General features: G+C 69.8%; 108 protein-coding genes and 1 tRNA gene (1 of these 109 only partly in view). 64 read left to right on the forward strand and 45 right to left on the reverse strand.

Translation table 11 applies throughout. The features are described from left to right. Positions 1–295 precede the first annotated feature (295 nt). The 5 genes from CVO96_RS15060 to CVO96_RS15080 form a co-directional block, all read right to left on the reverse strand. Positions 296–1,708, reverse strand: a complete 1,413-nt coding sequence (locus CVO96_RS15060; protein ID WP_103312926.1) for an FAD-dependent oxidoreductase — start codon at positions 1,706–1,708, stop codon at positions 296–298. Between the two features lie 402 nt (positions 1,709–2,110). Continuing rightward, positions 2,111–2,500: a hypothetical protein gene (locus CVO96_RS15065; RefSeq protein WP_103312927.1), complete on the reverse strand. Its 390-nt coding sequence runs from the start codon at positions 2,498–2,500 to the stop codon at positions 2,111–2,113. Continuing rightward, the gene (locus CVO96_RS15070; protein WP_103312928.1) at positions 2,497–2,877 is read right to left on the reverse strand and encodes a hypothetical protein; all 381 of its coding nucleotides are present in this window, start codon (positions 2,875–2,877) and stop codon (positions 2,497–2,499) included. Before CVO96_RS15070 ends, CVO96_RS15065 begins: the two co-directional genes overlap by 4 nt. Further along, positions 2,874–3,809, reverse strand: a complete 936-nt coding sequence (locus CVO96_RS15075) for a carbohydrate ABC transporter permease (protein WP_103312929.1) — start codon at positions 3,807–3,809, stop codon at positions 2,874–2,876. The genes CVO96_RS15070 and CVO96_RS15075 overlap by 4 nt, the downstream gene beginning before the upstream one ends. Beyond that, entirely contained in the window at positions 3,802–4,737 is a 936-nt protein-coding gene (locus CVO96_RS15080; protein WP_103312930.1) for a carbohydrate ABC transporter permease, read from the reverse strand. The genes CVO96_RS15075 and CVO96_RS15080 overlap by 8 nt, the downstream gene beginning before the upstream one ends. A 347-nt stretch (positions 4,738–5,084) precedes the next feature. Between CVO96_RS15080 and CVO96_RS15085 the strand changes: the two genes are divergently transcribed. Continuing rightward, complete coding sequence (locus tag CVO96_RS15085; protein WP_103312931.1) at positions 5,085–7,049, forward strand: glycosyl hydrolase family 28-related protein; 1,965 nt, start codon at positions 5,085–5,087, stop codon at positions 7,047–7,049. Between the two features lie 84 nt (positions 7,050–7,133). On the opposite strand, the gene CVO96_RS15090 is transcribed toward CVO96_RS15085, so the two are convergent. After that, complete coding sequence (locus CVO96_RS15090) at positions 7,134–7,367, reverse strand: hypothetical protein (RefSeq protein ID WP_103312932.1); 234 nt, start codon at positions 7,365–7,367, stop codon at positions 7,134–7,136. Positions 7,368–7,645: 278 nt separating this feature from the next. On the opposite strand from CVO96_RS15090, the gene icd reads away from it, so the two are divergent. The 14 genes from icd (at position 7,646) to CVO96_RS15160 (ending at position 17,870) form a co-directional block, all read left to right on the forward strand. Next, on the forward strand, positions 7,646–8,887 hold the full coding sequence (gene icd, locus CVO96_RS15095) for an NADP-dependent isocitrate dehydrogenase (RefSeq protein ID WP_165795390.1): 1,242 nt from the start codon (positions 7,646–7,648) through the stop codon (positions 8,885–8,887). 106 nt (positions 8,888–8,993) lie between these two features. Continuing rightward, positions 8,994–9,323, forward strand: coding sequence for a hypothetical protein (locus tag CVO96_RS21295; RefSeq protein ID WP_207795321.1), 330 nt, complete (start codon positions 8,994–8,996; stop codon positions 9,321–9,323). A gap of 90 nt (positions 9,324–9,413) precedes the next feature. After that, entirely contained in the window at positions 9,414–9,902 is a 489-nt protein-coding gene (locus CVO96_RS15105; RefSeq protein ID WP_103312934.1) for a Panacea domain-containing protein, read from the forward strand. Further along, positions 9,895–10,362, forward strand: a complete 468-nt coding sequence (locus tag CVO96_RS15110) for a hypothetical protein (protein ID WP_243398389.1) — start codon at positions 9,895–9,897, stop codon at positions 10,360–10,362. Before CVO96_RS15105 ends, CVO96_RS15110 begins: the two co-directional genes overlap by 8 nt. Positions 10,363–10,533: 171 nt before the next feature. Beyond that, on the forward strand, positions 10,534–12,099 hold the full coding sequence (locus CVO96_RS15115) for a B12-binding domain-containing radical SAM protein (protein WP_103312935.1): 1,566 nt from the start codon (positions 10,534–10,536) through the stop codon (positions 12,097–12,099). Between the two features lie 190 nt (positions 12,100–12,289). Then, entirely contained in the window at positions 12,290–13,564 is a 1,275-nt protein-coding gene (locus CVO96_RS15120) for a 3-isopropylmalate dehydratase large subunit (protein ID WP_103312936.1), read from the forward strand. Positions 13,565–13,596: 32 nt separating this feature from the next. Then, complete coding sequence (locus tag CVO96_RS15125; RefSeq protein ID WP_103313544.1) at positions 13,597–13,914, forward strand: nucleotidyltransferase family protein; 318 nt, start codon at positions 13,597–13,599, stop codon at positions 13,912–13,914. Continuing rightward, positions 13,904–14,260 carry a HepT-like ribonuclease domain-containing protein gene (locus tag CVO96_RS15130; protein ID WP_103312937.1) on the forward strand — a complete coding sequence of 119 codons (357 nt, stop codon included), beginning with the start codon at positions 13,904–13,906 and terminating at the stop codon, positions 14,258–14,260. The genes CVO96_RS15125 and CVO96_RS15130 overlap by 11 nt, the downstream gene beginning before the upstream one ends. Before the next feature lies 1 nt (position 14,261). Then, a complete protein-coding gene (locus CVO96_RS15135) occupies positions 14,262–14,759 on the forward strand; it encodes a LeuD/DmdB family oxidoreductase small subunit (RefSeq protein ID WP_103312938.1) in 498 nt (165 codons plus the stop codon). Between the two features lie 9 nt (positions 14,760–14,768). Continuing rightward, the gene (locus CVO96_RS15140) at positions 14,769–15,113 is read left to right on the forward strand and encodes a hypothetical protein (RefSeq protein WP_165795316.1); all 345 of its coding nucleotides are present in this window, start codon (positions 14,769–14,771) and stop codon (positions 15,111–15,113) included. 56 nt (positions 15,114–15,169) lie between these two features. Next, positions 15,170–15,343 (forward strand): lysine biosynthesis protein LysW, encoded by a 174-nt coding sequence (lysW, locus tag CVO96_RS15145; RefSeq protein ID WP_103312939.1) that lies wholly within the window; start codon positions 15,170–15,172, stop codon positions 15,341–15,343. A gap of 84 nt (positions 15,344–15,427) precedes the next feature. Beyond that, a complete protein-coding gene (gene lysX, locus CVO96_RS15150; RefSeq protein ID WP_103312940.1) occupies positions 15,428–16,294 on the forward strand; it encodes a lysine biosynthesis protein LysX in 867 nt (288 codons plus the stop codon). Between the two features lie 136 nt (positions 16,295–16,430). Then, positions 16,431–17,222 (forward strand): pyrroline-5-carboxylate reductase, encoded by a 792-nt coding sequence (proC, locus tag CVO96_RS15155; RefSeq protein WP_103312941.1) that lies wholly within the window; start codon positions 16,431–16,433, stop codon positions 17,220–17,222. A 72-nt stretch (positions 17,223–17,294) separates the two neighbouring features. Then, positions 17,295–17,870, forward strand: coding sequence for a hypothetical protein (locus CVO96_RS15160; protein ID WP_243398390.1), 576 nt, complete (start codon positions 17,295–17,297; stop codon positions 17,868–17,870). 128 nt (positions 17,871–17,998) lie between these two features. On the opposite strand, the gene CVO96_RS15165 is transcribed toward CVO96_RS15160, so the two are convergent. Next, positions 17,999–18,646: a glycosyltransferase family 2 protein gene (locus CVO96_RS15165; protein ID WP_103312942.1), complete on the reverse strand. Its 648-nt coding sequence runs from the start codon at positions 18,644–18,646 to the stop codon at positions 17,999–18,001. Positions 18,647–18,768: 122 nt separating this feature from the next. Here CVO96_RS15165 and CVO96_RS15170 point away from each other — a divergent pair, with 122 nt between their 5' ends. Next, complete coding sequence (locus CVO96_RS15170) at positions 18,769–20,598, forward strand: arginine--tRNA ligase (protein WP_103312943.1); 1,830 nt, start codon at positions 18,769–18,771, stop codon at positions 20,596–20,598. A gap of 410 nt (positions 20,599–21,008) precedes the next feature. On the opposite strand, the gene CVO96_RS15175 is transcribed toward CVO96_RS15170, so the two are convergent. The 4 genes from CVO96_RS15175 to CVO96_RS15190 form a co-directional block, all read right to left on the reverse strand. Next, on the reverse strand, positions 21,009–21,845 hold the full coding sequence (locus CVO96_RS15175; protein WP_243398391.1) for an alpha/beta hydrolase: 837 nt from the start codon (positions 21,843–21,845) through the stop codon (positions 21,009–21,011). A gap of 113 nt (positions 21,846–21,958) precedes the next feature. Next, on the reverse strand, positions 21,959–23,047 hold the full coding sequence (locus CVO96_RS15180; RefSeq protein WP_103312944.1) for an acyltransferase: 1,089 nt from the start codon (positions 23,045–23,047) through the stop codon (positions 21,959–21,961). Positions 23,048–23,201: 154 nt separating this feature from the next. Next, positions 23,202–24,341, reverse strand: a complete 1,140-nt coding sequence (locus CVO96_RS15185) for an acyltransferase (RefSeq protein ID WP_243398392.1) — start codon at positions 24,339–24,341, stop codon at positions 23,202–23,204. After that, positions 24,341–25,450: a prephenate dehydrogenase gene (locus CVO96_RS15190; RefSeq protein ID WP_103312945.1), complete on the reverse strand. Its 1,110-nt coding sequence runs from the start codon at positions 25,448–25,450 to the stop codon at positions 24,341–24,343. The genes CVO96_RS15185 and CVO96_RS15190 overlap by 1 nt, the downstream gene beginning before the upstream one ends. Before the next feature lie 142 nt (positions 25,451–25,592). Between CVO96_RS15190 and CVO96_RS15195 the strand changes: the two genes are divergently transcribed. Continuing rightward, entirely contained in the window at positions 25,593–26,342 is a 750-nt protein-coding gene (locus tag CVO96_RS15195) for a TSUP family transporter (protein ID WP_103312946.1), read from the forward strand. An 87-nt stretch (positions 26,343–26,429) separates the two neighbouring features. Then, positions 26,430–27,011, forward strand: a complete 582-nt coding sequence (gene msrA, locus CVO96_RS15200; RefSeq protein ID WP_103312947.1) for a peptide-methionine (S)-S-oxide reductase MsrA — start codon at positions 26,430–26,432, stop codon at positions 27,009–27,011. Between the two features lie 106 nt (positions 27,012–27,117). Here the strand turns inward: msrA and CVO96_RS15205 are convergent, their stop codons facing one another. Next, positions 27,118–27,834 carry an MOSC domain-containing protein gene (locus tag CVO96_RS15205; RefSeq protein WP_103312948.1) on the reverse strand — a complete coding sequence of 239 codons (717 nt, stop codon included), beginning with the start codon at positions 27,832–27,834 and terminating at the stop codon, positions 27,118–27,120. A gap of 86 nt (positions 27,835–27,920) precedes the next feature. On the opposite strand from CVO96_RS15205, the gene CVO96_RS15210 reads away from it, so the two are divergent. The 14 genes from CVO96_RS15210 (at position 27,921) to CVO96_RS15270 (ending at position 41,313) form a co-directional block, all read left to right on the forward strand. After that, positions 27,921–29,489 carry a phospholipase D-like domain-containing protein gene (locus CVO96_RS15210; RefSeq protein WP_103312949.1) on the forward strand — a complete coding sequence of 523 codons (1,569 nt, stop codon included), beginning with the start codon at positions 27,921–27,923 and terminating at the stop codon, positions 29,487–29,489. A gap of 106 nt (positions 29,490–29,595) precedes the next feature. Next, positions 29,596–30,075 carry a hypothetical protein gene (locus CVO96_RS15215; RefSeq protein WP_243398393.1) on the forward strand — a complete coding sequence of 160 codons (480 nt, stop codon included), beginning with the start codon at positions 29,596–29,598 and terminating at the stop codon, positions 30,073–30,075. Beyond that, complete coding sequence (locus CVO96_RS15220; RefSeq protein ID WP_103312951.1) at positions 30,072–30,431, forward strand: RNHCP domain-containing protein; 360 nt, start codon at positions 30,072–30,074, stop codon at positions 30,429–30,431. The genes CVO96_RS15215 and CVO96_RS15220 overlap by 4 nt, the downstream gene beginning before the upstream one ends. Positions 30,432–30,590: 159 nt before the next feature. Then, positions 30,591–30,764 (forward strand): hypothetical protein, encoded by a 174-nt coding sequence (locus CVO96_RS21150; protein ID WP_165795317.1) that lies wholly within the window; start codon positions 30,591–30,593, stop codon positions 30,762–30,764. Beyond that, positions 30,761–31,705, forward strand: a complete 945-nt coding sequence (locus CVO96_RS15225; protein WP_243398394.1) for an MBL fold metallo-hydrolase — start codon at positions 30,761–30,763, stop codon at positions 31,703–31,705. Before CVO96_RS21150 ends, CVO96_RS15225 begins: the two co-directional genes overlap by 4 nt. After that, entirely contained in the window at positions 31,705–33,000 is a 1,296-nt protein-coding gene (purD, locus tag CVO96_RS15230; protein ID WP_103312952.1) for a phosphoribosylamine--glycine ligase, read from the forward strand. Before CVO96_RS15225 ends, purD begins: the two co-directional genes overlap by 1 nt. Positions 33,001–33,107: 107 nt before the next feature. Beyond that, positions 33,108–33,189: transfer RNA gene (locus CVO96_RS15235), tRNA-Leu, on the forward strand. 12 nt (positions 33,190–33,201) lie between these two features. Beyond that, positions 33,202–33,426: a preprotein translocase subunit SecG gene (secG, locus tag CVO96_RS15240; protein WP_103312953.1), complete on the forward strand. Its 225-nt coding sequence runs from the start codon at positions 33,202–33,204 to the stop codon at positions 33,424–33,426. 269 nt (positions 33,427–33,695) lie between these two features. Then, positions 33,696–35,477 carry an ABC transporter substrate-binding protein gene (locus tag CVO96_RS15245; protein WP_103312954.1) on the forward strand — a complete coding sequence of 594 codons (1,782 nt, stop codon included), beginning with the start codon at positions 33,696–33,698 and terminating at the stop codon, positions 35,475–35,477. 191 nt (positions 35,478–35,668) lie between these two features. Next, positions 35,669–36,649 (forward strand): ABC transporter permease, encoded by a 981-nt coding sequence (locus CVO96_RS15250; RefSeq protein ID WP_103312955.1) that lies wholly within the window; start codon positions 35,669–35,671, stop codon positions 36,647–36,649. Positions 36,650–36,657: 8 nt separating this feature from the next. Then, complete coding sequence (locus tag CVO96_RS15255; protein ID WP_103312956.1) at positions 36,658–37,794, forward strand: ABC transporter permease; 1,137 nt, start codon at positions 36,658–36,660, stop codon at positions 37,792–37,794. A gap of 48 nt (positions 37,795–37,842) precedes the next feature. Continuing rightward, on the forward strand, positions 37,843–38,889 hold the full coding sequence (locus tag CVO96_RS15260; RefSeq protein WP_103312957.1) for an ABC transporter ATP-binding protein: 1,047 nt from the start codon (positions 37,843–37,845) through the stop codon (positions 38,887–38,889). A gap of 53 nt (positions 38,890–38,942) precedes the next feature. After that, complete coding sequence (locus CVO96_RS15265) at positions 38,943–39,926, forward strand: ABC transporter ATP-binding protein (protein WP_243398470.1); 984 nt, start codon at positions 38,943–38,945, stop codon at positions 39,924–39,926. Between the two features lie 109 nt (positions 39,927–40,035). Continuing rightward, entirely contained in the window at positions 40,036–41,313 is a 1,278-nt protein-coding gene (locus CVO96_RS15270; protein WP_103312959.1) for a DUF4139 domain-containing protein, read from the forward strand. Between the two features lie 133 nt (positions 41,314–41,446). On the opposite strand, the gene CVO96_RS15275 is transcribed toward CVO96_RS15270, so the two are convergent. Beyond that, positions 41,447–42,187: a methylenetetrahydrofolate reductase gene (locus tag CVO96_RS15275; RefSeq protein WP_103312960.1), complete on the reverse strand. Its 741-nt coding sequence runs from the start codon at positions 42,185–42,187 to the stop codon at positions 41,447–41,449. Beyond that, the gene (gene metH / locus CVO96_RS15280) at positions 42,184–45,942 is read right to left on the reverse strand and encodes a methionine synthase (RefSeq protein WP_165795318.1); all 3,759 of its coding nucleotides are present in this window, start codon (positions 45,940–45,942) and stop codon (positions 42,184–42,186) included. Before metH ends, CVO96_RS15275 begins: the two co-directional genes overlap by 4 nt. Before the next feature lie 358 nt (positions 45,943–46,300). On the opposite strand from metH, the gene CVO96_RS15285 reads away from it, so the two are divergent. The 6 genes from CVO96_RS15285 to CVO96_RS15310 all read left to right on the forward strand — a co-directional run bounded on the left by CVO96_RS15285 (position 46,301) and on the right by CVO96_RS15310 (position 52,376). After that, positions 46,301–46,879, forward strand: coding sequence for a hypothetical protein (locus tag CVO96_RS15285; RefSeq protein WP_103312962.1), 579 nt, complete (start codon positions 46,301–46,303; stop codon positions 46,877–46,879). A 93-nt stretch (positions 46,880–46,972) separates the two neighbouring features. Beyond that, the gene (locus CVO96_RS15290) at positions 46,973–47,668 is read left to right on the forward strand and encodes an SDR family oxidoreductase (protein ID WP_103312963.1); all 696 of its coding nucleotides are present in this window, start codon (positions 46,973–46,975) and stop codon (positions 47,666–47,668) included. Beyond that, a complete protein-coding gene (locus CVO96_RS15295) occupies positions 47,665–48,624 on the forward strand; it encodes an NAD(P)/FAD-dependent oxidoreductase (RefSeq protein ID WP_103312964.1) in 960 nt (319 codons plus the stop codon). The genes CVO96_RS15290 and CVO96_RS15295 overlap by 4 nt, the downstream gene beginning before the upstream one ends. Then, complete coding sequence (locus tag CVO96_RS15300; RefSeq protein WP_103312965.1) at positions 48,621–49,247, forward strand: HAD family hydrolase; 627 nt, start codon at positions 48,621–48,623, stop codon at positions 49,245–49,247. The genes CVO96_RS15295 and CVO96_RS15300 overlap by 4 nt, the downstream gene beginning before the upstream one ends. Positions 49,248–49,298: 51 nt before the next feature. Beyond that, positions 49,299–51,797 carry an ATP-dependent helicase HrpB gene (gene hrpB / locus CVO96_RS15305; RefSeq protein WP_423739380.1) on the forward strand — a complete coding sequence of 833 codons (2,499 nt, stop codon included), beginning with the start codon at positions 49,299–49,301 and terminating at the stop codon, positions 51,795–51,797. Positions 51,798–51,887: 90 nt separating this feature from the next. Continuing rightward, on the forward strand, positions 51,888–52,376 hold the full coding sequence (locus CVO96_RS15310; RefSeq protein ID WP_103312967.1) for a hypothetical protein: 489 nt from the start codon (positions 51,888–51,890) through the stop codon (positions 52,374–52,376). A 96-nt stretch (positions 52,377–52,472) separates the two neighbouring features. Here the strand turns inward: CVO96_RS15310 and CVO96_RS15315 are convergent, their stop codons facing one another. The 3 genes from CVO96_RS15315 to CVO96_RS15325 all read right to left on the reverse strand — a co-directional run bounded on the left by CVO96_RS15315 (position 52,473) and on the right by CVO96_RS15325 (position 55,917). Next, entirely contained in the window at positions 52,473–53,255 is a 783-nt protein-coding gene (locus CVO96_RS15315) for a methyltransferase domain-containing protein (RefSeq protein ID WP_103312968.1), read from the reverse strand. Between the two features lie 248 nt (positions 53,256–53,503). Next, the gene (gene ddrA / locus CVO96_RS15320) at positions 53,504–54,112 is read right to left on the reverse strand and encodes a single-stranded DNA-binding protein DdrA (RefSeq protein WP_103312969.1); all 609 of its coding nucleotides are present in this window, start codon (positions 54,110–54,112) and stop codon (positions 53,504–53,506) included. Between the two features lie 248 nt (positions 54,113–54,360). After that, positions 54,361–55,917: a S8 family peptidase gene (locus tag CVO96_RS15325; protein ID WP_103312970.1), complete on the reverse strand. Its 1,557-nt coding sequence runs from the start codon at positions 55,915–55,917 to the stop codon at positions 54,361–54,363. Positions 55,918–56,241: 324 nt separating this feature from the next. Between CVO96_RS15325 and hisB the strand changes: the two genes are divergently transcribed. The 8 genes from hisB (at position 56,242) to CVO96_RS15365 (ending at position 63,588) form a co-directional block, all read left to right on the forward strand. Next, positions 56,242–56,829, forward strand: coding sequence for an imidazoleglycerol-phosphate dehydratase HisB (gene hisB, locus CVO96_RS15330; RefSeq protein WP_103312971.1), 588 nt, complete (start codon positions 56,242–56,244; stop codon positions 56,827–56,829). Next, on the forward strand, positions 56,826–57,470 hold the full coding sequence (hisH, locus tag CVO96_RS15335; protein WP_103312972.1) for an imidazole glycerol phosphate synthase subunit HisH: 645 nt from the start codon (positions 56,826–56,828) through the stop codon (positions 57,468–57,470). The genes hisB and hisH overlap by 4 nt, the downstream gene beginning before the upstream one ends. A gap of 130 nt (positions 57,471–57,600) precedes the next feature. Further along, positions 57,601–58,665: a branched-chain amino acid aminotransferase gene (locus CVO96_RS15340; protein ID WP_103312973.1), complete on the forward strand. Its 1,065-nt coding sequence runs from the start codon at positions 57,601–57,603 to the stop codon at positions 58,663–58,665. Between the two features lie 106 nt (positions 58,666–58,771). Continuing rightward, positions 58,772–60,667: a 1,4-alpha-glucan branching enzyme gene (locus tag CVO96_RS15345; protein ID WP_103312974.1), complete on the forward strand. Its 1,896-nt coding sequence runs from the start codon at positions 58,772–58,774 to the stop codon at positions 60,665–60,667. Further along, on the forward strand, positions 60,664–60,966 hold the full coding sequence (locus tag CVO96_RS15350) for a hypothetical protein (protein ID WP_103312975.1): 303 nt from the start codon (positions 60,664–60,666) through the stop codon (positions 60,964–60,966). The genes CVO96_RS15345 and CVO96_RS15350 overlap by 4 nt, the downstream gene beginning before the upstream one ends. A 70-nt stretch (positions 60,967–61,036) precedes the next feature. Continuing rightward, entirely contained in the window at positions 61,037–61,873 is an 837-nt protein-coding gene (locus tag CVO96_RS15355) for a nitroreductase family protein (protein WP_103312976.1), read from the forward strand. Between the two features lie 150 nt (positions 61,874–62,023). Further along, positions 62,024–62,350 carry an excalibur calcium-binding domain-containing protein gene (locus CVO96_RS15360; RefSeq protein WP_165795319.1) on the forward strand — a complete coding sequence of 109 codons (327 nt, stop codon included), beginning with the start codon at positions 62,024–62,026 and terminating at the stop codon, positions 62,348–62,350. Positions 62,351–62,400: 50 nt separating this feature from the next. After that, a complete protein-coding gene (locus tag CVO96_RS15365) occupies positions 62,401–63,588 on the forward strand; it encodes a trans-sulfuration enzyme family protein (protein ID WP_103312978.1) in 1,188 nt (395 codons plus the stop codon). A 149-nt stretch (positions 63,589–63,737) separates the two neighbouring features. Here CVO96_RS15365 and CVO96_RS15370 read toward each other — a convergent pair whose 3' ends face one another. The 5 genes from CVO96_RS15370 to CVO96_RS15390 form a co-directional block, all read right to left on the reverse strand. After that, entirely contained in the window at positions 63,738–64,373 is a 636-nt protein-coding gene (locus CVO96_RS15370) for a hypothetical protein (RefSeq protein ID WP_103312979.1), read from the reverse strand. After that, positions 64,370–64,945 carry a GNAT family N-acetyltransferase gene (locus tag CVO96_RS15375; protein ID WP_243398395.1) on the reverse strand — a complete coding sequence of 192 codons (576 nt, stop codon included), beginning with the start codon at positions 64,943–64,945 and terminating at the stop codon, positions 64,370–64,372. The genes CVO96_RS15370 and CVO96_RS15375 overlap by 4 nt, the downstream gene beginning before the upstream one ends. 57 nt (positions 64,946–65,002) lie before the next feature. Next, positions 65,003–65,383 (reverse strand): diacylglycerol kinase, encoded by a 381-nt coding sequence (locus CVO96_RS15380; RefSeq protein ID WP_103312980.1) that lies wholly within the window; start codon positions 65,381–65,383, stop codon positions 65,003–65,005. A gap of 4 nt (positions 65,384–65,387) precedes the next feature. Continuing rightward, the gene (gene ybeY, locus CVO96_RS15385; RefSeq protein ID WP_165795321.1) at positions 65,388–65,855 is read right to left on the reverse strand and encodes an rRNA maturation RNase YbeY; all 468 of its coding nucleotides are present in this window, start codon (positions 65,853–65,855) and stop codon (positions 65,388–65,390) included. 116 nt (positions 65,856–65,971) lie between these two features. Then, entirely contained in the window at positions 65,972–67,027 is a 1,056-nt protein-coding gene (locus tag CVO96_RS15390) for a PhoH family protein (RefSeq protein ID WP_103312982.1), read from the reverse strand. A gap of 225 nt (positions 67,028–67,252) precedes the next feature. On the opposite strand from CVO96_RS15390, the gene aroE reads away from it, so the two are divergent. From aroE to CVO96_RS15410, 4 genes are all read left to right on the forward strand, one after another. Next, positions 67,253–68,143, forward strand: a complete 891-nt coding sequence (gene aroE, locus CVO96_RS15395) for a shikimate dehydrogenase (RefSeq protein WP_243398396.1) — start codon at positions 67,253–67,255, stop codon at positions 68,141–68,143. A gap of 24 nt (positions 68,144–68,167) precedes the next feature. Then, positions 68,168–71,491 (forward strand): PAS domain S-box protein, encoded by a 3,324-nt coding sequence (locus CVO96_RS15400; RefSeq protein WP_103312984.1) that lies wholly within the window; start codon positions 68,168–68,170, stop codon positions 71,489–71,491. Further along, positions 71,488–72,699: a hybrid sensor histidine kinase/response regulator gene (locus tag CVO96_RS15405; protein WP_243398397.1), complete on the forward strand. Its 1,212-nt coding sequence runs from the start codon at positions 71,488–71,490 to the stop codon at positions 72,697–72,699. The genes CVO96_RS15400 and CVO96_RS15405 overlap by 4 nt, the downstream gene beginning before the upstream one ends. A gap of 65 nt (positions 72,700–72,764) precedes the next feature. Further along, positions 72,765–73,163 carry an OsmC family protein gene (locus CVO96_RS15410; RefSeq protein ID WP_103312985.1) on the forward strand — a complete coding sequence of 133 codons (399 nt, stop codon included), beginning with the start codon at positions 72,765–72,767 and terminating at the stop codon, positions 73,161–73,163. A 22-nt stretch (positions 73,164–73,185) separates the two neighbouring features. On the opposite strand, the gene CVO96_RS15415 is transcribed toward CVO96_RS15410, so the two are convergent. The 5 genes from CVO96_RS15415 to deoC form a co-directional block, all read right to left on the reverse strand. Next, the gene (locus CVO96_RS15415) at positions 73,186–75,288 is read right to left on the reverse strand and encodes a peptidoglycan D,D-transpeptidase FtsI family protein (RefSeq protein WP_103312986.1); all 2,103 of its coding nucleotides are present in this window, start codon (positions 75,286–75,288) and stop codon (positions 73,186–73,188) included. 154 nt (positions 75,289–75,442) lie between these two features. Further along, a complete protein-coding gene (locus tag CVO96_RS15420) occupies positions 75,443–75,973 on the reverse strand; it encodes a Rod shape-determining protein MreD (RefSeq protein WP_103312987.1) in 531 nt (176 codons plus the stop codon). A gap of 31 nt (positions 75,974–76,004) precedes the next feature. Further along, on the reverse strand, positions 76,005–76,784 hold the full coding sequence (locus CVO96_RS15425) for a rod shape-determining protein MreC (RefSeq protein WP_243398398.1): 780 nt from the start codon (positions 76,782–76,784) through the stop codon (positions 76,005–76,007). Beyond that, positions 76,781–77,443 (reverse strand): Maf family nucleotide pyrophosphatase, encoded by a 663-nt coding sequence (locus CVO96_RS15430; protein ID WP_103312988.1) that lies wholly within the window; start codon positions 77,441–77,443, stop codon positions 76,781–76,783. The genes CVO96_RS15425 and CVO96_RS15430 overlap by 4 nt, the downstream gene beginning before the upstream one ends. Next, positions 77,443–78,120 carry a deoxyribose-phosphate aldolase gene (gene deoC / locus CVO96_RS15435; RefSeq protein ID WP_103313553.1) on the reverse strand — a complete coding sequence of 226 codons (678 nt, stop codon included), beginning with the start codon at positions 78,118–78,120 and terminating at the stop codon, positions 77,443–77,445. The genes CVO96_RS15430 and deoC overlap by 1 nt, the downstream gene beginning before the upstream one ends. A gap of 151 nt (positions 78,121–78,271) precedes the next feature. On the opposite strand from deoC, the gene prxQ reads away from it, so the two are divergent. Together prxQ and rpiA are read left to right on the forward strand one after the other, a co-directional pair. Then, a complete protein-coding gene (prxQ, locus tag CVO96_RS15440; protein WP_103312989.1) occupies positions 78,272–78,766 on the forward strand; it encodes a thioredoxin-dependent peroxiredoxin PrxQ in 495 nt (164 codons plus the stop codon). Continuing rightward, complete coding sequence (gene rpiA / locus CVO96_RS15445; RefSeq protein WP_103312990.1) at positions 78,759–79,445, forward strand: ribose 5-phosphate isomerase A; 687 nt, start codon at positions 78,759–78,761, stop codon at positions 79,443–79,445. The genes prxQ and rpiA overlap by 8 nt, the downstream gene beginning before the upstream one ends. A gap of 292 nt (positions 79,446–79,737) precedes the next feature. Here the strand turns inward: rpiA and CVO96_RS15450 are convergent, their stop codons facing one another. Next, a complete protein-coding gene (locus tag CVO96_RS15450) occupies positions 79,738–81,789 on the reverse strand; it encodes a thioredoxin domain-containing protein (RefSeq protein WP_103312991.1) in 2,052 nt (683 codons plus the stop codon). A 109-nt stretch (positions 81,790–81,898) separates the two neighbouring features. On the opposite strand from CVO96_RS15450, the gene CVO96_RS15455 reads away from it, so the two are divergent. Next, positions 81,899–82,843, forward strand: a complete 945-nt coding sequence (locus CVO96_RS15455) for a transglutaminase-like domain-containing protein (protein WP_103312992.1) — start codon at positions 81,899–81,901, stop codon at positions 82,841–82,843. A gap of 419 nt (positions 82,844–83,262) precedes the next feature. Here the strand turns inward: CVO96_RS15455 and CVO96_RS15460 are convergent, their stop codons facing one another. After that, positions 83,263–84,852: a GMC family oxidoreductase gene (locus tag CVO96_RS15460; RefSeq protein ID WP_103312993.1), complete on the reverse strand. Its 1,590-nt coding sequence runs from the start codon at positions 84,850–84,852 to the stop codon at positions 83,263–83,265. Between the two features lie 60 nt (positions 84,853–84,912). Between CVO96_RS15460 and argJ the strand changes: the two genes are divergently transcribed. From argJ to CVO96_RS15480, 4 genes are all read left to right on the forward strand, one after another. Continuing rightward, on the forward strand, positions 84,913–86,100 hold the full coding sequence (gene argJ, locus CVO96_RS15465) for a bifunctional glutamate N-acetyltransferase/amino-acid acetyltransferase ArgJ (protein WP_103312994.1): 1,188 nt from the start codon (positions 84,913–84,915) through the stop codon (positions 86,098–86,100). A gap of 98 nt (positions 86,101–86,198) precedes the next feature. Then, positions 86,199–86,936, forward strand: a complete 738-nt coding sequence (locus CVO96_RS15470) for a hypothetical protein (protein ID WP_103312995.1) — start codon at positions 86,199–86,201, stop codon at positions 86,934–86,936. 51 nt (positions 86,937–86,987) lie between these two features. After that, complete coding sequence (locus tag CVO96_RS15475; protein ID WP_103312996.1) at positions 86,988–87,740, forward strand: tryptophan-rich sensory protein; 753 nt, start codon at positions 86,988–86,990, stop codon at positions 87,738–87,740. 52 nt (positions 87,741–87,792) lie between these two features. After that, positions 87,793–88,539 carry a shikimate dehydrogenase gene (locus CVO96_RS15480; RefSeq protein WP_103312997.1) on the forward strand — a complete coding sequence of 249 codons (747 nt, stop codon included), beginning with the start codon at positions 87,793–87,795 and terminating at the stop codon, positions 88,537–88,539. Between the two features lie 176 nt (positions 88,540–88,715). Here CVO96_RS15480 and CVO96_RS15485 read toward each other — a convergent pair whose 3' ends face one another. From CVO96_RS15485 to CVO96_RS15505, 5 genes are all read right to left on the reverse strand, one after another. Continuing rightward, entirely contained in the window at positions 88,716–89,720 is a 1,005-nt protein-coding gene (locus tag CVO96_RS15485; RefSeq protein WP_103312998.1) for an ABC transporter permease, read from the reverse strand. A gap of 4 nt (positions 89,721–89,724) precedes the next feature. Beyond that, positions 89,725–90,753 (reverse strand): ABC transporter permease, encoded by a 1,029-nt coding sequence (locus CVO96_RS15490; RefSeq protein ID WP_103312999.1) that lies wholly within the window; start codon positions 90,751–90,753, stop codon positions 89,725–89,727. A gap of 215 nt (positions 90,754–90,968) precedes the next feature. Next, positions 90,969–92,549, reverse strand: coding sequence for an ABC transporter substrate-binding protein (locus CVO96_RS15495; RefSeq protein ID WP_103313000.1), 1,581 nt, complete (start codon positions 92,547–92,549; stop codon positions 90,969–90,971). Positions 92,550–92,689: 140 nt separating this feature from the next. Further along, positions 92,690–94,744, reverse strand: coding sequence for a beta-N-acetylhexosaminidase (locus CVO96_RS15500; protein ID WP_243398399.1), 2,055 nt, complete (start codon positions 94,742–94,744; stop codon positions 92,690–92,692). A gap of 124 nt (positions 94,745–94,868) precedes the next feature. Continuing rightward, positions 94,869–96,119 (reverse strand): ABC transporter substrate-binding protein, encoded by a 1,251-nt coding sequence (locus CVO96_RS15505; RefSeq protein ID WP_103313002.1) that lies wholly within the window; start codon positions 96,117–96,119, stop codon positions 94,869–94,871. Positions 96,120–96,284: 165 nt separating this feature from the next. Between CVO96_RS15505 and CVO96_RS15510 the strand changes: the two genes are divergently transcribed. Next, positions 96,285–97,763 carry a glycoside hydrolase family 3 protein gene (locus CVO96_RS15510; protein ID WP_341476180.1) on the forward strand — a complete coding sequence of 493 codons (1,479 nt, stop codon included), beginning with the start codon at positions 96,285–96,287 and terminating at the stop codon, positions 97,761–97,763. A gap of 221 nt (positions 97,764–97,984) precedes the next feature. On the opposite strand, the gene CVO96_RS15515 is transcribed toward CVO96_RS15510, so the two are convergent. The 5 genes from CVO96_RS15515 to CVO96_RS15535 all read right to left on the reverse strand — a co-directional run bounded on the left by CVO96_RS15515 (position 97,985) and on the right by CVO96_RS15535 (position 101,855). Beyond that, complete coding sequence (locus CVO96_RS15515; RefSeq protein ID WP_103313003.1) at positions 97,985–98,845, reverse strand: DegV family protein; 861 nt, start codon at positions 98,843–98,845, stop codon at positions 97,985–97,987. After that, complete coding sequence (locus CVO96_RS15520) at positions 98,842–99,726, reverse strand: NAD(P)-dependent oxidoreductase (protein ID WP_103313004.1); 885 nt, start codon at positions 99,724–99,726, stop codon at positions 98,842–98,844. The genes CVO96_RS15515 and CVO96_RS15520 overlap by 4 nt, the downstream gene beginning before the upstream one ends. Before the next feature lie 70 nt (positions 99,727–99,796). Continuing rightward, complete coding sequence (locus tag CVO96_RS15525) at positions 99,797–100,390, reverse strand: hypothetical protein (protein WP_165795322.1); 594 nt, start codon at positions 100,388–100,390, stop codon at positions 99,797–99,799. Positions 100,391–100,440: 50 nt separating this feature from the next. Beyond that, positions 100,441–101,397, reverse strand: coding sequence for a prohibitin family protein (locus CVO96_RS15530; protein WP_103313005.1), 957 nt, complete (start codon positions 101,395–101,397; stop codon positions 100,441–100,443). A 53-nt stretch (positions 101,398–101,450) separates the two neighbouring features. Next, the gene (locus CVO96_RS15535) at positions 101,451–101,855 is read right to left on the reverse strand and encodes a YchJ family protein (RefSeq protein ID WP_103313006.1); all 405 of its coding nucleotides are present in this window, start codon (positions 101,853–101,855) and stop codon (positions 101,451–101,453) included. Between the two features lie 101 nt (positions 101,856–101,956). Between CVO96_RS15535 and CVO96_RS15540 the strand changes: the two genes are divergently transcribed. Continuing rightward, entirely contained in the window at positions 101,957–102,820 is an 864-nt protein-coding gene (locus CVO96_RS15540) for a TrmH family RNA methyltransferase (protein WP_103313007.1), read from the forward strand. Beyond that, positions 102,817–103,971 (forward strand): hypothetical protein, encoded by a 1,155-nt coding sequence (locus CVO96_RS15545; RefSeq protein WP_103313008.1) that lies wholly within the window; start codon positions 102,817–102,819, stop codon positions 103,969–103,971. Before CVO96_RS15540 ends, CVO96_RS15545 begins: the two co-directional genes overlap by 4 nt. Positions 103,972–104,011: 40 nt before the next feature. On the opposite strand, the gene CVO96_RS15550 is transcribed toward CVO96_RS15545, so the two are convergent. After that, positions 104,012–104,470 carry a response regulator gene (locus CVO96_RS15550; protein WP_103313009.1) on the reverse strand — a complete coding sequence of 153 codons (459 nt, stop codon included), beginning with the start codon at positions 104,468–104,470 and terminating at the stop codon, positions 104,012–104,014. Between the two features lie 354 nt (positions 104,471–104,824). On the opposite strand from CVO96_RS15550, the gene yjjX reads away from it, so the two are divergent. The 4 genes from yjjX (at position 104,825) to CVO96_RS15570 (ending at position 108,214) form a co-directional block, all read left to right on the forward strand. Then, positions 104,825–105,397 (forward strand): inosine/xanthosine triphosphatase, encoded by a 573-nt coding sequence (gene yjjX / locus CVO96_RS15555; protein WP_103313010.1) that lies wholly within the window; start codon positions 104,825–104,827, stop codon positions 105,395–105,397. Between the two features lie 88 nt (positions 105,398–105,485). Then, entirely contained in the window at positions 105,486–105,800 is a 315-nt protein-coding gene (locus tag CVO96_RS15560) for a GNAT family N-acetyltransferase (protein WP_103313011.1), read from the forward strand. A gap of 36 nt (positions 105,801–105,836) precedes the next feature. After that, positions 105,837–106,727 (forward strand): MBL fold metallo-hydrolase, encoded by an 891-nt coding sequence (locus tag CVO96_RS15565; RefSeq protein ID WP_103313012.1) that lies wholly within the window; start codon positions 105,837–105,839, stop codon positions 106,725–106,727. Between the two features lie 83 nt (positions 106,728–106,810). Next, positions 106,811–108,214, forward strand: coding sequence for an MATE family efflux transporter (locus tag CVO96_RS15570; protein ID WP_103313555.1), 1,404 nt, complete (start codon positions 106,811–106,813; stop codon positions 108,212–108,214). Positions 108,215–108,751: 537 nt separating this feature from the next. On the opposite strand, the gene CVO96_RS15575 is transcribed toward CVO96_RS15570, so the two are convergent. The 5 genes from CVO96_RS15575 to CVO96_RS15590 all read right to left on the reverse strand — a co-directional run. Next, positions 108,752–109,870, reverse strand: coding sequence for an acyltransferase family protein (locus CVO96_RS15575; protein WP_103313013.1), 1,119 nt, complete (start codon positions 109,868–109,870; stop codon positions 108,752–108,754). 40 nt (positions 109,871–109,910) lie between these two features. Continuing rightward, positions 109,911–110,336 carry an alpha/beta hydrolase gene (locus tag CVO96_RS21300; RefSeq protein ID WP_207795322.1) on the reverse strand — a complete coding sequence of 142 codons (426 nt, stop codon included), beginning with the start codon at positions 110,334–110,336 and terminating at the stop codon, positions 109,911–109,913. Further along, positions 110,333–110,758, reverse strand: a complete 426-nt coding sequence (locus tag CVO96_RS21305) for an alpha/beta fold hydrolase (RefSeq protein WP_207795323.1) — start codon at positions 110,756–110,758, stop codon at positions 110,333–110,335. The genes CVO96_RS21300 and CVO96_RS21305 overlap by 4 nt, the downstream gene beginning before the upstream one ends. Before the next feature lie 80 nt (positions 110,759–110,838). Further along, positions 110,839–111,588, reverse strand: coding sequence for an ABC transporter ATP-binding protein (locus CVO96_RS15585; RefSeq protein ID WP_103313014.1), 750 nt, complete (start codon positions 111,586–111,588; stop codon positions 110,839–110,841). Beyond that, positions 111,585–112,376: the 3' portion of an ABC transporter permease gene (locus CVO96_RS15590; protein WP_165795323.1), read on the reverse strand. The gene runs 48 nt beyond the window's last position; 792 of the gene's 840 nt are visible here — the last part of the coding sequence; its start codon lies off the right edge, out of view — the gene reads right to left on this strand; it ends in the stop codon at positions 111,585–111,587. Before CVO96_RS15590 ends, CVO96_RS15585 begins: the two co-directional genes overlap by 4 nt.

Consider the following 112,376-nt stretch of genomic DNA (forward strand, 5'->3'; position numbering starts at 1 on the left):
ACGGGTACCCGATGCTGTGAGGTGAACTGCATGGTTCATGGTGGCAGGACGCCGCTTACAGATTTCTCTCATATCGAACGAATGCGCGGCGCTGTGCGCCCCGGTGCGGTGACCGGAGGCGGCCGGGTGACCGGCGGTCATCAGAGGGCTGGAGTCGCGGGCGACCCCCGCGTGACCGGGAGTGCCGTGGCGGCCGGCCAGACGTCTGAACTGTCCTGTAACACCCTGCACGATCAGGTGACCGGAGCCCTTCGGCAGCGCGCCTTTCGGTTCATGTCCATCTTCCGGTTCATGCTCAGACCCGTCCGCCCAGCCGCCGCATCTCCCCCTGCAGGGCCGCCACGTCGACCTCTCGCACCGACCCGCCCGCCTGCGCGGCCCAGGCGGCCGCGATGCCCGCCGCCTCGCCCATGGTGTGGCAGTTCTGCTGTACCCGGATGCTCGACTGCGCCTCGAAGGTGCTGCTCGCCGCGCGTCCCGGCACCAGCAGGTTCCGTATACCCCGGGGCACGATGCAGCGGTAGGGAATCTCGTGGTACGCGTCGGCGGCGAAATAGGGCGCCGTCCCTTCCCGCTCGTGCAGCAGTTTGGCGCCGTCCCGGACGTTGTGGATGTCGACCGGGTAGTGGTTGCGGCAGATGGAGTCCGGGAAGTGCGCGCAGTCGAGTATGTCGTCCAGCGTCAGGGTGTACTCCCCCACGATCCGGCGCGATTCGCGGATGCCCACCATCGGGGCCACCACGCCGATGAAGGCGGCCTCGCAGCCTGGCAGGTATCTCCGGCAGAAGGCGGTCAGGCGGTCGATGGCCTGCCGGCCGTCCACCTGCGCGGCGCTGAGCTGCCAGGGGTCGGCGCCGTCGTGCAGGTCGCCCCGGATGCGCGGGCAGTTGAAGCTGATCTCGCCGGGCCGCCCCGGTACGGAGAAGCCCTGGAAGTAGTCGCCGTCGCGCTCCAGCAGCACACCCTCCGCCACCGCCCGGCGGAACAGCCCCTCCAGCGAACTCTTCTTGCCCCAGACCATCCAGAAGTGCATGAACTGGGGGCTGTCCTGCCACTGCCCGTGCGCGTTCAGGAACTCGCGCAGCCGCGCCGTGTCCACCCCCGCCAGCGTGAAGCGCAGGCTCATGGCCTGATGCACCCCGTCCTCGTCGCCGCCGGTCATTGGCACACCCGAGAGCGCGGCCACGTCGGCGTCCCCGGTGGCGTCGATGAACACGGACGCACGAAGCGCCTGCAGCCCGCCCTTGTTGTGGATGACGAGGGAGTGGATGGTCATGTGCCCTTCGCCTTCTGCCTTCTGCCTTCCGCCTTCTGCGCCCTCCGCCATCAGCGGCCCCACCACATGCGTGTGGTACAGCACCTCGCCCCCGGCCTCCAGGAGCATCCCCTCCAGCACGAACTTCATGCCTTCCGGGTTAAACCAGTTGTCGTTGCCGCCGGGATCCGTGGCGCCGTCGCCGCGCGCGTGCAGGCGGGCCTTGAGGTCGTCGGTCAGGCCCCGGTTCAAGTTCTCGCCGCTGGAGACATTGCGCATTAGCGGCGTGACCCAGGCGTTGGTGCCGGTGCCGCCCAGGCTGCCCTGGGCCTCCACGACCAGCACCCGCGCCCCGGCCCGCGCGGCGGCGATGCCCGCGATGGCGCCGGCCGTGCCGCCTCCGGCCACGATCACGTCCCAGGACTGTTCAAGGGTTCGGTAGGGGAGAGTCATTGGACAACTACGCTAGCGCCTATTTCACCTGCACCGAGCCCCAGCTCTTGCCGTTCACGATGACCTCAAAGGGACCAGTGCGGGCGGGGGTGCCGGGGTCGGTGTAGGCCAGCGTCTTCTCGATGTACACGGGTGGACATGGTGGAGGGGGTTCAACGCTGACCTGAGTCGTGACGCTCAATGCGAGCGTCAATGCCGTCCGAATGTTTTGGGACACATCAGGCTCAAGGTTTCCGCAGCCGGCGTCATACCGCATGCTGACCGACATCACTTCGGTAGGTGTTACCACGTCAGGAAGGGTCACCTTGACCACCGTGACCGGCACAGTGCGGAACTGTGGTGCCGTATCACATGACGTCACCAGACCACATGCCAGAACCACCCACGGCAGCGATTGAGCCGTCATCGCACCACCACCGAGCCCCACGCCTTGCCGTTCACGACGACCTCGAAGGGATCGGTGCGGGCAGGGGTACCGGAATCCGTGTATTCCAGAGCCCGCTCGATATAAATGGCGGGGCAGGCTGTGCCCGGCGATTGTCGGTTCCGGGCGGTGGCGCTCAGCACAAGGCGTGTGGCGGTGCGCGATGCCAGGGCCACTGCTTCCTCGCTGTCGCCGCAGCCCACGCTGTAGCGCAGTGTGACGACCAAAGGTGCAGATGGGGCCACTGTGGCCGGCAGTGCCATCCCGACCACTGCCAGCGGCACCGTGCGGGGCAGAGACAGGAGGTTGCACCCGGACAGCAGCAGCGCGGCGGCCAGCAGGGCGTACCGGGGACGGATGGCTTTCATCGCACCACCACCGTGCCCCAGGATTTGCCGTTCACGACGACCTCGAAGGGGCCAGTGCGGGTGGGGGTGCCGGGGTCGGTGTAGGTGTGCTTGGTCCAGCCGAGATAGGCGGGGCAGACTGTGCCCGGCTCAAATACTTGATTGCCGATGGCTCGGAGTCGGAGCATGCTGGCCGTACGCTGGGCCTCGAAGCGTTTAAACGAGGTGCACCCGCCCACAGTGACCTCGACCACCACGTCCAGTGGTGCGTTTGCCGGGGTTCCGGCCGGAATCTCGACGCTCCGCACCTCCATGTCGTACTCGATCACTTGGGGCTGACCCAGACTGCTGCACGCGGTCAGGGCCAACGCGATTCCCAACGCTAGGCCAGCCCTCACCCCTTCACCGCCCCCTCCAGCCCCTTCATGAAGTAGCGCTGGCCGAAGGCGAACACGATCAGGATAGGAATGATCGTGATCACGGCGCCCGCCATGACCGCGCGGCTGTTGGTGGAGAAGGTGCCCGACAGCTCCAGCAGACCGGCCGAGAGTGGCATCAGCTCCTTGTCGGGCAGCATGATGCGCGCCCACAGGAAGGAGTTCCAGTACGCCACGAACTCGAAGATGGCGAAGGCCGCGATGGTCGGCATGGCGAGGGGCAGCATGATCCGCCGCCAGATCTTCAGCTCCGAGGCGCCGTCGATGCGCGCGGCCTCGATCAGTTCCAGCGGCACGCTCAGGTACGCCTGGCGCAGCAGGAACAGGCCCACGATGGACGCGATGCCCGGCAGCACCACCGCGAGATACTGCTTGGCCATGTCGAACACCGCGAAATTCGTCTGCGACAGCAGCTTCAGCTTGATCACGGTGATGTAGTTGACGATCAATCCGGCCTCGTTGGGCAGCACCATCAGCGCCAGGATGGCGTAGAAGATCAGGTCGCGCCCCGGAAATCGCATCTTGGCGAGCGGATAGGCCGCCAGGGTCGCCAGCGTCACGGTCAGGGTCACGCCCAGCGTGCAGATGATCACCGAGTTCAGGATCAGCCGCCAGAAGGGCACCGTGGTGCCGCGCCACATCTCGGCATAGTTTTTCAGACTGAAGCCGCTGGGCAGCAGCTTGGCCTCGTAGATGTTGCCGGTGGGCTCGAAGGACGTGATCAGCGTCCAGTAGAAGGGGTAGAGCATGATCAGCGCGATCAGCACCAGCACGGTGTAGGCCAGCGTATTGACCAGCCGGTCGCGGCGTTTGCGGCGGGCCTTGACCTGCGCGGCGGCCACGGCGTAGGGGTCGGCCTGCAGGGCGGGGGCCGGAAGGGTCGCGTCAGCCATCGATTTTCCCCCCACGCGTGATGCGGAAGTTGATCAGCCCGAAGAAGATGGAGATGACCGCGATGATCAGCCCGGCGGCGGCGGCCATGCCGTACTGGAAGTCCTGAAAGGCCTTGGAATAGGTGTAGAACAGCGCCGAATAGGTGCTGCCGGCCGGGCCGCCCTGGGTCATCACGTAGATCTCCTCGAAGACCTTGATCGCCGAGATGGTCGAGAGCAGCGAGCACACCAGGATCGTGGGGCGCAGGCCCGGAATGGTCACGTTCCAGAAGACCTGCCAGCGCGTGGCGCCGTCGATGGTGGCGGCGTCGTCCAGCTCCTGGCTGATGTTCTGCAGGCCCGCCAGGTACAGCACCATGTAGTAGCCGATGCCCTTCCAGAGCGTGACGAACATGACCGCCAGCAGCGCGGTCGCCGGATTGTTGAGCAGGCCGCGGTCTTCGGTCATCAGCCCCAGGGTGCTCAGCACGGCGTTGACGGGGCCGCCCTGCTGGTACATCCAGTTCCAGATCAGGCCCACCACCGCGAAACTGGTGATGGCCGGCACGTAGTACGCGGTGCGGAAAAAGGCGATGCCCTTCAGGGGCCGGTTCACCAGCAGCGCGACCAGAATGCTGATGACTTGGATCACCGGGACGATCAGGATGTACTTCAGCGAATTTCGCAGGCCCGACCAGAACTGCTCGTCCTGCAGCAGCCCCCGGAAGTTGTCCAGCCCCACCCACTGCGGCGGGCTGATGATGTTGTACTTGGTGAAGGCCAGGAAGGTGCCGAAGAACACCGGCCAGGTGTGGAACATCACCAGCAGCACGAGAAACGGGATCATGAAGGCGTAGGCGATCAGCGTGTTGCGGAGGGTCACCTTGGCGCCGGTTCCGCCCAGCCGGTGTTCTTCACGGCGCGAACGGCGCCGGGGAGTTGTGGTCATGGGCGTTACTTTACGCAGTTCTCAGGGGGCGAGCATGAAAGGCTGCGGCCCGCAGGGCGGCCTGTCTACCCCGGGGCCGAGCGTCCACCGTGCAGACCCCACCGGGCACGCCTGAACGAAGGATCAAGACCTGCTCTCATCTGGGCCCGGCTGACTTTCCCTCTAATAACGAGGCACCGTTCCTGTACACATATGAGTTCCGTCGTCGTCCGTTTTGAAAGCGCTTTCAAGATTCAGGGAGGCTATCTGATGAGGAGAGAGGAGGCAGGCTGAGCCCGTCGAAGACCGGTCACACGCACAGCAGCGCGCACCACGTCCCACAGAGGCCATCCCCAGCGAGGTCAGCTATGAAGAGAATGGTTGAAGGTATCCCACCGTCACCGCCCGCCCCCCGCGCCGGTCGAGGCGCCCCGACCCGGTTCCGGTCGATTGAGGTGCTGGCGGCCGTACTGGGCAGCACCCTGCTGCTCGGCGCCTGCGCCCGCACGCCGGCCCCCGCGGCGCAGGGTGACGGGTTGCAGGGCGACGGGCTCCAGGCCGCCGCCGCCCCGGCCGTCCGGAGCGACCTGGGGCCGAACGTCACCGTGTTCGACCCCGCCATGCCGGTCGCGCAGATCCAGGCCGCCCTGGACGCCGCGCACGCCCGGCAGGTGAACGACGAGATGGGCAGTGGGCGCTACGCCTTCCTGTTCCGGCCCGGCACCTACGGCACCCCCCAGCAGCCCCTGCAGATCAAGGTGGGCTACTACACCGAGATCGCCGGTCTGGGGGCTACGCCGGGCGACGTGGTGATCAACGGCAAGCTGGAGGTCTACAACCGCTGCCTGGGAGACGGCGGCACCAGCAACTGCATCGCGCTGAACAACTTCTGGCGAACGGCATCCAATCTGACCGTGGACATCAACGCGCTGGGCCAGGACGGCTGCCGCGCCTCGGCCAACTTCTGGGCGGTGTCGCAGGCGACCTCGCTGCGCCGGGTGGAGGTTCGCGGGGGCAACCTGTCGCTGATGGACTACTGCACGGCCGGGCCGCAGTTCGCCAGCGGCGGCTTCATCGCCGACAGCAAGCTGCCCTTCGTCATCAACGGCTCGCAGCAGCAGTGGCTGACCCGCAACAGCGCCGTGGCGGGCTGGTCGAACGGCGTGTGGAACCAGGTGTTCTCGGGCGTCGAGGGCGCCCCCTCCGAGGCCGGCTTCCCGAATCCGCCCTACACGACCCTCGACACCACGCCGGTCAGCCGCGAGAAGCCCTACCTGTACGTGGACGGCTCGGGCGCCTATCAGGTGCGGGTGCCGGTGGCGCGCACGAACACGCGCGGCCTGTCGTGGGGAACAGCGGCCACGGCCGGGCGCACCCTGCCCCTGAGCGACTTCTTCGTGGCGCGGCCGGGAGACAGCGTGCAGGTCATCAACACCGAACTCGCGCGTGGCCGCCACCTGCTGCTGACGCCGGGCCTCTACGACGTGCCGCGGAGCATCCTGGTCAAGCGCGCCGACACGGTGGTGCTGGGCCTGGGCCACGCCACCCTGACCTCCACGGACGGCGCCACGCCCCTGCGGGTGGCCGACGTGCCCGGCGTGGTGATCGCCGGCGTGACGCTGGACGCGGGGCCGGCCCAGTCCGAACTCCTGCTGCAGATCGGCACGAAGAACGGCAACAACGGCGCGAAGAAGAACGACCACGCCAATCCCACGACCCTCAGCGACGTGTACTTCCGCGTGGGCGGCCCGCACATCGGCAAGGTCGACACGGCCCTGGAAGTCAACAGCGATCACGTGCTGATCGACCACATCTGGGTCTGGCGCGCCGACCACGGCACCGAGGGCTTCACCCAGGGCGTGAACGGCGATACGGATCGCTGGCGCACCAACATCGGCCGGCAGGGCGTGGTCGTGAACGGGAACGACGTCACGGCCACCGGCCTGTTCGTCGAGCACTTCCAGCAGTACAACACGGTCTGGAACGGCGAGCGCGGTAATGTCGTGCTGTACCAGAACGAACTGCCCTACGATCCGCCCACCCAGATGGACTGGATGAACGGCCCCGTGTTGGGCTGGGCCGGCTACAAGGTGGCCGACGGCGTCAGGACGCACAGCCTGCAGGGGGGCGGGGTGTACGTGTTCAACCAGAACAACCCGTCCATCGTCACCGAGAACGGCTTCGAGGTGCCCCGGACGCCCGGCGTGCGGCTGCGCCACATCATGACCGTGAACCTCAGCGCCGGCACCATTAAGCACGTGGTCAACGGCGTGGGCGCGGCGGTCGATACCAGTCGGGTCGGGCAGCCCGAGTACGTGGTGTCCTATCCCTGATCTGGGGCCCTGAGGCTTTGGCCCGATCGATGAAGAGAAACGCCCGGGGAGAACTTTCCCCGGGCGCTTCGATGTTGCGGAGCTTCAGTGGCCGTCGCCGTCCTTCGCTTCGCGTTTGCCCTCGCTGTACTCCATGTCGGCCTGCTTGTTGTGGACTCCCGCCTTGGCGCGGTCTTCCAGGGCCTCGGCCTTGTGGGAGGCGTCTCCCGTCACGGCGTGCGCGACATTGTGACCGGCCTCGCGGGCGCGGTCGGCCCCCTCGTTGATCTTGGCCTTGGCAGCGTCCACCATGTTTCCAGCAGCACTTTTGTCCGTCATGCGTCAACCTCCTGTGGAGTGGATTCCCGGTATGGGTCTCCACAGCCTGATCCTCCCTGGTGGCCGGGGCATGAAGTGAGGCTCAGGCCGCCGCTATCAATTCTCGCAAGTCCCTTGAGTCAGTCCTCATCCGGCCTGTTGGGGGAGGGCGCTGCGCGGCGTCTCTCCGCCTGGACACGGCGGTTCCGGCGCCTCGGCCGGGCTCCGGACACCATTCGCAGAGAGTTGCGTCCGGGCGGGTTCGGGGCGCTACAGTGCTTCACGTCATGGATACACAGATCGATAGCCATATCAAGGTGCCCGCGCAGGGCGAGAAGATCAGCATGAGCGGTGGCAAACTGCAGGTGCCGGATCACCCCATCATTCCCTTCGTGGAAGGCGACGGCACCGGGGCCGACATCTGGAGGGCCTCCGTGCGCGTGCTGGACGCCGCCGTGGAGAAGGCCTACGGCGGCCGGCGCAAGGTCGAGTGGATGGAGGTCTACGCGGGCGACAAGGCCAACGAGGTCTACGGCGAGGCCGTCTGGCTGCCGCCGGCCACCGTGGAAGCTTTCAAGGAGTACCTGATCGGTATCAAGGGGCCGCTGACCACGCCGGTCGGCGGCGGGATCCGCTCGATCAACGTGGCGCTGCGCCAGGAACTCGACCTCTACGCCTGCCTGCGCCCGGTGCAGTACTTCGAGGGTGTGCCCAGCCCGGTGAAGAATCCCGAGAACGTGGACATGGTGATCTTCCGCGAGAACACCGAGGACATCTACGCCGGGATCGAGTACATGGCCGGCACGCCCGAGGCCGCCAAGATGCGCGACTTCCTGGTGAGCGAGATGGGCGTCAGGAAGATCCGCTTCCCGGACACCTCCTCCTTCGGCGTCAAGCCCGTGAGCCAGGAGGGCACCGAGCGGCTGGTGCGCGCTGCCATCCAGTACGCCATCGACAACGGCCGCAAGTCGGTCACGCTGGTGCACAAGGGCAACATCATGAAGTTCACGGAGGGCGGCTTCCGCGACTGGGGCTACGACCTCGCCAAGCGTGAATTCGGCGGCGTCGAGATCGACGGCGGCCCCTGGCTGCAGCTCCCCGGCGGCATCGTGATCAAGGACGTGATCGCCGACGCCTTCCTGCAGCAGATCCTGCTGCGCCCGAAGGAGTACGACGTGATCGCCACGCTGAACCTGAACGGCGACTACATCTCCGACGCGCTGGCCGCGCAGGTCGGCGGCATCGGCATCGCGCCGGGCGCCAACATCAACTACGTCTCGGGCACCGCCGTCTTCGAGGCGACCCACGGCACCGCGCCCAAGTACGCCGGCAAGGACGTCATCAATCCCTCCTCGGTGATCCTCTCGGGCGAGATGATGCTGCGCTACCTGGGCTGGACGGAAGCTGCCGACCTGATCCTGTCGAGCCTCAGCAAGACCATCGGCCAGAAGACCGTCACCTACGACTTCGCCCGCCTGATGGACGGCGCGACCGAGGTGAAGACCAGCGTGTTCGCGGACAACCTGATTGGGAACATGTAGATAGTCGATGGGTGACCGTTGATGGTCACAGGGGGGCTGGGGCGGGTGCCCTGGCCTCCTTTTTCCATCAACCATCGACCATCACCCATCTGCGATACTCCCTCATATGGCGCGTGTGATCCTGGCTCTGGTGGGCGTGCTGCTACTGGCCGTCACGGCCCTGGCGCTGATCTGGGTGCTGGGGCAACTTCTGGTCGGGGTGGGCGTGGTGGTGGTGGGCACGGCAGGCGTGCTCTCGCGGCTGCTGTGGTTTCTGGTGTTCACGGGCCTGCTCTCGGGCCTGGTGTATTTCGTGGCCAGTGCGTGGCGACCGGCCACTCCTGGCGCGCCCGGGGGGGGCAGACGGCGAGGCGTGTCCTCCGCACCCGTTCCCCCTGTCCGTGTGTCCGGGCCGGTGGCCCCGCAGGAGTCGCCTCCAGCCCCCGCGGAGGGCTGACTGAAGGCAAATCTGGCCGCTCCCGGACGCTCCCGGGGTGACGTCACGACGTGAAAAATGTTACGCTGAGGGCAGAAAGGAGGTCTCGCCATGACCATCGCCATTGACGATCCCAAACGCACCGGGTACGCCGCCGAGGTGGTGGCGAACACCTTCCTGACCATGGCCCGCGCGGAGGGCCGCGACCTGACCCAGATGCAGGTGCACAAGCTGGTGTATATCGCCCACGGCTTCACGCTGGCGCTGCTGGGTCGCCCGCTGATCTACAACACCGTGCACGCCTGGCGCGGGGGGCCGGTCGTGCGTCGCCTGTGGCAGCACTGGGGCGAACGCGGCACCCGGCCCATCGACGGCGAACTGCCGGTGTCGGCCGGGGAACCCGACCTGGGCACCGACGCCGAGGCGCTGGAGGTCATCCGCTCGGTGTGGGCCAACTACGGCTGCATGGAGGGCGAGGAACTCTCGCGCCTGACCCACCGCTCGGGCAGCCCCTGGTCTCAGACCTATGGCCTGCCGACCGATCTGATCCCCAACGAGATCACCCGCGAGTACTACACCGGACTAGCGCGGAGTGCCTGAAGCCACACCGGACACCGCTGCTCCAGGGACGACCGTCACCGCGCAGGAGACGACCCTGACGCCCATCAGCCGCGCCATCCAGCAGGGGCTGGAAGTCGAGCGGCGCGACCTGCCCTCCCAGGGCGAACTGGATCGGCGCACCCGCGAGCTGCGCTACCGCGAGGCCGTCGATCAGCGGCTGCTGCGCCTGCTGATCGGCCTGAGCGTGTTTGGCGTGTCGGTGCTGTGGCTGGTGGCCGACGTGACCCTGACCCTGGCGCAGGGCTGGGGCACCCTGGGCGGCCGGCCCTTCAAGCTCGACAGCACCGTCATCGTCGCCTTCCTGACCACCAGCACGGCGACCGTGATCGGCCTGTTCCTGGTGTTCCTGCGCTGGCTCTATCCGTCGGGCACAGTGCCGGAGAGTTCACAGCGGTCGGGGCGCGGCGAGCGGGCCGAGGGCGTTCCGCCGGCGCGCTGAGCCCCAGCGTGGTGGGCCCCAGCCGTTGGGCAGGGCAGGGTGCGTCCCCCGGCGCCGGGCCAGTGGTAAGCCGGGCTTCAGTTGGGACAACACTTTCGGGTACACTGCATGGCTGTGACGCGCGCGGCCTCCACCTGAACCCGGAGTCCTCCAGCGCGTACTGGAGGCTCCTTGAGTTACTGGCGCAATACCCTGAAACCTTTGCTGGACGCCGAGACCGGCACCATGTTCAAACAGGCCCCGATCCGCGTGACGCTGGCCTTCCCGAACCGCTACTCGGTGGGCATGGCCTCGCTGGGCTATCAGGTCATCTACCGCATGTTCAACAACGAGGAAGGGGTCGCCTGCGAGCGCGCCTTCCTGCCCGACGACGTGGACGCCTTCGAGAAGACCGGTCAGGCGCTGCCCACGGTGGAATCGGGCCGTGACGCCGGCGACTGCCAGCTGTTCGCGTTGAGCGTGTCCTTCGAACTCGACCTGACCAACATCATCCGCACGCTGGACGTGGCCGGCATCCGCCCGCTGCGGGAGGAACGCGACGCCTCCGACGCGCTGGTCATGATCGGCGGGCCGCTGACGTCCTCCAATCCGTATCCGCTGACGCCCTTTGCCGACATCATCGTGATCGGGGACGGCGAGCAGATCGTGCCGGTGGTGTCCGAGGCGCTGCGCGAGGCGACCTCCAGAGAGGATTTCTACGACCTGATCGATGGGATGCCCGGCATCTTCCTGCCCGCCCGGCACAGCCACGAGCCGACCTGGGCGACCGCGCCCAAGGAACTGCTGCCGGCCTACTCGCAGATCGTCACGCCGCATTCGGAGCTGAGCAACATGTTCCTGGTGGAGGCGCAGCGCGGCTGCCCGCGCCCCTGCACCTTCTGCCTGGCGCGCACCATGTACGGCCCCAACCGCAACAACGAGGCCCAGCAGCTGCTGGACACCATCCCAGGGTGGGTGGAGAAGGTCGGGCTGGTGGGTGCGGCCCTCTCGGACTTCCCGCACACCAAGTACGTGGGCCGCACGCTCACCGACCGGGGCGTCAAGCTGGGTGTGTCCAGCATCCGCGCCGACACCGTGGACACCGAGCTGGCCGAGATCCTCAAGGCGGGCGGCCTGCGCACCTTCACGGTGGCGAGCGACGCGCCCAGCGAACGCCTGCGCCGCTGGCTGAAGAAGGGCATCACGACCGAAGACCTGATCAAGACCGCGCACATCAGCCGCGACCTGGGTTTCAAGGGCATCAAGGTCTACATGATGATCGGCCTGGGGCCGGAGAATGACGACGACATCAGTGAGCTGATCTCGTTCACCAAGGAACTCGCGGGCATCAACCGCATCGCGCTGGGCATCAGCCCCTTCGTGCCCAAGCGCCACACGCCGCACTTCGCCGACCCCTTCGCGGGCGTGCAGGTCATCGAGAAGCGCATGAAGCGCATCCAGAAGGAGCTGCGCACCACCGCCGAACTGCGCAACGTGTCCGCCAAGTGGGCCTGGGTGGAGAGCGTCATCGCCCGGGGTGGCCCGGAAGTGGGCATGGCTGCCTACCAGATCTACCGGCAGGAGAGCATCGGCGCCTGGAAGAAGGCGCTGGACGACGTGGGCTGGACGGATCCGTTCGAGGCGAACGCGCCCGCCATCGACCTGCCGCCCGGCCAGTACGTTGCCCCCGAGCACTCTGCCCCCGAGCACTACGAGAGCAAGGACGTCTCGGCCCACGCGCAGGGCCTGGCGGTCTAGCGGCCCGATCCCTCCGCACCCTCCCCGCTGTGGGAGGGTGTTTTGCATCCGGGGGCAAAGCCTGCCGGGCGCCGCCCTCGCCCGTAGGACGCCTCGGGTGACCGCCCGCCGCTTTTCAAACGCCAGCCTGATCCCCGTCAATTCCAGTCAAGCTCACGCCGTCCGTTGCGCGAAGGGGGAGAATGGCGCCATGAGTTCCCCTTCCCCCCGCCCCCAGACGACGGCGCAGACGATGGCGGAAAAGATCCTCTCGCAGCGCGGCGACCGGGCTGTGTATGCCGGCGACCTCGCGGTGGTGGAGGTCGATCAGGTCATGGTCGTGGATTCCATCGCGCAGAGCTTCATTGAGCGCATGGAGCGTGACCTCGGCGCCGTGCCCAAGTTTCCGGAGCGGGTCTCCATCGTCATCGACCACGTGGCACCGGCCTCCACCGTCTCGGTCGCGCAGGCGCAGAAGGAGGCGCGCGAGTACGCCGCGCAGACCGGCGTGCGCCTCTTCGACGTCGGGCGCGGCATCTGCCATCAGGTGCTGATGGAGGAGGGGCTGGCCCGCCCCGGCTGGATCGTGCTGGGTTCGGACAGCCACTCCACCACCTACGGCGCGGTGGCCGCCTTCGGCACCGGCATGGGCGCCACCGACATCGCCCTGGCCGCCGCGAGTGGCAAGACCTGGCTGAAGGTGCCCGAGAGCGTCAAGGTGACCTTCGTGGGCGACTTGAGAGACGGCGTGAGCGCCAAGGACGTGGCCCTGGAGATGATCCGGGTGCTGGGCGCGGACGGAGCGACCTACCAGAGCATCGAGATGCACGCGGGGGGCCGCTTCTCGCGCGGCGAGCGCATGACGCTGGCGAACCTATGCGTGGAGGCCGGCGCCAAGGTCGGGCTGGTGGTGCCCGGCGGCGAGATCCTGGACATGTACGACGTGCCCCAGTGGGTCTACCCCGATCCCGGCGCGATCTACGTGCAGCAGGTCGAGATCGACCTGAGCGCCCTGAACCCGCGCATGTCGGCCCCGAACGAGGTCGACAACGTCCACGACGTCTCCGAGCTGCGGGGACTGAGGGTCGATCAGGTGTTCATCGGCACCTGCACAAACGGGCGCATCGAGGATCTGCACGAGGCCGCTGCTGTGCTCAGGGGCCAGAAGGTCGCCCCCGGCACCCGACTGCTGGTCATCCCCGCCTCCTCGCAGGTCATGGAGCAGGCCATGGAGGACGGCACGCTGCTGACCCTGCAACGTGCCGGGGCGGTGCTGGGCACGCCGGGCTGCGGCCCCTGCATGGGCCGGCATCAGGGCGTGCTGGCCCCCGGCGAGGTCTGCGTGAGCACTTCAAATCGCAACTTCATCGGCCGCATGGGCGATAAGGACGCGAGAATCTATCTGGCGAGCCCGGCCGTGGCGGCGGCGACGGCGGTAATGGGGAAGATCGCGCTGCCGGGGGATGTGGTGGGGGTCGGGGCATGATGATGCCGGGCCGGGGTGTCATGCTGGAGTCCATGAGGCCACTCGATCTGATCGAGACCCACCGCGCCGATCTGGAGCGTCTGCTGGTGGAGACCGGAGTCGTCCGGCTGGAGCTGTTCGGCTCGGCGCTGACGCCCGACTACGATCCATCCCGCTCTGACCTCGATTTCCTGGTCGAGTTTGCCCCTGAGACCGATCTTGGCCCCTGGCTGAGCCGCTTTTTCGACCTTCGGGACGCGCTGAGCCGTCTGCTGGGCCGCCCGGTCGATCTGGTGTCGAGGCAGGCGCTGGGCAGCGCCCCGCTCCGCCGGCAGGCTCAGGACACCCGAACGCTGATCTATGCCGCCTAAGACCCGCAAGTGGCTGGAGGACGTGCAGGCTGCCGCCGGACTGATCGCCTCGTTCGTCGCCGGGCACACGCTGGAGGAATACCGCCGGAGCGCCCTGCTGCGTTCAGCGGTCGAACGTCAGCTGGAGGTCATTGGAGAAGCGGTGAACCGTATCGCCCGCCACGATCCGGGAACCGCAGCCCGCATCAGCCACCACCGCCGCATCGTCGATTTCCGCAATCAGCTCAGCCACGGCTATGACCTGATCGACCACGGACTGGTGTGGCGGGTGGTGCAGGACAACGTGCCGCAACTCATGTCCGAGGTGACGGCCCTGCTGGCCGCCCTCCCAGAGGAGAATCACTGACATGCCCCGCATCTGGAAATTTGGCGACAGCGTGAACACCGACGACATCCTGCCCGGCAAGTTCGCGCCCTTCATGGCCGGTGAAGACGTCTTCCAGACCTTCGCCTTCCACTACATCCGCCCCGAATTCGCCGCAGCCGTGCAGCCCGGCGACGTGCTGATCGGCGGGCGCAACTGGGGCCTGGGCTCCAGCCGCGAATATGCCCCGCTGGCGCTGAAGAAGCTGCGGATCGGCGCCATCGTGGCCCCCAGCTTCGCGCGGATCCACTACCGCAACCTGCTGAACCTGGGCATCCCCGCCTTCGAATACGACCTGACCGGCCTGCTGGACGACGGAGATCAGGTCTCGCTGGATGTGGACACGGGTGTGCTGACCCATCCGGGCGGTACCGTCCAGCTTCCGCCGCCGCCCGAATTCCTGCGCGAGGCGCTGGCCGAGGGCAGCATCCTGGCCTTCTTCAAGAAATACGGCCGCTTCCCCGGCGAGCGTCCGTCCTAAACTGGGCCCATGGCGACCTTGGAAGTGGAGTGCCCGGTGTGCTCCGAAGTGCTGGAACTGACAGAGGCGGATCGGGCGGAACTGCAGGTCGGAGACGTGATCGTCTGCGATTCGTGCAACGCCGAGATGGAAGTGACCCGCAACGGGGGCGGCGAGGACTTCGAGCTGGAACTGCTGGGCATCCTGACCACCTGCCCGAACTGCGGCGAGGAGTTCGAGGTGACCGAGGAACTGGTGGCCACGGCCCCCATCATCCGCGGCTCGGATGGCGTGGAGGTCAGCGTGGTGCCCTGCCCGCACTGCAAGGCGCGCATCGAACTGGAATTCGCCGCCGAGGACAGCGCCGCTGTCTAGGGTTTAGCGGTTGACTCGACTTGGCCGCGCTAACCTGTCAAACGCGAGGAGAATTTATGACTACCGTTCAATTTGAAAACCCAGATACCGGTGCGACCATCGAACTGACCAATCCCGAACTCGGCGAACTCGTCATCGACGACGAGACAGGTGTGGAATACGAGGTCGTGTCGGTCGAGCCGCCCCGGCTGGCCGCCGCCCCCAACGAAGCGGAGGACTGGGGCGAGTAAGTCCTTCAGCGCCCGGCGGTCGGCCCAGGGACGTGTCCCGGCTGACCGCTGAGTGCTGAGGGGGCCTGCTCCTCCATACCCGTCATGGCTGAACTTGCCGTGCTGTACGACCGCATCCGCCCCGACGAGAAGATGCTCTTCGAGGCGCTCGATACCCTGGGCGTGCCCTACGACAAGGTGTACGTGCCCCAGCTGAAGCTCACGTTCGACAACGTGGGCCGCGCCCAGGTGCCCTGGAAGGTCGCCATCGAGCGCTGCGTGAGCCAGTCGCGCGGTCACGCGGTCACGCGGGCGCTGGAGGGCTTCGGGGTGCAGGTCATCAACCCGGCCCACGTCATCGAGGTCTGCGGCGACAAGCTGGCGACCAACGCGGCCCTGCACAGGGCCGGGCTGCCCACGCCGCGCACCGGGGTGGCCTTCGACGGTGAAACGGCCCTGACCCTGATCGACGCCATGGGCTATCCCATCGTCCTGAAGCCCACGGTGGGGTCATGGGGACGCATGGTCAGCCGCCTGAACGACCGCCACGCCGCCGAGGCCGTGATCGAGCACAAGGAGGTGCTGGGGGGGCCCCAGCACGGCATCTTCTACGTGCAGGCGCTGGTCGACAAGCCCGGGCGCGACATCCGCGCCTTCGTGGTCGGCGGCGAGTGCATCGGCGCGATCTACCGCACCTCGGAGCACTGGATCACCAACACGGCGCGCGGCGCGACCGCCAGCAACTGCCCGGTCACGCCGGAGATCGCGGATCTGGCCCGGCGCTCGGCCGGGGCGGTGCAGGGGCAGATCGTGGCGATCGACCTCGTGGAAGATCCGCAGGCCCGGAACGAGTGGGGCGGATTGACGGTCATCGAGATCAACCACACCATGGAATTCAAGAACTCCGTGACGACCACGGGCGTGGATATCCCGCGCCTCATGGGCGAGTACGCCATCGGCCTGCTGGGCTGAGCACAGGAGCGATCCCCGGGTTCGACCTCCCGCTGGCCTGGAGGTGGACTGTTGCTTTGCCCCCAGACAGCCACGTCTGGACATCGGTGAACACCTCAGCCGGGCGGGGCCGGGGAGGCGCCCCTATACTCCCCCCATGAAACTCGCCATCGTCGGCGTCGGAAAACTCGGACTGGCCCTGCTGGAGGGCGTCACCGCGCGCGGCGTGATCCCCGCCGGGGAGATCGGCCTGCTGGACGCGCACAGCGCGCGCGTGGAGGAGATCGCGGCCCGCACCGGAGCCCGCGTGATCGGCCGCTCGCAGCTGGCCGGGGCGCAGCGCGTGCTGGTGTCGCTGCAGCCGCGCGTCTTCCCGGAGGTGAGCGAGTGGCTGGCGCAGGAGAACGTCGGATACATCAGCACCATGGCGGGGGTCAGCATCAGCACGCTGGTGCGGCGGCTGGGCACCCAGCGGGTGGTGCGGGTCATGCCGAATCTGGCCGCCACCATCGGCCGCAGCCAGACCGCCATCACCGGCCCCAAGGAGGCCCAGGACGCCGGCGACCTGGCCTTCGCCCACACCCTGTTCGGCGCGGTGGGCGACGCCTACGACCTGCCCGAGCACCTGTTCAACGCCTTCACGGGCATGAGCGCCTCCGGCCCCGCCTACGCCGCCGTGGTGGCCGAGGCCCTGGCAGACGGCGGCGTCCGCATGGGCCTGCCGCGGGCCCTGGCCAACGAACTGGCCGCCAAGCTGCTGGTCGCCAGCGGCGAGCTGCTGCAGCGGCGCGCCCATCCCGCCATGCTCAAGGACGAGGTCGCCAGCCCCGGCGGCACCACCATCGCCGGGCTGGCAGCGCTGGAAAACGCCGGAGTGCGCGGCGGGCTGATCCAGGCCGTGATCGAGGCCACCCGCCGGGGCACGGAGCTGGGGCGCGACCAGGAGTAGGCGGGCTGGCGCGGCGTCCTGGGCGCGGGCGTCAGACCAGCGTGAGAGCCTGAGCGCTAGGCTCGGCGGCAGATGAACGCTTCCCCCTCCCTCCGGTTCGCCGCCCGCCGAGTGCTGGCCCTGGCTGCCCTGACGGCGCTGGTCGGCGCGCAGGGCGCTGCACCCCCCCGGCCGTATTACCCCTACCTGCCGGGGGAGCGCTGGACGTATTCCAGCGGCGAGTCCCAGGTGGTCGGCGCCAGCGTGGTGCACCGGGGCGTGAAGGTCACGCCGGTCAGCCACCAGTACGGCAGCACCACCTACACCCAGGATCTGCTGGAACTCCGCGCCGACGGCAGCGTGTGGCTGCGCGGCGTGAATGCGGGCGGGCGCCTCACGTGGTTCACCGCGCCCCTGAACGTCTACCCGCCCGGCCCCCTGAGCCCCGGCATGGCCTGGACGAGCGGCAGCAGTACCTTCAGGCTGGCCAGCCACGTGACCGGCATGAGCGCCCTGCGGCTGTCGGCGGGCACCTTCAATGCCCTGAGCATCCGCACCGATACCACCGCCGGCGGCAGGGTCAGTACCCAGACCACCTATTTCGTGCCGACCCTGGGCATCGTGCGCTACCTGGCGGGCGACGGCAGCGTGGTCGACCTGCAGCGCTGACGAGAGGGCAGGGGAGACTTCCAGGGTTCCTGGGAGGGCACCCACCCGGTCATTCCGATGGACGTGTCGTCTTCCAGAGCTGCCCAGCGGCCCTCGCCACCCTGGGTGTGGCCCGATCTCCGCATGGATCAGGGTTTTTTGCGGCGCGCCCGGTAGGTCAGGAGCTGGGCGTACATCTTCGTCCGGGCCCGCGCGCCTTTCCAGAAGCCGCGTTTCTTCTCCTTGACGACCTGGGCCACGTTGGGCAGCACCACATAGTCCCAGCGAGCACCGGTGGCTTTCAGGTGGGCGGTGATGGCGGGCTCGGGCCAGCGTTCTTCGCTGAGGTGGGGCACGCCCAGCAGCCAGCTTCGCCGGGCGACCCGCTGGCCGCTCAGGTTCGGGGTGAGCTTGTTGCCCCAGTCGGTCACGAAGCCCCCCCCGTCGAACACGCCGATGCTCATGTCCAGGGTGCCCGCGAGCACCGGCTCCAGCAGGGCCTCCAGGTGCTCCAGGGTGAGGCCGGTCAGGTCGGCGTCCAGCATCACGATGAAGTCGGCGTCGGTGGCCTGTAGGGCGGCGCCCAGGGCAGGCCCCTTGCCGCTGTTCTCGCTGAGTTCCACAACCTGCGCCCCGGCCCCTCGCGCCACCTGCGCAGTGTTGTCCGAACTGCCGTCCGAGGCGACGATCACGTCCGAGGTCAGCTGCCGCGCCACGTTCACGACGACCGCGACCGTCTCTTCCTCGTTGAACGCAGGAATGATGACCGCGACAGTCGCGTGGGCGGGAGCGGACATGCAGCATATGGTAGTCGAAGAGGGCCAGGGTGGGGGTACCCCGGCCGGGGGGGGGCGGCCGCCAGCGAGGCCAGAACCGGGCGGCGACCTGCCGCGCCCGCCGTGCCGTACACTCGTGTGTCATGGATCTGAAGGCACAACTCAAGCACGCCGTGGAGACGGCCGCCGCCAGCCTGGGCATGCCGGTGGACGCCGCCATCCAGGAGACGCCGGCGACCAAACCGGGCGATTACGGCACCCCCGCCGCCTTCCAGATGGCCAAGAGCGCCGGAGGCAACCCGGCGCAGATCGCGGCGCAGCTCGCGCAGACCGTGGTGCTTCCAGAAGGCATCCGGAAGGTCGAGGCCGTGGGCCCCTTCCTGAACTTCTTCGTGGACATCGGCTGGTTCATCCGGCAGGTCGTGGAGAAGCCCTTCGAGATGCCCGCGCTGCACGGCAAGGTGGTCATCGAGCACACCTCGGTGAACCCCAACAAGGAGCTGCACGTGGGGCACCTGCGCAACGTGGTGCTGGGCGATTCGATGGCCCGCATCCTGCGCGCGGCCGGGCACACCGTCGAGGTGCAGAACTACATCGACGACACCGGGCGGCAGGCGGCCGAGTCGCTGTTCGCGGTCAGCCACTATCACCGCGAATGGGACGGCGTCCGCAAATACGACCACTGGATGGGTGAGGGTTACGTGCAGCTCAACGCCGACCCCGCCAAGCCAGCACTGGAGGAGGGCATCAGCGCGGTCATGCACCGGCTGGAGGCGGGCGTGCTGCGCGCCGAGGTCGAGAAGGTCGTGGGGGCCCATATGCAGACCACCTTCCGCCTGGGCGCCCGCTACGACCTGCTGGTCTGGGAGTCCGACGTGGTGGGCAGCGGCTTTCTCGACCAGGGCCTGAACATCCTGGAGGGCAGCCCGTACACCACGCACCCCACCGAGGGCAAATACGCCGGCGCCTTCGTCATGGACGTGTCCGAGTTCATGCCCGGCCTGGAAGAGCCCCAGGTGGTCTTGAAGCGTTCGGACGGCACCGCCATGTACGTCGCCAAGGACATCGGCTACCAGTTCTGGAAGTTCGGCCTCTTCGAGGGCATGAAGTTCCGGGCCTTCATGGATGATCCCGAGGGCAGGGCGATCTACACCAGCGCCCCCGACGGCCAGCCGGACGTGGCGAAGCGCTTCGGTCACGCCCAGGAAGTCATCAACGTGATCGACTCGCGCCAGGAGCACCCGCAGAAGATCGTGCGATCCTCGCTGGGCGTGGCGGGCGAGCGGGACAAGGAGGAGCGCTCGGCCCACCTGTCGTACGCCTTCGTGACCCTGGAGGGCCAGACCATCAGCGGCCGAAGGGGCATCGCTGTCGCTGCCGACGACGCCATGGACGAGGCCGAGAAGCGCGCCCTGGCGGTGCTGACTGAGATCAACCCCGAGTTGGCGAAGCGTGAGGACGCCGCCGAGATCGCCCGCCGCATCGGCATCGGCGCGATCCGCTTCGCCATGCTCAAGGCCGAGCCCACCCGCAAGATCGATTTCCGCTGGGAGCAGGCGCTGGCCCTGAACGGCGACACGGCGCCCTACGTGCAGTACGCGGCGGTGCGGGCCGCCAACATTCTGAAGAAGGCCCAGGAGGCGGGCCTGGCCGTAGGCGGTACCGGCGCCGACTGGGCCGCCCTGCCCGAGATCGATCTGGCGCTGGCCAAGCAGGTCGCCCGCCTGCCCGAAATCGTGGCCCAGAGCGTGCGCGTGCATTCGCCGCATCTGGTCGCCCAGTACGCCCTCGATCTGGCGACCTCCTTCAACGCCTGGTACAACGCGAAAACCAGGCAGGGCAAGCCCGCCACCAACGTCCTGCAGTCCGAAGAGGGCCTGCGTGAGGCCCGGCTGGCGCTGGTCGGGCGCCTGCGTCAGGCTTTCGAGGAGACCCTGGCCCTGATCGGCATCGAGGTGCCGGCGGCGATGTAGGCGCCCTCAACCGGACGCCGCCTCCAGGTTGCCCAGGGGCGGCGTTCCCGCTGAGCCGGCTGGAGGTCGTCAATCCTCCTGCCCCCGCTGCTTCGCAGCTCTGCGAGCCCGGACGGAGTTCGGGCCGTTTTCAACGGCTTACAAACGGAATCCGGTTCAGCACTGATGCGGACAGTTTCATCACGCCATCGCTGAATAACTCGGTTATTGCTGTCTGGGACGCCATCTGAATTCCCTCTCTGAGTCCCAGCCTCCCCCACGAGGGGAGAGGGGCCAAAAACATCGTGTTCATCGCAGTTGAAAGGACACTTAATCAGCATTGTTCGGACGACTGTCCATGCCCGTTCCGATTGATTCCGATGTGTTTTCAGAATCAACCTGACTGGAGCGGAATCCATTTCAGGCCAGGTTCAGCGCTGGGCGGTCGGGCCTTCCAGGCGTTTCAGGAAGGCCACCAGCCGCGCAGCCATGCCCGGCGTGAAGCGGTTGGCCCCCAAGTGCTCGCCGCGCAGGGGGATGACCTCGCTGAGGGCCGGGTCGGCGTGGGGGCTCAGGCGCGCGGAGTTGCGCGTGGCCGAGACGGTGGAGTCGTCCGGGCTGCTGGCGATGAACAGCGGCAGGCGGGGCCCCAGCAGGGTCAGGTAGAGGGGATCGAACTCGTTGCCGGGTGCGCCGAGCACCCCGTAGGCCGCCTCGATCTCGCTGCGGCGCGACAGGGCCGAGCCCCAGGCGGCGCTCAGGTCGACCCAGGCGTCGATCAGGGCGACCCCGCTGACCGCGTAGGGGGCGCCCGGCAGCGAGCTTCGCAGCGCCAGCAGGCCGCCCATGCTGATGCCCAGCGCGTAGGTGCGGCCGTTCCAGGGAAAGGTGCGCACGGCCGAGGCGTGGGCCAGGGCCACCTCGGTCAGGGCGGCGGGACTGCCCCAGCCGGTGGGGCCGCCGTCGCCCCCCAGCAGGACAGCGAAGTTGGCCGCCAGCAGCGGCGCGATCAGGCCGTTCATCTGGACACTGTCGCGCATCCGTTCGGCGGTCTGGCCCCGGGGGTGGGACACGACGACCAGCGGGCACAGCCGGACGGCGCAGCCCGCCGGCACCTGCAGGTACGAGGCGCCCTGGGGGGTGTCCTGCCGGAGCCACTGGCCCGTCGGCCCGAAACGGGGAAGGGCGGTCGTGCTGGCGGAGCCCTGGCCGGGCAGGGAGAACAGACTGAGGGTGCTCAGGAAGGGCAGCAGGAAACGGGCTCGCACGCGGCGTGTACTGTAGCGCCCGGCATCTGACGGCACTCTGAAGCGGGCCTTCACCCCCAGTGGCTCCGTCTGTCGGGGGGCACCTGGGGGGGCAGACTTCCGGGCTCCCACGCTCAGCGGCCGAACAGCCATGAACTCACGCGGGTCGGGAGCAGTAGGCGGCCCAGCAGGGCGGGCAGCAGCAGGGCGATCAGGCCGTAGGCGGCCACCGTGAGCAGCAATTGCCAGGTCGTGCCCTGCGGCTCGCGCCAGAGTTCCAGCGCCTGCAGGATGGCCGGATGCAGCAGGTAGACCTGCAGGCTCACGGTGCCCAGCGTGGCCACGGCGGCGCGCACCCGCCCCGGCGTGCGCTGCAGCCGGAAGGCCAGTCCCAGCAGGGTCAGGGCCATCAGGCTGGTGAAGACCCAGCTCAGGCCGGCGTACACCACCGGCGTGACCTGCCCGCTGCGGACATATTCCAGGGCCACCGGCAGGTACAGGGCGTAGGCCACGGCCAGCAGCGGCAGCAGCACCCCACGCCGGCGCCGCCACCACGCCGGGAACTCGCTGAAGCGGGCACCGACGGCCATCCCGACCATGATCGGCAGCATGTACCACAGCACTGTGCTGGCCGGAAAGGGCAGCCGCAGCACTTCTCTGTTGAGCAGATACAGCCCGAGCTGGGCGGCGACCCCCAGCAGCAGGGCCGCCGTGATGCTGGGCCGGCGCCGGGCGACCGGCAGCAGCAGCGGCAGCACGAGATAGACCTCCAGCGCCACCAGCAGGAAATACAGGTGATAGCTGGCCTTGCCGTACAGCAGCCAGTCGCGCCAGCGCTCCGGGTCGCTCAGGGTCTCGGCGCCGCGCTGGCCCGTCCAGACGTACCACAGCGCGTACAGCACGCTCCAGAGCAGGTACGGCCAGCCGCCACGGGTCAGCCGCCGGACGAAGTAGCGCCGGGGCTCGAAGTGCTTGAGCAGGCTGCGGGTGAGCACCACGGCCGAGAGGAACACGAAGGCCGGTACCGCGAAATGCAGGGTGCGGTTCAGGATCAGCAGCGCCTCGTGGCCCAGCGTGCCCGGCTGGGCGTAGCGCAGGGCCAGCCCGCTGGCGTGGTGCCCCACGACTTCCAGAATGGTCAGGCCACGGAACATGTCGATGGCCGTCACCGTGGTGACGGTGGCCGGCGCGGAGGACTGGAGGGGCAGGACAGGACTGGTCATGGTCGGCAGGGCCGGAGACGAACTGTAGCGTCCGGCCCGAGCGGGCGGAAGCGGTCTGGCACCCGAATGGGCCGCCTGTGCGCCTTGGCGTTTTGCTCATGAACCGGGTCGCTGGCCTGCCGGGCTCAGCTCCTGGGCGCGGTCGCCCGGTTCTTCAGCGTCCGAACAGCACCAGGCTCAGGCGGGTGCGCTGGAGGGCGCGGCCCAGGAGGGCCGGTACCAGCAGGGCGATCACCGCGTAGAGCGCGATGGTCAGCAGCTTCTGGCCGCCCGAACCCTGTGGCTCGTACAGCAGGCCCAGGCCCTGCAGGATGGCCGGGTGCAGCAGGTAGACCTGCAGGCTCACCGTGCCCAGCTTGGCCATGGACACCAGCGGGCGGCCGTGGCGCGGCCGGAACTGGATCTGCCAGACCAGACCCATCAGGGTCAGCGCCATCAGGCTGGTGTAGCCCCAGGTGAGGAATTCGAAGAGCCCCGGCGTGGCGCGCCCGGTGCGCAGGAACTTCAGGGCCTCGGGCAGATACAGCGCGTACACCACGGCCAGCAGCGCCAGGATCACCCAGCGGTGCTCCCGCCACCAGTCCGGATACTCCCGCAGCCGTGGCCCGACCGCCACCCCCAGCAGCAGCGGCAGGATGTACCACAGCACGCTGCTGGTGGGGTAGGGCAGGTGCAGCACCTCGCGGTTCAGGAAATACAGGCCCAGCTGGATGGGCAGGCCGATCAGTAGCATGTCGGTGATGCCGGGCCGGCGCCGGGCGACCGTCATCAGGGCCGGCACCAGTACGTAGGCCTGCAGGGCGACCAGCATGAAGTACATGTGGAAGCTGGCCTTGCCGTCCAGCAGCCAGGTTCTCCAGCGCTCGGGGCTCCGCAGCACGGCCGGGTCGCGCTGGCCTGTCCAGACGTACCACAGGGCGTACAGCACGCTCCACAGCAGGTAGGGCCAGGCCGCCCGCACCAGCCGCCGGCGCGCGTAGCGGCGCAGGTTGAAGCGGCGCAGCAGGCTGCGGATCAGCACGGCCGCTGAGAGGAACACGAAGGCCGGCACCGCGAAATGCAGCGTCCGGTTGACCACCTGCATGGCCGCATACTCGAAGCTCTCCGGCTGCAGTAAGCGCAGGGCCATGCCGCTGGAGTGGTGCAGCACCACCTCCAGGATCGTGAAGCCGCGGAACAGGTTCACCGCGTGCCGGGCCGAGGGCCGCTTCTGGTACGTCCAGCGGTCGGCCTTCACCTCGCCGGGCGGCGGCGTAACCACCTCCCGCTCACGCACGTCCGCGGGCATGGCCATCAGGCGCGGGCCCTCACCTCGAAGCCCAGGGAACGCAGCACCCCGGCCGCGCGCCCGACATCCTCGGCGCTTTCCAGCCCCAGCCGCAGGGCGCCGCCCTCCTCGCGGATCGCCAGCACCTCGATGTCCTTGATGTTCACGCCGGCCGCGCCCAGCGCCTGCGTGACCGCGCCGATCTGGTTGGGCCTGTCCGGCACGGCGACCACCAGGTCGAATTTGGCCGGCAGCAGGCTGCGCCGCACGACCGGCAGGCTGTCGCGGGTGCGTTTGCCCTCCTGGGCGGCGGCCAGCAGCTCCTCGGGCTCGTCCAGGTCGGCCTCCAGGCGGTCGAGCTGGCGGCGGAAGCGCGAGAGCGCCCCCCGCAGCGCCTCCTTGTTCTCCACCACCATGTCGCGGCTCATGCGCGGGTCTCCGCTGGCCACGCGGGTCAGGTCGCGGAAGCCCCCGGCGGCCAGCAGGCTCAGGCGTTCGTCGCGGGCGACCATGTGGGTCAGGGCCAGGCTCGCCAGATACGGCAGGTGGCTGATGGTCGCCACCAGCGCGTCGTGCGCGTCGGGGGGCATCACGACCGGGGCGGCGCCCAGGTGCTCGACCAGCGAGCGGGCGCGGCTGAGCGCGGTCAGCGGCGTGTGATCCGTGGGCGTGAGCACCCACACGGCGTTTTCCAGCAGGGCGGCGCTGGCGTGGGTCACCCCGCCGCGTTCGCTGCCGGCCATCGGGTGCCCGGCCACGAAGGAGCGCACCCCCAGCCGCTCCATCTCGGCCGCGATGCCGCCCTTGACGCTGCCCACGTCCATCACCAGGGCAGACGGACTGAGCCAGGGGGCCAGCTCGCGGGCCAGCGGGGCCAGCGCGCGCATGGGCGCGGCCAGGATCACCAGATCGGCTCCGCGCAGCCACTCGCCGCACTGGGCACGTACCTCGTCCACCACGCCCAGCGCCTCGGCCTCGCGCAGCACGTCCATGCTGGCGTCCAGGCCGATCACCCGGCGGGCCAGGAAACGCTGGCGCAGCCCCAGCGCCACGCTGCCGCCGATCAGTCCGACCCCCGCCACCACGGCCGTGTCGAACAGGGCGGTAGGGGTCACGGGGGGCACGGATTCGGTCATCCAGGCGAGGCTAGCACGGGGTTTTCGGGGTCGTGGGCGCAACGTTCAGACGGGCCGGCGCGCGGGCCAGGGCAGGCAGCCGGGGCTGGCGCGCCCTGCCAGAGGTCTGCCTGCGAGAGGTCTGCCTGCTAGAGTTCTGGGCGTGCCCGGCCCCGAAGTCCTGCTGTACGGCGTTCCGCTCGCCTTCCTGGCCGGTTTCATCGACGCGGTGGCCGGGGGCGGCGGCACCATCACGCTGCCCACCCTGTTCTTCATGGGCCTGAGCCCGGCGCAGGTCGTGGCGACCAACAAACTGCTGGCGATCTTCGGCTCCGGCAGCGCCACCCTGCAGTACGCGCGCAAGGGGCATGTCGAGTGGCCGCTGCTGCTGCGCCTGATTCCGCTGGCCCTGGTGGGAAGCGCCCTGGGCGCGTTCCTGGTGCGCTTCATCGACCCCGCCGCCTTCCGCACGCTGGTCGGGGTGGTGATCCTGGGGGTGGGCGCGCTGGTGCTGGTCAACAAGCGCTTCGGCCTGGACGACCGCTACCCCGGCCTGACGGGCCGCGTGCTGGCCCTGACCCTGCCCGGCGCGCTTTTCATCGGCATGTACGACGGCTTCCTGGGCCCCGGCACCGGCACGTTCCTGATGTTCCTGTTCGCGCTCGCGGGCTTCAATCTGGTGCGGGCCAGCGGCAACGCCCGCACCATCAACTTCGCCACCAACCTGGGCGCCTTCGTGTTCTTCCTCATCGGCGGGCAGATGGTGTGGTGGATCGGCCTGCCGATGGGCCTCGCCAACGCGCTGGGCGCCACACTGGGCGCCCGCATGGCCATGCTGCGCGGCTCGGCGTTCGTGAAATGGATGTACGGCGGCATCGTCCTGCTGGTCTCCGCGCGGCTGCTGCTGGGCTGAGCCCACGCCCCTGAGCGTGCCCTGCCCCCCGGCGCGGATTGTCAGGCCGACCCTGTGTGTGGGGCGCCAGCGCGCCACAATGACCGTATGACCTCACAGACGACTGCCCAGTCCGGCCGCACCAGCGGTGACTCGCCCCTCCAGCAGGCCATCCTAGCCGGCGGCTGCTTCTGGTGTACCGAGGCCGTCATGAAGGACGTGCGCGGCGTCACGATGGTCGAGAGCGGCTATATCGGCGGGCAGACCCAGAGCCCGGACTACCGCTCCGTGTGCTCCGGCACCACCGGCCACGCGGAGGCCGTGCGCGTGACCTTCGATCCGGAGCAGGTGAGCTTCAAGGATCTGCTGGGCCTGTTCTTCGCCACCCACGACCCCACCACCCTGAACCGCCAGGGCGCCGACACGGGCACCCAGTACCGCAGCGCCGTGTTCCCCCTGACCCCCGAGCAGGAGCGCGAGACCCGCGAGGTCATCGCCGATCTGGGCGCGCAGAACGTGTTCGACCGGCCCATCGTGACCAGCATCGAGCCGTCCAGCACCTTCTACGTGGCCGAGGACTACCACCAGGACTACTACGCCCGCAATCCCGGCCAGGGCTACTGCATGGCCGTGATCGCCCCCAAGGTCGCCAAACTCCGCAAGTACTACGGCGAGAAACTGCGCGCCTGAGCCGCTGGATCTGCCGCCGGATCTGAAGGGGGAGAGGGGCTGAACCGGCCTGCTCTCTCCGCCCGGTCTCCTGCCGGGTCAGAGCGACGGAGCGGGCCACCCGGGCTCACGCCCCGTCGGCCAGATGTGCCTCCAGATCGCGCCGCACGCGGATCGCCAGCGGGAAGGCCAGCAGCTCCCGCACCCGCTCCAGATCGGGAGTGCGGACGTAATGCAGGTCGAACAGCTCGCCCAGCGTAGGGGCCTCCACGTCGCCCGGCAGGAGAGTCACGGGGTCGCCCACCCCGACCTCGCCGGAACGCAGCACGCGCATGTACGCGCCGGGCCGTCGGGCCCGGGCGAAACGCTTGACGAAGGCCGGCTCGTGCAGGTTGGCGGCCAGCGTGGCGCAGGGAATGCGCGGCGCGGTGACCTCCAGCAGCGGCCCGGCCTCTCCGGACGGCGGGTGGAAGTCCAGGCGGTCACCGACCCGCAGCTCGGCCGAGGCCCAGCGGCTCAGGAGCAGGTTTTCCCCGAAGAGGCCGGGCTCCGGGGCCTCGCCCAGCGCCTCCGCCCAGAAGTCCAGATCCGGGCGGGTATAGACGTATACCGCCTGATCGGGGCCGCCGTGGTGCCGGCGGTTCAGGACGTGATCGCCGGCCAGCCCCGCCGCCGTGACCGCCACCCGCCCGGACACGGCCCGCTTGCGGATGCCGGTCGTGATCGTGCGGGCGCCCACCTGCAGGGAAGAGGGCTGGGCCACGTTCACGGACTCGACCCGGGCGCGCTTCCCCCCGGCGGGCTGGGAGGCCTGGGGAGACGTTCCCGTGTCGGATGAGGTCATCGATAAAGGCTAGCAGAAGCCCCGGCGGCGCCCAACGGTGTGCCCGTCCCATCCCGCCGGCCCCGCCATCCCCTACTCTCCCCCCGATGAAGCTGCTGCCCCGCGTCCCCTGGCGCTTCCTGAGCGCGCTGCTGGTGGGGCTCCTGGGCACGGCGCCGGCGGTGCCCGACGACCCTGGGCAGACCCCCGTGCTGGACGTCCGTGGCCTGGACATCCTGCGCGCCCCGCTGCCCCCCGTGACGCCCGGGGTGCTCGACGGGCTGGGAGCCTCGGCGCCCTGTCCTGCCCCGCAGGCGCCCCTCGACCGGGTGCTGTACGACTCGCTGCTGGGGCACGGCGCGGCGCTGAGCTGTGGGAACGCCTTCACGGGCCTGCTCGCCTTTCCGGAGGACGACGCCGGGATCAGCGACCAGCCGACCTCCCCCCTGGGCGGCTTCGAGGCCGTCGTCCGTGCCATCGGCTCGGCCCGACGGGAGGTGCTGCTCGCCAACATGGTCTGGGACGACGGCGCCGGGTCGCCCGGCGAGGCGGTCGCGGGCGCCATCGCCGGGCTGCGCCGTGATCTCACCCTGCACCCGGAGCGGTACCCGCAGGGCGTGACCGTCCGCCTCCTGCTGGGCAACTCGGTGCGCTTCGGCGATCTGCTCGACCCCACGGCGTCGGCCTACTCGGCGGCGCGGCAGCTGCTGGCGGCGGGGGTGCCGCTGGGCCACGATCCCGTGCCCGGCTGGCGCCTGGAGATCGCCAACTACGCCTACGCCTACCCGCACAGCCACGTCAAGCTGCTGGTGCTGGACGGTCAGGAGGTGCTCAGCGGGGGCTTCAACATCAGCTGGTTCCACGTGCCGACCTCGACCCCCGGCGGCCTGGGCCTCAGCGATCTGGCGCTGGGGGTACGCGGCCCGGTGGCCAGGCACGCGGTCGCCGCCTTCCGCGACAGCTGGCTGCACGCGCGGCCGCTGGAGTGTGTGGCCCGGCCCGACCTGGACGCCCTGCGGCGCGACTGCCCTCTGGGTGACACCACCGCGCCCTACGGGCTGGTCTGGTCGGCGCCGCCCCGGCCCAGCGGGAACTCGCGGGTGTACGGGCTGTACCGCCGATCCGGCGAGGAGGCCGCCGATCAGGCCGTGATCCGCCTGCTGGGGGCGGCGACGGGCAGCATCGATCTGCTGCAGTCGCAGGTCAGCGGCACTCCGGCGTGCACCCTGAGCCTGCTGGCCCCCGGCGGTTGCCCCTTTCCGAATCGGCACCTGCCGGTCTGGCAGGCCATAGCTGGGGCCGTGCGGGAGCGCGGCGTGCACGTGCGGATGGTGCTCGACTACGACCCGCTGCTGCGCCTGGAGACGCTGGCCTTCCTGGCAGGGCTGTGGGACGTCCTGCGGCCGCTGGGGCTGGAGGATCACCTTCAGGCCCGCTGGTCGGGCACCGCCGGGGGCCAGCACACCAAGGCCGCCCTGATCGACGACGCCATGCTGGTGGTGGGCAGCCAGAACCTGCAGTTCGCGTCGTTCGGCGCCCAGGGCCTCAGCGAGTATTCGCTGGCGACCAGCGACCCCCAGGCCCTGGCGCTGGGCAGAAGGCAGTTCGACTTCGAGTGGGCCCGCGCTCAGCCCCTGTCGCTGCCCTCCTGGCTGCGCCCGCCGCCCGGCCGCTGACCTCGGCCGGGAACCCGGTCTGCCTGGAGCTGAATCTGCCACCCATCCCGTCTGAAGGTGACGTCTGCCCCGCCCTCACCGCCGCGCGCATGGTGAAATACAGCCCATGAGTCCCCTCAAGCCAGCCCGATCCACGCCGGCCCGGCCCGCCCCCCCGGTGGCCGACCCGGATCGCTGGGGCGTGTCGCCGGAGGCCGGGCGCTGGCCCACCCTGGCCGTGCTGATCGGCCTCTATGCCGTGAGCGTCACGCCCTTCCTGTCGGGGCTGCTGCGCGGCGAGGCCCAGGACATCGGGCGCGGCGTGATCACGGCCATGGCCACCGCCCTGCTGCTGGGTCTGGTGTGGCGCGGGCACGTCTGGGCCTGGCGGCTGACCCTGGGCTTCAGCGTGCTGGCCGGGCTGCTGGTCTTCGTGGGCGGGATGCTGGCGGGCGCGAGCACCGGTGGCCCCGCCGGCTGGGTGGTGAGCGGCGCCGGCCTCGCCTACCTGCTGCTGGGTACGGCGCTGGTGGGCACCCCCGCCATCCGGGCCTTTCTGGATGAGCGCTGGGCGTCCAGAACCCGCCCCCGCAGGACACGCCCGTGAGTGGCCCCGCGGGCGAGTCCGGACGGCGGTTTACCGTGCAGGGCACCAACAACGCCTTCGCCTGCGACCACTGCGGCGCGCCTGTCCAGCCGCTGCGCAACGGCAGTGTCCGGAACCACTGCCCGGCGTGCCTGCACTCCAAGCACGTGGACGTCCTGCCCGGCGACCGCGCCAGCACCTGCCACGGCCTGATGGTGCCCGTGGGGATCGAGCAGAGTGGCAAGAAGGGCTGGATCGTCGTCCACCGCTGTGCGCGCTGCGGCTTTGAAGGCCGCAACCGCGCCGCCCTGGACGACCCCGCGCAGCCCGACGACTGGAATGTGCTGGTCGCCCTCAGCGCGCCGCCGCCGCTCTGACCGCCGAAGCCGGTTCTGGCCAGCTCAGAGGCGGGCCGCCGTGCTCCGGTGAACTTCCAGACGGACTGACCCCCCGCCACCGGTCGTCCGCCCGGTGCCCCACCCGCGGGTGGACAGGCCCGCCCTGCCCCGGCTGAGCCCGGGGGTATCCTGTGCCCCATGGCGTTGTGGGTCTTTTTCGGTTTCATCGTGCTCAGCGCGACCTTTATCCTGCTGCTCAGTCGGGGGCCCCTGAAGGCGGCGCCGAACACCCGCGCCCTGCGGATCGTGGCCCTCGTGCAGTACGGCGCGGCGGCGCTGCTGGCCCTGGCCCGCCTGACGGGCGTCGCGTGAGTGCTCCGGCCGGCACCGCCCTGCCGCCCGGCGTCTCGCTGATCGACCTGCACTTCGGGGGGAGGCCCGGCGTGATCGCGTCCTACGTGTTCGACACCGGGGACGGGCTGGCGGTCGTGGACACCGGCCCGACCTCCACCCTGGGCGCCCTGGAAGCGGGCCTGAGTGGGCTGGGCGCCCGGCTCTCCGACGTGCGTCACCTGCTGCTCACCCACATCCACTTCGACCATGCCGGGGCCGCGGGCACCCTGCTGGAGCGGCTGCCCGGGGCGCGCGTCTACGTGCATGAACGGGGCGCCCCCCACATGATCAGCCCGGAGCGCCTGTACGCCAGCGCCGCGCAGATCTACGGGGGCGAGATGGAGCGGCTGTGGGGCGAGATGAGGCCCATCCGCCCGGAGCAGCTCACGGCTCTGTCCGGGGGAGAGCGGCTGAGGCTCGGGCACCTCGACGTGGACGTGGTCTATACCCCCGGCCACGCGATTCATCACGTGGCCTACCAGGCGGGGGCCGACCTCTTCGTGGGCGATGTGGCCGGGGTGCGGCTGGCCCCGTCCCAGACCACCCGCGCCCCCACCCCGCCTCCCGACATCAACCTGGAGGTCTGGCGCCAGAGCGTGGCGGCCCTGCGGGAACGGCCGGCCGAGCGGCTACACCTCGCGCACTTCGGCAGCTACCCGAACGACCCCGCGCACTGGGACGGCCTGCTCTCGACCATGGGCCGGGACGCCGGGCGGGTGCGCGCCGGGATGGACGCCGGGCAGGACTTCGCCACGCTCTCCGCGACCTTCTCCCAGGAACTGCTGGCCGAGCTGCGCGCCGAGGACGCCGCCCTGCCCGGCCTGTACGAACTCGCCTGCCCGCCCTGGATGAGCGTGCAGGGGCTGATGCGCTACTGGCAGCGTCAGGCCACCCGCCCTGGCCAGCAGGAGCAGGTCTGATGCGCGTGCTGGTCGTGGGCGGCGGGGGGCGCGAACACGCCATCGTCCACGCCTGCGCCCGCCATGGCCACGAGGTGCTGTGTACGCCCGGCAACCCCGGCATCTCGGAGCCGGCCCGGATTCTGGAGGGCCCCCAGGACGCCCGCTCGGTCGCCGAGCTGGCCGCCAGGGAAGGGGTGGATCTGGTGATCGTGGGCCCGGAGGCGTACCTGGCCGCTGGACTGGTGGACGAGTGCCTGGCCCTGGGGGTGCCCGCCTTCGGGCCGACCCGCGCGGCCAGCCGGCTGGAGGGCGACAAGGCCTGGAGCAAGGCCTTCATGGGGCGCCACGGCATCCCCACCGCGCAGCACCGGGCCTTCGGCACGCTGGAGCCGGCGCTCGCCCACGTCGCCACCCGCCCGCCGCCCATCGTGGTCAAGGACGCCGGGCTGCGGGCCGGCAAGGGCGTGACCATCGCGCGGAGCCAGGAGGAAGCCCGGGCGGCCCTGCGGGAGATCTTCAGCCAGGCAGACGCCCAGGCGGTCATCGAGGACTTCATGACCGGCCAGGAGGTCACGGTGCTTGCCCTGTGTGGTGGCGGGCGCTACGCCCTGACCCCGCCCAGCCAGGATCACAAGACCATCCACGAGGGCGACACCGGCCCGATGACCGGCGGCATGGGCGTGATCTGCCCCTTCCCGCTGCCGCCGGGCGACCTCCGGTTCATCCGCGAGCGGATCATCGAGCCCACCCTGGCCGGCCTGAGCGCCGAGGGGCTGCCGTACTGCGGCGTCCTGTACGCCGGCCTGATGCTCACCCCGGACGGGCCGAGGGTCGTGGAGTTCAACGCCCGCTTCGGCGATCCCGAGGCCGAGGCGGTGCTGCCCCTGCTGACCTCCGATCTGGCGCAGCACGCGCTCGACGCGGCGACCGGCTTCCTCGATCCGCAGACTGTGGTGTTCAGCGCGGAGGCCAGCGCCACCATCATCCTCGCCGCGCCCGGCTATCCGGCCGAGCCGCTGCGGGGCGTCCCGATCCGGCTGCCCGAGCCCCAGGACGGGCAGATCATCTACCACGCCGGCACGGGCCGGGCCGACGCGGGGCTGGTCAGTGCCGGGGGGCGGGTGCTGGCCCTGACCGCCACCGCGCCCACCCTGCCCGAGGCGCTGAGGTCGGCGTACGCCCTGGCCGACGCGGTGGACTTTCCGGGTGCCCAGCTGCGGCGGGATATCGGTGGGCGGATCGGCCTGGGAGCGGCCGGGGCGGGGAAGCAGGGTGGGCAGGAACACGCCCCGCCCAGATCCCCGACGTCCTGATCCCCCTGCGGCTCACGCGGGGGCGCCGCCCCTGTCAGGCGCCCGTTTGACCCTGCGGCGCCCCCGCGCTAGCATTCCCGTCGCGCCCGATCCACGGACGCGCATCTGCCGGTGTGGCGGAATGGTAGACGCACTCGACTCAAAATCGAGCGGGAAACCGTAGGGGTTCAAGTCCCCTCACCGGCACCAACGAGGTTCTCCATGATTCTGAATCTGTTCCTGATCCTGTTCGCCGTGATCTGCCTGGCGCTCGTGTTCTTTATCCTGCTGCAGGTGCCCAAGCAGGCGGGGCTCTCGGCCAGCATGGCGTCCGGCGGCTCGCTGCTCGGCGGGCGCGGCGTCGAGGGCGGCCTGATCCGCGTGACCAGCGTCCTGGGCGGCCTGTTCATGCTGCTGGCCCTGCTGATCAGCTTCATCTCGCGCTGAGCCGTCGCACTTAGCCGGCACTTTAATCGTTGGATGAGACACCGGTGAAGGGTCTCATCCGTTTTGTCGTTTGTAAGGCGAGTTGAAGCTATTTCCTGCGTTTGTCAGGTCTGGCACTCATGAATGGGCAGGGGATGAGCAAACGTCGCTCTCTCCCTTGACCTTCCCTAAGTCAATCCATATATTGACCGCGCTGGAAACAACATGCTGTCCGTCTACTTCAACGGTGAGAACCGCTGAGCCCATTTCCAGAATGTTCGGAGGATCAAATGAAGAAAAGCGTTCTCGTTGCCCTGGCCCTGACCCTCGGGACGGCCTCTGCCGCACCGTTCGTGTTCCCCGCCAATCAGTCCGTGAGCAAGCCCAGCGACGTCAAGACCGGCGGCACCCTGCGCCTGACGGTCGCCGGCGACTTCGACTCCTTTAACCCGCTGGTGGCCCAGGGCCGCCCGAACATCCCCGAGCTGACGGATGCGGGCGGACTGTTCACGGTCGATCCGTACACCTACGAGTACGAAGGCTACATGGCCGAGAAGTTCACGCAGTCGGCCGACAAGCGCACCTTCACCTTCACGCTGCGCCCTGAGCTGAAGTGGAGCGATGGTCAGTCCATCACCGCCGACGACTTCATCACGGCCTTCAAGATCTACGCCGCCGACGACGAGGCCAACCTGTACTCGTACATGAGCGACAACGGCAAGCCCGTGACCTTCAAGAAGCTCGGCGCCCTGCAGCTCAGCGTCACCTTCCCGCGCGCCACCGTGCAGAACCTGGAAACCATCTCCTACCTGAGCCCGCTGCCGGATCACGTCTTCGGCAAGGCCTTCGGTGCGGGCGGCGCTGCCGGCGTGAAGGCCGCGCGTGCCCTGTGGGACATCAACACCGATCCCAGCAAGCTGGTCGTCAGCGGTCCCTTCAAGGTGCAGAGCTACCGCCGCGGCGAGCGTCTGACCCTGACCAAGAACGCCAACTTCGGCGCCTGGAACAAGGACAGCGCCGGCAAGGCCCTGCCGTACCTCGACGGCCTGCAGTACGCCGTGGTGAAGGATTCCAACGCCCAGCTGGCGACCTTCCTGGCCGGGAACTCCGATCTGCACGCCCCGACCAACCGCGACCAGCTGGCCCAGATCGTGGCCGCCAAGAACGGGGGCAAGCTGAGCGCCGAGGTGCTCGCCAACGCCGGCCCCGCCGCGTCGGTGGACTTCCTGTACTTCAACTGGAACAAGAGCAGCGATCCCTTCAAGCAGACGCTGTTCCGCAACCCGCGCTTCCGGCAGGCCATGAGCCAGCTGATGAGCCGTGAGCAGATCATCGATCAGGTGCTGGGCGGCCTGGGCGTGCCCGCCTACACCAGCGTGTACCCCCTGTACAGCGACTGGGTGGCCCCCAGCGTCGACAAGTACAAGTTCAACCCCACCGCCGCCTCGGCTGCCCTGGACGCCCTGGGCTTCAGGAAGCGCGGCGCCGACGGCATCCGTGTGGACTCCAAGGGCAACCGCCTGAGCTTCACGCTGAACACCAACTCCGAGAACCCCCGCCGCCAGCAGATCGCCAACATCTTCAAGGATGAGGCCAAGAAGATCGGCGTGGAGGTCAAGACGTCCTTCGTGCCCTTCAACCAGCTGCTCGAAGTGGTCTACCCCGAAGCCGACGCGGCCAAGACCAACCGGCAGTTCGACGCGGCCATCACGGGCCTGGGCGGCGGCGGCTTCATCAACCCGGTCGGCGTGGCCTCGGTCTTCACCTGCGGCGGCGACCTGAACGGCTACAACCAGAGCAAGCAGTGCATCGCGCCCTGGGAAACCCAGCAGCTCAACCTGTTCTACAAGAGCACGGCCGAGTTCGACCAGGCCAAGCGGCGCGCCATCGCCAACCAGATCCAGAAACTGCAGGTCGACAACCAGGGCCTGATCTACATCCTCTCGCAGAACGCCCACTACGCCTGGGACAGCCGCGTGCAGGGCGAGTCTCCCAAGAAGATCGCGACCCCGCTGTGGGCCAGCCCCTACTTCGGCGTCCGCAACATCGCCCAGACCTGGGTCAACAAGTAACCGGGCGGGGCCGGGGAGGAGTCTCACACCCTTCCCCGGCCCGGTCAGTCCCACCCGGTTCTCCAGTTCCTCGGTGCGCGGGGCCCGTCGTCCGGGCCCCGCGCACCCTCTTGAGGTCGGTTCTCTCCTGCTCCGGCTGCCCCCGGCGTTCACACCCTGGCGGCTCCCGGCGAGCGTATAAAAGGACAAGCGTGCTTCCCTTCGTCTTCCGCAGATTCCTGCAACTGATCCCTACGTTCCTGCTGGCGACCATCATCCTGTTCGCCATCGTGCAGGCCGCGCCCGGCGACTTCCTGACCCAGCTCTCGCAGAACCCGCGCATCAGCGCCGAGCGGCTCGACCAGCTCCGCACGATCTACAAGCTCGACCAGCCGGTGGTCGTGCAGTACTGGTCGTGGCTGACCCGCTTCCTGCGCGGCGACCTGGGCGACTCCTTCGCGGCGGCCCAGCCGGTCTGGACGCTGGCCGCCCCACGTATCCTGAACAGCCTGATCCTGGTACTGATCTCGACCATCCTGGCCTACGGGCTGGGCATCCTGATCGGCGTGTACGGGGCGCTGCGCCCGTATTCCTTCGCCGACAAGGCGATCTCGGTCTTCGCCTACTTCGGCCTGGGGCTGCCGTCGTTCTTCTTCGGGCTGCTGGTGATCTTCCTGCTGGTGACCATCAAGCAGAACACCGGCTGGGACGTGCCGATCATCGGCAAGTCGAGCGCCGCCTCCGAGAATGCCGGCCCGCTCGCCTATGCCTGGGACGTGTTCCTGCACGCCCTGGCGCCCAGCATCGTGCTGGCGCTGCGCTCCATCTCCAGCGAGAGCCGTTTCATCCGCGCGCAGATGCTCGAGGTGCTCGGGCAGGACTACATCCGCACCGCGCGGGCCAAGGGCTTGGCGCACAACGTGATCACCTACAAGCACGCCTTCAAGAACGCCTCGATCCCGCTGGTCTCCTCGCTGGGCGGCCTGCTGCCCGGACTGATCGCCGGGGCGGGCTTCGTGGAGGTGGTCTTCGCGTGGCCGGGCATCACGCCGCTGCTGCTCGACTCGCTGGGCAACCAGGACTTGTACGTCATCGTGAGCATCACGGCCCTGTCGACGGTGCTGTACATCGTCGGGAACGTGGTGTCGGACATTCTGCTGGCGGTCATCGATCCCCGCATCCGGTTCAACTGAGGGCTGCCATGACCACCGCCACTGCACCGACTTCCCCCAAGCCCATCCAGACCCAGTCGCTGTACCAGATCGCCTGGCGCCAGTTCACCCGCCACTCGCTGGCGCGCTGGGGCATGACCATCCTGGGCCTGCTGTTCCTCTCGGCGATTTTCGCGCCTTTCCTGTCGCCGTATTCGCCCACCGAGTACCGCAGCGACGAGACCCGCGTCTCCTGGGCCCCGCCCAGCCGCGTGCACATCCGCACCGAGGACGGCCGCCTCACGCGCCCCTTCGTGTACGGCGTCAAGCGCGAGGTGAACCTGGAAACCTTCCGCGACGACTATGTCGAGGACAGGACTCAGGTGTATCCGGTGCGCTTCTTCGTGCCGCGTCCGGAATCCCCCTACAAACTGCTGGGGCTGATCCCCATGAACGTCCGGCTGTTCGGCGTCGAGGAGCCCGCGCGCATCTTCCTGTGGGGCACCGACAACCTGGGCCGCGACCAGTTCAGCCGCGTGCTGTTCGGCGGCCAGTTCAGCCTGAGCATCGGTCTGATCGCCACCCTGGTCTCGGTGGTGCTGGGGATGCTGCTGGGCGGCATTGCCGGCTTCTTCCGGGGCTGGATCGACACCCTGATTATGCGCCTCGTCGAGGTGCTCAGCGCCGTGCCCGAACTCTTCCTGCTGATCACCCTGCGGGCGCTGTTTCCGCTGGACATCAACCCGCTGCTGGTGATGTACTTCATCATCGGCATCCTGGCCCTGATCGGCTGGGGCGGGATCGCCCGCACGGTGCGCAGCCAGCTCCTGAGCACGCGCGAACTCGATTACGTGCAGGCGGCGCAGGCGCTGGGCGCGGGCAACAGCCGGATCATCTCGCGGCACATGCTGCCCAACACCCTGTCGTTCATCATCGTGGCGGTCTCGCTGATCATTCCCAGCTACATCCTGCTGGAGAGTGGCCTGTCGTTCCTGGGCATCGGTCTGGTCGAGCCCTACGCCTCCTGGGGGGCGCTGCTCAAGGTCGCGCAGGACGGCGGTTTCGAGAGCATCAGCGGCCGGCCCTGGGTGCTGATTCCGGGCATTTTCATCTTCCTGGCCGTCATCGCCTGGCAGTTTGTGGGAGACGGGCTGCGGGACGCCTTCGACCCCCGCAAACGGCAGTAAAGGGCTCCCAAAATGTATGATGCGTAGCGTGCAATTCCCGGAGGAACAATGACCCATCAGGGCGAAACCTTGCTGGCCGTGAACGGCCTGAAAACCTACTTCTACACCGACGACGGCGTGGTCAAGAGCGTCGACGGCGTGACCTTCCACATCAAGAAGGGTGAGACCCTGGCGGTGGTGGGTGAGTCCGGCTCCGGCAAGTCCGTGACCAGCCTGTCCGTCATGCGGCTGATCGCCATGCCGCCCGGCAAGATCGTGGACGGCGAGATCCTGTTCACCGGCAAGGACGGCGTGCAGAAGAACCTCGTGACGCTGCCCGAAGCCGACATGCGCAAGATCCGCGGCAACGACATCTCCATGATCTTCCAAGAACCCATGACCTCCCTGAACCCGGTGTACACGGTGGGCGACCAGATCGCCGAGGCCGTCACGCTGCACCAGGGCAAGAACAAGAAAGAGGCGCTGGGCGTGGCGACCGACATGCTGCGCTTCGTGGGCATCCCCGCCCCCGAGAAGCGCGTCCACGAGTACCCGCACCAGATGTCCGGCGGCATGCGCCAGCGCGTGATGATCGCCATGGCCCTCTCGTGCAACCCCGCCCTGCTGATCGCCGACGAGCCCACCACCGCGCTCGACGTGACCATCCAGGCGCAGATCCTGGATCTGATGCGCAAGCTGCAGACCGACATCGGCATGAGCATCCTGTTCATCACGCACAACCTGGGCGTGGTGGCCGAGATGGCCGACCGCGTGGTGGTCATGTACGGCGGCCGGGTGGTCGAGGAAGGCGACGTGGTCGAGATCTTCAAGGCGCCCCGCCACCCCTACACCATGGGGCTGCTGAACTCCATTCCGCGCCCCGGCGACTACGTGCATGTGCCCGGCGCACCCAAGGGCCGCCTGGAGGCCATTCCCGGCAACGTGCCCAATCCGCTCGACCTGCCGCCCGGCTGCTCCTTCGAGCCGCGCTGCAAGTTCGCGGTGCCCGACTGCAGTAAAGCCGTGCCCGCGCTGGAAGACACCGGCCACGGCCACATGGCGCGCTGTATCCGCTGGCGAGAATTCGAGCAGGCCCAGGCCGAGGTGAGCGCATGACCGCCCCCGTTTCCACACCGACCTCCAGTGCCTACGCCGGCGTGAGCCGGGGCATGGCCGCCAAGGGCGACACGCTGCTCGACGTCCAGCACCTCGAAAAGTACTTCCCGATCCGTGGCGGGCTGCTCTCGCGCATCGTGGCGAACGTCAAGGCCGTCAACGACATCTCCTTCACGGTCAACCGTGGGGAGGTGGTCGGCCTGGTCGGCGAGTCGGGCTCGGGCAAGACCACCGCCGGGCGCGCGATCCTGCGGCTGATCGAGCCCACCGGCGGGCAGGTGATCTTCAACGGCACCGACATCACCAAGCTGTCCAAGGGGCAGATGCGGGACTACCGCCGCGAGATGCAGATCATCTTCCAGGATCCCTTCGCCTCGCTCAACCCGCGCATGACCGTCTCGGACATCATCGGCGAGGCCATGCAGATCCACAACCTGCACCCGGGCAAGGGGCGCATCGACCGGATCGCGGAGCTGCTGCAGCGGGTCGGCCTGCGCCCCGAGCACATGCGCCGCTACCCGCACGAGTTCTCCGGCGGCCAGCGCCAGCGCATCGGCATCGCCCGCGCCCTGGCGGTCGATCCGACCTTCATCGTCGCCGACGAGCCGGTCTCGGCGCTCGACGTGTCGATTCAGGCGCAGGTCGTGAACCTGATGCAGGATCTGCAGGAGGAGCTGGGCCTGACGGTGCTGTTCATCGCGCACGACCTGCACGTCGTGGAGTACATCTGCGACCGCATGATCGTGATGTACCTGGGCCGCATCATGGAGATCGCGCCCAGCAACGAGCTGAACAACAACCCCAAGCACCCGTACACGGAAGCGCTGCTCTCGGCCGCGCCGGTGCCCGACCCCACCATTAAGCGCCAGCGCATCATCCTGGAAGGGGACATCCCCAGCCCGATCAACCCGCCCAGTGGCTGCGTGTTCCGCACCCGCTGCCGCTACGCGATCGCCGAGTGCGCCAACGTGGTGCCCGAACTGCGTGAGGTCTCGCCCGGCCATTTCAAGGCCTGCATCCGCGACGACGTTCTCTGAAGCCCTAGGCACTGCGATCCCGCCGACCCCCACAGGGAGGCGGGATTTCTGTTTCATTCCTGACCGAACCTCTCACATCTCACAATTGAGCCCGGCGCACGATGGGTTCATGAAGAAAGCCGCCACGCTCGCTGCCGCCCTGATCGCCTCTCACGCCCTCGCCGCCGACCTGCGGATCTACCCCAGCTTCACTGAAGTCCGCGAGGGCGTGAGCGCCTCCTCCACGACCCTCACCGTCCGCCTGCCGCAGGAGACCTGGGCGGGCATCCTGCCCGGCAGCATCGACCTGGAGGGGCTGGACTTCACCCAGGCCATCCAGAAGCAGGAGGCCAACTGGCTCGCTGGCCTGGAGGGCAAGACGGTCTACCTGCTGCGCGACGGCAAGACCCAGCCCGTGACCCTGGTGCGGGCGCGCGACCTGCTGGTGAAAGACGCCCAGGGCCGCTACTTCACGGCCCGCTACGAGGAGCTGCAGTTCGACGTGGCGCCGCCCAGTAACCCGCTCTCGCCCTCGCAGACGCTGACCTACACGCTGCAGAAGGCGGGCAGCGGCACCCTCAGTTACCTGACCCGCTCGGTGTCGTGGGCGCCGCGCTACACCCTCAAGGCGGGCAGCGGCGGCGCGCAGCTCTCGGCCCTGGCCGACATCCGCAACGCCACGGATCTGCCCTACGACGTCAAGACCACCGAGCTGTACGCCGGCGACGTGAACGTGCAGGGCAACCCACAGGCCGGCTTCATGATGCGCGAGGCGACCGCCGATGTCGCCATGGCAGCGCCCGCCCCCGCGCCCAAGATCGAGAGTCAGGGCGAACTGCGCGGCCTGTACCGTTACGCCCTGAGCACGCCCTTTACCCTGCCCGCCAACGCGGTGGTCACGCTGCCCTTCCTGACGCCGAAGCTCAACACCTTCGAGCGCTACGTGGGCCTGAACACCTATTTCAGCACCGAGCCCCAGGACGGCACCCTGAGCCGCTTCTACCGCTTCAAGGCCGACGACCGCCTGCCCGCCGGGCCGATCACGGTGCGCGAGGATGGCCGCATCGTCGGTCAGACGAACATCGGGGAGACCCGCAAGGGCGGCACCGTGGAATTCACGCTGGGCGACGACCCAGACGTGGCCTACACCCGCACCGTGCAGACCGCCGCGCAGGTCAAGGACGGCAAGGGCAACGTGGTCAGGACGACCTATAAGGTCACCTACGCCTTCGAGAGCAGCAAGGAACGCGCCATCCGCGCCGAGATCACCGAGCGGATCGGCGGGCGGATCATCATCATCGACACGGCGGCGCCTGTGAAGAACCAGGGGATCGCCAACCTGAAGGTGGACGTGCCCGCGAAGGGCAAGATCAGCAAGAGCTTCACGGTGGTGGTGGACAACAGCTGAGGAGGTGACGTTAAGGCTGCGGGCGCCTCAGTCCGCTACGCGGCCAGCTCCCCTGGGGGGGAGCCAGGGACTTCTTGGCTTCCCCCCAGGGGAGCTGGCGCCGAAGGCGACTGAGGGGTTCACGCCACCCCGCCTACAGAATCCCGCCCAGATACTCCAACACGTTCGCCTTGACGGGCATGAAGTAGGCGTGCTGGTCGCGCTCGCGGGCAAAGGCGAGGGCCTGGGCGGCAAAACCACGGTTCCAGTCCAGGGTGGGCTCGAAGCTGCGCGGAAAGACCGCGTGGTTGCGGGCCCGCCAGTAGTTCAGGCTGGACTCGGTGAGCACCGTCGTGGCGCCCCACCAGACCTCGGTGCTGTCTGGCAGAAGGTCGGCCCAGGCGTCCATCAGGCGCAGGTCGAAGAAGGGCTGGGTGAAAAAGCCGCAGGCGCCGGCGTCCAGCTTGCGCTCCAGGTAGTCCCGCTCGCGGGCGAAGGACTGGCGGTAGGGGTCGAGGCCGGCATAGACGCGCAGGTGCGGCGCCTCGCGGGTCAGGCGGCGGATCATGTCCACGGCGTCCTGGTCGTAGACCTTCGCGCTCATGTCGGCGGGCGCGTCCCCGGTGACCACCAGCACCTCGTCGATGCCGTGCGTATCCAGCGACTCCAGCATGGGCAGCGGCTCGCGTGGGTTGTAGTCCACCGCCCGCAGGTGGGGCACGGCGCGGTGGCGGGGCCGGGCGAACGAGCAGCCCAGCCACGAGCGCAGCGAGTAACGTGTCAGGTCGGGCACGTTCACGGTGTCCACGGTGCTCAGATGTTCGGCGACCTCGGCCAGCTCGGCGCGCAGGCCACTTCGGGATCGGGGGACGAGTTCGACGGAAATCCGGGTCACGGGCCGCCTCGGGCGGCCGCAGAGGGCAGAAGGCTGATAGCAGATGGCAACAGCTCACCCTGGCCTTCCGCCTTCTGCCTTCCGCCTTCTGCCGCGTAGCCAAGAATCGGCCCCAGCCAGCGCTCGATCTCGTCCAGGGGCATCCCCTTGCGCGCCGCGTAGTCCTCGACCTGATCGCGGCCGATGCGGCCCACGGCGAAGTACCGGGCGTCCGGGTGCGCGAAGTACAGGCCCGACACGGCGGCAGCGGGCCACATGGCGCAGGATTCGGTGAGCTGCAGGCCGATTTCCTCTGCATTCAGCAGGGTGAACAGCGTGCGTTTCTCGGTGTGGTCGGGCTGGGCGGGGTAGCCGGGCGCGGGGCGGATGCCGTCGTAGCGCTCGCGGATCAGTTCCGCGGTGCCCAGCGCCTCGTCCGGCGCATAGCCCCAGTGGCCCACCCGCACGTCGCGGTGGAGCTTCTCGGCGAAGGCCTCGGCCAGCCGGTCGGCCAGCGCCTTGACCAGAATGGAGTTGTAGTCGTCGTGCTGGGCCTCGAAGGCCTGGGCCAGTTCGTCGGCGCCGTGGATGGCGACCGCGAAGGCGCCGATGTGGTCACCCTCCGGCTGAACGAAGTCGGCCAGCGCGACGTTCGGCGTGGTCTGGTCGCGCTGCTGGCGCAGGGTGTGGAGGGTTGATGGTTGATCGTTGATCGTTGATGGTCTGGTCTCGTTACCATCGACCATCGACCATCGACCATCAACAACAATGTCGTCCCCCTCCCGCCGCGCTGGCCACAGGCCGATCACGCCGCGCGCCGTCAGCAGGCCCTCGTCAACGATCCGCTTCAGCAGCGCCTGGGCATCCGCGAAGAGCTTGCGGGCCTCCTCGCCGCGCAGGGGGTCGCTCAGGATGGTCGGGTAGAGGCCCTTCATCTCCCAGGCGATGAAGAAGGGCGTCCAGTCGATGTACTCCAGCAATTCCGAAAGGGGCTGTTCGATGACCCTGCGCCCCAGCTCACGCGGCGCGGGCGGCGGGGTGGGGGAGAGGCGGGGGGCACGCTCCCTGGCGGTCTCGATGGGGATCAGGCGCACCTGGCGGTCGCCGTGGCGCAGGCGCAGGGCGTCGTATTCCTCCCGCACCCGCTCCTGCACCGCCGCCGGATCGGCCAGCAGGTCGGCAGTGGTCGTCACGGCGCGGCTGGCGTCCAGCACATGCACCACCGGCCCCGGATAGGCCGGGTCGATCTTCACGGCGGTGTGCGCGCGGCTGGTGGTCGCGCCGCCGATCAGCAGCGGCTGCGTCATGCCCCGCCTCTGCATCTCGCGGGCCACGGTGACCATCTCGTCCAGACTGGGCGTGATCAGGCCGCTCAGCCCGATCACGTCGGCGCCGATGCGGGCGGCCTCATCCAGGATCTTCTCGGTGGAGACCATCACGCCCAGGTCGGTCACCTGATAGCCGTTGCAGGCCAGCACCACGCCCACGATGTTCTTGCCGATGTCGTGCACGTCGCCCTTCACGGTCGCCAGCAGCACCCGGCCCTTGCCACCGGCCTCCTGCTTCTCGGCCTCCATGTACGGCGTAAGAAAGGCCACGGCGCGCTTCATCACGCGGGCGGACTTCACGACCTGGGGCAGAAACATCTTGCCGGCCCCGAACAGGTCGCCCACCACGTTCATGCCGTCCATCAGCGGCCCCTCGATGACCAGCAGGGGCGAGCCCAGCTCGCGGTACGCCTCCTCGGCGTCGGCCTCCACAAAGTCGGTGATACCGGCGACCAGCGCGTGCCGCAGCCGCTCGGCCACCGGGGCGTCCCGCCAGGCGCTCTGGGCGGCGGCCTCGCGCTTCACGCCCCTGTAGCCCTCGGCCAGCTCCAGCAGGCGTTCGGTGGCGCTCAGGTTCCCCTCTTTCGGCGGGCGGGCCAGGATCACGTCCTCCACGGCCTCGCGCAGCTCGGGCTCGATGTCCTCGTAGACCGCCAGCATCCCGGCGTTGACGATGCCCATGTCCAGCCCCGCGCGGATCGCGTGGTACAGGAAGACCGCGTGCATGGCCTCGCGCACGTGGTTGTTGCCCCGGAAGGAGAAGGACACGTTGGAGATCCCGCCCGACACCAGCGCGCCCGGCAGGTTCGCCTTGATCCAGCGGGTCGCCTCGATGAAGTCGATGGCGTAGCGGTCGTGCTCCTCGATACCGGTCGCCACGGTCAGCACGTTGGGATCGAAGATGATGTCCTGCGGCGGGAAGTGGGCCTGTTCGGTCAGTAGGCGGTAGGCGCGCGAGGTGATCTCCTGTCTCCGCTCCAGCGTGTCGGCCTGCCCGCGTTCGTCGAAGGCCATGACGACCGCCGCCGCCCCGTAGCGCCGCAGCAGCCGCGCCCGCTCCAGAAACTTCTCCTCGCCGTCTTTCAGCGAGATCGAGTTCACGACCGCCTTGCCCTGCACCCGTTTGAGCCCCGCCTCCAGAATGTCCCAGCGCGAGGAATCCAGCATCAGCGGCACGCGCGAGATGTCGGGCTCGCCTGCCAGCAGGTTCAGGAACTTCACCATCGCGGCCTCGCCGTCCAGCATGCCCTCGTCGAAATTCACGTCCACGATCTGGGCGCCGTTCTCGACCTGCTGGCGGGCGATCTTCAGGCCGGCGTCGTAGTCCCCGGCCAGGATGGCCCTTGAGAACTTCGGACTGCCGGTCACGTTCGTCCGCTCGCCCACGTTCACGAAGTTCAGCTCCGGCGTGACCGTCAGCGCTTCCAGTCCGCTCAGGCGCAGGTAGGGCGGCAGCTTCGGCGCGGTGCGGGGCGGCAGGCCAGCCACGGCGTCGGCAATGGCGCGGATGTGCTCGGGCGTGGTGCCGCAACAACCGCCCACGATGTTGACCAGCCCCTCGCGGGCGAAGTCGGCCAGCACGGCGGCAGTGTGCTCGGGCGTCTCGTCGTACTCGCCGAACGCGTTGGGCAGGCCGGCGTTGGGGTGAACGGAGACCAGCGCCTCCGTGTTCGCGGCGATGTCGCGCAGGTGGGGCCGCAGCAGGTCGGCGCCCAGCGCGCAGTTCAGGCCCAGGGAGAACAGGTGGGCGTGCGCCGTGCTGACCGCGAAGGCCTCCGGCGTCTGCCCGCTCAGCGTGCGCCCCGAGGCGTCCGTGATCGTGCCCGAGAGCATCACCGGCAGGGTTTTCCCGCTCCGGGCGAACGCCTCCTCGCAGGCGAACAGCGCGGCCTTGGCGTTCAGCGTGTCGAAGACCGTTTCCAGCAGCAGCAGGTCGGCCCCGCCCTCGATCAGCCCCAGCGCGGCGGCGGTGTAGGCCTCGACCAGCCCGTCGAAGGTCACGTTGCGGAACTCGGGGCGCTCCACGTCGGGCGAGAGGGTCGCCGTGCGGTTGGTCGGGCCGATGGAACCCGCCACCCAGCGCGGCCGGCCGTCGCGGGCGGTGAACTCGTCGGCCACCTCGCGGGCCAGCCGGGCGCCCGCTACGTTCATGGCGTGGGCCAGGGCTTCGGTGCCGTAGTCCGCCTGGCTGATGGTGGTGGAGTTGAAGGTGTTCGTGGAGGCGATGTCCGCGCCGGCCTCGAAATAGGCGCGGTGCACCCCCCGGATCACGTCGGGCCGGGTCAGCTGCAGCAGGTCGAAGTTGCCCCGGTACATCCGCAGGGGGTCGGCGTCCGGCAGGCGGAAGTCGGCTTCGGTGAGGCTGGCGCGCTGGAGCATGGTGCCCCAGGCGCCGTCCAGGATCAGGATTCGTTTCTGCGCCTCGGCGCGGATGTCTGCAGTCGTCACGTGGTTCTCCCGGAGTACAAGGAGGCCGCTCACTGGCGGCCCGAATGATCTGCGCTGTTCACGGTGCTGGTTCCACTGTGCAGAGCGCCGTCTGAAGGGCCATCGATCCCGCCTGCGCCATCGTCGGCGCCCCTGCGCGGGTCTCTCCTGTGGGCACCGAATACCGCGATGAGGGCCGGTTGCCACGCCATCAGGGGGCAGGAAATACCCTCCGGCGATTCTGGATGACCGTGCCAGAGCGGCGCGGTGAGTGGAGGATAGCGCAGGCCCTCGTGGGCGAAAGGAAGCTGGGTTGGACAGGGAGGCCCGTGACCCCCGCTATCAGACCGCCATCAACCCTGGCCTGTAGGCTGTTCCCATGATTCTGCGCTCCGCGTTGCACCGTGGCCTGACCTGCGCCGCCCTGGCCCTCCCCGCGCTGGCCCAGGCCACGGCCAGCCTGCCGGAGATTCCGCCCGTGCCGCCGCAGACGGGCACGCCCGGAGAAATCGCGCCGACGCCGATTCCCGCGCCCGGAAAGCCTGCACCTGCGAAGCCCGCGCCCGCTCCAGTCCCTCTGGCCGATGTGGCCGCCAATTTGTTCACGCCGCGCAGCGTGACCGGCCCCCTGAAACTCACCTTCACCATCCGGAATACGGGCACCCGAACCCTGGTCTTCGGTGCTCGGCGTGACAACGCCCAAAACTGCGCTGTAGCTCCGCTGCTGCGGGTCGTGCGAGTGGGCACGGGCGAGGTCGTGTATCCCACACCAGGTGCGAAGCGGCTGTGTACGCAGGATTTCATCGTGAAGTCGGCCCCGGTGAAGGGGAATGCCAGCTACTCGCGTGAGCTGACGCTGCCAGTCGGTGAGTACATGCTCGAAAGCTGGTTCGCGGGACTGGCGAACGGCGTGCCCGTCAAGCTGCCGGCGCCGGCGATGCGGGTGACCGTCAAGTAGAGATACAAGCGGCCCTGGCCTGTCGAAGCCGTTCTGTTTCAAGAACAGCAGTTCCGTACGGCCCTGGTGCGCTAGCGTCTGCCCATGAGTCCTATGAGCCCCAGCGGCAGGCCCGTTACCCTGATCACCGGCGCTGCCGGGGGCATCGGCTCGGCCCTGGCCCGAGTCCTGGCGCCTATCCATGACCTGATCCTGAGCGGGCGGGGCGATGCGAGGCTGGCGGCGCTGTGCAGCGAACTCGGGGCCACTGGGCTGCCGCTCGACCTGACCCGCCCGCAGACGTTCGCGGAGGCGGTCGCCGGTCTGAAGCGGGTCACGAACGTGATCCACAACGCTGGCGTGGTGGAACTGGGCGCGGTGGCCGATCAGGCGCACGCGGTCTGGACGCACACCCTGGCCGTGAACACGGTCGCCCCGGCCGAACTGACGCGGGTGCTGCTGCCCCGAGTCCGGGAGGAGCGGGGCACGTTCGTGTTCGTGAACTCCGGCGCCGGGTTGCGCGCCAATGCGGGCTGGGCCAGCTACGCGGCCAGCAAGTTCGCCCTGCGCGCCGTGGCCGATGCCCTGCGTGAGGAAGAGGCCCTCCACGGCGTCCGGGTCGGCACGGTCTATCCCAGCCGCACCGCCACGCCCATGCAGCAGCTCGTCCGCTCGCAGGAGGGGGGGGCCTACGACCCGGATACCTACATCGAGCCGCAGAGCGTGGCCGCCACCATCGCCTTCATGCTGGACGCGCCCCGGGACGCCGTGCTGACGGACGTCACGGTGCGGGCCGGCGTGCGGACATGACCCGCCCAGATCAGGTGGGGCCAGACCAGGCGGAGTTCGACGTGATCATCGTCGGCGCCGGCCCCGGCGGGCTGAGCGCGGCCCTGACCCTGGGGCGGTCGCGGCGGCGGGTGCTGCTGCTCGACGGCGGCCCGCCCCGCAACGCGCCGGTGGGGGCCGCCCACGGCCTGCTCACCCGAGACGGCATCGGGCCGGACGACCTCAAGGCCCGCGGGCTGGCCGACCTGCGTGCCTATGACGTGACCGTGCGGCCCGAACCCGCCCGCGAGGTGCGGCCAGACGGCACAGGCTTCGCGGTGCGCGTCGGCCCGGACTGGCACCACACGCGCCGTCTGCTGTTCGCCAGCGGCGTGCGCGACATCCTGCCCAATGTGGCCGGGCTGCGCGAGCGCTGGGGCCAGGGCGTCTTCCACTGCCCCTACTGCGACGGCTGGGAGCATCAGGACAAGGCCATCGGCGTCTACGGCCAGGGTCAGGCCGCGCACCACCTGGCCCTGACGGTGAGGGCCTGGTCAGACCGGGTCACGCTGATCAGCGACGGCCCCAGCCTGCTCACCGACCTGCAGGCCCGCGATCTCGCGCGGGTCGGCGTGCGGGTGCGGGAACAGGACGTGCGCTCGGTGACCGGCACGTCGCCGCTGTGCGTGACCTTCCACCGGGCGCCGCTCCTGCCCCTGGACGCCCTGTTCGTCTCGCCCGCGCAGGAGCAGGGGAGCGCGCTGCCCGCCGCGCTGGGCTGCGCCCTGAACGAGCAGGGCCGGGTGGTGGTCGACGACCTGGGCGAGACCAGCGTGAGTGGCGTGTACGCGGTGGGCGACATGACCGGTGCCCCGCAGTACGTGGTGCAGGCCGCCGCCGCCGGAATGCACGCGGCCACCTGCATCAACACCAGCCTGATCCACGAGGACGTCCGGGCCCTGGGCGCCGACTTCCACAAGGGCCAGGCCGAAGTTTGAGGGTCATCCTCTTCGATCTGGACGGGACACTGCACGACCGAGCAGCGACCATCCAGATCTGGCTGGAAGGGCACCTTCGGCGCTTCGATCTCCCATCCGGCTATGGCGTCCGTTTTCTCGAGCTGGACGACTTCGGCTACCGTTCGAAGCAGGACGTGATGCCACAGCTCGTGCAGGAGTTCGGGCTGGAGCACCACCCAGACGCCCTGTGCGCTGATTTCTGGACGCGTGTGGACTCGGCCCAGGCCATGCCCCACGCGCACACCGTCCTGCGGGCTCTGCGGGAACGCGGGGTGAGGATAGGCGTCGTGACGAACGGCTGGGAGGAGCTTCAGACGCGCTCCCTGGAGGCCTGTGGTCTGCGCGATCTGGTGGACGATGTGGTCATCAGCCGCGCGGTCGGCCTGAGCAAGCCCGATCCGGCCATCCACCGGCTGGCGCTGGAGCGTCTGGACGCACCGGCCGGCGACTGCTGGTTCGTGGGCGACTCGCCCCGCAACGATGTCTGGGGGCCGCAGCAGATCGGCCTGCGGGCCGCCTTCCTGAACACCGGGCACGCGCTGGGGGCGGAGAGGCCGGACGCCGTGCTGGACGACCTGCGGAACGTGCTGGGTCTGGGCTGATCGGCCACATCATGACCGTCGGCAGTGTGTGGTCGCCGCCGCCCCTGTAGCATTCCACCCGTGACTGGCCTTCCCCTCCTTCCCATCGCCGAGGTGATTCCAGCGGTGAAACAGGCGCTGTCGGTGCATCCGCTGGTGGTCGTGCAGGCGCCGCCTGGGGCGGGCAAGAGCACCGCGCTGCCGCTGGAACTGCTGGACGAGCCCTGGCTGGCGGGTCGGCAGATCATCATGCTGCAGCCCCGGCGGGTGGCGGCGCGGGCGGTGGCGGCGCGGCTGGCCGAGGGCCTGGGCGAGGACGTGGGCGGCACGGTGGGCTACCGCGTGCGCTTCGAGTCGCGCGTTTCGGCGCGCACCCGCCTGGAGGTCGTCACTGAGGGCATCCTGACCCGGCGCCTGCAGCGCGACCCGGAACTGGCCGGCGTGGGGCTGGTGATCCTCGACGAGTTCCACGAGCGCTCGCTGAACGCCGACCTGGCGCTGGCCCTGCTGCGCGAGGTGCAGGGCGCCCTGCGGGACGATCTGCGCGTGCTGGTCATGAGCGCGACCCTCGATCCTGGTCTGCCTGTGCGGCTGGGCGCCCCGCTGATCGAGAGCCAGGGCCGGGCGTATCCGGTCGAGGTGCGCTACCTGCCCACCGATCCGGCGGGCCGGGTCGAGGACGTGGTCGCCCGCACGGTGCGCGCCGCCCTGGAGGAGCACCCCGGCGACATCCTGGCCTTCCTGCCGGGCGTGCGCGAGATCCGCGGCGCGCAGGGACAGCTCTCCGGAGTGGGCGCCGAGGTGCTGCCGCTGTACGGCGACCTGCCCCTGAGGGAGCAGCGCCGCGCCCTGCTGCCCGACCCGCAGGGCCGGCGCAAGGTGGTGCTGGCGACCTCCATCGCCGAGACCTCGCTGACCATCCAGGGGGTGCGGGTGGTCGTGGACGGCGGCCAGAGCCGGGGGCAGGCCTTCGACCCGGGCACGGGCCTGAGCCGCATGGTCACCGCCCGCGTGACCCGCGACAGCGCCACCCAGCGCGCGGGCCGTGCCGGACGAACGGCCCCCGGCGTGGCCTACCGCCTGTGGAGCGAGCGCACCCAGGCGCTGCTGCCGGAGTCGCGCCCGCCGGAGATCCTGGAGGCCGACCTGGCCCCGCTGACCCTGGAACTGGCCCAGTGGGGAGAGAGCGATCCCGCAGCGCTGGCCTGGCTGGACGCGCCGCCGGAGCCCCGAGTGGAGGTCGCCCGGACGCTGCTGCGCGGGCTGAGCGCCCTGGACGCCGGGGGCCGGGCCACCCCGGAGGGCCAGCGCCTGCTGGAGTTCCCGACCCACCCCCGGCTGGCGCACCTGCTCTCAGTGGGCGCCGGGCGGGGGCTGGGTGCCCTGGCCGCCGACGTGGCCGCGCTGCTGGAGGAACGCGACCCGCTGCCCCCGGGAACGGGCGCCGACCTGACCGAGCGCGTGTCGGCGCTGCGGGCCTGGCGATGCCGGCAGCCGGGCAGGGGAGACGAGGCCGTTCTGGAACGGGTCGAGCGCCTGTCGCGCCAGTGGCGTGGCCTGCTGGGGGTGAGGGCGGACGATTCCCCGCCCGAGACCTTCGATGTGGGCTCGTTGGTGGCCCTGGCCTACCCGGAGCGGATCGCCCTGGCCCGCGAGGCGGTGGCAGGCCTGCCGGGCGGCCGCTACCTCCTGGCCGGTGGGCAGGGCGCCGCTCTGCCCGAGGGCGACGCCCTGGCCGGGGCGCGGGCGCTGGCGGTGGCTCACCTGGACGCCCGGCAGGCGGAGGGCCGCATCTATCTGGCGGCGCCGCTGGAGCTGGCCGCCCTGAGTGAGCAGGCCACCTGGCACGACTCCGTGCGCTGGGACGCGCGGGCTGGGGCGCTGGTGGCGAAGCAGGAGCAGCGGCTGGGCGCGCTGGTGCTGGCGGCCCGGCCTCTCAAGAACCTGCCTGCTGAACAGCGCATCACCGCCCTGTCAGGAGCCATTCGCAGCGAGGGGCTGCACCTACTGAGCTTCAGCCCGGAGGCCGCCTCCTTCCGGGCCAGGGTCGAGTCCCTTCGCGCTTGGCGCCCCGAGGACGGCTGGCCCGACCTGAGCGACGACGCCCTGCTGGATACCCTGGAGGAGTGGCTGGGGCCGCACCTGGGCCCGGTTCGCACGCGCGAGGAACTGGCCCGCGTGGCGCTGCTGCCCGCCCTCCAGGCCCGGCTCCCGTGGGACAAGACCCGTGAGCTGGACGAACTGGCCCCCACCCACCTGAGCGTGCCCACCGGCAGCCGCATCCGGCTGACCTACCGGCCCGGCGAGGCGCCCATCCTGGCCGTGAAGCTGCAGGAACTGTTCGGACTGGCCGACACGCCCACCGTGAACGCGGGGCGCACGCCCGTGCTGCTGCACCTGCTCTCGCCGGCAGGGCGGCCCGTGCAGGTCACGCAGGATCTCAGATCGTTCTGGAACTCCTCGTATTTCGAGGTTCGCAAAGACCTGCGCGGCCGCTATCCCAAGCATCCCTGGCCGGACGATCCCTGGACGCATCGGCCCATGAAGGGCGTCACGAGAAAGGGCGTATAGGCGCAGGCTGTTCGTCTTGCGGTGGACTGAACCTTGATCTGCCGAGTCTGTGACGGTCGGGTCAGGGGTCAGGGGCGAAGCTGAGCCGAGATGAGACCTCATTTCCTCGTCCCAGCCCTGGCCCTGCTGGGCTCGGCCAGCGCGGCGGACTATTCCAAGACCCTCTGGTCGTACGTGACTGGGAGTGTGAAGGCCACGCCGCTGATGGAATCGCGCGTGATGGGCCAGATCGTCATTAAAATCTGGGCCATGCCGCCAGGATTGCCTGTCGAGGGGATTGAGGTCATCTATATGCCCAAGGTCAACCAGGCGCACTGGGCGGTGAAGGTGACGAATCCACAGGTCAAGGCCAACGTCATGTTGGGCGCGCAACAGCTCACATTTGTGAAGATCATGACCGATCCCAAGCGAACAGACCAGAAGATGAACGTCTTCCGGGTGGGCGACGGCATGTTCAGGAACATGTACCTCGCAGAGGGCACCCTCACTGACAGATCGGGCACCTCGGCGCGTCTGTTGATGCTCCTGACTCCGCAGATGCTGGACAGGGACACCAGCCCTCTGGAATTGCTGAAATAAACCGCCCACGCTGGGCCCGCGCCCGGATCACTTCCCGTCTTTCCGCGGATCGGCGTCATGGCAGCCGCCCAGCCAGTGCTCAGTCACCACCGGCCTTCAGGCTGAGGCGGCCACCTTCCGCGCCACGAACAGCACCCGTGTGAAGGCGTAGTACACGCGCTCACCGGGGAACTCGCCCCTCAGCCGGGCGCGGTAGGCGTCCAGAAAACGCCGTTGATCCGCCTCTCCCAGCTTCGAGAGGTAGGGCACCAGGGCCGTGCCGCGCGTCCACTCGATCAGCCCCTCGGCGCCGGGCAGCACGACCGGGTAGACCTTGCTCAGCGCGGTGATCTCCCCGGCGCCCAGGGCGTCGAGCAGTTCGGCGTAGCGGGCGGGCGTCAGCACTGGCGAGGCGCCCTGGGCCGTGCCGAAGCGCGAGAAGCCGCCCAGTTCGGCTGTGAACTCGGCGGCGGTGTCGCTCAGCAGGCGGTGGCTGGCGTGGTCGTGGTTGGCGGGCACCTGCACGGCCAGCACGCCGCCGGGGTTCAGGTGGCCCCACAGCCGGCTCAGTAGCGCCGGGTGATGGGGCAGCCACTGGAGGGCCGCGTTCGAATAGATCAGGTCGTACTCGCCCCCCAGGTTCAGGATGTCGTCCTGTACGAACGACAGGGTGGGGGCCAGCTGTGCCCGCGCCCCCGCCAGCATCTCGGCGCTGCTGTCCAGACCGATGACCAGGGCCTCCGGAAAGCGTCGGGCGAGTTCTACGGTCTGCTCGCCGGTGCCGCAGCCCAGGTCGATGATCTGCCGGTAGGGCTGCTCGGGAATCATGGCCTGAAGGTCGCGGGCGGGGGCACTCCGGGCGGCCTGGAAGCGGTGGTACTGCTCCGGATTCCACGTCATGGCCTCAGCGTAGGCCTATGGTCGTCTCGCCTGCGCAACCGGCGCGGGGACAGCGCCTGGGTCTCGCAGGGTCGGGGTTAGGGGGCCAGAGAGAACGCACGGAACCCGTCCAGACCACGCTGGACAGGCTCCGCCAGAGGGGGGGCAGGGCTTCCGCTACAGCAGTCTCGCCAGGGCGCCGCCGACCAGCATCAGGCTCAGTACCACGCCCATCGCCAGGGCCAGCGAGCGGGGGCTCGGGGCCGGGTTCACGCCGCCCGTCCCTGTCCGCTCAGGCCGGATTCGGGGTGGAGGCTGCTCAGCGCGGCCTTGAGGTGCTTGTAGACCTCGCGCTGCAGTTCCAGATCCTCGGGTAGCTCGTAGCGGAGCTGCTCCATGGCCTGCACGAGGTGGGCGCCGCCGGGGCTGCGCTCGTGATCCGGGCGGGCCCAGTCGGGCAGCTCGGGGGTGCTGGTGGGCTGCCGCTTGGCATCGTCCCAGTCGGCCCACTGCTTGGGCAGGTCGTAGAGGTACCGGCCGATGCCGAAATGCACCGCGCAGCGCTTCAAAGCGTCGGAGCTGGCGGCCTTCAGGGTGCCCAGGTCGCCCTCGGGGGCCTCGCCGATGTCCTCGCGGGTCACGCCCAGCACGGTCAGGCGGCCCTTGACGGTGGGCAGGCGGGTGCCGGCCACCACCTCGACCTCGAAGTTCCAGCCGTCGGGGCAGATCGCGTCGAGCCTGTCCTGCACGGCGCGCGCGTCGATGTGGGCCAGCATCAGCGCCCGCTTGCGATCCTTGGTGATCACTCCGGGCTTCCACGCCACCACATGAGCGGGAAACGGGGCCTGGAGTCGTTTCTGGACATCGCTCAGCTTCATGGATTTAGTTTATAACGTAATAGCATTCTGGTCAAGACAGAACGGGGCGACTGAACTTAGTGCATTGCTCGCCCCACTCTCATCCGTTCCGCTGCACATGGGTCTCTAGAAAACTCCGTGCAGGACGACTTCGACGAATCGGGGTAGTCGAGGTCTATGGCCGTCCCTGACCTGACGCCGCACGGGCCCAGGTGCTGCCCAGACGAAAACGCCCCCGGTCGTCGCCGGGGGCCTGTGCGGGGGAGGATCTACTTCGTTTCGGTCAGGCTGAAGCTGCCGGTGCCGCTGTAGGCGTACACGCGCCAGCGGTAGGTGCCGCTCGCCGCCGCGTAGTTCACGGTCTCGGAGCTGGTCGAGCCCAGGCTGGAGGCCACGGTGCTCCAGGTCGTGCCGCTCAGCTTCTGCAGGTACAGGTCGAAGTCGGCGCCGCTGGGGCCGCTCAGCACGCCCTTCAGGGTGCCGCCCGCATAGCTGAAGCCGGCCGTGCCGGGCTGGTAGCTGCTCGACCCGCTGGCGCTCAGCGTGCCGGTGTAGGTGGTGCCGGTGCTGGGCGGCGGCGTGACGGCGCCGCTTCCGGTGTAGAGCAGCAGGTTGGGGCTGCCGGTGCCGGCACCCGTGACCTTGCCGCTGGTGGCGCTGCCGGTCAGGGCGCCGGCCACCTGGGCGGGCGTGTAGGCCGGGTTGGCGGCCAGCACCAGGGCGGCGGCGCCGGCCACGTGCGGGGTGGCCATGGAGGTGCCGCTGATGGTGTTGGTGGCCGTGTCGTTGGTGATCCAGGCGCTGGTGATCGAGCTGCCGGGCGCGAAGATGTCCAGGCACGAGCCGTAGTTGCTGAACGAGGAACGGGCGTCGGTGTTGGTGGTCGAACCCACCGTGATCGCGCTGGGGGCGCGGGCCGGGCTGGAGTTGCAGGCGTTCACGTTGTCGTTGCCGGCGGCCACCGCCATGACCAGCCCCTTGCTCACCGCGCCGCTCACAGCGTCGTCCACGGCCTGGCTGGCGCCGCCGCCCAGGCTCATGTTCGCCACGGCCGGGCCGCTCTTGTTGGCCGCCGCCCAATTGATCCCGGCGATCACGCCGGAGTTGCTGCCCGAGCCGGCGCAGTCCAGCACCTTCACGGCGACCAGATTGACCGCCTTGGCCACGCCGTAGGTGCCGCCGCCGACCGTGCCCGCCACGTGGGTGCCGTGCCCGTTGCAGTCCGTGTTGTTGGTGTCCACCTGATTGCTGCCCCAGACCGCGCGGCCGCCGAACTGCGCGTGCGTGGTGCGGATGCCGGTGTCGATGATGTACGCCGTGACGGTGCTGGCCGTGGTGCCGTAGGTATAGCTGCCGTCCAGCGGCAGGGCGCGCTGGTCGATACGGTCGATGCCCCAGGTGGCGCCCGTCTGGGTGGCGTCGGCATGAACCACGCCGTCCTGCTCGATGTACTTCACGCGCGGGTCGCCCCGGAGCGTCTGCAGGTTCTGGGCGCTGAGGGTCGCCGCGAAGCCGCTTAGGGCCTGGGCGTAGATGTGCTGGATGCGGACGCCCTGCGGGTCGAGGCCCAGCGTGCCGATCAGGCTGCCTGCACTCTGGGTGCTCAGGCTGGAGCCCAGCGCGCCCTGACTGAAGACCACGATGTACTGGCCGGGAATGGCAGCGGCGTTGTCGGTGCCCAGCAGGGGGGCCACGGCCGTGCCGGTGCGTTCGGGGGCGGCTGCCACCGACTCCGGGCTGGCGGCGGTCTGCACCGGGGTCTGACCACAGGCGGCGAGCAGCAGGGTGACAGCCAGGGTTCCAAGAGCAATACGGGCGTGCTTCATCCAGACCTCCGGGGTAAGAACGTGATGAGGGGCGTGAACTGTGGGTTAACGAGGGTGGTTTTATCGGTCTGACCGCTCATCCTGGACAGGTCGTCTAGGCAATACACCCATTTCCACCCCTGCGCCGTTCAAACGAAAGAACCCGGCCAGACCGGCCTTTTCCTTTGCCAGTCCAATTATGTGAATGCGTACACTTTTCGACGTTCGGGGCCACAGCCTTTCTAAGAGGATGGTGAAGGGGGAAGAGGCCCGCCCGCGGCGCCCCAGCAGCCCACGTCCAGACGGTCTGCCGTCCGCGCCTGCCCGAGTGCGTACCATGCGGGTATGAGCCGCACGGCGACCCTCACGCGCACGACCAGCGAAACGGACATCACGGTCCGCCTCGATCTCGATTCTCCAGCCTCCGACGCGCCCGCCACCGGGCACGGCTTTTTCGACCACATGCTCGACGCCCTGGCCCGCCACAGCCGCCTGGGCCTGACCATCACGGCGACCGGCGACCTGCACATCGAGCCCCACCACCTGATCGAGGACACCGGGATCACGCTCGGGCAGGCGCTGAGCCAGGCGCTCGGCGACCGCCGGGGCATCGAGCGCTACGGCAGCGCCTTCGTGCCCATGGACGAGACGCTGGCCCACGTGGTCATCGACCTCTCGGGCCGGGCGCACCTGGCCTTCGAGCCCGAGACGCTGGAGGTCTGGGGCACGGCCGGCGGCATGACCCACTACCACCTGCGTGAATTCCTGCGCGGCCTGTGCAACCACGGCGGGATCACCCTGCACGTCCGCCTTCTCGCCGGGCGTGAGGCCCACCACGTCATCGAGGCCATCGTCAAGGCGCTGGCCCGCGCCCTGCGCGACGCGGTGCGGGTCACGTCCGACGCGCTGCCGAGCACCAAGGGGAGCCTGTGAGCTCCGTGCAGCCGGGGGGGCGCCCTGAGGTACTGTTGCTCGACTACGGCGCCGGAAATGTCCGCAGCGCCGCCAAGGCCCTGGAACGCGCCGGGATGAGCGTGCGCGTGAGTGCCGACCCCGCCGACGTGTCCCACGCTCGCGCCGTGGTCGTGCCCGGCCAGGGGCACTTCCGGCAGGTCATGCAGGCCTTCGATTCCAGCGGCTTCCACGCGCCCGTGCTGGACGCCGCCCACTCGGGCGTGCCGATCCTGGGGATCTGCGTGGGGATGCAGATGCTGCTGGAGGGATCCGAGGAGGCGCCGGGCACGCCGGGGCTGGGGCTGGTGCCCGGCACGGTGCGGCGCTTCGTGCCCGCGCCCGGCCAGAAGGTGCCGCAGATGGGCTGGAACGCCCTGGAGGCGCGCGGGGATTCGCCCCTGCTGCGCGGCCTGGACGCCGGGGCCTACGCCTACTTCGTGCATTCCTACTACGTGCCCGCCGAGGTGCCCGTGGCCGACGGCGCCCTGACGAACTACGGCGTGCCCTTCTGGGCGGCCCTGAGCGTGGGCAACCTGCACGCCACGCAGTTCCACCCGGAGAAGAGCGGCGCGGTCGGGCTGGCGATCCTGGAGCGCTTCCGGACGAACGTGCTGGGGTAGGGGAGAGGATGGGTGGACTGGTGGGGCGACATGACCCGGCTCACACCAGCGGCCCTGTCCAGGGACTCCCCCTGCCCGCCACACCTCGCCCGGCTCTGGTGCCCTGCCGCGCTTTGAGCGACAATCAGGCATGACGCAGACCACCATCCCCGACGGCAGCGCCGCACCCCGGCCGAGTGTGCCCGACATCGACTGGGCGAACCTGGGCTTCAGCTACATCCGCACCGACTGGCGCTATCTGGCGCACTGGCAGGACGGGGCCTGGGATGCCGGGCACCTCACCGAAGACAACGTGCTGCACATCTCCGAGGGTTCCACCGCGCTGCACTACGGCCAGCAGTGCTTCGAGGGCCTCAAGGCGTACCGCTGTGCGGACGGCTCGGTCAACCTCTTCCGCCCGGATCAGAACGCCGCCCGGATGGCGCGCAGCTGTGAGCGGGTGCTGATGCCCGCGCCCAGCCAGGCGGCGTTCATCGACGCCTGTCGGCAGGTCGTCCGGGCCAACGACCACTTCATCCCGCCCTACGGCACGGGCGGCAGCCTGTACCTGCGCCCCTTCGTGATCGGCGTGGGCGACAACATCGGGGTCCGCAGCGCGCCGGAGTTCCTGTTCGGCGTGTTCTGCATCCCGGTGGGGCCGTACTTCAAGGGGGGCCTGAGCCCCATGAATTTCGTGACCTCCGGGTACGACCGCGCGGCTCCGCACGGCACCGGCGCGGCCAAGGTGGGGGGTAACTACGCCGCCAGCCTGCTTCCCGGCCAGGAGGCCAAGGCCCGGCACTTCGCCGACGCCATCTACCTCGATCCCGAAACGCACACGAAGATCGAGGAGGTCGGCAGCGCCAACTTCTTCGCCATCACCAAAGGCGGCTCGACCTTCGTGACCCCCAGTTCGCCGTCGATCCTGCCCAGCATCACCAAATACAGCCTGCTGTGGCTGGCCGAGCACCGCCTGGGCCTGAAGGTGCGGGAGGGCGACGTGCCGATCGACCGGCTGGACGAGTTCTCCGAGGCCGGCGCGTGTGGCACGGCCGCCGTGATCACGCCCATCGGCGGGATCCAGCACGGCGAGCGCTTCCACGTGTTCCACTCCGAGACCGAGGCCGGCCCGGTCACCCGCCGCCTGTACGAGGAACTGGTCGGCATCCAGTTCGGCGACCGCGAGGCGCCGGAGGGCTGGATCGTGAAGGTCTGAAGCCCACACCGACAGCCTTCATGAGGGTCTTAGGGAAATCATGATGATCGCCCGTTTCTGAGGCCGGGACGCCAGCGCGGCGCCGCCTCCCGCTACACTCCTGAGCATGATTGAACCGCTTGCGCTCGACCATGGGAACCTGCAGAAGCTCGTCACCGCCGACCTCGTGCGGCCTGACCATCTGCTCGGCGCCCACCCGGTCACCCAGGGCGGCGTCGAGGGCGTGCGCTTCGCGGTGTGGGCGCCGGCCGCGCAGCACGTCAGCGTGGTGGGCGACTTCAACGGCTACAACGGCTTCGACAACCCGATGCAGCGCCTCGAGTTCGGCTACTGGGGCGCCTTCGTGCCCGCGGCGCGCAACGGCCAGCGCTACAAGTTCCGCATCACCGGCGCGGACGGCCGCACCGTGGACAAGATCGACCCCTACGGGCAGTTCTTCGAGGTGCGCCCGGCCACCGCCAGCATCGTCTGGCAGCACGACTTCGCCTGGACGGACGGGGAGTGGATGACGGCGCGCTCCCAGGGCTTCGACCGCCCCGTGAGCGTGTACGAGGTGCACCTGCCCTCCTGGCAGCGCCGCGAGGACGGCTGGTTCATGAACTACCGCGACCTCGCGCACAAGCTGGGCGAGTACGTGGGGTACATGGGCTTCACGCACGTGGAGCTGCTGGGCGTGATGGAACACCCCTTCGACGGCTCGTGGGGCTATCAGGTCACGGGCTACTACGCGCCCAGCAGCCGCATGGGCACGCCCGAGGACTTCAAGTATTTCGTGAACCACCTGCATTCGCTGGGCATCGGCGTGCTGCTGGACTGGGTGCCCGGCCATTTTCCCACCGACGAGTTCGCGCTCGCCAAGTTCGACGGCGCGCCGCTGTACGAATACGCCGACCCCCGCAAGGGCTTCCACCTCGACTGGAACACCTACATCTTCGACTACGGCCGCAACGAGGTCGTGATGTTCCTGGTGGGCTCGGCCCTCAAGTGGCTGCAGGACTACCACATCGACGGCCTGCGGGTGGACGCGGTGGCTTCCATGCTCTACCTGGACTTCTCGCGCACCGAATGGATCCCGAATATCCACGGCGGGCGCGAGAACCTGGAGGCCATCGCCTTCCTGAAGCGCCTGAACGAGGTCGTGCACCACATGGCGCCGGGCTGCATGATCGTGGCCGAGGAGAGCACCGCCTTCCCCGGCGTGACCAAGCCGACCCCCGGCGGCCTGGGCTTCGACTACAAGTGGGCCATGGGCTGGATGAACGACACCCTGCGCTACGTCGAGGAGGATCCACTGTGGCGTAAGTACCATCACCACGCGCTGACCTTCTTCAACGCCTACCGCACCACCGAGAACTACGTGCTGGCCATCAGCCACGACGAGGTCGTGCACCTGAAGAAGAGCATGGTGATGAAGATGCCCGGCGACTGGTACGCCCAGCGCGCCGGCTACCGCGCCTTCCTGGCCCTGATGTGGAGCACGCCCGGCAAGAAGCTGCTGTTCATGGGCCAGGAGTTCGCCCAGTCGACCGAATGGAGCTACGAGTCCGAACTGCCCTGGTACATGACCCAGCAGCCCGATCACCGGGGCGTCATGAACCTGACCCGGCGCCTGAACGCCCTGTACTGCTCCCGCCCCGACTGGCATACAGGCGACCTGCTCGACGAGGGCCTGCAGTGGATCAGCGCCGACGACGCCGACAACTCCGTCTATGCCTACCTGCGCCGCGACCCGCAGGGTGAGGCCTGGAGCCTGGTGGTCGCCAACATGACCCCGGTGTACCGCGAGCAGTATCCGGTCGGCGTGCCCCAGCCCGGCGAGTACCGCCTGCTGCTCTCCACCGACGACGGCGAGTTCGGCGGCTTCGGCACCCAGCAGCCCGGCCTGAGCACGACCGATGAGGGCTGGAATGACCAGGCGCAGTCGCTCAGGCTGAACCTGCCCCCGAACGCCGTGCTGGTGCTGGAGCCCGTGCCGGCACCCGTGGTGAGCGAGCAGCGGTGAGCCGCCCGCCCGAGCCCGAGCCCGAGCAGGCCGACCGTCCCAGAGCGGCGCCGGACTCCCTGACCATCCTCAGCTTCGTGCTGCTGGGCGTGCTCGCCGTGCTCCTGCTGTGGCCCATCCTGAGCGGGGGGCCGGCGCCCAGCCCTTACCTCGTCGCGGGGCTGCTGCTGGCGCGGCTGGGGCTCCAGGTGCTGCGTTCCCGGCGGGACGGCCGGCTCCGGCGGCCCTCGGCGTGGGCCCTCGACCTGATCGTCATCGGCCTGATCTTCTGGGTCGCCAGCCAGCAGCCAGCGCGGTAGCTTCGGCAGGGGAGCCGGCCACGTGGCCCCGGCCCTAAGTGGCCCCCTGTCGGGCGCTATCCTCCGCCCCATGTCGCTCCCCCCTGAACCCCAGCCTGTGGACGTGCCCTCCCGCTCCCTGACGCCCCAGCAGGTCACGGCCTTCTACGACGCCCACCGCACCGTCCGCCAGTACGTGACTGGGCCGGACGGGGCGCCGCTGCCGCTGCCTCAGGGCCATCTGGAGGCCATCCTGCACGCCGCGCAGCGCGCGCCCACCGACGCCACGGCGCAGCTGTATTCGCTGGTGCGGCTGACCCGCCCGGAATTGCGCGCACGCATCGCCGAGCTGACCACCAACGCGCACATCGCCACGGCCTCGGAGGCCTTCGTCGTGTGCGCCGACGTGCGGCGGGTTCGCCGGGTGCTGGAGGTGGGCGGGAAGACCCCCGGCCACTGGCCCGCCATCGCCGTCCACTTCGGCATCGGCGACGCTGTGATGGCGGGCACCAACCTGCTCACCGCCGCCGAGATGCTGGGCTACCAGGGCTGCTGGATCGGCGGGGTGATGAACGGCCTGGGCGGGATTATCGACGAGCTCGGGCTGCCGGCCGGCGTGCTGCCCTTCGCCGCGCTGACGGTCGGCCGGCCCGCCGAGCAGGCCCCGTACCGCCCGCGCGTGCCGCGCCCGCTGGTGATCCACACCGACACCTACCACTCCGGCAGCGACGAGGAGATCCGGGAGGCCATCGAGGTCATGAACCCCATCGCCTCGCGCGGCGGGCAGCCCGGCGACTGGGTGCGGCTGCTCAACTCGTACTTCGGTGCGGGCGGCGGCATGGAGGGGCGGGAACCGAAGCTGGTGGCTGCGCTCCGGAGACAGGGGCTGTGGGCGGGGGAGGAAGGCGTGGAAGCGCGGCGCCCCTGACCTGGAGTTCTGCCCGACCCCTGGCCTTTCTCTCGGCTTGAGCTGTCCTTCATACCTCCCGCATTCACTGCATCTGAGGCGAGCTGTGGATCAAGGGTCTGCTCTGCTGAGCCCAGCATGAAAACACCGATCCTCACATTCTTTTTGCTGATGTCCGGCGCTGCGGCCCTGCCAGGCACATTTCTGCCAGGTACGGTACCCGCTCCCTCACGCCTCTACTCTTCGGCCGATGCGAGGGGCAAGGTCGTCACGACCCTCGCGGCCCGGCAGAGCATCCAGATCAGGCGCTGTACGCCGCAGTGGTGCAGCGTGTCGGTGGGGGCGAGGTCGGGCTGGATTCCCCGCGCGCAGGTTAGGGCGCAGGGGAAGTGTGCCGATCTGATCGCGGTCGGTCTGCGCGACCTGCGGCCCGGCGAGGCGAGTTACAGCGGCGCCCGGGATCGCGACGGCGACGGCCTGGGCTGTGACATGAAATAGCGCTTTGCGCTGTCCTGCCCACCGCTGCGCAGACCTCCTACAATTGCCCGGTGACCTCTCCCGATCCTGCCCACGAGTACGACCTGACCACCCTGGCCGCCCGCTCCGGCGAGGAGGCCCGGCCCAACCGCTCGGCGCCGCTGGTAGAGCCCATCTACCAGTCCACCGTGTACGCCTTCGCCGATCTGGACGACCTCGACCGCGCCATGAGCGGCGAGGAGCCGGCCGCCTTCTACTACCGCAACGGCACGCCCAATGCGGCCACCCTGGAGCGCGCCCTGGCGCTGCTGGAGGGCACCGAGGCCGCGCTGGTGGCGGGCAGCGGCATGGCGGCGATCAGCGCGGCGCTGCTGGGCGTGCTGGGGGCCGGCGACCACATCGTCACCGACGCCCGCGTGTACGGCGTGACCTACGCGCTGCTGGCCGAGGAATTCCCGCGCCTGGGCATCGAGGTGTCCTTCGTGGACGCCCTGAACCACGACGAGGTGGCGGCCGCCCTCCGGCCCCGTACCCGCGTGCTGCACGTCGAGAGCCTGACCAACCCGCTGATGACCGTGCCGGACGTGCCCGCGCTGGCCCGGCTGGCCCACGGGCACGGCGCGCTGCTGAGCGTGGACAACACCTTCGCCAGCCCGGCCGTGTTCCGCCCGGCCCTGCACGGCGCCGACCTGATCACGCATTCGGTCAGCAAGTACCTCAGCGGGCACTCCGCGGCCTTCGGCGGGGTGGTCTGTGGCCGCGCCGACCTGCTGGCGCTGGCCCGCACCCGCCTGCTGCGCCTGGGCGGCACGATCTCGGCCTTTGACGCCTGGATGACCATGCAGGGCCTGAAGACCCTGGGCCTGCGGATGCGGGCGCACTCCGGCAACGCGCAGGCGGTGGCCGACGTGCTGGTGAACCACCCGCGCGTGAAGGCGGTCTACCACCCCGGCCTGAGCGACCACCCGCAGTTCCACCTCGCCATGGATCTGTTCCCGCAGGGTTTCGGCGGGATGCTCAGCGCCGACATCGAGGACGCACCCTCGTTCGTGAAGGCGCTGGCCGGGCGCATTCCGCTGGCCCCCAGCCTGGCCGACGTGATGACCACGCTGTCCTGGCCCTGGGGCACCTCGCACCGGGCGCTGCCGGACGCCGAGAAGCGCCGCCTGGGCATCACGCCGAACCTGCTGCGGATCTCCGTGGGCATCGAGGACATCGGCGACCTGCTGAGCGACTTCGAGGGCGCGCTGGACGGCTAGCGGGCCGCGCCCTCATACGTACTGCCGCTCCATTCCGGAACATCCAGAACAGCACCGGATGTTCCTCCATTCCTCGGAATCCGTTCTTCTTCCCTCTCCCTCCGGTCGGATTGATTCCGAACACAGAACGGAACCAATCGGAATCCTTATCAGTCCCAGTCCCACTCGCGCCAGTCGCTGGGCCGGGCCTCGCTGCCCCGCGGGGCGGTGGCGGTGGCCGTCTGCCCCGGAGCGGGATACCAGGGGTACACGCTCGACAGGGCCAGATCCAGCCGCTCGCGCAGCAGGCCCTCCAGCAGCTCCAGATCCTTCGCGCCCAGCCGGCCGACCTCCTGAGCGAGCTGCTGGCCCAGGTGCCCGGCCACGGCCTCCAGCTGCGCCAGATAGGGCTCCCGCGCCTTGCGAACCGCACCCTTCCGGAGCGGCTCAGGGTGGATGCTGGGCGTGTAGGACGCGGCCGCCGCAAGGAGGGCCGCCTCGCGGCTCCGGGCGCGGGTCTCGCGGGCACGCTCGGCCTTTTCGCGGGCGTCGGCGGCGCGGGCCTGGGCCGCCAGGAAGGTGTCCTGACGCTCGACCTCCAGCACCCGCGCTTCCTCGTAGAGCTTGACCGGCGGCAGGCGTCGGCGGCCCATCCGCAGGCCGTTGGGCCGGGTCTGGTCGTGCTCGCCCAGGAAGCGGGCGATCAGGGCCGGCGTCCAGCCGCGTTCCTTGAGATCCTGGGTCGCCAGGAAGCCGGCCGGGTTCACCACCTTCTCGCGCCCCGGGCGCACCGTCTCGGCACTCATGGGGTGACCGGCGTCCACTCCCGGCGCAGCAGGTCGAGCCTCACGCTGTCGAAGCGCATCCCGCCGACCAGCCGGGCCTCGCGGATACGGGCGGCCTCGCGGAAGCCCAGGCGCCGGGCGGCGCCCATCATGCGCTCGTTGCCGCTCCAGGTCGAGAGGGTCAGGACGTGGGCGTCGGTCTCGTCCAGGGTGGCCTGCACCCACTGCGAGAGGGCCGCGCGGCCCACGCCCTGGCCCCAGTGGGCCGGATCATAGACCAGGATGCCCAGATCCCACCAGCCGCCCCCCCGCGGCTCCTCCTCCGAGCGGTTGACCATGCCCACGCACTGCCCGCCCAGGTCGATCACCCGTTCGTCGGGGCGGGTGGCGGTCTGCCGCAGGTGCTCCACGTAGGCCTGCAGCGAGGCGGTGGTCGAGCCGGCATGGAAGTAGGGCGCGTCCCAGCGGCGCCACTCGGCGTCCGGGTCGGTGAGCCAGCGCTCCAGGGTGGGCAGGTCACGCGGGCGGCGGCCCCGCAGGGTCACGCCGGGGTGGGGCTGGGTCGGTTCTGAACGGGAGGACGGCGAGGTCACGGCCGCATCATTCCAGAGCGGTGTCCCGGTTCGGGTAGGCGGCGCCCGAGCGGGCCTTCATGCGCCCAGCCGCTGCCACAGCGCCGGCAGCAGCACCGTCAGCGCCACGCCTAGCGCGCCGAGGCTCGCCAGCAGCACGGCCGCCGCCGCCGCGTCCTTGGCGAGCTTCGCCGCCGGGTGCGGCTGCGGGCTCAGCAGATCGACCGTGGCCTCGACCGCCGTGTTCACCAGCTCCAGCCCCAGCACCAGCGCGCAGCTCAGCAGGATGGGGGCGAGCGGCACCCGCAACCACAGCGCGAAACCCAGGGCCAGCACGCCCGCCCAGACCTCCACGCGGAAATTGGCCTGCGTACGGTACGTGGCCGCCACCCCCGCCCAGGCGAAGCCCGCCGAGCGCCACCAGCGCCTGAAGCTCAGCGCCGAGCCGTCCGACCTCACGCGCTCACCCGGACTCCGGCAGGGCGGCCCGCGCGGCCTCCCAGGCGCCGTGGAACACCTGCCACTCGTCGCCCGTGGCGCCTTCCTCGAAGCCCAGGCCCTCGGCGTGGGGGTGGTCATGGCCGACCAGATGGGTCAGGCCGTGGCTCGCCAGCAGCGCCACCTCGCGGTTCAGCGAGTGGCCGCGCGCCTGCGCCTGCCGCGCGGCCGTGTCCAGCGAGATCACGATGTCGCCCAGGTGCGGCGGCATGAAGGGGTCGCCGGGTTCCCAGGTCGGGAAGCTCAGCACGTCGGTCGCGGCGTCCTCGCCCCAGTGCTCCCGCTTCAGGGCGCGGATGGTGCGGTCACCGACCAGCACCACGGTCACGCCTTTGTCGTGCACCCCGAAGTGGGCCATGGCCGCCCCCAGGCTCGCGCGCAGGGCCGGGCGCAGGCCGGCGGGCGGCGTCTTGCGGGCGATCAGGTCAATCACACGGGGAAGGATAGTGCAGGGGGCACAGAGCAGAGGGCAGAGGGCAGATGGCTAAAGGCAAAGAGCAGAGGGGGCTGTGCTTCTGGATCTCTGCTCTCCGCTCTCTGCCCTGCGCGTTACCTCGGGTCGCCCTCGCCCTCGGGAATGCTGGCGAACTCGCCCCGGCGGGCGGCGCGCTTGTCCTGCTCGGCTTCCTCGGCGGTCTCGTAGGCGCGGATGATCCGCCCGACCAGGGGGTGGCGCACCACGTCCACGTCCGTGAACTCGTGCCAGGCGATGCCCTCGATGGTGCTCAGCACGCGCTTGGCGACCGCCAGGCCGGAGGTGATGTGGCGCGGCAGGTCGATCTGGGTCACGTCGCCGGTCACGACCACGCGGCTGGAGAAGCCCATGCGGGTCAGGAACATCTTCATCTGCTCGCCCGTGGTGTTCTGCGCCTCGTCGAGGATGATGAAGGCGTCGTTCAGCGTGCGGCCGCGCATGAAGGCCAGCGGGGCGATCTCGATCACGCCGCTGGTCAGGTAGGACTCGAACTTTTCCTGGTCGAGCATGTCCTGAAGCGCGTCGTAGAGCGGGCGCAGGTAGGGATCGATCTTGGCCTGCAGGTCGCCGGGCAAGAAGCCCAGTTTCTCGCCGGCCTCGACCGCCGGGCGGGTCAGGATGATGCGCTTGACCTTCTTGGCTTTCAGCGCCTGCACCGCCATCGCCACGGCCATGTAGGTCTTGCCGGTACCCGCCGGCCCCACCCCGAAGGTGATGTCGCTCTTCTCGATCTTCTCCAGGTACTCTTTCTGGCCCGGGGTCTTGGGCTTCAGGCCGCGCGGCAGGTTCAGCCCGTTGGTCTGCGTCTCGGCGGCCAGGCTGCGGCCCTCGCCGCTCAGGCGGGCCGAGCGGAGCAGGCTCTCCGGGGTCAGGTCGCCGCCGCCGCGCACCACGTCCAGCGCGTCGCGCACCATACGCTCGGCCTGCTGCACGTCGGCCGGCTCGCCGGTCATGGTGACGGTCTCGCCGCGCGCGATCACCTTGGCCTTGGTCAGCTCACGCATCCGCCTCAGGTTGGCGTCCCCAGCTCCCAGCAGGGCGTAGGCCTCGCGCTGATCCTGCAGGGTGACGGTCGCGGTGGCGGCGCCGCTGGCGGCGTTGTTCGGGGCGGCGTTCTTCAGGTCGGTCAACGGGTCTCCTCGGGGCGCATCAAAGCGCACCCTCCCCCCAGGGAGCTGGTGGGGAGGGACAGGGTGCGGAAGGTCATTCGACCTGCCCATTGTCCCCACTCGGCGGCCCCCCCGGCGTGGTCTGGCGCACATTCTGACCCCCGCCTGACGCTCCTTCAAGGCTGTCCGAACGGCGTCTTCATCCGCTGCCGAGCCGGCGCCGGAAGCGGCAGGTAGACTGTCCGCGTGACTGAGCTGGAGGGCGACCCACCTACCCGAGCATTTCTCTTCGCTGACCCGGCCGCCCATTCGCTGTCGCCCCGGATGCACACCGCCGCCTTCCGCGCCGCCGGTCTGCACGGCACCTACGAGGCGCGCCGGGTGCCGGCCGCGGAGCTCCCGGCCGCGCTGGCCGGACTGCGCCAGCCCGGCGTGCTGGGCGCCAACCTGAGCCTGCCCCACAAGGAGGCGGCCCTGCCCTGGCTCGACGAACTGACCCCGGCCGCGCGGGCCATCGGGGCCGTGAACACGGTGATCCACCGCCAGGGGCGTCTGACCGGCGAGAACACGGACGCGCAGGGCCTGTTTGAGGCGCTGCTGGAACTGGGAGCAGGCGGGACGGGAGACCGGAATACCGGTGGCGCCGTCGCCGTGCTGGGCGCCGGCGGGGCGGCGCGGGCGGCCGTCTATGTCGCCGTGACGCTGCTGGAGCGCGACGTGTACATCCTCAACCGCACCCGCGCGCGGGCCCAGGAACTGGCCGAGTCCTGGGCGGCGCCGGATCGCCCCGGCCCCCGGGCGCTGGCCGCCGACCCCGGTGAGGTGCCCTGGGAGCAGATCCGCCTGCTCGTCAACGCCTCCAGCGCCGGCCTGGACGCCCCCGGGCAGACCCCGCTGCCGGACTTTGGGTTCACCCGGCTGCCTGCCGGGGCCCTGGTCTACGACATGGTCTACAAGCCCGCCGAGACCCGCCTGATGCGGGAGGCCCGCGCGGCGGGGCGGCGCGCCGAGAACGGGCTGGGGATGCTGGCCCACCAGGCGCGCCTGGCCTTCCGGGCCTGGACGGGCGCCGACGTGCCGGTGGGGGTCTTTCTGGACGCCCTGAGCAGCCCGGCCGGCCGGGAGCAGCAGGGATGAGGGTGCAGGCATGAGGCGACCCGTATGAAGGCGCTCAGGGCGCGGCCGGCCTGGGCCCAGCGGGCGCCGCTGCTGGTCATGATCCTGGTGCTGCTGCTGACCGCCGCCGTGTCGCTGGTGCTCTCGGCCTTCGTGCGGGAGCAGCAGAACAACCGCTTCGACCGCGAGGTCGAGGTGTACACCGAGGCGCTGAAGACCCGCATCGACGAGTACGAGCGCCTGCTGCTGACCAGCCGCGCCGCCTGGCTGACCCATCCGGACATGCTCGACGAGCAGGTGTTCGCCCGCTTTATCGAGGGCATCGAACTCACGCAGCGCTCACCGGGGGTGCAGGCCATCGGCTACGGGCCGTGGCTGCCCGGCGGCCAGCCGGACGCCGCGCTGCTGAGCCGGCTGCGCCAGCGGGTCAGGCCGGATTTCCAGATCCGCCGGGGCGAGTCGCCGCAGGCCGCCAGCGTGCCCATCGCCGTGATCGCTCCGCCCACTGCGGTCAATCTGGGGGCCATCGGCTTCGACCTCTACAGCGAGGCCAACCGCCGCGCGGCCCTGGACGCCGCGCGGCAAAAGGGCGTGGTGCAGGCGACCGGGCAGCTGACCCTGGTGCAGCGGGGCGCCGACGGCCAGCCCCTGCGCGGCTTCCTGATGATGCTGCCGGTGGCCAGCGCGGGCCAGCCACCCAGCGGCTTCATCTATATGGCGGTGCGCGCCGATCAGTTCGTGCAGGGCCTAATGCCCGCCGAGGCCCGGCAGCCCTACGTCCAGGTGCGGCTCGGCAACACCGACCTGTACGGCACCCGCCCCGCCGAGGACATGAGCTTCCAGCAGAGCCGCCAGTTCGACCTGGCCGGGCAGCGCTGGCAGCTCGAATTCAGCGCCGACAGCCGCTTTGGGCAGGATTTCGCGGCCACGGTGCCGCTGATCACCCTGCTCTCGGGGATGCTGATCGCGGGGCTGGCCTTCTTAGTGGTGCAGGCGCAGGTCGGCGCCCGCCAGCGGGCCGAGGGCCTGAACGTGTCGCTGGGACAGGCGCGGCTGCTGCAGGAGCAGGCGCGGGCCGAGTTCGAGGCGATCTTCCAGTCCATGCAGGACGCCGCCGCCTTCACCGACGAGGCGGGCCGCATCCGGCTGGTGAACCGGGCGCTGGCCGACCAGTTCGGGATCGAACCGGGCGAGCTGATCGGCCAGCCCCTCTCGGTGCTCCACGAGGATCTGCATCTGGCGGGGCATACCTCGTTTCAGGCGATCACCACGCCCTACCGGCGCACGGACGGCTCGGTGTTCTCCGGCGAGGCCCAGCGCAGCGAGGTCGTCGACCCCGAAGGGCGCCGCCTGGGGCTGCTGGAGGTCGTGCGGGACGTGAGCGAGCGCGTGCAGGCCGAGCGGGCGGTGCAGGGCGCCCAGCGGCGTTACCGGGGCCTGCTGGACGCCATTCCGCACATCGTGCGGGTCAGCGATCCGGCCGGGCAGGTCACCTTCGTCAACGCCCAGCATCAGCTGCTGCTGGGCACCGGCGACCTGCTGGCGTGCATGTCGCCCCAAGACCGCCAGGGCTACCTGCAGCTGTGCGAGAAGGCCACTGCCGAGCAGGGCTCCGGCCAGATGGAGCTGCAACTGACCCTGGCCGACGGGCGCCAGCACTGGTTCGTGCTGGACTTCGCGCCCCTGCGCGCCGAGCAAGGTCAGGTGGTCGAGTGGGTCACCAGTCTGACCGACATCCACGACCAGCTGGTCGCCGAGCGGCTGGCGCAGCGCAACGAGGAACGCTCGCGGGGCGTGCTGGAGGGCCTGCCGCAGATCGTCTGGCTGACCGATCCGCAGGGCGAGGCGGTGTACTTCAACCGCCGCTGGCAGGAGTATGTGGGCAAGGAACGCGCCGCCCAGGGCTTCGTCGACCTGATCCACCCGGACGACCGGCCGGCCTACCGCCAGCGCTGGCAGTCGGCCATCCGGGCCGCGCGGCCCTTCGAGGCCGAGCACCGCATCCTGGGCGAGAGCGGCCGCTACCGCACCTTCGTCACGCGCGGGCTGCCGGTCATGGACGCCGCCGGTCAGGTGATCGAGTGGGTGGGCACCTGCACCGACGTGGACGACTCGGTGTACGCCGAGAACGCGGCGCGGCTGCTGGCCGACGTCTCGCAGCAGCTGACCCTACGGGGGGACGTGCTCTCGCGCGACCGCGAGGGGCAGTACCGGGCGGCGCTGGGCAAGCTCACCGCCCGCTTCGTCGACAGCGCCGCGCTGTGGTCCGCGTGGCCGATGGAAGTGGTGGCGAACTCCTTCACCCATCCGGCCTGGAACGAGCCGCACATGCGAACCCTGGTGCTGCAGGCCATGGAGCGGGTCGCGCACAGCGCCGAGCCGCTGATCCTGACCACCCACCCTCTGCTGCACAGCGTCCACGCCACCGGCGCGCTGGTCTACCCGCTGCTGGGGCAGAACGGCGCGCTGTTCGGGATGCTGGGGCTGGCCTACCGGCACGCGCTGACCGAGCGGGATCAGGAACTGGCGCACGAGCTCGCGGGGCGCTTCGCGGCGGCGCTGGAGAACGACGCCCTGCAGCGGCGGGTGATCGGGGCCCAGCAGGATCTGCAGGCCCTGAACCAGTCGCTCGAGGAGCGGGTCGAGCGCCGCACCCAGGAACTGGAGAACGCCAACCGCGAGCTGGAGGCCTTCAGCTATTCCGTGTCCCACGACCTGCGCACGCCCCTGCGGCACATCGTGGGCTTCGGCGACCTGCTGGGCAAGGAGGCCGCCCGGGAGGCCGGGCCGGCGGGCCTGAGCCCCAAGGCCCAGCGCTACCTGGGGATCATCACCGAGTCGGCCACGCGCATGAGCCAGCTGATCGACGACCTGCTGGAATTCTCGCGCATGGGCCGCCAGGAGCTCAGAAGCGTGCCGGTGGATCTGGAGGCGCTGGTGGGTGCCAGCTGGCTGGCCCTGGAGCCCGATCGCCAGGGCCGGCAGATCGAGTTCGTGCTGCGGCCGCTGCCGACCATCCAAGGCGACCCCACCATGCTTGAGCTGGTCTTCACGAATCTGCTCAGCAACGCCGTGAAATACACGCGCACACGCGAGCTGGCGCACATCGAGGTCAGTGCCGCGCTGCAGGGGGGCCAGGTCACGGTGAGCATTCGTGACAACGGTGTGGGCTTCGACCCCAGATACGTGGATAAACTGTTCGGCGTGTTCCAACGACTGCACCGCGCCGACGAATTCGAGGGGATCGGCATCGGGCTCGCCAATGTGCGCCGGATCGTGGGCCGGCACGGAGGTCAGGTGGCGGCCACCGGCGAACTGGGCGTGGGGGCCACCTTCTCCGTGACGCTGCCCCTTCAGGAGCCCCAGTGACCCCTTCCACCCAGACGCTCGGGGGCTACCACACGCCCCGGCCCGGCGAGGCCCTGCGGATCGTGCATCTGGAGGACAACGAACTCGACCACGAGCTGGTGCTGTTCCATCTGGAGGGCGAACTGCCCTGGCCGACGCAGGTGACGCGGGTCGAGGACGAGGCCGGGTTCCGATCCGCGCTGCTGGGCGGCCGTCCCCACCTGATCCTCAGCGACTTTGCGCTGCCCACCTACGACGGCCTGAGCGCCTTCCGGGCCGCCCACGAGCTGCTGCCCAACGTGCCCTTCATCATCGTGACCGGGGCCATGGGCGAGGAGACGGCCGTGGACACCCTGCGCGAGGGGGTCACCGACTACATCCTCAAGCAGCGGCTCGAACGCCTCTCGCCGGCAGTCAAGCGCGCCATCGCCGAGGTGGACGCCCAGGTCAGCCGCGAGCTGGCCGAGCAGGAAGTCCGTGAGCTGAACCGCTCCCTGCAGGCCCGCCTGGAAGAGGTGGAACGCCTGCGGAACGTGGCCGAGCGCCAGAGCCAGCGCCTGGAGATCCAGGCCCGCCAGCTGGAGGAGGCCCTGAACCTGCAGAAGACCTTCCTGGCCGAGACCAGCCACGAGCTCCGCACCCCGCTGACCGCCCTGCACGGCTACCTGCGCCGCGCCGAACGCGAGGTGGGCGGCAGCCAGACCCTGCAGGACGCCCAGCGCGTGGCCGAGAACATGACACGGCTGGTCAACGACCTGCTGCAGCTCTCGCGCGGCGAACTGGTGCAGAGCATCGAGATGCACTTCATGAACCTGGGCCAGCTGCTGCGCCAGGTGGGACGCGACTTCGGCGTGCGCGCCCCGGAGGACGATCTGGAGGTGGTGGGCGATCCGGGCCGCCTGACCCAGGTCTTCGTGAATCTGGTGACCAACGCCATCCGGGTCAGCGGCCGGGCCGACCTGGTCACGATAGAGGCCGGGCTACGGGCGGGCGAGGTCGAGGTGCGCGTGGTCGACCACGGCCCGGGCGTGCCCGACCACATCAAGCCCCGCATCTTCGACAAGTTCTACCGCGGCAAGGAGGCCGGCTCGGCGGGCCTGGGCCTGACCATCGCCCAGCAGGTCGTCACCGCGCATGGCGGCACCATCGACGTGGTCGACACCCCGGGCGGCGGCGCCACCTTCCGCGTGCGGCTGCCCCTGCCCGAAGAGGACGACGATCTGGGGTAGGCACGGGCCGGACTCCAGAGACCGGCGGACAGCCCCTGGGTCTGGGCAGACGCTAGCCTGGGGCCATGAAGAAGACCCTGAACGTCACCTGGCTCGGCGAACAGCGCTACGTGGGACTCAACCCCACGGGCCAGCAGCTCCTGATCGACAACAGCCCCCTCAAGATCGGCGTCTCGCCCATGGACGCCCTGCTGGGGGCGCTGGCCACCTGCACGGCCGTGGACGTGGTGGACATCATGGCCAAGCGCCGCACCCCGCTGGCGACCTACCGGATCGAGGTCGAGGGCGAGCGGGCCGAGACACACCCCAAGCGCTACACCCGGATCACCGTGCGCCACATCGGCAGCGGCGAGGGCGTGAGCGCCGAGGCGCTGCACAAGGCCGCGCTGCTCAGCCACGAGAAGTACTGCTCGGTGGCGGCGTCGCTCAACAGCGAGATCCACGTCGAGGCGAGCGTGGAGTAGAGCTGCGGGGCGCGTCCGGCCCCTACGGCGCCGCAGGGGCCGGCGGGGCGTTCAGGGCGGCCTTCGCCCGCTCCGCCCGCGCCTTGTACACCGCGCGCATGTGATCCAGCTCGCCCAGGCAGGGCTGCTGGGCACTCAGCGGCAGGGCGCTCAGGCGCTCGCCGAGGTTCACGCACCAGCGGGCAGCGAACATGCGCTTGGCGGCATTGAGCCCCGGCCCGTAGCCCTCGCCGCCGTTCTGGAAGAAGGTCACGACCGCGAAGGTGGGCGTCTGCCCCGTCCCGACGGGGCCGTAGCCTTCGTACCAGCCGTGGGTGTAGGCATAGGACTGCTTGCGGCGGCTCATGCCGTTCTCGGCGGTGCCGGTCTTGCCGGCCGTCGCCACCGGGAACAGGGTCGGGCCGATCTTGGTGCTGGCCGTGCCACCGAAGATCGAGGTCGTCCAGTCCATGCCTTCCTTGACGAAGCGGAAGACCTCCACGTTGCCGCCCCGCACGACGCTCTGGGCCGGCTTGCGGGGCTGCGCCTTGCCGGCGACCGCCTGGATCACGGTCAATGGCCGTTCCTGTCCCTCGTTGATGATGGTCGACATGACCTTGACCACCTGCGCGGGCGTGACCAGCACGTCGCCCTGGCCGATGCTCATGTTCAGGCCGAAGCCGGGATACCACGGCGACTTGCGGCTCGTGCTGTCTTCCGGGTCGCGGTAGTCGCCGATGTCGGTGAGCAGGCCGGTCTTCTCGCCCACGATCTCCAGCCCGGTCTCCCGGTGGTAGCCCAGTTCGGTCAGACGGGATTTGAGCTGGCGCGAGTACACGCCGGGGGTGGCCAGCGCCGCCGAATGGTAGTACCAGGGATTGCAGGAAAAGGCGATCGCCTTGCGGCCGTCCACGATCCCCAGGCTGTGGTGCGCCCAGTTGTTGAACGAGGCCCGGCCGAAGTAGTACACGGGGTTACACGGCAGGGTGAAGTTGCCCCAGCGCTCCACGTACATCAGCGTGGTGGCGATCTTGAACACGCTGCCCGGGTTGTAGGCCTGCACCACCCGGTTGGCGGTCACAGCGTCCAGTTCCGCGTTGGGGCGGTTGGGGTCGACCGCCCAGTTCTTGGCCACCGGATCCGGGCTCGGCACCCGCGAGAACCAGTTCGGGTCGTAGGCGGGGCTGCTCGCCATCGCCAGCACCTCGTTCGTGCGCGGGTCGATGGCGATGATGGCGCCGCGGGTCAGGGTCTCGGGCGGCTGGTTGTTCTTGGCCCGGCCGGCGTTGATCTCGGCCAGTTCGGCCCGCAGCGCGGTCTCGGCGGCGCGCTGCAGGGTGCTGTCGATGGTCAGCGTGACGTCCTTGCCCTCCTGGCCGGGGTCGATGATGCGCTCGGTCTGCGGGCGGCCGTTGGCCGTGACCTCGCGGCGGCGCAGGCCGTTCCTGCCCTCCAGGGTCTTCTGCAGGCTGTATTCCAGCCCGGAGCGGCCCACCATGTCGCCCAGCGTATAGCCGCCTTCCTTGACTTGGCTGTCGCTGGCCTCCTGCACGTAGCCCAGCAGGTGGGCGGCCATCTTGCCCTGGGGGTAGATGCGCTCGACCCGTTCGCGCAGTTCCAGCGAGGGCACCAGCACGGTGTACTCGTACAGCGCCGCCAGATTCTTCTCGGCCACGTTGCGGGCCAGCACCGTCTCGGTTTCCTTGTGGGGGTCGGGTTCGCGGGGCTGGCCGTTCATCAGGGCGTCCGGCTTGATGCCCGCCAGGTACACGATCTTGTCCCAGGCCGGAATCGCCTGCGCCGGGTCGCCGGGCTCCTTGCGGCCGGTGTACACCAGATCCACGGCCAGCCGGTTGGTCGCCAGCAGCAGTCCGTCGCGGGTGCGGATCTCGCCGCGCAGGGCGCGCACCACGTCGTCGCGCTGAAAATTGCTGGCCGACTGCACCGCGTATTCGCTGTGCTGCACGACCTGGAGCTGGTACAGCCGTGCCCCCAGGCCGCCCAGCGTCAGGCTGAAGGCCAGCGCCATCCAGGCCACGCGGGACGCGCCGTTGCCCCGCGGCCGGGCGCCCGTGCGGCCGGAACCGCCACCCGCCCGGCGGCGCAGGCGGTCTCGACGATCCAGGGTGTCTCCAGTTCGGCTCATACAGGGTATTTCCAGTATCTCATACGGACTCCGATTGAATCCCGTCTGTGTGGGGTTCAATCCGACCAGGGGAAGAAGGAGAAAGGACGGACTCCGGGAGACGGACGGACAGGCGGTGAGGTTCCGACTGTCCGGGAATTGGACGGAGTCCGTATCACGAGAGGTTCTCCGACGGTCTGGGGCCGATCCCCCATTCGAGCACGCGCTCCCACGGGCCGGAGACCAGCAGAGTGAGCAGCAGCGCCGGCGGCACCGTGCGGATCAGCAGTTCCACGGTGACCAGCTCGGAGCGCAGCCAGTAGGTGATCAGGAGGAAGGCCAGCCACTGGCCCACCACCGCCATGACCACGGTCAGGAGCCCCTGCACCGGGCCGGAGTTCGCGAAGTAGCGGCGCACCAGCAGCACCAGCAGCGCCCCACCGGCGATCCCGGCGGCGTGCAGACCGATCATGCCGCCGCCCAGCACGTCTTGGCCCAGTCCCACGCCGTAGGCCGCCACCAGCGCCCAGGCGGGCCGCATCCGCCAGGCCAGCCCCGCCCCGGTGAGCAGGAACAGGTCCGGGGCCGGAAGGCCGGCGGCGTCGGCCAGCCGGGTCAGCAGGCCCTGCAGGGCGATCAGGAGGACCACCAGCACCAGCGGCCCCAGCCAGCGGCTCAGCCCCCGGCGCGGCAGATCCGCGCGCATCAGCCGCCCACCTGGAGCGTCCCGGTGCCCATTACAACCCCTCCAGAATGGTGACGTCCTCGACCACGCCGACATCCACCGCCGGCTTCACGATCACGGTGCGGTTCAGATCGTTGGGGCCCAGCGGCAGCACCTTTTCCACGGTGCCCACCCGGATGCCCACGGGGTACACGCCCCCCAGGCTGTTGGTGACCAGCACGTCGCCGACCTTGATCGGAATGCTGCGCGAGAAGTCGGCGCGCAGCCGGTCCGGCGGCACGCCGCGCGCCAGGCCCCGCCCCCCGCGGTTGCCCTGCAGGGTCACGCCCACGCTGCTCTCCGGATCGACCAGTGAGACCACGGTCGACTCCTTGCCGCTCACGTCGCTGATCTGGCCGACCAGCCCACCGGGCACCGTGACCGGCATCCGCACCCGCACCCCCGCGTTCTGGCCCAGGTTCAGGGTCAGCCGGGCCAGCAGCGGGCTGGGCGAGACCGCGATCACCTGGGCGATGCCCACCGCGTTCGGCGCCTGGGTCTGGGTGATGACCTGCAGCTGCCGGAGTCTCGCGGCCTCGCGGGTCAGCAGTTCGTTGCGCTGGCGCAGCACGTCGTTCTGCTTGCGGAGGGAGGCGACCTCGCGGGCCAGTTCGCGTTCCTGCACGAGCGTCTGGTAGGCGTGGCGCAGGTTGTCGGCCACGGTCACGCTGGCCCGCGTGATCGGCACCGTGCCCGAACGCAGCGCCGTGGGGGCCGCCACCTGAAAGCGGGTGGCGACCAGACTGAGCAGCATCAGGGCCGAGAACACCAGGAGCAGACGCCGCCAGTTCACGCCGGGCTGACCTCCGGATCAGGGGCCGCCTGCACCTCGTCGCCCCGATGGGGGAGGGCCTCGTTCCACACCGTGACTCCGGCGCGGCGCAGCAGCCGGATCACCACCGACAGCGGAAAGCCCACCACCGCGCTGTACTCGCCCTCCACCCGCTCGACCAGCGCCATACCCAGCGCCTGGATGCCGTAGCCGCCGGCCTTGTCCAGCCCCTCGCCGGACTGGGCGTAGTACGCGACCTCCGCGTCCGAGAGGGCCCGGAAGGTGACGTCGGCGCGGGCGACCTCGACCTCGGTCTGGTCGCCCGATACCACGGCCACGCCGGTATAGACCTGATGGATCCTGCCCGAGAGCGCCCGCAGGAAGGCCGCGTTCTCGGCGGCGTCCGCGGGTTTGCCCAGCAGCGTCCCCCCCGAGGCGACCACCGTATCGGCCCCGATCACGACCGCCTGCGGATGGGCGGCGGCCACCGCGCGGGCCTTGAGCAGCGCGAGTTCGCCGGCCAGGGCGTGGGGGTCGGTCTCCGCACTCTCCTCGGCCTCGCCGCTGAGCTGCACGCGGAACTCCACGCCGAGCAGGCCCAGGAGTTCGCGGCGCCGGGGGCTGCCTGAAGCCAGGACGACCTCCGGCACCCCGCCACGGGTGCCCGCGCCGCCCTCCATCAGTACCCCTCGCCCGCGCGGTCTCCGGCGGCGCGGTCTCCGGCGACCAGCGCCACGCCGCCCGAGGTGCCCAGGCGCGTGGCTCCGGCCTCGATCATCTCGGCCGCGTCGGCGGGGGTTCGCACCCCGCCGGCCGCCTTGATCCGGGCGCGGCCGGCGATCACTTCGCGCATCAGGCGCACGTCGGCGGGGGTGGCGCCGCCCGTGCCGAAGCCGGTGCTGGTCTTCACGAAGTCCGCGCCGCCGCGCACGGCCGCCTCGGTCGCCCCGCGCTTCTGCTCGTCCGTCAGGTAGCAGGTCTCGATGATCACCTTCAGCACGTGAGCGGGAATCGCCTCACGCACCGCGCGGACATCGGCCTCGACCTCGTCCCAGCGGTTCGCCAGCGCCGCGCCGATGTGGATGACCATGTCCACCTCGTCGGCGCCCGCCTGCACGCTCATGGCCGCCTCGGCCGCCTTCTGGGCCGGGCTGACCGCGCCCAGCGGAAAGCCGCAGACGGTGGCGATCTTCACGTCGCTGCCTGAGAGTTCAGCCTTCGCCAGCGGCACGTACACGGGATTGAGGCACACGGCGTAGAAGCTGTGCTCGCGCGCCTCGGCGCACAGCACCCGGATATCGGCGGCGGTGGCGGTGGCTTTCAGCAGGGTGTGGTCGATGTATGGGGCGAGCTTCACGCCCCCCAGCATACGCATCCGGACTTGAGAACGCACAACCGTCTAAAGATGCACGGCGTCTGGGTGGCACGGCGTCTGAATGGGGCAGCGCCTCCGACCCGGATCGGCGCCGGGCGTTCTGCACCCCCGGCCCCTGCGTTACCCTGACCGCATGACCTCCCCCGCCGTCGGCACTCCCTTCCCCGACTTCACTCTCCAGGACGCCCAGGGCCAGCCGCGCCAGCTCTCCGGCTACCTCGGGCAGTACGTGGTGCTCTACGCCTACCCCAAGGACGACACGCCCGGCTGCACCAAAGAAGCCTGCGATTTCCGCGACAACGCCCTGCTCAAGTCCCACGGCGCCGCCATCCTGGGCATCAGCGCCGACGACGCCGAGAGCCACCAGAGCTTCGCCGAGAAGTACAGCCTGCCCTTCCCCCTGCTGAGCGATCCCGGCGCGGCCTACCTGGAGAGCATCGGGGCCTACGGCGACAAGAACATGTACGGCAAGGTCGTCCGGGGGATCAAACGCCAGACCTTCCTGATCGGCCCGGACGGCCGCCTGGTGAAAGCCTGGCTGGCCGTGCAGGTCGAGGGGCACGCCGACGCCGTGGCCGCCGCCATCGAGAAAGACCGGGCCGGCGGGGAGAGCCCCAGCCGTGGCTGATCTGGAAACCCTGAAAAAGGAGGCGGCGCTGCGGGCCGTGGATCTGGTGCAGAGCGGGATGCGGGTGGGCCTGGGCACCGGCAGCACGGCGAAATACGCCATCGAAGAGCTCGGCCGACGGGTTCAGGCCGGTGAACTCACGGGCATCGTGGGCGTGGCGACCTCGGAGGCCAGCGACACCCTGGCGCGGCAGGTGGGCCTGCGGGTCGAGGTGCTCGATCCCCGCGCGCTGGACATCGCCATTGACGGCGCGGACGAGGTCGCTCCCAATCTCGATCTGATCAAGGGCCTGGGCGGCGCGCTGCTGCGCGAGAAACTGACCGAGGTGCAGGCGCGGCGGCTGATCATCATCGCCGACCACACCAAGGTGGTGAACCGGCTGGGCGAGAAGGCCCCGCTGCCGGTCGAGATCGCCGCCTTCGGCTTCCTGAGCACCATCGAGCGTCTGCGCGCGCAACTGCCCGGCGGCCGCCTGAGACAGCCCGGCGCCCAGCCCTTCCTGACCGACAACGGCAACTACATCTACGACGCGCAGCTGCCCGGCGCCATCGACCCGCCCACCCTGGAGCGGCAGCTCAAGGGCACGCTGGGCGTGGTGGACACGGGCTTCTTCCTGGGCATGGCCGAACGGGCGTTCGTGGCCTCGCCGGACGGCGTGAGTGAACTGACCCGGCCTTGAAGCCGGTGCCCGTACTCCAGCACCCGGAACCGTGATGGCCGGAGCCGGCGGCCTGGGCGCCCCAGCTGTTCCCGTCCCACCCGCCCTGCACCGTCACATGCTGTCCCCGGTCAAGCTGCGGCTCTGCGTCCGACGAGTGTGTGCAGCGTCAACCGACACGTCAGGGCTCGAAACCGGCCTGGACTTATCCGCCGCTTACCTTCCCCCTCAGCCCAAGCCTCTCCCCCAGCGGCTCCTCCGAGTCCCGCGAGGGGAGGGGGAGCGAAGGCATAACAATTGATCGGTTGACGCTCTACGAAAGCCCCTGATCCCTCGCCAGCGCCTCCAGTTGCGTGCGGAAGACCTGCTCGTCCTGGGTGGGCAGCTCGCAGGCGCGGTTCACGCACACGTAGGCCCGGCCCCCGCCCGGCCGGGCTTCCAGCACCGGCAGCGCTCCGCCTTCTTCCGTGAAGGCCAGGGTGCAGAAGGGGAGGGGTACGCCCGCCGCGACGGCCTCCAGCGCCCGCCGCTCCTGTGGGCTGCCGATGATGGCGACCTCGGCGTGGGGGGCGTGCAGGAAGGCCGCCGCCTGCCACAGTCCGCCGAAGCCGCTGGCCGCCGCCAGCATGTCGCGGGCGAAGGTCTGCACCGTGCGCCGGGCCAGCGCCTCGGCCTCCGGCAGGGTGTAGTAGCGATCCATCCACAGGGCCAGCAGGGCGGCGGCCGCGTTGTCGCTGATCACCGCGCTGTCGAAGCCGGGCGCCTGCCGGGTCAGCAGCGGCTCGGCCCGCCCGCCCGAGGCCATGAAGGCGCCGGCCTCCTCGTTCCAGAAGTCGCGCACGACCACTGTCCACAGCTCGCGCGCCCACTCGAGGTGGGCCAGGTCGCCGCCCGCCTGGAACAGCGACACCAGGCCCAGCCCGACCAGCGCGTGATCCTCCAGCAGGCCCTCCACCCGCGCCTCGCCCCGCGCGTAGGTGTGGCGCAGGGTGCCGCCTTGCAGGCGCATCTGCCCGTGCAGAAAGGCGGCGGTCTGGCGGGCGACCTGCAGGTAGGCCGGCTCCTGCAGGATCCGGGCGGCGTCCGCGAAGGCCGCCAGGGCCAGCCCGTTCCAGGAGGTCAGCACCTTGTCGTCGGTGCCGGGCTGGGGCCGGGTCTGGCGCGAGGCGTGCAGGCGGGCTTTCAGGGCGTCCAGGCGTAAGCGCAGGGCCGCCCCGTCCGGGTCGCCGGAACCGCTCAGCTGGGCCGGGGTCTGGGCCACGAAGGGCACGCTGCGCTTCCCGAACTCCGGCCGGTGGGGATCGAGGAAATTGCCCTCCGCACTGAGGCCCAGGTGGCGCGTCAGCACTTCCGCGTCCTCCGGATCGCCCAGCACCTCCAGCACCTCGGCGGGTGTCCAGGTGAAGGTCAGACCCTCCACGCCGTCCGTGTCGGCGTCCTGGGCGGAGTAGAAGCCGCCCTCTGGGGAGCGCATCTCGCGCTCCAGATAGGCCAACACGCTGCGGGCGGCGTCGGCGAAGGTCTCGTCGTGGGTGAACTGGTAGGCGCGCAGCAGCGTGCGGGTCAGCTGGGCGTTGTCATAGAGCATCTTCTCGAAGTGGGGCACGCGCCACTCGGCGTCCACCGAGTAGCGGTGAAAGCCCCCGCCCAGCTGGTCGTGGATACCGCCCGCGAGCATGGCCCGCAGGGTGCCCAGCGCCATGTCGCGGCCGCCGGGCTGGGTCAGCAGGAAGTCCAGCGTGGTCGGGGCCGGGAACTTGGGCGCCCGGCCGAAGCCACCCCGCACGGGGTCGTACAGGCGGCGCAGGTTGTCCACGGCCCGCTCCAGCGCGCCCTCCGGCAGGTCGCCCTGGGCGGGGCGGGGCTGGCTGGCCTCGCGCACATGCTCGGTCAGGGCGCGGGCATTGCCCAGCAGCTTGCTCCGCTCGGTCGTCCAGGCGTTCACCACGGAGGCCATCACGCGCCCGAAGCTGGGCAGGCCGTGGCCGTCGCGCGGCGGGAAATACGTGCCGGCGTAGAAGGGTTCGGCGTCAGCGGTCAGGAACACGGTCATGGGCCAGCCGCCCTGACCGGTCATCGCCTGGGTGGCGGCCATGTACACCGCGTCCACGTCCGGCCGCTCCTCGCGGTCGACCTTGACGTTCACGAAGTGGGCGTTCATGTAGGCGGCGGTGGCCTCGTCCTCGAAACTCTCGTGGGCCATCACATGGCACCAGTGGCAGGTCGAGTACCCCACGGAGAGCAGCACCGGCACGTCCCGCTCGCGCGCCTGCTCGAAGGCGGCCGGGCTCCAGGGCTGCCAGTCCACCGGGTTGTCGGCGTGCTGGCGCAGATAGGGACTCGATTCGCTGGACAGGCGGTTCATGCCCTCCAGGCTAGCGTGGCCCCGCACGGGCCGGGCCAGGGGCGGGTGAACGCGGCCGCGCGTCGACTTCACACCTTTATGAGCCGTCCGAGGCGTCACACTGGAGCGCATGGAGCCGCCCGAGTCGAACGTATCCAGCCCCACCCCGTCCGGCACCATCCCTGCTGTGTCTGTCGAAACGGCCCCCATCGAACACCCCGTCCGGGTCCGCGCGGGGTTCTCCCTGACCTTTGAGGTGCCCTACCCCACGCCAATGCTGTTCGTGGTGCAGCCCCAGCAGCGCCTGAACGCGACCGGCACCCGCCAGCGCATCATCGACCAGCGCACCCTGGGCGCCGCCGAGGGCATCCACACCTACACCGACTCGCACGGCAACCTGGTCTGGCGCACGCTGGCCCAGCCCGGCACCTTCACCCTGGGCCACGACCTGATCGCCGAGGTCACGCGCCACCCGGATCCGCAGTTGCCGACCCTCCGCAAGATGCCGGTCGAGGAGCTGCCCGACGAGACCATCGCGTACCTGCTGCCCAGCCGCTACGTCGACAGCGATCTGGTCAGCGCCGAGGCCTGGGAGCGCTTCGGGCACATCCAGGGGGGCTGGGCGCAGGTGCAGGCCATCAGCGACTTCCTGTACGACGGGTGCGCCTACGGCTACGGCAGCACGTCGAGCACCACGGCCAAGCAGGCGCTGGACAGCAAGCGGGCCGTGTGCCGCGACTTCGCGCACATGGGCGTGGCCTTCTGCCGGGCCATGAACATCCCCGCGCGCTACGTGTGCGGCTACATGCCGGACATCGACATCACGCCCGACCCCGTGCCCATGGACTTCCACGCCTGGTTCGAGGCGTACCTGGACGGCCAGTGGCGCACCTTCGACGCCCGCCACAACAAGCCCCGCGTGGGCCGCGTGCTGATCGCGCAGGGCCGCGACGCCTCCGACGTGGCCTTCACGACCACCTTCGGCTCGGCGAAGCTCACGCACATGAAGGTCTGGGCCGATGAGACGGACAGCAGCAATACGCTGGATATTCCGCCGAACCCGCGCATTTTCTGAATCCGTTGTGGGGTGGTGGCGCAAAGCTTCCCTGCCCCTCAAACCAGAGGGCAGGGGGAGCAGCGCTGCGCTCGGCAAGGGATTTGACTGGTGCAGCGGATGTGGGATGGACGTTGACGTGTCCGGCCAGGGCGTCATCCTGACGTGACGCGGTAGGCCCGTGCGCTGTGCCTATGGGCGCGTGAGCCTATGTCAATGAGACAAGGAGAGTGGCTGGAACAGCTGCGGAGCAGAGGGGCCGCCCCTGAACGGTTGGGGCCACGTCCGGAGGGCCGGTGGCGGTGTTCGGTCAGTCGGTGGGCGGAACGCTCGTTTTAGCTGATCTCTTTTTTAGAGAGGAGTGTGCGCCTGACCCGTCGAAGGCCGTCGAGAAGGGTCAAAAACGCCAAACCTTCCTGATTCCTTTCTCCCTACATCCCTTACAGACCCTTCGCCACGAACTCTGCAGCCCTCGCGCCGATCATCATGCTCGTGGCGTTGGTGTTGGCGTGGATGACCTGCGGCATCACGCTGGCGTCGGCGACCCATAGACCCGGCACGCCGCGCACGGCCAGGTGGCGGTCGACCACGGCGCCCTCGCCGTCGCCCAGGGCGGCCGTGCCCGCCGGGTGGTACAGGGTCGCGCACTCCTGGCGGATGTGCTCGGCGATGGCCTCGTCGGACTCGGCCTGGGCGCCGGGCAGGGCCTCCCCGTCGGCCATCTCGGCGAGCGGCCCCACCGAGGCGATGTCGCGGGCCTGCCTCACGCCGGCCACCAGACTCTGGAGGTCACGCTCGTCGCTCAGGTACGCCGGGTCGATCAGCGGGGCGGCCAGGGGATCGCGGCTGGAGAGCGTGATACGGCCCCGGCTCTCCGGCGCCACCAGCACCGGGCCCACGGAGAAGTGGTGGCCGGGAGCGCGCTGGAAGCCGTGATCGCGGAAATACGCCGGGCCGAAGTGGAACTGGATGTCCGGGTCGCTCTGCTCCGTGTCCAGACCGGGCCGGGCGTGGCTGAAGGCGGACGCCTCGGCGATGTTGCTGCTCAGCGGCCCCTGGCGGTTCCAGGCGTAGCGGGCCAGGGCCTGCCACTCGGGCATGGCGTCCAGCGAGGCGCGGCGCGAGCGGAAGATGACCGGCGCGGCCAGATGATCCTGCAGCCCCTCGCCGACACCCACCACATCGGCCCTGACCGGAATGCCGTGGCGTGCCAGTTCCGCCCGTGGCCCGATACCCGAGAGCATCAGCAACTGCGGCGTCTGGATGGCCCCCGCCGCGAGCACCACGCCCCCCGCCGGGGCGTCCAGCGTGCGGCCCTGCCAGCGCAGGCGTACGCCCGCCGCCCGTGGGCCGTCCCACAGCAGTTCCAGCACGTGCGCGCCGGTCAGGATGGTGAGCCTGGGGTGCCCCAGCACCGGTTTCAGGAAGGCCCGGAAGGCGCTGTAGCGCTCGCCGCGTAAGTGGTTGCTCTCCAGGATGCCCGCGCCGCGCAGCTCGCCGTCGTTGAAGGTGCTGGCCTGCGGGATGCCCAGCGCCTGCGCCGCCGACTCGACGAAGGCGTGGCTCAGCTCGTGCGACTGGGCGCGGTGCCCGACGGGTAAGGCCCCCTCTACGCCGCGTGTGGCCGATTCGGCGCCCCGGAAGCGCTCCAGCCCCCGGAAGGCCGGCAGCACCTCGTCCCACGTCCAGCCCGGCCCCCAGGAGTCGAAGTCGCGCCGCGAGCCCCGGATGTAGATGGTGGCGTTGATGGCGCTGCTGCCGCCCAGCACCTTGCCGCGCGGCCAGTAGAAGCGTCGCCCGAGTGCGGCGGGCTGCGGCACGGTCTCGAAATTCCAGTCGAGGGCGCTGCGGAACAGTTTCGGGAAGGCGGCCGGTGCGCGGATCAGCGGATGGGTGTCCCGGCCGCCCGCTTCGAGCAGCAGCACCCGGAGGCCCGCGTCCAGCAGCCGGCGGGCGACCACGCAGCCGCCCGAGCCGGCCCCGACGACGATCACGTCTATCCGCGCGCCTGTGTGGCCCTTATTGGTCATGTGGGGCGAGTATAGGGGGCTGGTGCGGCCGCGGAGGCTCGGGCCGCTACACTTCCCCCCATGAGCGCCTCCTCATCCAGTTCGCTGCAGCCCGGTTCCGTGCCGCTTCCCCAGGGCTTCCGCGCCGCCGTGATGGCCGCCGGCATCAAACCCAGCGGCAAGACCGACCTGAGCGCCGTGGTGTCCGACACGGCCTGCACCTGGGCCTTCGCCGGCACCCGCAGCACCACCGCCGCCGCCTGCGTGACCCGCAACCGGGGCCTGTACGGGGGCGGCCAGAGCGTGCGTGCCCTGCTGGTCAACGCCGGCAACGCCAACGCCGCCACCGGCACGCGCGGCGCGGGCGACAACGAGGACATGGCCGACGCGCTGGGCAGCGTGCTGAACGTGGCGCCCGATCAGGTGCTGACCGCCAGCACCGGGATCATCGGCCACCTGCTGCCGATGGACCGGGTGCTGAGCGGCATCGAGCATCTGCCCGACGAGCTGGACACCGGTGCCGAGGCCTTCGCGCACGCCATCATGACCACCGACACGCGCGTGAAGCTCGCGCAGGCCACGCTGCGGGGCGGCGCGCGGCTGCTCGGCACCGCCAAGGGCAGCGGCATGATCCACCCCGACATGGCGACCATGTTCGCCTTCGTCTTCACCGACGCCGCCATCGGCCAGACCCAGCTGCGCGCCGCCTTCCCGGACATCGTGGCGCGCACCTTCAACGCGGTCACGGTGGACGGCGACACCAGCACCAACGACATGGCCGTGGTGTTCGCCAACGGGGCGGCCGGCGACGTGGACGAGGGTGAATTCCTGGAAGCGCTGGAGGGCGTGATGCGCGACCTGGCCCGGCAGATCGCCGCCGACGGCGAGGGCGCCAGCAAGCTCCTGACCGTGCGGGTCAGCGGCGCCCGCAGCGAGGCCGAGGCGCTGCAGGCGGCGCGCACCTGCTGCGTCAGTCCGCTGCTGAAAAGTGCTGTTCACGGCAACGATCCCAACTGGGGCCGGGTCATCATGGCGGTCGGCCGCTCCGGCGCCGCCGTGGACATCGAGCACCTGAAGGTCTCCGTGCAGGGCCATGCCGTCTTCGCCGGGCGGCCCCTGCCCTACGGGGACGCCGCCGTGAGCGACAGCATGAAGGCCGATGAAGTCGTGTTCGAGGTCGACCTGGGCGTGGGCGACGCCTCCGGGGAAGCCTGGGGCTGCGACCTGAGCGCCGAGTACGTGAGCATCAACGCGGATTACACGACCTGAGCGACGTGGATCTGCCCCCGTCTTGGCTGGGCAGGGGAGTCCTTCACCCTCCCTTGACCGCGCCTGAGCCACCGGCTCCACCGCGCTAGCGTGCGCCTATGCCCACCATGCCCCCGTCCGCGTTGGCGCGTCCGCTGGACTTCACGCACTCCTCGAACCGGGTGGCGGTGCTCGGCAGTCTGGGGGCGCTGCTGCTCGCCCGGCGCCGCACCGGCAGCTGGAAGGAGGCCGTGAACGTGGCCGGCGCCTGTTTCCTGGCCTGGGCCACGGCCCGCGAACTCGATCCGGATCATCCCTGGACGGCGAACCTGGCCCTGCCGCTGGCTTTCATGCTGGTCGTCCGGGGCGCGGCGAACCCGCTGCCCGCCGCCGGCACCATGAGCGGGTTGCGGATGCTGGCGGGCACGACCGGCGAGGCGCCCACCCCTGTCGACACGGCCGCCATGCTGGCTCAGACCGGCCTGTCCGCCCGCTTCGGGGGTCGCCTGGGGGCCCTGCTGCCCGCCCTCGCACCCTGGCTGAGTCAGCGGCAGGAGACGGCCGCCCTGTCCCTGCTGGGTCTGCTGGTGCCTCCGGTGCCTGCCTCCACCGGGGGCGGCAGCGTATGGCCTGTGCTCGGCGCGCTGGCGCTGGCCCCGTGGTTAATCCGGCCGGAATCTATCGCCAGTTCCTGCGACCGGGCGGCTCGCCCCGTGCGCGACTCGGATGTGCAGCAGGCCCGGAGTGCGGCGCTGGCCGTGCTGGGCGCGGCTGTCCTGAGCCGGAGACACCAGGCCCAGCAACCTCTGGCAGCGGCTGTCCTGACAGTCGGTTTGCGCCGCCTGACCAGCCCCTGAACCGTCGGCAATCAGACAGCGGCAAAGCGTCTGTCTGCTTACGATTGGGGCATGAGAGGACTTGCGAGGCAGATCGTACTGGTGCTGGCCACCGTCCTGACACTGGTCATGAACTATCTGAGCAACGCCCTGCCGCTGTTCGGCAACTCCAACAAGGAGATCAGCGACTCGCTGCCCAACGCCTTCACGCCGGCCGGTCTGACCTTCGCGGTGTGGGGGCCGATCTTCCTGGGGCTGCTGGCCTTCGCGGTCTACCAGGCGCTGCCCGCCCAGCGCGGCGCCCGCTACGACCGGCTGTTCTGGCCCTTCCTGCTGGGCAACCTGCTGAACTCCTCGTGGCTCCTGGCCTTCCAGAGCCTGCGCTACGGACTGAGCGTGGCTATCATGCTGGCCCTGCTCGCCAGCCTGATCTGGCTGTACCTGAGCGTGCGCGGACTGCGGCCCCAGGGCGCCGAGGTCTGGACGCTCCAGCTGCCCGCCAGCCTGTACCTCGCCTGGATCAGCGTGGCGACCATGGCCAACATCACCGCCTATCTGGTGAGCGTGGGCGTGACCCAGGGCGTGCTGGGCATCGGCGCGGCCACCTGGTCGGCCCTGCTGGTCGTCATCGCGGCGGTGCTGGGCGGCTTCTTCCTGCTGCATTTCCGCGATTACGCCTTCGCGCTGGTGCTGCTGTGGGCCTTCTACGGCGTGTATGTGGCGCGGCCGGAGGTGCAGACGGTCGTGGTGGGCGTGCTGATTGCGGCCCTGCTGGTCGTGGTCGGCGGCGTCCTGTCGCTGCGTTCGCGGCGGCTGGTGCTCTAGGGGCCCCATGCTGACCGCCGGTCAAGATGAGCGCACGTTACACTGAGCCTTCATGCACGTGTCCGACACGCCCCTGGCCCTGATCGGCCACTCCGCCCAAGCCGCCCGCGCCCTGCGCGACCTCGGACTCCTCGGGGTCAGCGTGCCCACCGATGACCTTAGCGGCGTCCTGCACGCCTGTCAGACCCTGCGCTTCAGCGGCGCCCTGATCCACGCCAGCCAGGAATTCGCCGCCCTGGGAGTCACGCAGGCCGACCCCACGGCCCAGAAGGTCGGCCGGGTGGACGCCGTGGCCTTCGCGGGCGGCGTTCACGGCACCTTCGCCCTGGCCGACGCCCTGACCGACACGCTGGAGGCCAGCGGCTACGCCAGCCGGGGAGCCAGCGCCCTGCTGCTGGGGCAGGCGGCCAGCGACCTCGCCCTGGCCCTGCCGCTGACCCGTCTGGGCTTCAGCGACATCGGCATCGTGGCCGAGACCACCCCGGAGGCCGAGGGCGCGGCGCGGCACCTGCCGGCGGGCGTGCGGGCCTTTCCCATGAGCCGCCGCGACCCGTCCGTGACCACGCTGGCCGAGCGGGCCGACCTGATCGTGCTCACCGCCGGCGCCCTGCCCCCCGGTCTGGTGCAGCCCTACCACACCCTGATCGACCTGACCGGGCGCGCCCAGGCGGGAGCGGCGGGTTCGGTACTGAGTCTGGCCCGGCTGCCGGCCCGCCGGCTGGCCCGCCAGCTGGCCCACGCCACCGGGCAGCGCTTTCACGTCGATGAGCTGGAAAAGCTGGTGCCGGCGCTCGGGTAGGGGGAAGGCTGCGTCCCTCGACTCGGCGGATGATGCAGCGTCCCGGTTCGCGTCCGAACAGGTGATCACCACTGTTCAGGATCGTTCTGATCGGATGTTCTGCAGGGGCGTGCGGGAGGAAACCAAACCCCGCCCCCCTGGAGTGGAGAGCGGGTTGTCCGGAGGAGCGTGGAGGGCTACTGGGTGCTTCTGGGGTCGAGCACGTCCCGCAGGCCGTCGCCGAGCAGGTTGAAGCCCAGCACGGACAGGAAGATCGCCAGGCCGGGGAAGACCATCGTCCAGGGAGCATCGACATAGTACTGGCGCGAGTCGCTGATCATGGTGCCCCACTCCGGCAGGGGAGGCTGCGCCCCGATGCCCAGGAAACCCAGCGCGGCGACCTCGATGGTGGCGGTGGCGATGCTCAGCGCGCCCTGCACGATCAGCGGTGACAGGGAATTGGGCAGGATGTGCCGGAAGATCGTGCGGGTCTGCGAGGCGCCCAGGGCGCCGGCCGCCTGCACGAACTCGCGCTCGCGGATGGAGAGCACCACCGCGCGGGCCAGCCGCATGTACACCGGCACCTGCACCAGCGACACCGCCAGCATGGCGGTCACCAGTTGCGGGCTGTTCAGCGCGAACGTCCGGTCGAGCGCCGCGATCAGCAACGGTGGATTGTCGGTGCTGAAGATGCTCGCGAAGCCGATCGCCAGCAGGATGCCGGGGAAGGCCAGCATGACGTCGGTCAGGTAGCCCATAACGGTGTCGAACCAGCCGCCGAAGTAGCCGGCCAGCACGCCCAGCAGCGAGCCGATGATGAGGGCCAGGATGGTGCTCACCACGCCGACCTTCAGCGAAATCCGGGTGCCGTGCAGCGTGCGCGCGTACACGTTGCGGCCCAGGTTGTCGGTGCCGAAGGGCGCCGCCCAGAGGTCGGTCTGGCCGGTCACCGGGTCGCGGTAGATCTCGGCCACCTCCCTGTTCCACAGCCCCGCGATGCTGGGCGGCTTGAGGTTCAGGCGGTAGTTGCGGTCCGTGGTGGGGTCGTAGGGCTTGATGATCTGGGCGAACACGGCCAGCAGCACGAACAGCGCCACGATGGCCGCGCCGATCTTGCCCGGCCCGCTGCGCCGGAAGCGGCGCCAGAAGATGCTGGGCTGCTTTTTCGTCACCGCCTGGATGGAAGGGGTTGCCGTCGTCATGGGGTCACCTGTACTGAATCCGGGGGTCGAGGGCGGCGTAGCTGAGATCCACCAGCAGGTTGACGACGCTCACGACCAGGGCCGCGAAGATCACGCCGCCCTGGATCACCGGGTAGTCGCGCTGGCTGATCGCCTCGTAGACCCACGAGCCGATGCCGGGCCAGGAGAAGATCGTCTCGGTCAATACCGCCCCGCCCAGCAGCGCGCCCGCCTGCAGGCCGATCACGGTGACCACCGGCAGCATGGCGTTTCTCAGCGCGTGCTTGAGCGTGACCCGGTTGGGCGCCAGGCCCTTGGCCCGAGCGGTTCGTACGTAGTCCTGGCCCAGCACGTCGAGCAGGCTGGAGCGCGTGATCCGCGCGATGATCGCCAGCGGAATGCTGCCCAGCGCGATGGCCGGCAGGATCAGGTGCCTCAGCACGTCCCAGAACGATTTCAGGTCTCCGCGCAGCAGCGAGTCCAGCAGGTACAGGCCGGTGATCGGCTGCAGCGTGGTCTCGTTGCCCAGCCGGGCGCTGGGCGGCAGCCAGCCCAGCTTCACCGCGAAGAAATACGACAGCAGCAGCCCCAGCCAGAACACCGGCATACTCACGCCCACCAGACTGATGGTCGTGGCGAGGTTGTCCCAGAAGGTGTTGCGGCGCAGGGCGGCCATGATGCCCGCCGGCATCCCGATCAGCAGCGCGAACAGCAGGGCCGCGATGCTCAGCTCGGCCGTGGCGGGGAAGCGCGAGCGCAGTTCGTCCCGCACCGGAATGTTGCTCTTCAGGCCGGCGCCCAGGTCGCCGCGCACCAGCGCGTTCACGTACTTCGGATACTGCGCGTCCAGCGGATTGGCCGGGTTGAAGAACCACGGTTTGTTCAGGCCCAGCTGCTCGCGCAGGGCGGCGGCGGCGGCGGGCGTGGCGCGTTCGCCCAGCATGGCGGTGGCGGCGTCGCCCGGAATCGAGCGCACGAACACGAACACGACCAGGCTGATGCCCAGCATGACCAGCAGAGTCCGCGCCAGGCGGCGGATCAGATAACTGCCCAAAATAATCTCCCTCGGATGACTTGCGGCGAACGGTGTGTGGCAACGGGTGGAAATGTGAGGTCGTCCAGAATGCCTGCCAGTCTACCCGGTGAGGGCCGCTGTGCGGGGCCCCTGAGGTCGGGAGGCCGGGCGCGGTTCAGAGACGGCGGCAGCAGGCGGGCGGGGCAGACCCCGATGAAGGATCTGCCCCGCCTGCGGGACGGCTCAGCCGGACGTTACTTCTTGCCGATCAGGCTGATCTTGTTGAAGGCCTCGCTGCCCAGGGGGCTGGGCACCCAGCCCTTGACGTAGGTGCGGGCGGCGGCCAGCGGCTGGCTGTGCACCATCGGCAGGCGGTAGCCCGCGTTGTAGGTCAGCTCGTGGATCTGCTGGTAGACCTTCGCCTTGGCCTCCTTGGTGGCGGCGGCGCGGCCCTGTTCGAGCAGGCTCACCAGTTCGGGCGGATTCCAGTTGATGTCGTCGCTGGCGTTGGGGCCGTAGTAGGCGCCGTAGAAGTTGTCGGGGTCGCCGTAGTCACCGGTCCAGCCGATCATGTACATGTCGAAGCCAGGTTCCTTGTTGCGGTCGACCAGATACTTCGCCCAGTCTTCCGTCTTCAGGTTCACCTTGATGCCGATGGCGCTCAGGTCGGCGGCAATCGCCTCGGCGATCGGCTTGGGGTTAGGGAAGTACGGGCGGCTGACCGGCATGTACCAAAGGTCGATCGAGAAGCCGTTGGGGAAGCCCGCATCAGACAGCATCTTCTTGGCGGCGGCCGGGTCGAACTTGTGGTCGGCGGGCACCTTGGGCGAGTTGGCCCAGGCCATGACCGGCGGCACGAAGGAGGCGTTGCTGACCCCCAGGCCGTTCCAGAAGGCGTCCACGATGGCCTTCTTGTTGATGGCCATGGAGATCGCCTGACGCACCTTGTCGTTCTTGATGTACTGGTTGCGGTTGTTCAGCGCCAGAAAGCCCACGTTGAACGAGGGGCGCTTGACGGCCACCAGATTGCGGTCGCCCTGGATGTTCTTGAGCGAATCCGGGGTCAGGTCGTTGGCGAAGTCGATGGTGCCGGCCTTCAGTTCGTTCAGGCGCTGGCTGGCGTCCTTGATGGAGCGGATGACCACCGTGTCCACGCGCGGCTTGGGGCCCCAGTAGGCCTTGTTGGCGCTGAGGGTCACGCGGTCGCCGGTCTTCCAGCTCTCGAAGACGAAGGGGCCGGTGCCGACCGGCGTGCTGGCGGGGGTGCCGTACTTGGCGCCGTCCTTCCTGATGGCGGCGGGGCTGGCGATCCCGAAGTAGCCCGAGCCGATCACGTTGGGGAAGACCGAGCTGGGCTTGTTCAGGTCGACCCGCACGGTGTAGTCGTCGACCTTCACGACGCCCTTGATCACGGCCGTGGCGTCGCCCTTGAAGCCGCCCAGCAGATCGCCGATGATCTCGAAGGTGCGGCCCTGGTCGCGGAAGCCGTAGGGGTGCGCCTTGTCCCACCAGCGCTCGATGTTGAACACGATGGCGTCGGCGTTCATGGGCGTGCCGTCGGTGAATTTCACGTTCCGGCGCAGGTTGAACGTCCAGGCGGTGTTGTTCGCGTTGGCCTTCCAGGAGCTGGCGAGGCCCGGGGCCAGGTCCGTGGTGCCGTCCTTGAAGTCCACCAGCGTGTCGTAGATCTGACGCTGCACCAGGATCGAGATGCCGTCGGTGATGTTGCCCGATTCCAGGCTGACGGGCTCCCCGTTGGCGCCGAAGACCAGGGTGCCGGCGGCCGATGCGGCGCTGAGGGTGGCGAGGAGTGCGGTCAGGACGAGTTTCTTCATGGAACCTCCGCGCCCATTCATGAGCCGTCCCCTGCTGGTGGGTCGCGCAGGGGCAAACTCAGATGGACGGTGAACAGATCAGACGTGCGCTCAGGGTAGGGGCCGCGTGGGGGGGTGTCAAGCGCCGGCCGGGGAAGGGCTCAGGGGCGGTCGCCGATCAGCGTCAGGCCGATCAGGGTCGGGTTGGCATTCTTGCCCTCGCTGACCAGGGTGACGGACTTGATGACCACGCCCGGCTTGGGATTCGTCCACTCCAGCACGGGCACCGCCACGTTCAGGCCGTCGCGGGTCTGGCCGCTGAAGCCGGGGGCCGGGATCATGGAACTGGGCAGCGTGTCCGTCCAGGCGCGGATGTGCCGGCCGTACTCCAGCGGCAGGGCCAGGGTGGTGCCGTCGGCGTAGGCGACCTCGTAGCGCCCGATCACCTCGCGCGGCGTGGCGGCGGGCCAGCCGGTGGTGTGCAGGAAGGCCAGCGCGTCGGCCTTGCGGCCGAGCTCGACGGTCGCGCGCTCCGGCAGATCCTTCGCCGCCGGCCGTGAGCCGCGCAGCATGACTGCGCCCTGCACGTCGAAGGAATAGGCGCCCAGCCGCTTGACCCCCGTGCCCAGGTTCCGCAGGTCGATGTCCGGGCCCTTGAGAATCCAGCCCTTCTCGTCGTCGTCGCTCAGGGAGCGCGTGACCAGAGACTTCAGGTTCACGGCGCTGCCCGCCGCCGCCCGGTACGCCGCCGGCTGGTACAGGTCGCGGAAGATGCCCTCGGCCCCCGCGACCACGGGCGCGTCCGGGTTCCAGAAGGCGGAGGCGGCCCGCACGAAGGGCACGCCCTGTTCGGCCTGCCCGTCCCAGATGCTGGGGTTGCCGAAATAGCCCGTCCAGCGCGTCTGGATCATGCCCAGCGCTCTGGTCTTGGCCGCCACCTTGGCCTGCCCTTCGGGGTTGCCGGCGTCCAGCCAGCTCGCGCCCAGTACCGGGAAGCCCATGGCGGCGATCTTGCCCAGGAGGTCGGTGCCGGTGCCCGAGGTGTAGTTCCAGTAGGCGACCTGGATGTCCTTGGGCAACTGGGCGGGCAGGGTGGCGATCACCGAGTCCGCGAAGGCGCTGTCGTGCCAGATCATGGTGGCCACGTTCAGGGACTTCAGGTGGTCGTGCAGCTTCACCACATCGTCCACGTACAGCTTCTCGAAGCCCAGTGCCTTCCCGTTCTCGCGGGCGGGGAAGCGGTCGCGGCTGCGAACCTCGTCGTGGCCGATGTGCACCCTTGTGGGCCGGAACAGCTCGACCGCCTCGCTCAGCACCGGCAGGATCACCTTGCTGTAGGTGTCGGGGTTCAGGGTGTCGTAGGCCCAGAGGTTCTGGCTCTCCGGATCCTGCTTGAGGTTCAGGTTCTTGCCGCCGTAGAACATCCAGCCGGCGTGGCTCAGGGTCTCGATCAGCGGGATGGGTTCCAGGCCATACGAGCGCGCCAGCTCGGCCACGCGCCGGGCCTCGGCTTTGCTCGCCCCGCCGGGGTGCGCGAAGCCGCCCGCTTTCGCGGTGTCCCACTGCACGTAATTGCTCATGATGAGCACGGCGTTGTACTTCAGGGCCGCCAGCATGGGGATCAGCCGGTCGTTCACCTGCGCGCTGTACTGGTCGAGGTAGATCATGGCCACGCGGTCTCGCAGGCCCGGCGAGTCGCTGATCTTCGCGAAGCGCACGCCGGCGGGGGTCAGCAGCTGGCGCAGCGTCTGGGCGCCGGCGTAGGCCCCCTTGCCGTCCGCGCCGACGATGTATGCGCCACTGGAGTCGACCCACAGCGCGTAGCCTTCGGCGGCTGCATTGTCTAGCCCCGCCGCCTTCGCCTTCGCCGCCAGCTCCTGATCCGCCAGCGTGCCGATCACGATGCCGGGCTTGCCCGCCGCGCCGCCTTGCAGCTCGGCGCCCAGGCGGGTCTTCCACTCGGCCCGCAGGTCGCGCACGGCCCAGGCGAGCTCCGGGGCGCTGCCCACTACGCGCACGCCCAGGCCGCCCAGGGGCAGGGTGCCGTTCGGGAATTCGGCCCGCTTTGGCTGGGGCACCAGCGTCTGCCGGGGCGTCTGGGCGCGCGCCTCGGGCAGCGGCGTCAGGGGCAGGGGGGCGGCCTGGGCGCCGGCGGCCAGCAGGGCCGAACTCAGGACAGCCACACTCACTGGGGTCAGGGCTCTCATTCGCTTCATCGTGCACGTCCTTCCTGATGTCGTCGTGATGTTCACGTGCTCTGGTTCAGGCCCTCCGGTTCAGGCCAGGGGGGCATCCGGCCTGAACCGGACGCCCCCCGCACTCACCTCCTCCAAGACGGGCTCAGAGGCTGGCGTTCCAGGCTTTCACGATGTCGTCGAGCGCCTGCTTGGCGGACTTCTGGCCGGCCATCGCGGCCTCCACGTTGTCCTTGAAGACCTTGTTCAGCTTGGAGGCGTCGGGGTAGACCAGCGTCAGATCCTTGGCCTTCTTCAGCTCGGTGCTGGACACCAGCTTGCCCTGATCGGTGGCGTTGGCGCCGCCCTGCTTGAAGAACTTGTCGGTGCTGGCCTTCACTGTGCTGGGGAAGGTCGTCTTGGTGACCTTGGAGAACTGCAGCTGGTTCACGTCGTTGGTCAGGAACAGCGCCAGCTTCTGCGAGAGTTCCTTGTTCTGCACGCCCTTGGGCACCGTGAAGCCCATCAGCGGCGTGTGGATCACGTTGCCGGCGATGTTGATCGGGTAGGGCGCCACCTTGGTCAGGTCATAGATGGCCTTGTTGTCGTTGGCCACGCGCAGGATGAACTGCGGCCCGGTGATCAGCATAGCCAGCTTGCCCGCCGAGTACAGCTCGGTGGCGGCCGTGAAGCCCCGGCGCATGGTGTCTTCCGGGATGTAGCCCTTCTTGTACAGGTCGACGTAGGTCTCCAGCAGCTTGACGTGCTCGGCCGAGTTGAAGACCGCCTTGCCGCCGCTCTTGTCGAAGACCGGCAGGCCCGCCTCCTGGAACACGAACAGCATGTTGATGCCGTTGATGTTGGGCATGAAGCCGTACATGCCGGTCTTGTCCTTGACCTGCTTGGCCGCCGCGATCAGGGTCTGGATGGTGCGCGGGGGATTGGCCGGGTCGAGGCCCGCCTTGCGGAAGATGTCGGTGTTGTAGGCCACGACCTTGGGGGCCCAGTACCAGGGCACGCCCATGACCTTGCCGTCGAAGGTGAAGGTGTTCAGCGGCGAGGGAAAGTACAGCTTGCGCTGGGCGTCGCTCAGGGTCATGGGTTCCAGCGCGCCCTGCTGCACCAGCTTGACCGTCATGTCGGATGACAGGTTCACGGCGGCGGGTGGGCGCCCCGCAGCGACGGCGGCGAGCAGCTTCTGCTCCATCGCGGCGGCGGGCACGTCGACCCACTTGAGTTCCACGGTGGGGTTTTCCTTCTGGAACTGCGCGACCAGCCGGTTCATCTCGTCGTTGAATAGCGGCGCGAGGCTGATCGTCCAGAACTCCAGGCTGGTCTTCTGGGCGCCCGCCACGCTCGTCGAGGCGGCGGCGAGCAGGGCGGCGGTGAGGGCCCACTTCTTGGCAGGATTGGTCATACGGACTCCTTGAGCATCATGTGGCGAAATTGAAGGTACGCCCAAGACTGTAGCGTTCCCTGCGTGCTGGTGCCTGAGAATCCCGAAGATGAACTCTCATGCCCCCGTCAGAGGTCTTCACCTCGCCCCGGCCCGCGCGACCCGGGTCTGGACTACTCTGCTCGCGTGACCCCCACTCTGCTTCCGGGCGCCCTCGCCATGGTGGACATCCCCGGCCCCGTGCTGGACGCCGATACAGCCGCCCACCTGCGCCGATACGGGGTGCGTTCCGTGTGTCTGTTCGGCAAGAACATCGAGTCGGCAGTCCAGCTCCGGCAACTCTGCGCCGATCTGCGTGGCGTCCTGGGCGAGCACGCCCTGATCGCCCTGGATCATGAGGGCGGCGCCATCCTGCGCCCGGACTTCTGGCCCTACGCCCCCAGCGCGATGGCCCTGGGCGCGGCCGACGACCCCGAACTGACCCGCGAGACCCACGCCGCCCTGGCCCGGCAGCTGCGCTCGGTGGGCATCAACTGGAACTTCACGCCCGTGCTGGACGTGAACGTCAACCCGGCCAACCCGGTGATCGGCGAGCGCGCCTTCGGGGGAGACCCGGAACTCGTGACCCGCCACGGTCGCGCCTCCCTGGAAGGGCACGCCGGGGAGGGGGTGGCCGCCTGTGTCAAGCACTTCCCCGGCCACGGCGACACCCACCAGGACTCGCATTACAACCTGCCGCACGTTGCCAAGGCGCGCGCCGACCTCGACCGGACGGAGCTGGCCCCCTTCCGCGCCCTGCTGCCCCAGACCCCGGCCGTCATGACCGCCCACATCATCTTCGACGAGCTGGACGCGGGGGCGCCCGCCACCCTCTCGCGCCCGGTGCTCACGGGGCTGCTGCGCCAGGAGTGGGGATTTGAGGGCGTGATCGTGACCGACTCGATGGGCATGAAGGCCATCGACGACAATTACGGCCGGGGCGAGGCCGCCGTGCTGGCCCTGAAGGCCGGCGCCGATCTGGTCATGGCCCTGGGCCGCCGCGAGGTGCAGGAGGCGACGCTGGACGCCATTGCCCAGGCGCTGGACGGCGGGCTGGACGCTGCTCTGGAGGCTGGCGAGGTGCAGGCCAGCCTGGGCCGCCTGGAAGCGCTGGCCCGGCTGTATCCGGCTCAGGCCGATGTCGCCGTGGACACCGGGGCCGACGCCGGGCTGATGCGCCGGGGCTGGGCGCAGGCCCTGACCGCCTTCCGCGAGCCGGTCGCCCCGGCTCCCGGCAGCCGCGTGCTGCTGGTCGCCCAGCGCTACGCCTACCGCGAAAACGTCAGCGAGCGTGGCGTGGAGGCGGGGGCCCTGGCCCGCGACCTGGGCGCCCTGTACGACCTGACCCTGCACGCCTACGACTCCCCGGAGGAACTGGACTGGGCCGCGCTGGGGGAGAGCGGGCAGACGGTGATCCTGGCGACCTCCGGGCGCCACCGGCACCCGGCGCTGGTGGGTGTGCGCCCGGGGCTGCACCTGGCGCTGTACAACCCCTACACGGTGCTCGACGTGGACGCCCCCGCCCTGATCACCTACGGCTTTCGCCCCGAGGCGCGCGCGGCCGTGCTGGGGTGGTTGCGCGGAGAGGTGGAGGCCCCTGGACGGCTGCCCTTCGGCCCGGTCTGAACGGGTATGGCGTCAACCTATCAAGTGCTGTGCCTCTGTTCCCTTGCACCTCACGGAGCTCGGATGGGCCGCTGCTGGAGAGGGATGGGGTGAGGGGGAAGGTTGGCGACGGAGATGCCCAGTCGGGCGTCAAGCCCTGATTTTTCGGTTGATGGTGTCCTGGGGCGGCCTAACTCATCCGGCCTGATCCATCCAGCCGGCGCCTTCCCGGCCCGGTTCGCTTAGCGCTCCCAGGGCCAGGGGCCGGGGGCCGCCGCGATGCCGGCGGCGCGCGGCCCGGTGTGGACGTTGAGCACCGGGTTCACCGGCGCGAAGCCCGACCAGACCACCGGATGCCGGGCCTGCACGTTCTGCAGCAGCAGTTCGGCGTCCTCGCGCTCGGAGCCGAAGAGCAGGCCCAGGCGCAGGGGCGTGCCCTCGCCGTAGGTGCGTGTGACCTGCTCGCCGACCGCCGCGATGGCGCCCTTGTAGCTCCGGGCGCGGCCCACGTTGGTGTAGGCGCCCGTGGCCTTGTCTACGGTGATCACCGGCTTGAGGTTCAGCAGTCCGCCCAGCGTGGCCTGCACCCGCCCGATCCGCCCGCCCCGGCGCAGGTACTCCAGCGTTTCGATGGTGAAGTACAGCTCCGTTTCCTGCTCGACCTGGGTCATCCAGGCCAGCGCCGTCTCCAGGCTCTCCCCACGCGCGGCGGCGCTCATGGCCGCGTGTACCTGAAAAGCCTGGGCGGCGCTGAGCGTGCGCGAGTCGTGGATCTGCACCCGCACCCCGCTGCCCACCATGCCGCGCGCCTGCTCGGCGGCGTTGCGGCTGCCGCTCAGGCCGGCGCTGATGGTCACGGCCAGCACCTCATCGCTGCCCGCGCGCCCATAGGCCTCCAGCCAGTCCTGCGGGGTGGGCTGGCTGCTGGTCGGATGCACCGGGTTGGTCTGCAATTCCTGATACAGCCGTTCTCGGCTGATCTCGTGCGTGCGGAAGGACTCGGAACCGAAATTCAGCGAGAAGGGCGCCACCGGCACGTCGTTCAGGAGTTCCGTGTAGGCGTCCAGGCCCCCGTCCGTGACCACACCGAAGCGCGCGCTCACGCCAGCACCGTCCCGTTCATCTGCTCGACCAGCTTCAGGGCCGCCGTGTGATCCTCCTGCGGCCCGACGATCCGGGCGGCAGCGCGGTACAGGGCGGTGACCTGCGCGATCACGGGTGCGCTGCCCCGCACACTCTCCACCATGTCCAGCGCGATGCCGGCGTCCTTGGCGAGCAGGCCCAGGCCGAAGGTGGCCGGAAACTCGCGGGTCAGCACGCGCTGAGGAATCAGGTTCTGGGTGGTGTTCGAACGCCCGGAGCTGGCATTGATGACGTCCAGCGCGGCGCTCAGGTTCACCCCGTGCAGGCCCAGGATCGCCAGACCCTCGCCGGCCGCCCACAGATTGACCGCCAGCAGGGCGTTGTTCACGGCCTTGACTGCGAAGCCTGCGCCGGTGTCGCCCACCCGGATCAGCGTGCCCGCGAAGGCCAGGTGCGGTCTCACGGTCTCGATCTCCGCGTCTGGGCCACCCACCATGACCGTGAGCGTGCCGGACTGGGCCGCCGTCACCCCGCCGCTGACCGGCGCGTCCAGGAACGCCACGCCCTGCTCCTGCAGGCGCTCACGCTGGCGGGGCGCGGCGTCCGGGTGCCCGCTGGTGCAGTCCACCCACACGCTGCCGGCCTTCAGGTGGCCGCGCAACTGGCCCAGCACCTCGTCCACCTCGGCGCTGGTGGGCAGGCAGCTCACGATCAGGTCGGCCTGCCCCGTCTCTACCAGCGGAGTGGCCCGGCTGCCGTGCTGGGCGGCGTGCGCCTCCGCTTTCCCGAAGGTGCGGTTCCACACGAGGGTCGAAACGCCCGATTCGCGCGAGCGGGCCGCCATATGCGCGGCCATCGGGGAGCCCATCGCACCCAGGCCCAGGAATGCCGTAGTCATCATGAGGTTCAGGCTAGTCGCCCGGAGCGCTGTGAGCGGGGAAGCTAAACCCGGTCTAAAGTTTGGTTCCGGTCTAAAGTTCGGAGCGCGCCGGCCCGTCCGGCAGCGCCAGCTCCGACCCGCCCGCCCCCGAGGTCACCGGGCCGAAGCGCTCGCGCAGGAAGCGGCCCTGGCTGAGCAGGCGATCCGCCGTGGCGTGGTCGTGGCGCAGCGCCTCGCGCACGCCGTCGTCCATCAGGCGGAGCTGCTCGCCCAGCAGCAGTTCCGGGGGCTGTCCCTGCGCGCTCAGCGTGCGCCGGGCGCCCTCGGTCAGGTTGAAGTAGGCGCGCAGGGTGTCGGGCAGGTAGGCCTCGCGGGTCTGGGCCAGCAGGTAGGCGGTTCGGGTGTCGGGCTGCCCCTCGCGCTGGGCGTCGGCCACGCTGCACAGCAGGGTCCAGGCGTCATTGCGGGCCGGCTCCGGCAGGCACAGGATCAGCGCCTCCACGCCGGCGCCCTGGGCCGCCTCCGGTGCCGGCGCCGCCAGGGCGTGGGCTGGGGTTCCGGGAAGGGCGCTGGCGGGCGGTGGGGGCAGCTGTCCGGCCCGTTTCTGGGCCTTGGTCACGTTGTCGACATACGTGATCAGCGCGATGCCCCCGAAGATGACCATCAGAATCAAGACCGCCGTCATGTCCGCATCCTAGAGCAGGGGCCGCGGGGGCTGGTGCGCGCGGCGCCCCCTCACGGCGCGGGCTTGGCGGCCGCGGCCGCCGCCTGAGGCGTCAGCGACTTGAGGTCGATCAGGAAATTGCCGTCGGCGGGCATCATCACGGTCTGGATGGTGGGCGAGAGCTTCTCGGCCACGGTCAGCTGGATCAGCTGGGGGTTCTCGCGCAGCGCCTTGCCGCGCAGGGAGAGCGCCTGGGCCTCGCCGCCGGCCCTCGCCACGGCCGCCTTCGCCAGCCCCTGGGCCTCGACGACGGCGCGCTTGGCCGAGATGTCGGCCTGCAGCAGCCGGTTGCGCTCGACCTCCACCTGCTGTTCGGCGGCCTGCTTCTGTTCGATGGCCTTGGCGATCGAGTCCGGAATCCGCAGCTCGCGCAGCAGCACCGAGTCCAGCGTCAGGTTGTTGCGCGTGAACACCTGGGTCAGCGCCGCCGTGATGCTCGCCTCGACCTGCTGGCGCTTGGTGCTGATGATGTCGGCGGCGCTGAACTGCCCGATGGCGTCGCGCACCTTGCTGCGCACCTGGGGCCGGATGACCGTCTCCAGGTAGTTGCGGCCCAGTTCCTTGTGCAGGATGGCGGCCTTGGAGCGGTCGATGCGGAACTGCACGGTCACGTCGGCCGTGATGTCCAGGCCCTCCTTGCTGCGCGCCCGGATGGCGCCCTCGGCGTCGCCGGCGCCCGGGGTGTCATGCGCCAGCGTGACCTGCTGCAGGCGGGCGTCGTAGAGGTTGACCCGGTCGACGAAGGGCACGACGAAGTGGATGCCCTCCTGCAGCACGTCGGGCTTCACGCCGCTGAAGGCGCTGAACACCACGCCCACGAAGCCGGCCGGAATGACCTTCACGCCCTGGGCGAGCAGCCAGAGCAGCAGGATCACGCCGCCCGCGATATAGGCCAGGCGGCGCCCCGAGCGGCGAAGTTGGAACTGTGGCATCCGGACGTTGCCGGGTGGTGGCCCCTGTTGTGTCATGCCCCCAGTACGCGGCCACCCGGCGCGCGGTTGCAGCCCCCGGCGGCGGGGGGTCAGGTGCCCGAGGACTCCACCGTGGGCGGGGTCACGTCGTCCACGTAGACCCAGCGCCCGGACAGCTGGGTAAAGCGGCTGCGCTCATGCACGCGCAGCGTCTCGCCCCCCGCGACCTTCAGGGTGGCCGTGAACTCGACTTCACGGCCCTGTGCGCGGTGCACGCTCAGGGACTTGTAGCGGGTGCCGCTGTCCAGGGTCAGCTGTGCGGGCCGGTGCTGGGGGTGCCAGGTGGCCAGGATGAAGGGGGCGTTGCCCAGCGCGTAGGCGCAGTAGCGGGCCCGCATCAGCGCCTCGGGGGTGGCCGGCGGGCGTGAGCCGTCGTGCGCCGGCCCGCAGCAGTGCGAGTAGCTGCGCCCCGTTCCGCAGGGGCACGACTTGAACGGGGGATACGCCAGCGGCATGTCGCCAAGCTAACGCACGGAGCCCCCCCGCTGGGGGATTGCCTGCACCGGGTTCAGTCGGCGCGGGGCGTCGGGGCCGGCCGAACTTCATAATGCGGTCAATGCACCCGCATGACGTCATCACCTCAGCCAGCAATCCGCACGTGAAGCGGCTGGTTCGCCTGCGCTCGCGGCGAGACCGTGAACGCGAGGGCCTGATCCTGATCGAGGGAGCCCGTGAACTGCGGCGGGCCGCCCTGGCCGGAGTCCGGCTCCAGGCCGTGTACCTGTGCCCCGAACTGTACAGCCCCGAAGCCCGGCAGGTCGTGCCGGAGCTGCCCGAACCTGTGTCTGGCCCTCTGACCGGTACCGTGACCGCCCTCTCCAGGCCCGTCTTCGAGAAGGTCAGCGGGCGGGAGAACCCCGACGGCGTGCTGGCCCTCGCGGCGCCGCCCGAGCTGAGTCTGGCCGAGCCTGGCCCGGACGCCGTGGTGCTGGTGCTGCACGGGCTGGAGAAACCCGGCAACCTGGGCGCCATCCTGCGAACCGCCGACGCGGCCGGCGCCTCGGGCGTGATCGTCCTGGGGCGCGGCGCCGATCCCTTCGGCCCGAACGTCATCCGGGCCAGTCAGGGCAGCGTGTTCAGCCTGAAGGTGGTGGTCTGGGACGAGCCGGAGGCCCTGGCCTGGCTGCGGGAGCGCGGCTTCGCCCTGGTGGCCTGCACCCCCGACGCTCCGCGCGTGTACTGGGAGGCCCCCCTGACCGGCCGCGTGGCCCCGCTGCTGGGCGCCGAGCATCAGGGCCTGCCCGCCGACTGGCGCCAGACGGAACGCAGCGTGCGGATTCCCATGGCCGACACCGCCGGGGCCGACAGCCTGAATGTCGCCACGGCCGCCGCCCTGATGCTGTACGAATGTGTGCGTCAGCGGCTGGCGGCCGGCGAGGGTCGCCCTGCGCTGGCGGGCGCGCCGGGGGTGTCGCCGTGAGCATCTATTCGCCCGATCCCTACCGCGAGTGGCTGCGGGGCCGGCTCAGCGAGGAGCTGGGGGTGCGCGAGGCCGAACTGACCATCCAGGCGGCCGTGCAGCGCCGGGGCTGGCCGGCCGTGCGGGCGCTCGGCCCCCGCGACGTGGTTGCCGTGCTGCAGGACGTCTACGAGAAGATGCGCGAGCGGGTCGGCGACGGCCGCGCCGACAAATGGCTGGAGGTCACGACCGTCAACCTGGCGCGCTTCGCCGAAACCGTGCCGGTGCCGTCGGCGGGCTCCACCGAGACCGGGCCTCCCAGCCCGCCCCCCGTGCGCTGGGGCCGGCGGGCCCACGACCTGCCGCTGCTGCTGGCCCGTGCCCACGCCGAGATCGCCGAGCGCAGCCTGGGCGCCATCCGGAGCAGTGCCGACATGAGCACCCTGGAGCGGGCCGCCGAGTGGGACGTGCAGGCCACGCACGCCGAGGTGCGGCGCTGGGAGACCGAGGATCAGCTCACCCGGATGCGCTCGGATCACGCGCGGATCGAGGTCGCCGATCAGGTGGCGACTGCCGCCGCCCAGGCCCAGGTGCTGCGCCTGAGCGTCCGCGAGCTGGAGGAAGCGGCCCGGAGCGGCCAGGCGGTCACGGCCCAGCTGGCCCACGGCCGCCTGATGGCCTCCCAGACCGAGGCGTTCCTGTCGACCTTCACGCCCCTGATCTCCATGGCCGACGCCGATACCCCCCTGCCCGCCGTGGACACCGATCTGGACAGCGTGCGCTACGCCCTGGGCGTGCCGCTCCACCCCAACGTGCTGCGGGCACGGCACACGCTGAACTACGCCCAGTGGCAGGCCGGCCCCAGCGGCGACGCCTCGCCCGGCGTGCTGGCCGCACAGCACGAACTGCACCTCGCCGAGGAGGAGGCTCGCGAGCAGCTGGAAACCACCCTGGAGGCGGCGCGCAAGCACCAGCGGGCGTACCAGCAACTGGCCCTCAAGGCCACCGGCCTCGAACAGCGGGCGGCCCGGCTCAGCGCCGCCGGAGGAGACGGGCTCAGCCTCGCGCGCATCCGCCTGGAGTGGCGCCAGACCCGCACGGCGGCGCGGGTGCAGGCCCACCGCTTCACCGAGGCCACGCGCTTTCTGGAAGGCCTGATCAGCGAGGGCTGAGGCAGAGCGTGTGTCGGCCGGGCCTGGATTCAGGCGGGACTCAGCTCGCGGCCGGATCGGGCGCCGGCACCCTCACGACGCTCAGCATGTAGCGGCCGAGCGCCTGGATGGCCTGGAAGAACCGGTCGAATTCCACCGGCTTGATCACGTAGCTGGCCGCGAACGCCTGGTAGGAACGCATGATGTCCTCCTCGGCCGCGCTGGTGGTCAGCATGATCACGGGAATGGTCATGAAGTCCGGGTCGCGCTTGAGTTCGCTGAGCAGCTCCAGCCCGTTCATGCGGGGCATGTTGATGTCCAGCAGGATCACGTCGGGGCGCGGCCGGTCTCCCAGACCGCGAAGGATTTCCAGGGCCTCGACGCCGTCGTGAGCAATGGTCAGGTTGTTGCAGACGCCCGCCTCGGCGAAGGCTTCCACCGTGAGCAGGATATCGGCCTCACTGTCCTCGACCAGCAGAATTTCTATCGGGGTGGGAAGGGAAGGAATGGGAAGGGTCATGGGTGCATCCTTTGGGAAGAGAAGGGCCGGGGGTGTCTTGCCGGCGACCCACCTCAGCCGTCAGTCTGCGGCCCGGACATGGGCCCAGGGGTCGGCTCCGCTTTACAGAGCCGCTACGCAGCCTTCAGCGTGCCTTGACATTGGGTGGTTCTGGGGGCCGGTGTGAACGGCCCTCACTGAGCCGGCAGTGGTTAAGCTGCGTCCTATGGTTCAGCTGAAACGGCAGCGTTCGTCTGTCTCCTGGAGTGTGGGCCGCGTGGTGTCGGCGGATCTATGCACACGTTCCCGCGCCCTTCGCGATCCGTGGCCGGGTGGCGTGATGGGGCGGCCTGCCGCCGGGGCGCAGGATCCGGCATGAGCGCGATCGTGGGCAGCACCAGCCCGGCCAAGGTGCGCGCGGTGCAGGCCGTTTTCGGCACCCTCTGGCCAGGGCTGCCGGTGCGGGGGATAGACGCCCGGAGCGGCGTGCCCGAGCAGCCGATCGGCGTAGCCCAGACGCGGCGCGGCGCCGTGAACCGGGCCCGCGCCGCCCTGCGGGAGCCTGGCGCCACCTGGGCGCTGGGTCTGGAAGGCGGGGTGCGCTTCTCCAGCCGGGGCGAGGCCTGGCTGTTCGGCGTCGTGGCGGTGGCCCAGGCCCAGAACCAGATTCAGGCCCCCGTGCAGGGCGGCGGAACACTCCACCACACCCGCTCAGCCGAGCTGCGCCTGCCCGCGCAGGTGGCCGCCCGCATCCGCGCCGGCGAGGAACTGGGGCCGCTCATGGATGAGCTGCTGGGCACGGTGGAGATCAAGAAGGGGGTCGGCACCGTGGGCGCGTTCACGCGGGGACTGGTCACCCGGCCGCAGGTCTGGCAGCAGACCGTGGCCCTGGCCCTCGCGCCGCTACTGACTCCGGAGCTGTACCGCTCGGCCGAGCCCCCGTCCTGAACCTCGTTGGGGGACGGGGGCGCCGAGTATGACCGTTTGCTTCAGAGGCGTGTGCCAGCGCCCCCCGCCCGCTGACCTACCCTGCCGTATGAGCGATCCCTCCTTCGGGCTGAGCGACAACCCCCAGGCCCAGCGCTTCGAACTGCAGATCGGCGGGAAGGTGGCGGGCATCGCCGAATACCGGCCGGCGGGGCCCGCCGTCATGTTCACCCACACCGAGATCATGGAAGGCCACGAGGGACAGGGCCTGGGCTCGCGGCTGGTGGAGTACGCCCTCGGCGAGGTCAGGAAGCGCGGTCAGCAGGTCGTGCCGATGTGCCCGTTCGTGGCGTCCTACATCCGCGAGCACCGGGAGTTCGTCGATTTGGTTCAGCCCGGACAGCGGGCCGTGTTCGGCCTGTAGGGCCACTCCGGGCGGGAGCTTGTTAGGCTGGGCCGCATGTCGTGGAGTCAGCAGCGTCAGGTCGGGCAGGTCACGGTCACGAGTCTCACGGACGGGCAGTTCCGCCTGGACGGCGGCGCCATGTTCGGCAGCGTGCCCAAGACCCTCTGGGAGCGCGCCGCGCCGGCCGACGCCCTCAACCGGATCCGCCTGCGGATCAACCCGCTGCTGATCCAGCTCGGCGGCGAGAACATCCTGGTCGAGAGCGGCTTCTGGGACAGCGGCGGCGAGAAGTTCGAGACGATCTACGCCCTGGAGCGCGACGAGTCGGTCTTCCGTGGCCTGGAGGGCCTGGGGCTCTCGCCGGAGGACATCCACCTCGTCATCAACACGCACCTGCACTTCGACCACGCCGGGCGCAACGTCACGGCGCTGGGGGAGCCGACCTTTCCCCACGCCCGCTACGTGGTGCGGGAACGCGAACTCCACGACGCCCGCCACACCCACGAGCGCAGCCGCGCCAGCTACGTGCCCGAGACCTTCGAGCCCATCGCGGCGGCCGGCCTGTTCGACCTGGTCGACGGGGAACACGAGCTGCGCCCCGGCCTGAGCGTGCTGCCGCTGCCGGGGCACACGCTGGGCCAGCAGGGCGTGGTGCTGCGCAGCGGAGGACAGACGCTGGTGTACGTGGCCGACCTGATCCCGACCCTAGCCCACGCGCCGCTGCCGTACATCATGGGCTACGACCTGTATCCGGTCACCACCCTGGAGACCCGCCGGCGCTGGCTGGGGGAGTGGTTCGAGGAAGGCGCCCTGCTGTGTACACCCCACGATCCGGATGCCCCGTTCGCCCGCCTGCAGCCCGGCCCGAAAGGGGGCCTGGTCGCGGTGCCAGACGTGATCTCTACCCCAGGGCCCGGCGCCCCGGTTGCCGAGCCCGAAGAGTGAAGGAACAAGCCGGGGCCTGGGCCATTGTGCGGAGGCGGCTCCCCTGCGGGCGGGATAAGGTGGGCCGGTATGAGTGCCGTCTCCTGCCCGACCAGCCCAGTTCTGCCCCGCCGTCTGAATCGATCAAGTCCCCGGCGCGCGAGATCGCGTCCATCGCCGTTCCGGTCAGTCTGGAGATAGTCATTCAGCTCGTCCTGACCTTCATCAACCAGGTGATCGTGGGGACGCTGGGCGCCGTGGCCGTGGCCGCCGTGGGCCTGACCGGCAGCCTCAGCTTCCTGTTCTTCGTCACGCTGGGGGCGCTGAGCAGCGGCACCAGCATCCTGATCGCCCGCCGCGCGGGAGCCGGCGACCGCGCGGGCGTGAACCAGACCCTGACCGTGACCACCCTGCTCAGCCTGGGGCTGGGCGGCGTGCTGACGGTGCCCGTCGTGCTGTACTCGGGCCCCATGCTGGCGCTGGCGGGCGGCGCCCCGGACGTGACCGCGCTGGCGACCCCCTACATGCAGGTCGTGATGCTGGCGCTGGTGCCGGGCATGCTGGGCTGGGTCTTCAGCGGTGCCCTGCGCAGCCTGGGCCACGCCCGCACGCCGCTGGTCGCCACCATCCTGACCGTGGCGATCGAGAGCGTGCTGGCCTACAGCCTGGTCTTCGGCGTCGGCCCCTTTCCACGGCTCGGCGTGGTCGGGGCGGGCTGGGCCATCCTGATCGCCAACGTGTTCAAGGCGCTCTACCTGGCCTTCCAGATCTACGGGCCGCGCCGGCTGGCCCGGGTGCAGCTGCCGGCCCGGGGCGGCCTGCGGGCCATCGCGGCGCCGCTGCTGGGCATCAGCGCGCCGCTGGCCTTCACGGAGTTCGCCTGGAGCCTGGGCGGCTTCCTGTACGCCGCCGTCTTCGCCCGGGTGGGCACGGCCGCGCTGGCCGCCAGCCAGATCGCCTCGACCCTGGAAGGCATCTTCATCGTGGCCAGTTTCGGGCTGATGAGTTCGGCCACGGTGTTCATCGGCCGCAGCCTGGGCGCCGGAGACCCGCACGCCGCGCGGGAATGGATCCGCCGGATCACCCGCGTGGGCCTGCTGACCGCCCTGGTGTTCGGGGCCCTCTACGCGCTCAGCAGCGTGTTCGTGCCGACGCTGTTCCCCCGGGTCGGGGCAGAGGTTCATCAGATCGCCGTGGCCGGCATCCTGATCAGCGCGAGCGCGCAGGTCTTCAAGGTTCGCAACATGATCGTCGGCGGCGGGGTGTTGCCCAGCGCCGGCGACGGCAAGGGCGTGATCATCGGCGACGTGGTGGGGGCCTTCGTGGTGGGCCTGCCCCTGGCGATCGTGCTCGGCCTGTACACCCCGCTGGGTGTCTGGGGCGTGTTCCTGGCGCGTGTCCTGGAAGAGATCAGCAAGGTGATCATCTTCGACTGGCGCCGCCGCCGGGTCGACTGGGAGCAGTTGGCGCGTGAGCAGTCCGGACAGCCCCTCGCAGCCGCGCACTGAACGGGGGATGGGGCGGTCTGACCAGAAGAACGCCAAGGCGCCTCGAATCGCCCCTTGGTGGTCGGTATCGCCCACCCGATCAATGATGCGGACGATTTCATAACGCCTTCGCTGAACAACTCGGTCATTGCTGTCTGAGACGCCACCTGCGGTTCCCCCTCTGCTGCGCAGCTCTCCGAGTCCCAGCCTCCCCCACAAACGCCTGATGTGAAATGAGAGCAGAGTGCATCGGACACAAAAAAGGAAATTGAGCGTCCAGCACGTAGGCGAGCCATGTTCGCCCCCCTCACCCCAGCCCTCTCCCGCTAGGGGAGAGGGACCAAAAAAGGGCGTCCCAGTCGCCTCGCTTCTCATTTCACATCAGGCGTCACAAGGCGAGAGGAGCCCGAAACCTCGTGGTCATCGCCTTTGGAAAGATACTCAGCCAAAACCGTCCGGACGATTGACCCGATCCAGGTGGACGACAGATGGACGCCGTGTCCATCGTGGTCGACGGCCCTGGGTGTGCAACGGGTCATCGCCTTCGATGCCACAGGCTCAGGCCGGCTGGACGGCCGCGGGGGGTGTGGAGCGGCGTGCCCTCGCCAGTGCCGGCACCTCGATCCAGCGGTGCGCGAGGTGGGCCACCGGGAAGGTCAGGAGAAACGAGCCCAGCACCAGCCAGGGAAGCGGCCACCGCTCGCTGCCCAGGCGCACGACCAGGGTCAGCACCAGCGTGTGGTACAGGTATAGGCTGTAGCTGACGCGGCCCAGCCACAGCAGCGGCGGACGCTCCAGCCAGTGTCGCCACCCGGCCCAGCCCAGCGCCAGGGCGATCAGGGTGGCCGAGCCCAGCAGGGTCAGGACGTCGTCCAGCGTGCGGCGCTGGGCGCTGAAATCCGACTGCCAGCCATACCACTGGACGGGGATCAGCAGCAGCGCGCCCAGCAGGGCCAGCCCCCGCACGGGCGTCGGCCAGCGCCCGACCCACGCCGCGACGGGTTCCCGTTTGCGGGCCAGCCACGCCCCCAGCACGAACATCGCCAGGTAGCGCAGCAGCGTCACGGCCAGGTCGCCGCCGCCCAGGGTGTGGAACGCGGCCAGCAGCAGCGGGCACAGCGCCAGCACCAGCAGCGTGTGCTGCCGGGCCAGCAGCAGCACCACGGGCAGCAGCAGCGACATCCACATCTCCCACTTGAGGCTCCAGACCACCGGCAGGAAGGCCCACTGGGTCAGGCCCTCGTCCATGTGGCCGAGCATCAGGACGTGCTGGATGAACGACGACCCATGAGCCTCCTTCCAGATGTTCTCGAACCACACGCTCGTGCCGAGAACCGGTTCGTGGCCCAGCCTCCCAGCGAACAGCGCCGCCAGCGAGACGGCCACCATGAAGGGCACCCAGACCCGCCACCAGCGCCGCACCACGAAGTCCACCATGTCCAGCGCCTCGCCGCGCCAGCTGGGCAGGCTGAGCACGAAGCCCGAGAGCAGGAAGAAGAACAGCACCGACTCGCCGCCGGCCCACAGCAGGTGCAACGGCGTGTACGTGAGCCACGCGGGCCAGCCCTCCAGGCCCGTGCGGGTGGGGAACAGCACCGGAAAGACCAGCAGATGATGGTGCACGACCACGATCAGCGCCGCGACGCCGCGCAGGCTCTCCAGCGACCTGTATCTCATGAAGGAAGTGTAAACGCGGACGGGGCGGGCTGACCTGGGGCTATCTCGCCCGGTCTCGAAGCCAGGTCAGGGCCATCTCCCCAGCATCGAGCACCGACAGGTGCCCGTCGTGCGGGAGCAGACGCAGCTCGGCCGTGGGACAGTGGCGGGCCAGCCATTCGCTGTGTGAACTGGGCACCACCCGATCCTGGCGGCCATGCAGCAGGAGCAGCGGCGCCACGATCCGGGCCGGGTCGAAGCCCCAGGGGTTCACGTAGGCGAGGTCGTCGTCGATCAGCCCGGCGGGGCCGTTTCGCAGGGCCGGCCCCAGCACGGAGTTCAGCCACGACCACGGGCCGGACAGCGCGGCGTGGTCGGCCGGGGTGAACATCTGCGGGTCGAAGGCGGGGCCGGACGCCTCGTGGCGCTCCTTGGCGTCCCGGCCGGCTGCCGCTGCCCGCAGGGACGCCTCGCCCGACGGGTTCATGCCCGCGAACCAGTCCAGCCCCCGGCACCGTAAGGGGCCAGCCCCGCCCCACTGACCACCGCCAGCACGCGCCCAGGCAGCAGCGCGGCGCAGGCCAGCGCGTGGGGGCCACCTCCGGAATGGCCCATCACGGCGAAGCGCTCCAGGCCCAGGGCGTCGGCCACGGCGTTCAGGTCGGCGGCAGCGGCGGCGACGCTCCGGCCAGGCAGGGGCGTGGAACCCCCGTAGCCGGGCCGGTCGGAGGACACCCAGCGGATGCCCAGGCGGGTGGACGCCGCGAACAGGGGTTCAGGGGGAGAGCCGATGTTCGGCGTGCCGTGGTGCCAGACCACCGTGAGCGGGTGGCCGGAGCCGTGCCCGCCCGTGTCGTAGACGTGCAGCGTCCGGCCGTCGGCCAGCCGGATGTCCGCCTCGGTGATCACAGCTCAGGGTACAGGGCGGAGACCAGGGGCCGGTCGCGGGACATCAGCGGAACCCCTCGACGTCCCCAGGACTCCATTTCCTACACTTCCAGCACGCCGCGCAGGGTCTCGACACTGAGCCCCTTTGCCCGGGCGTCCAGGGCCACCACGCCGTCCTTCAGGGCGATCACGCGCTGGCCCAGGTGCAGGGCCTCGTCCAGGTGGTGGGTGACGAAGACCACGGTGACCTTCTGCTGCCACCAGATGCCCAGCAGCTCGTCGGCCAGCGAGGTGCGGGTCTGGATGTCCAGGGCGCTGAAGGGCTCGTCGAGCAGCAGCAGGCCGGGTTTGACCGCCAGGGCCCGGGCCAGCGAGACGCGCTGGCGCTGACCGCCCGAGAGTTCATGCACGCGCCGGGCGCCGTATCCGGCCAGCCCGACCAGCTTCAGGGCGTCCTGCACCCTCGCCGCTCTGTCCGCCTTCTTCAGCCGGGTCAACCCGAACGCCACGTTGCCGGCCACGGTCAACCAGGGGAACAGGGCCGGCTCCTGCTGCACCAGGGTCAGGCTGGGATGGGGCCCCTGCACCGGCTGGTCGCCCAGCCGGATCTGGCCCTGCTGCGGGCGCAGGAAGCCGGCCAGCAGGCTCAGCAGCGTGCTCTTGCCGCTGCCCGAGGGCCCCACCACGCACAGGAACTCGCCCGGCTCGACCTGCAGATCCAGTGGCCCCAGCCCCGCCCGGCCGGCGTAGCGGTAGCTCACGCCGTCCAGGGTCAGGCTGGTGCCCGCCGCGTGGCGTGTGCTGGGCGCTGAGGGGATGGACGGACGCTCTCGTTCCACGCTGACGGTCATTGTGGCACCTCCAGGCCGTAATCGCGCCTCACACGGCTTTCCACGGTTCGCAGCAGCAGGTCGAACAGCCCGCCGATGATGCCGATGATGATGATTGTCGCCAGCACCAGCCCCACGTTCGCGGTGTTGCGCCCGACCTCCAGCTGCTCGCCCAGGCTCTTGGCCCCGGCGATCAGCAGTTCCCCGCCGACCAGGGCGCGCCAGGCGAAGCTCCAGGCCGTTCGCAGGCCGGTGAGCACGCTGGGAATCGCGGCGGGCAGCAGCACGCGCAGGGTCAGCCCCACGCCACGGGCACCCAGGGTGCGGCCCGCGACCCTCAGCGCGGGGGGCACGTTCAGCAGCGCGCCTGACACCGCCAGGGCCACCGGAATGAAGCCCTCCAGAATGACCACGAACAGCACGGCGCGTTCGTTCAGGCCCAGGAACAGGATGGCGAAGGGCACGAAGGCGATGCTGGGCACGCTCTGGATGCCGGTGAGGTAGGCGCCCAGCGTGGCCCGCAGGGGCTGCCAGGCACCCATCAGCAGGCCGACCACGCCGCCCAGCAGCACGGCGATCACGTAGCCCACCAGCACCCGGCGCAGGCTTCCGCCGATGGCGCCCAGCAGCTTGCCGTCCTGCGGCCCGGTGCCCCACAGCCCGTAGGCGACCTCCGTCCAGACGGCGCGCGGGCTGGGGAACACGTAGGGCGGGTAGAGCTTGAGCCCATCGGTCACCAGCCACCACAGGCCCACGATGATCAGCAGGCCCAGCGCCTGCCAGCTCAGCACGCGCAGGCGGGAGGGGGC

Source organism: Deinococcus koreensis (genome assembly GCF_002901445.1).
In the GTDB taxonomy this organism is placed as follows: domain Bacteria; phylum Deinococcota; class Deinococci; order Deinococcales; family Deinococcaceae; genus Deinococcus; species Deinococcus koreensis.

Excerpts from the sequence above, each read along its gene's own strand:
- CVO96_RS15420 (WP_103312987.1), bottom strand. The coding sequence starts at position 75,973 with ATGCGCGCGGATCTGCCGCGCCGGGGGCTGAGCCGCTGGCTGGGGCCG.
- msrA (WP_103312947.1), top strand. The coding sequence starts at position 26,430 with ATGACCTCACAGACGACTGCCCAGTCCGGCCGCACCAGCGGTGACTCG.
- CVO96_RS15075 (WP_103312929.1), bottom strand. The coding sequence starts at position 3,809 with ATGGCTGACGCGACCCTTCCGGCCCCCGCCCTGCAGGCCGACCCCTAC.
- CVO96_RS15180 (WP_103312944.1), bottom strand. The coding sequence starts at position 23,047 with ATGACCAGTCCTGTCCTGCCCCTCCAGTCCTCCGCGCCGGCCACCGTC.
- CVO96_RS15410 (WP_103312985.1), top strand. The coding sequence starts at position 72,765 with ATGAAGAAGACCCTGAACGTCACCTGGCTCGGCGAACAGCGCTACGTG.
- CVO96_RS21300 (WP_207795322.1), bottom strand. The coding sequence starts at position 110,336 with ATGAACCCGTCGGGCGAGGCGTCCCTGCGGGCAGCGGCAGCCGGCCGG.
- CVO96_RS15585 (WP_103313014.1), bottom strand. The coding sequence starts at position 111,588 with ATGACCGTCAGCGTGGAACGAGAGCGTCCGTCCATCCCCTCAGCGCCC.
- CVO96_RS15575 (WP_103313013.1), bottom strand. The coding sequence starts at position 109,870 with ATGAGATACAGGTCGCTGGAGAGCCTGCGCGGCGTCGCGGCGCTGATC.
- CVO96_RS15285 (WP_103312962.1), top strand. The coding sequence starts at position 46,301 with ATGATTCTGCGCTCCGCGTTGCACCGTGGCCTGACCTGCGCCGCCCTG.
- CVO96_RS15520 (WP_103313004.1), bottom strand. The coding sequence starts at position 99,726 with ATGATGACTACGGCATTCCTGGGCCTGGGTGCGATGGGCTCCCCGATG.
- CVO96_RS21295 (WP_207795321.1), top strand. The coding sequence starts at position 8,994 with ATGGCGCGTGTGATCCTGGCTCTGGTGGGCGTGCTGCTACTGGCCGTC.
- CVO96_RS15460 (WP_103312993.1), bottom strand. The coding sequence starts at position 84,852 with ATGACCAATAAGGGCCACACAGGCGCGCGGATAGACGTGATCGTCGTC.
- proC (WP_103312941.1), top strand. The coding sequence starts at position 16,431 with ATGAAACTCGCCATCGTCGGCGTCGGAAAACTCGGACTGGCCCTGCTG.
- CVO96_RS15295 (WP_103312964.1), top strand. The coding sequence starts at position 47,665 with ATGACCCGCCCAGATCAGGTGGGGCCAGACCAGGCGGAGTTCGACGTG.
- CVO96_RS15190 (WP_103312945.1), bottom strand. The coding sequence starts at position 25,450 with ATGACCGAATCCGTGCCCCCCGTGACCCCTACCGCCCTGTTCGACACG.
- CVO96_RS15210 (WP_103312949.1), top strand. The coding sequence starts at position 27,921 with ATGAAGCTGCTGCCCCGCGTCCCCTGGCGCTTCCTGAGCGCGCTGCTG.
- CVO96_RS15315 (WP_103312968.1), bottom strand. The coding sequence starts at position 53,255 with ATGACGTGGAATCCGGAGCAGTACCACCGCTTCCAGGCCGCCCGGAGT.
- CVO96_RS15560 (WP_103313011.1), top strand. The coding sequence starts at position 105,486 with ATGAGCGATCCCTCCTTCGGGCTGAGCGACAACCCCCAGGCCCAGCGC.
- CVO96_RS15550 (WP_103313009.1), bottom strand. The coding sequence starts at position 104,470 with ATGACCCTTCCCATTCCTTCCCTTCCCACCCCGATAGAAATTCTGCTG.
- lysX (WP_103312940.1), top strand. The coding sequence starts at position 15,428 with ATGGCTGAACTTGCCGTGCTGTACGACCGCATCCGCCCCGACGAGAAG.
- prxQ (WP_103312989.1), top strand. The coding sequence starts at position 78,272 with ATGACCTCCCCCGCCGTCGGCACTCCCTTCCCCGACTTCACTCTCCAG.
- CVO96_RS15130 (WP_103312937.1), top strand. The coding sequence starts at position 13,904 with ATGCCGCCTAAGACCCGCAAGTGGCTGGAGGACGTGCAGGCTGCCGCC.
- CVO96_RS15265 (WP_243398470.1), top strand. The coding sequence starts at position 38,943 with ATGGCCGCCAAGGGCGACACGCTGCTCGACGTCCAGCACCTCGAAAAG.
- CVO96_RS15090 (WP_103312932.1), bottom strand. The coding sequence starts at position 7,367 with ATGACGGACAAAAGTGCTGCTGGAAACATGGTGGACGCTGCCAAGGCC.
- hisB (WP_103312971.1), top strand. The coding sequence starts at position 56,242 with ATGAGCCGCACGGCGACCCTCACGCGCACGACCAGCGAAACGGACATC.
- CVO96_RS15065 (WP_103312927.1), bottom strand. The coding sequence starts at position 2,500 with ATGAAAGCCATCCGTCCCCGGTACGCCCTGCTGGCCGCCGCGCTGCTG.
- CVO96_RS15530 (WP_103313005.1), bottom strand. The coding sequence starts at position 101,397 with ATGACACAACAGGGGCCACCACCCGGCAACGTCCGGATGCCACAGTTC.
- CVO96_RS15085 (WP_103312931.1), top strand. The coding sequence starts at position 5,085 with ATGAAGAGAATGGTTGAAGGTATCCCACCGTCACCGCCCGCCCCCCGC.
- CVO96_RS15160 (WP_243398390.1), top strand. The coding sequence starts at position 17,295 with ATGAACGCTTCCCCCTCCCTCCGGTTCGCCGCCCGCCGAGTGCTGGCC.
- CVO96_RS15505 (WP_103313002.1), bottom strand. The coding sequence starts at position 96,119 with ATGACCAATCCTGCCAAGAAGTGGGCCCTCACCGCCGCCCTGCTCGCC.
- CVO96_RS15080 (WP_103312930.1), bottom strand. The coding sequence starts at position 4,737 with ATGACCACAACTCCCCGGCGCCGTTCGCGCCGTGAAGAACACCGGCTG.
- CVO96_RS21150 (WP_165795317.1), top strand. The coding sequence starts at position 30,591 with ATGGCGTTGTGGGTCTTTTTCGGTTTCATCGTGCTCAGCGCGACCTTT.
- CVO96_RS15525 (WP_165795322.1), bottom strand. The coding sequence starts at position 100,390 with ATGACGGCGGTCTTGATTCTGATGGTCATCTTCGGGGGCATCGCGCTG.
- CVO96_RS15340 (WP_103312973.1), top strand. The coding sequence starts at position 57,601 with ATGACGCAGACCACCATCCCCGACGGCAGCGCCGCACCCCGGCCGAGT.
- CVO96_RS15310 (WP_103312967.1), top strand. The coding sequence starts at position 51,888 with ATGAGACCTCATTTCCTCGTCCCAGCCCTGGCCCTGCTGGGCTCGGCC.
- CVO96_RS15060 (WP_103312926.1), bottom strand. The coding sequence starts at position 1,708 with ATGACTCTCCCCTACCGAACCCTTGAACAGTCCTGGGACGTGATCGTG.
- yjjX (WP_103313010.1), top strand. The coding sequence starts at position 104,825 with ATGAGCGCGATCGTGGGCAGCACCAGCCCGGCCAAGGTGCGCGCGGTG.
- CVO96_RS15540 (WP_103313007.1), top strand. The coding sequence starts at position 101,957 with ATGCACCCGCATGACGTCATCACCTCAGCCAGCAATCCGCACGTGAAG.
- CVO96_RS15135 (WP_103312938.1), top strand. The coding sequence starts at position 14,262 with ATGCCCCGCATCTGGAAATTTGGCGACAGCGTGAACACCGACGACATC.
- CVO96_RS15215 (WP_243398393.1), top strand. The coding sequence starts at position 29,596 with ATGAGTCCCCTCAAGCCAGCCCGATCCACGCCGGCCCGGCCCGCCCCC.
- CVO96_RS15415 (WP_103312986.1), bottom strand. The coding sequence starts at position 75,288 with ATGAGCCGAACTGGAGACACCCTGGATCGTCGAGACCGCCTGCGCCGC.
- CVO96_RS15140 (WP_165795316.1), top strand. The coding sequence starts at position 14,769 with ATGGCGACCTTGGAAGTGGAGTGCCCGGTGTGCTCCGAAGTGCTGGAA.
- CVO96_RS15480 (WP_103312997.1), top strand. The coding sequence starts at position 87,793 with ATGCACGTGTCCGACACGCCCCTGGCCCTGATCGGCCACTCCGCCCAA.
- CVO96_RS15535 (WP_103313006.1), bottom strand. The coding sequence starts at position 101,855 with ATGCCGCTGGCGTATCCCCCGTTCAAGTCGTGCCCCTGCGGAACGGGG.
- CVO96_RS15290 (WP_103312963.1), top strand. The coding sequence starts at position 46,973 with ATGAGCCCCAGCGGCAGGCCCGTTACCCTGATCACCGGCGCTGCCGGG.
- CVO96_RS15500 (WP_243398399.1), bottom strand. The coding sequence starts at position 94,744 with ATGAAGCGAATGAGAGCCCTGACCCCAGTGAGTGTGGCTGTCCTGAGT.
- argJ (WP_103312994.1), top strand. The coding sequence starts at position 84,913 with ATGAGCGCCTCCTCATCCAGTTCGCTGCAGCCCGGTTCCGTGCCGCTT.
- CVO96_RS15125 (WP_103313544.1), top strand. The coding sequence starts at position 13,597 with ATGAGGCCACTCGATCTGATCGAGACCCACCGCGCCGATCTGGAGCGT.
- secG (WP_103312953.1), top strand. The coding sequence starts at position 33,202 with ATGATTCTGAATCTGTTCCTGATCCTGTTCGCCGTGATCTGCCTGGCG.
- CVO96_RS15360 (WP_165795319.1), top strand. The coding sequence starts at position 62,024 with ATGTCCGGCGCTGCGGCCCTGCCAGGCACATTTCTGCCAGGTACGGTA.
- CVO96_RS15450 (WP_103312991.1), bottom strand. The coding sequence starts at position 81,789 with ATGAACCGCCTGTCCAGCGAATCGAGTCCCTATCTGCGCCAGCACGCC.
- lysW (WP_103312939.1), top strand. The coding sequence starts at position 15,170 with ATGACTACCGTTCAATTTGAAAACCCAGATACCGGTGCGACCATCGAA.
- CVO96_RS15565 (WP_103313012.1), top strand. The coding sequence starts at position 105,837 with ATGTCGTGGAGTCAGCAGCGTCAGGTCGGGCAGGTCACGGTCACGAGT.
- CVO96_RS15260 (WP_103312957.1), top strand. The coding sequence starts at position 37,843 with ATGACCCATCAGGGCGAAACCTTGCTGGCCGTGAACGGCCTGAAAACC.
- CVO96_RS15430 (WP_103312988.1), bottom strand. The coding sequence starts at position 77,443 with ATGGAGGGCGGCGCGGGCACCCGTGGCGGGGTGCCGGAGGTCGTCCTG.
- CVO96_RS15470 (WP_103312995.1), top strand. The coding sequence starts at position 86,199 with ATGCCCACCATGCCCCCGTCCGCGTTGGCGCGTCCGCTGGACTTCACG.
- CVO96_RS15245 (WP_103312954.1), top strand. The coding sequence starts at position 33,696 with ATGAAGAAAAGCGTTCTCGTTGCCCTGGCCCTGACCCTCGGGACGGCC.
- ddrA (WP_103312969.1), bottom strand. The coding sequence starts at position 54,112 with ATGAAGCTGAGCGATGTCCAGAAACGACTCCAGGCCCCGTTTCCCGCT.
- CVO96_RS15165 (WP_103312942.1), bottom strand. The coding sequence starts at position 18,646 with ATGTCCGCTCCCGCCCACGCGACTGTCGCGGTCATCATTCCTGCGTTC.
- CVO96_RS15400 (WP_103312984.1), top strand. The coding sequence starts at position 68,168 with ATGAAGGCGCTCAGGGCGCGGCCGGCCTGGGCCCAGCGGGCGCCGCTG.
- CVO96_RS15205 (WP_103312948.1), bottom strand. The coding sequence starts at position 27,834 with ATGACCTCATCCGACACGGGAACGTCTCCCCAGGCCTCCCAGCCCGCC.
- CVO96_RS15355 (WP_103312976.1), top strand. The coding sequence starts at position 61,037 with ATGTCGCTCCCCCCTGAACCCCAGCCTGTGGACGTGCCCTCCCGCTCC.
- CVO96_RS15485 (WP_103312998.1), bottom strand. The coding sequence starts at position 89,720 with ATGACGACGGCAACCCCTTCCATCCAGGCGGTGACGAAAAAGCAGCCC.
- CVO96_RS15475 (WP_103312996.1), top strand. The coding sequence starts at position 86,988 with ATGAGAGGACTTGCGAGGCAGATCGTACTGGTGCTGGCCACCGTCCTG.
- CVO96_RS15255 (WP_103312956.1), top strand. The coding sequence starts at position 36,658 with ATGACCACCGCCACTGCACCGACTTCCCCCAAGCCCATCCAGACCCAG.
- CVO96_RS15120 (WP_103312936.1), top strand. The coding sequence starts at position 12,290 with ATGAGTTCCCCTTCCCCCCGCCCCCAGACGACGGCGCAGACGATGGCG.
- CVO96_RS15455 (WP_103312992.1), top strand. The coding sequence starts at position 81,899 with ATGGAGCCGCCCGAGTCGAACGTATCCAGCCCCACCCCGTCCGGCACC.
- purD (WP_103312952.1), top strand. The coding sequence starts at position 31,705 with ATGCGCGTGCTGGTCGTGGGCGGCGGGGGGCGCGAACACGCCATCGTC.
- CVO96_RS15345 (WP_103312974.1), top strand. The coding sequence starts at position 58,772 with ATGATTGAACCGCTTGCGCTCGACCATGGGAACCTGCAGAAGCTCGTC.
- CVO96_RS15370 (WP_103312979.1), bottom strand. The coding sequence starts at position 64,373 with ATGAGTGCCGAGACGGTGCGCCCGGGGCGCGAGAAGGTGGTGAACCCG.
- CVO96_RS15495 (WP_103313000.1), bottom strand. The coding sequence starts at position 92,549 with ATGAAGAAACTCGTCCTGACCGCACTCCTCGCCACCCTCAGCGCCGCA.
- CVO96_RS15170 (WP_103312943.1), top strand. The coding sequence starts at position 18,769 with ATGGATCTGAAGGCACAACTCAAGCACGCCGTGGAGACGGCCGCCGCC.
- CVO96_RS15185 (WP_243398392.1), bottom strand. The coding sequence starts at position 24,341 with ATGGCCATGCCCGCGGACGTGCGTGAGCGGGAGGTGGTTACGCCGCCG.
- CVO96_RS15325 (WP_103312970.1), bottom strand. The coding sequence starts at position 55,917 with ATGAAGCACGCCCGTATTGCTCTTGGAACCCTGGCTGTCACCCTGCTG.
- CVO96_RS15270 (WP_103312959.1), top strand. The coding sequence starts at position 40,036 with ATGAAGAAAGCCGCCACGCTCGCTGCCGCCCTGATCGCCTCTCACGCC.
- CVO96_RS15105 (WP_103312934.1), top strand. The coding sequence starts at position 9,414 with ATGACCATCGCCATTGACGATCCCAAACGCACCGGGTACGCCGCCGAG.